The following is a 115,343-nucleotide window of genomic DNA, read 5'->3' as shown; positions in this document are numbered from 1 at the left end:
GAACAAGCTCTGGCTGCACCTGAAGGCCGACTTCCTGGGCCGCGACCTGAGCGTCTCGAAGTTTCCCGAAGTGGTGTCGCGTGGTGCCCAGGCCCTGGCCTCGGCCCACGCCGGCAGCTGGGAATCGTGCCGGCCCTCGACGGTGGCGGCCGACGCGGGCCGGCACGCCCAGCTTCGCGAGTGGCGCGAATCGATGCGGCCGACCATGCGCAACCTCGGGCACATCGCATGGTGACCCTGGTCGCCGGGATCGACTCGTCGACCCAGAGCTGCAAGGTCGAGGTGCGCGAGCTGCACACCGGCCGGCTGGTCCGGTCGGGACGGGCGGCGCACCCGGCCGTCAAGATCGTCGACCCCGAGCACTGGTGGCAGGCGATGCTGCTGGCCGTCGAGCGGGCCGGTGGCCTGAACGACGTCGCCGCGCTGTCGGTGGCCGGGCAGCAGCACACCCCGGTCTTCCTGGACGCGGACGGCGCGGTGGTCCGTGACTCGCCCCTGTGGAACGACACCGGCTCGCACCCGCAGGTCCGCGCGCTGAACGCCGAGCTCGGGTTTGGCGAGTGGGTGCGGCGCACCGGACTGCCGATCACGCTGTCCGACACCGTGGTGAAGCTGCGCTGGCTGCGCGACACCGATCCGGAGAGCGTCCGCCGTACGGCCGCGGTCGCGGTGGTGCACGACTGGCTGACCTGGCGCCTGCTGGGCTTCGGACCCGGCCGGGCCGACTTCAGCCGGCTGGTCACCGACCGCTCGGAGGCCAGCGGGACCGGATACTGGTCGGGCGAGACCGGTGACTACTGCACCGATCTGGTCGAGCACGCGTTCGGCAAGACGGTGATCCTGCCCCGGCTGCTCGGCCCGCTCGACCGGGCCGGCGTCACCGCGGCCGGTCTTCCGGGCATCCCGGCCGGAATCGTGATCGCCGCGGGCAGCGGGGACAACGCCGCGGCCGCCCTGGCCCTGCAGTTGCGGGTCGGCGACGCGGTGATGTCCCTCGGTACGTCCGGAGTGGTCTACAGCCGCAGCGCACAACCGGTGCACGACTACTCGGGCGTCATCTGCAGCTACGCCGACGCCACCGGCGACCACCTGCCGCTCGGCGCCACTCTGAACGCCGCCCGCGACCTGGACGCCGGCATCGCCCTGCTCGGCTGCACCTACGACGAGCTGTCGGCGCTGGCCCTGCAGGCGACTCCGGGGGCCGAGGGGCTGACCCTGCTGCCGTACTTCGAGGGTGAGCGCACGCCGGACATCCCCGACGCCAAGGCCTCGCTGCACGGCGCCACCCTGGCCAACTTCACCCGGCCCAACTTCGCCCGCGCGGTGATCGAGGGCATGCTGGCCAGCCAGGTCGTCATGATCGAGGCGATCCGGGCCTGCGCCGTGCCGGTGAACCGGCTGCTGCTGATCGGCGGCGCGGCCCGCAGCCCGGCCGTGCAGCAGGTGCTGACCGAGATCATCGACGTCCCGCTGCTGCTGCCCGAACCGGGGGAGTACGTGACGATCGGCGCCGCGGTCCAGGCCGGTGGCGCGCTCCGCGGTGACTTCCCGGACTGGCAACCGGTCGTGCGTGAGGTGCCGGCGGCGCCGACCGCGCACCAGATCATGAGTCAGCACCGGGCCGCCCGGCGCGCATTGTCCTACGACACGGGTCTCGAGGCGCCGGCGCCGGCACCGCGAGCACGAACCCACCAGCTTTTCTGATGACACTCGTCCGTAAGATTCGTTCGGACCCGAGGGGAGGTGCGATGGAAGGCATTGACCGCACTTCCCCGGTGCCCTACTACGTGCAGCTCTACGACCTGCTGCTGCGCATGATCCAGGACGGGGAGCTGGAGCCCGGCGGGCGACTGCCCGGCGAGAGCGAACTGCACCGCGATTACGCCCTGTCCCGGCCCACCGTCCGCCAGGCTCTCGACATGCTGGAGACCAACGGGTACGCGCAGAAGGTGGCCCGCCGCGGCTACTTCGTGGCCGCGTCCGAGGCGCCGAAGGGCTGGCTGATCGAGGGCCTCGACGGCTTCCTCGAGAACGGCCTGGGCCACGGCGACCCCAACGTGACGACCACGGTCGTGCACTCGGGCGAGCAGCGCCTGTCCGACGAGATCACCGCGGCTCTGCGGGTGCCGCGCAACTCGGTCGGTTTCGTGCTCGAGCGGGTGCGCAGCGTCGGCGGGGTGCCCGCGCTCTTCAGCACGAACTGGACGCCGCCGGCCGTGTCGGAAGTCGTCGCGCAGGCCACCGGCGTACGGGATGGAAGCTCGTCGTTGACCCTGGCTCTGCGGGCCGGGGGCTATGCGGCGGCGGGTGCGCGGCGGGTGATCCACGCCGTCGGCGCGACTCCGGAGATCGCCGGCCACCTGAAGATCGCCCCGGCTACACCGTTGTTGCGGATCAGCTCCACGACGTGGGACAAACTGCTCGTTCCGTACGACCACTACGAGACCTGGCTGCGTACCGACCTGGTGCCGCTGGTCGTCGACGCCACCACCCGCGGCGCCGACTCGGCATAACCCCCGGCGGCCGGGGCATGTAGATCTTCATGAGCGTGACGCTGCGCCCGTACGGGAAAGAAGATCTTGATCTGGCCATCGACCTGGAGACCGATCCGCGGGTCATGAACCACCTCGGCGGCCCGGTGCCGCGCGACGACGCCGTGCGCATCCACCAGGAGCGGCTGGCCGCCGGCGGACTGTACCGGGTGATCGTGGACGACGACGGCACGGCGGCCGGGATCATCGCCGTCTGGCGTTCGCACTTCCGCGAGGCCGAGGTGCACGAGCTCGGGATCATGCTGTTCCCCGATCGCCGGAGCCGCGGGGTGGCCGAGGCGGCCATCGAGCAGATCGCCGCCGAGGCCAAGGAGGCCGGGATCGACCGCCTGCACGCCTTCGTCGACGCCGGGAACCAGGCCTCGATGGCCGGCGCGCGGAAGGTCGGTTTCACCCGGGGCGAGCGGCACAGCGTGGAGCATCACGGCACGAAACTGGACAGCGTCCACTGGTTCCGCGATCTTTAGAAGCTCAACCCAGCAGGGCCGTGGTCAGGGCGTCGTCACGGGGTGGGCTGTCGTCGTCGGCCGGGAGGGTCGCGGTCAGCATCACGGTGCGGGCGGGCTGGCCCGGCGTGCGCAGCCGGTCGAGCAGCAGCTTGCCGGCGACCTGGCCCAGCTCGTACGCGGGCTGGTGGATGACCGAGATGGCGGGGGTGAGCAACCCCGTCCAGGGGGCGTCGTCGAACACCACGATCTCGACGTCGACGCTCGGGCGTAGCCCGCGCTCGCGCAGCACCTGCAGCACGCCGACCGCCATCATGCTGTTGGCGACCAGGATCGCCTCGACCGGCGCGACACCGGGACGGCCCAGCAACTCGTCGGCCGCCTGCCGCCCGCCCTGCTCGTTGAACGCTGCGTAGTGGATGAGCTGTTCGTCGATCGGCAGACCGGCCTCGAGCAGGGACTCGCGATAACCCAGCACCCGCTCACTCGCGGTGAACACCCGCCGGGGACCGGTGATGCAGGCGATCTGCCGGCGGCCGTGCGCGATCATGCGGTCGACGGCCGATCGGGCGGCCCGGCGAGAGTCGATCAGCACGGTGTCGACGGCCAGGTCGGGTCGCAGTGGACGGTCCATCGTGATCACCGGGAGGCCGCGGGCGAGCAGCTGGTCGACCGGGCTGGTGGCCGAGGTCGGCGTGATCAGCACACCGGAGACCCGGTACTGCTCGGCGCTGTTGAGGTAGGCCGCCTCCTTTTCCGGCTGCTCATCGGTGTTGCAGAGCACCAGCGAATAGCCGGCCGACTGGGCGACGTCCTCGACGCCGCGGGTGACCTGGGTGAGGAACGGGTTCTCGATGTCCGCGATGATCAGCGCCCAGCTCGTCGACGTCTGCTGCCGCAGCGAGCGGGCCAGCGTGTTGGGCACGTAGCCGAGCTGCTTGGCCGCCTCGCGGACACGTGACGCCGTCGCCGGGCGGACCGCCGGGTCGGAGGCGAACACCCGGGAGACCGTCGCCGTCGAGACCTCGGCGAGTCGCGCCACATCACGGATCGTGGTCAAGGCGGGCCTTTCACAGAACTGAGGTGGGGCCACAGGTTACCTGCTTCACAGGATCGTCCGTGACCCCGCGTGAAGGGCAATGTAAACGATGACATAGATCGGGAGCAAGAAGTTTCCGGTTTGTCTCCAGGTCATTTCTACGAGACGAGAATTACGAGGTGAGAGCCTCTTGTGTCAGTGATGAGGTTCATGTAATCGTCTACATCCACCGGGCCTCAGCGGCCTCCACCCCCGTGGAAGGACCCTCAGTGAAACGGCACAAGACATTCATGGCGATAGCCGCGGCGACCGCCCTCAGCATCACTTTGGCCGGGTGCGCCGGCGGCGCCAGCAAGGACGAGAGCGACAGCGGCGCCGGCACCGGAACGACGGGCGAGCTGACCTTCCGCTCGTGGAGCCCGATCGAGCAGACAACCAAGCAGATGGTCGACACCTTCACCGCGGCGAACCCGGGTTCGAAGATCGACTCGACCATCTTCAACTACCCCGAATACCTGGTCGACCTGCAGACCCGCGCATCGTCGAACACGATGCCGGACATCATCGGCCTGCAGCCGGGCGCGCTGACCCAGCAGTACCGCAGCAACCTCATGCCGCTGCAGGACTGCGCCGCCAAGACCTGGGGCGCCGACTGGCAGAGCAAGTTCTACCCGATCGGTATCGACCAGGCCCGCCTCGGCAACCCCGAGGGCGACGAGAACTTCTACTCGCTGCCGCTGCTCGTGCAGACGGTCAACCTCTGGGCCAACACCAAGATCTTCGAGGAGAAGGGCGCCTCGATCCCCAAGACCTGGGACGAGCTGAAGTCCACGGTGGACCAGCTCAAGGGCGGCGAGTACGCCCCGTTCATGCTGCCGGCCAAGGACAGCTGGCTGCGCAACGTGGTCTTCCTGCAGATCGCCAACAACGTCGCGCCCGGTCTGCCGTACGAGGCCGAGGCCGGCACCAAGTCGTGGGCCGACCCCAAGCTGGTCGAGGCGTTCACCTACTGGCAGAAGCTGTTCACCGAGAAGATCGCCCAGGACGGCGCGATCGGCCTCGACGCCTACCCGAGCGGGGCCAACCAGTTCGAGGCCGGCAACGCGGCGATGATCCCGCTCGGCGCCTGGTGGATCCAGCAGTCCGACCCGAGCAAGACCGGCCTGCCCCCGCTGTCCGAGGGCATGAGCGGTTATCAGCCCTTCCTGTTCCCGACCATCCCGGGTGGCGCGTCCGAGTCGCAGTTCGTCGGCGGCATCGACGTGGCCCTGGGCATCAGCAAGAACACCAAGAACCCGGACCTGGCCTGCAAGGCGCTGACCGACTTCATCGCCGGCGCCGGCGCGCAGAAACTGATCAACACGTTCAACGACCTGCCCGCGGTGACCGGCCTGAACCCGGAGAAGTTCACCAGCGACAAGCAGAAGCAGATCTGGAACACGTTGACCACCGAGTGGATGCCGAACGTGAAGTACTCGCGCTACCTGAAGAGCCCGGAGATGGACACCGCGCTCGGGGACGCGCTGTCGGCCGTCGCCACCGGACAGCTCACGCCGCAGGCCGCCGCCGACAAGGTGCAGGCCGCGCAGCAGAAGGTGAAGTAGCGGCGCGAGCCGCCTGATATCCGCGGGCGGGAGGGCAACTCCCGCCCGCGGGTCCTGGAGCTGATCATGACCTCTGCAACGATCACCCGGCCGAAACCGCGCCGCGACTGGCTGCCCGGCACGCTGTTCCTGCTGCCGACGTTCGTGTTGTTCGCGCTGTTCGTCGTCTACCCGATCATCTACAACGTCCAGGCGAGCACCCTCGACTGGGACGGCGTCAACATCGGCGAGTTCGTCGGGCTCGGCAACTACACCGAGCTGCTGAAGGACCCGATCTTCGTCACCACGCTGAAGAACTCCGGCTGGTGGATCCTGCTCACCATCGTGCCGCAGGCGCTGATCGGCTTCTTCCTGGCGTTGCTGCTCAACGAGAAGATCCGCGGCCGGTCGATCTACCGGGCCATCTTCTTCGTCCCGGCCGTGCTCTCGCCGGTCGTGGTCGGCATCGTCTGGCAGCGCATGCTCGACCCGTTCAACGGCGTGTTCGCCAAGATCGGCCGGGCCACCGGGCTGGAGTTCCTGACCAAGGGCTACCTGGCCGACCCCAAGACCGCCATCTTCGCCGCGATCGTGGTCAACGTCTGGATGTGGACCGGCTTCTCGATGCTGTTCTACCTGGCCGGCCTCCAGCTGATCGACGACAGCGTGCTGCAGGCGGCCAAGATCGACGGCGCGAGCACCTGGAAGACCGTCACCGCCATCATCTGGCCGCTGCTCAAGTCGACCCACCTGTCGCTGCTGCTGCTCGGCATCATCGGCTCGCTGAAGACTTTCGAGCTGGTCTACGTGCTCACCGAGGGCGGGCCCAACCACGCCTCCGAGATGCTGCCCACCTACACCTTCAAGCAGGCGTTCCAGCTGCAGAGCGTGGGCTACGCCTCGACCATCAGCGTGGTGTTGCTGGTCATCGCGGTGGTCAGTTCGCTGTCGATGGTGCGCGCGTTCGGTTCGGGCTTCCTCACCGGAGATGACAAGAAATGACGATCACCGTGGAGAAGAGCCAGGTCAAAACCGGGACGACCGATGTTCCCGTACGGGGGAGGAAGCGCCGCCCGCACTGGGCGCACCTCATCCTGACCCCGATGGCGATCCTCTGGCTCGTGCCGATCGTCATGGTGCTCGGGCTGTCGCTGCTACCCACGTCCAACCCGTCGACCACCGCGTACGGGCTGTTCCCGGCCGAGCCGTCGTTCGGCAACTACATCGAGATCTGGACCAACAACCCGATCCTGCAGAACCTGATCAACAGTGCGCTCATCACCGTGCCGTCCGTGCTGCTGGTGATGCTGTTCGGCTCGATGACCGCGTTCGCCCTGGCCCGCCTGCGGGTGCCGCTCAAGGCGGTGATCTTCGGGGCGCTGACCCTGGCCCTGATCCTGCCGATGTCGAGCATCGTGGTCTCGGTCTTCAAGATCCTGCAGAGCATGGGCCTCTACAACAACCTGCTCGGCCTGGTGCTGGTCTACACGGCGCTCGGCCTGCCCTTCGCGGTCATCATCATCCGCACGTCGTTCCTGGCCGTGCCCGAGGAGATGTACGAGGCGGCAGTGCTCGACGGCGCCGGCAAGTTCAAGGTCTACTGGAAGGTCTACCTGCCGCTGAGCAAGCCGGCCCTGGCCGTGGTGGCGGTGTGGCAGTCCATGTCGAGCTGGAACGACTTCCTGCTCCCGCTGGTCACGTTGCAGGACAACGAGCTCAAGCCGCTGACCCTGATCCCGCTGGCCTACCGGGGCGTGTTCCTGAGCCAGCCCGGCGCCCTGTTCGCCATCCTCGTGCTCATCTCGATCCCGATCGTGGTGGTCTTCCTGGCCGTGCAGCGGCACCTGGTCAACGGCCTGTCCGGAGCCATCAAATGAGCCTGCTCGGCCTCGACCTCGGCACCAGCGGCGTCCGCGCCGTCGCCGTCGACCAGGACGGCCATGAACTGGCCGGGGCGGCGCGGTCAACGTCGCTCGCCCGTCCCGGTCCCGGCCTCGTCGAGACTGATACCGAAGAAGTCCTGGCCGCGTCTCTCGCGGTGCTGGCCGAGGTCGCCGCACACCCGGCGGTGCTCGCCGACCCGCCCGAGGCGTTGTCGTTCAGCGTGCAGGGCGAGGCGGTCGTGCCGGTCGGCGCCGACGGGGTCGCCCTGGCACCGGCCCCGGTCAGCATGGACCGGCGCGGCACCGACCTGGCCGCCCGGGTCGCGGCCGAGCTGGGCGCCGGCACCGTCCAGCGGATCACCGGGCAGCCCGCGAACCCGATGTTCTCGGTCTACAAGCTGTTCGGCTGGCCTTCCGCGGCGGGCTACCGCTGTCTCGGCGACTACATCGCCGGACGGCTGGGCGCCCGACCGGCCATCGACACCAGCATGGCCGCCCGCACCGGGGCGTACGACGTGGACGCCGGCACCTGGTCTTCTTTTATCCTGGCCGCGGCCGGCGTGGACGAGGGCCGGCTGCCCGAGGTGGTCGCCCCCGGCACGGTCGTCGGCAAGCTGACGATGTCGATCCCTGGTCTGCCGGACGGGCTCCCGCTCGTTGCCGGCGCCCACGACCAGGCGGCGGCCTACCTGGGCGGTGGCGGCCGGGCCGGTGTCTCTTCGGTGGTGAGCTTCGGCTCGAGCGACTGCCTGACCGTCGGCACCGCATCGCGCCCACGCGACCTGGTCGGGACCGGCCTGGCCACGTACCCGATGGGACCTGGCACCTGGCTGACGCTGGCCGGCACGGCCGCCGGGGGCTGGGCGCTCGACTGGTTCGCCAAGCTGGTCGGCGGTGACCCGGACGAGCTGTTCGAGCGGGCCGCGCCCGAGCCGCCCCGGGTCCTCGTGCTGCCGTACTTCACCGGCTCGGGCACCCTCGACAACGACCCGCTCGCCCGGGGCGCAGTGGTCGGGCTCGACCTGGGCACCGGCCGCGAGGAGTTGGCCCGGGCGTTCCTCGAGTCGTTCGGCTTCGAGATCCGCAAGATCGTGACGGCGCTGGGCGAACGCGACATCGACCCCGGCGCGGTGCACGCCGTCGGCGGTGGGGCCCGCAGCACCCGCTCGCTCGCGATCCGCGCGTCTGCGTCTGGGCGGCCGCTCACCCCCGTACGGGAAAACGCTTCTGCTCGTGGGGCGGCGCTGCTCGCGGGTGTTGGCCTCGGTCTCTACGCGTCGATCGATGCCCTGCCCGCCCCCTCCGCCGGTCCGGCATTGACCCCCGACCCGGCCACCACCGACTGGTACGCCGCACAGGCGCGGCGTTTCCGGGATTTGTATCCCACCCTCACCCCGCACGACCGCAGCTACACAGAAACAAGGGAGCAACCGTGACCGACACCGACCTCCGGGCCGTCAAGCAGAGCGTGCTGGACTACTGCCTGCTGTCGATGCAGTACGGCCTCAACTTCAACACGCAGGGCAACATCAGCGTGCGCCTCGGGGAGAACCGCTTCCTCATCACCCCGACCGACCTCGAGTACGACCGGATGACGGCCGACGACATGGTCATCGTGGACTCGGAGGCCAACGTCATCGAGGGGCCGCACCAGCCGTCCTCCGAGGTGACCGTGCACCTGGCCGTCTACCGCCGCCGCCCCGACGTGAACGCGATCGTGCACACCGAGCCGGTCTTCGCCAACGTGTTCGGCGTGGCCGGCGAGCCGATCACCGGCGCCCTGGTCAACATGGTCATCTACACCAAGGGTGACGTCCCGATCATGCCGTTCGCGCTCAGCAACCGCACCTCGTTCGGCGACGCCATGTGCGACGTGATGGGCGACCTCAACGCGGTCGTCTGGGCCAACCACGGCCTGCTGACCGTGGGCGACAACCTGCGCGACGCGTTCAAGACCACGGTCGCCGTCGAGAGCGCGGCCAAGGTGCTGGTGCACGCCCGGGCCCTGACCGACAAGCCGATCGTCCTGGACTACAAGTCCCTCGGCATCACCGAGTCGCTCTGATGGCCCTCGTTACCCTGCGCCAGGCGCTCGACCAGGCCCGCTCCGGCGGCTACGCGGTCGGCGCGTTCAACGTCAGCGACGTGCTGCAGGCCGAGGCCGTGCTGGACGCGGCCGCCGAGACGTCATCGCCGGTGATCCTGGCCTCGCTGGCCGGGGTCACGGCCCACGCGAGCGACGAACGGTTCTGGGCCGGGCTGCACCGGCTCATCGACGGCTATCCGCAGCTGCCGATCGTGCTGCACCTCGACCACGGTCCCACGTACGACACGTGCGTACGGGCCATGGACAGCGGGTTCAGCAGCGTGATGATCGACGGCAGCCTGAACGCCGACGGCCGGCCCGCCACCTTCGACGAGAATGTGGCCGTCACGGCCAAGGTCGCCGCCGTGGCCCACCCCCGCGGCATCTCGGTCGAGGGCGAGCTCGGCACGATCGGCGGCTCCAAGACCGACGGCTCCCGGGCCGCGATCGTGCTGGCCGACCCCGACCAGGCCCGCGAGTTCGTGGCCGCGACCGCCGTGGACGCGCTGGCCGTGGCGATCGGCACCTCGCACGGGGCGTACAAGTTCGACTCCCCGCCGGACGGCTCGGTGCTGCACATGGCGCTGATCGAGAAGATCGCGGCCCAGGTTCCCGAGACCCATCTCGTGATGCACGGTTCGTCGTCGCTGCCGGCCGAGCTGCGCGAGCAGAACAACCGGTACGGCGCCGGGCTGCCCGAGTCGTGGGGCGTGCCCGACGCCGAGAAGGTCCGCTCGATCGCCATGGGCGTCCGCAAGATCAATCAGGGGATGGACTCGCATCTCGCCTTCACCGGGGCCGTGCGCGAGTCGCTCGGCATCGACGGGCTCAACGTCGACCCGGCGCCCTATCTGCGGGCCGGCCGCGAGGCCATGCAGCGCATGGTGGCGGCGCGGATGCGCATCTTCGGCTCGGCCGGTCAGGCCGGCTATCTGTCTGGGGGAACCGCATGATCGACCACGTCTACCTGGTGGCCAACGGCGACCAGCGCCTGTCCGCGAACCGGCTCTGCTGGCCCGCTCAGCAGCGGTTCGAGGCGTTGCTGGTGGCCGCCCTGGAGAGCCGCGGCGTCACCGTGACCCGGGCCCACCCGGCCGAGACGCCCGAGGGCCACGGCTTCATCGCCTCGCAGGCGCAGGGCCTGGCCGTGTTCGCCGGCATCCCGGCCGACGCCCCGGTCGTGATGGCCGAGGGCGTGTGGATGTTCTCCCAGCAGGTGCTCGGCGGCCTGCTGCGGCACCGCGGCCCGGTGCTGACCGTGGCCAACTGGGAGGGGGAGTGGCCCGGCCTGGTCGGCCTGCTCAACCTCAACGCCTCGCTGACCAAGGCGGGCCGCCCGTACGAGACGGTGTGGAGCCGCACCTTCGACGACGCCTGGTTCGGCGAGCGGCTCGGCGAGTGGCTGCGCGACGGCGTCATCCGGCACGACCTGTCCCACGTCAAGCCGTTCGACGGTTCCTCGGTCACCGGCCGGGCCCGGGAGGTGGCCGACGAGGTCGTGGCGGGGATCCGGGCCAAGGGCGTCATCATGGGCGTGCTCGATGAGGGCTGCATGGGCATGTACAACGGGATCATCCCCGACGAGCTGCTGTTCCCGCTCAGCGTCTTCAAGGAGCGGATGTCGCAGTCGGCCCTCTATGCCGAGACCCTGCTCGTCACCGAGGAGGAGGCCGTTCTCGCGCTGGACTGGCTGACCGGGCGCGGGATGACCTTCCAGTTCGGCACCGACGGAGAGACCGAGCTGACCCGCGAGCAGGTCATCCTCCAACTGCGGATGTACGCGGCCATCGCCCGCATGGCCGACCGGTTCGGTGTCGACGTGATCGGCATCCAGTATCAGCTCGGCCTGGCCGACGTGCTGCCCGCCTCCGATCTCGCCGAGGGACTGCTCAACAACGCCGACCGCCCGCCGGTGACCCGCGCCGACGGCAGCGTCATCCGCGACGGCGAGCCGATCACGCTGTTCAACGAGGCCGACGAGGGCTCCGGCCTGGACGCGCTGATCACCACCCGGGTCAGCCGGGCGCTCGGCCAGCCGGTCGAGACCACCCTGCACGACGTCCGGTGGGGTGACGCCGACGCCAGCGGCACGGTCGGCGACTTCGTGTGGGTCTTCGAGATCTCCGGCGCCGTCCCGCCGTCGTTCCACATCGACGGGTACGCCGGCACCGACTCGCGCCGCCAGCCCGCGCTCTACTTCAAGATGGGCGGCGGCACCGTACGCGGCATCTCCCGCCCCGGCGAGCTGGTCTGGTCGCGTATCTGGGTCGAGGGCGGCGCCCTGCACATGGACCTCGGCCGCGCCACCGTGGTCGAGCTGCCGGAATCGGAGACGGAACGCCGGTGGGCCGCGACCACTCCGGAGTGGCCGATCATGCACGCTGTGCTGCACGGGGTGGACCGCGACCAGTTCATGGCCCGGCACAAGTCCAACCACATCCAGGTCAGCTATGCCTCCGACGCCGCGGCGGCGGACGAGGTGCTGGCGGCCAAGGCGCTCGCCGCGCAGCAGCTCGGCCTGAACGTCAACCTCTGCGGGATCACGGGAGAGTAAGTGGACGTCTACATCGGCGTCGACGTCGGCACCGCCAGCACCAAGGGCGTGGCCGTCGCGGCGGACGGACGCATCGTGGCCCGGGCCCAGGTCGCCCACGGCACCAGCAATCCGCGACCGGGCTGGTTCGAGCACGACGCGGAAACCGTCTGGTGGGCCGACTTCCGGCGCGTCATCGGAGAGCTCACCACCGACGCCCGGCACCGTCCCGCCGGGCTCGCGGTCAGCGGGATCGGCCCGTGCCTGCTGCCCGCCGACGAGGATGGCCGGCCGTTGCGGCCGGCCATCCTGTACGGCATCGACACCCGGGCCTCGTCCGAGATCTCTGATCTGGCCGAGCGGTGGGGCACGGAGGCGATCGTCGCGCGCGGCTCGGTGCTGACGTCTCAGGCGGTCGGGCCCAAGCTGCTGTGGCTGTCCCGGCACGAGCCGGAGGTGTTCGCGGCCACCCGCAAGATGTTCATGGCCAGCTCGTTCCTGGTGCACCGGCTGACCGGTGCCTATGTGCTCGACCATCACTCGGCCAGCCAGGTCAGCCCGCTCTACGACCAGCGGACCGGTTCCTGGGACCTCTCTTGGTGGAGCGAGATCGCGCCGGACGTAGCGCCCCCGCCGCTGGCCTGGGCCAACGAGATCGTCGGCCACGTCACCGCCGACGCGGCGGCGCTGACCGGGCTGCCGGTCGGGTTGCCGGTCACCGCGGGCACGATCGACGCCTGGGCCGAGGCCGAAAGCGTGGCTGTCCGCGACCCGGGCGACGTGATGCTGATGTACGGCAGCACGATGTTCCTGATCGCGATGGCCGACCGGCCGCTGACCAGTGCCCACCTGTGGCCGACGCTCGGGGTGCGCCCCGGCGTCACCTGTCTGGCCGGCGGCATGTCCACGGCCGGGTCGGCCACGGCGTGGTTGTCGTCGTTGACCGGCGCGGACTTCGCCTCCTTGACGGCGGAGGCGGCGGCCGTTCCGGCGGGCAGCGACGGGCTGCTCATGCTGCCGTACCTGGCCGGTGAGCGGACCCCGATCTTCGACCCGCAGGCCCGCGGCGTGGTGGCCGGGCTGACCCTGGCCCACACCCGGGGGCACCTCTATCGGGCCGCGCTGGAGGGGGTCGGTTTCGGCGTACGGCACAACCTCGCCGCGATGACGGACGCCGGCGTGGTGCCCCGCCGGGTGGTGCCGGTCGGGGGCGGAACCACGGGCGACCTGTGGACGCAGATCGTCAGCGACGTCACCGGGCTGGTGCAGGAGCTGCCCCGCGAGACGGTCGGGGCCGCGTACGGCGACGCGATGCTGGCCGCCGAGGTGGCCGGCCTCGGCACGGCCGACTGGAACCCGACCGTACGCCGCATCGAACCCGGCTCCTCCGCACTTTACGACTCGCGGTTCGCCGACTATCTGGAGCTCTACACCTCGACGGCCGACCTCGTACATCGCCTCGGGACTTCTGTCTGAGGAAGCGAAAGTTATATCGATGGCGGGCTATCTTTTGACTGTGGCGAACGTTAGCGTCGATTTCAGTCGACGTCCTCAGTGGGAGTTCGCATGTTCACATCCCCCGTGTCCCGCCGTCAGATCCTCACCGCCTCCGCCGGAGCGGCCGCCGCGATCGGCGCCGCCGGAATCCCCGTCCTCGCCACCGGCGCCCCGGCCCTGGCCGCGCCGGGCGGCGGCAACGGCCCGCTCCGCGTCGAACCGCTGATCCCGGCCGGCAACCGCGGCATCATCCTCTACAGCGTCCGCGACCGGATCACCGCCGCGCCGGACGACTCCGGGGTGCCGTACGGCTTCGAGCGGGTCCTGGCCCGGCTGGCCGAGATCGGCTACAAGGAGGTCGAGTTCGCCGGCTACACCCAGAACACCTCGATCCTGGGCCGGCAGATCACTCCCGCCGAGATCCGCAAGATCCTGGACGACAACGGGCTGGTCGCCAACGGCACCCACACCACGATCAACGCCGCCTCCTTCAACGAGCAGCTCGACATCGCCGGGACGCTCGGCATGAAGCACATCGGCACCGGCGGCGACCCGAGCGGCAGCTCCTACAAGAGCGACTGGGACGCGGCGGCCGACCTGTGGAACGAGCTCGGCCGCACGGCCCGCGGGCGCGGGATCAAGCTCTACACGCACAACCACGACTCCGCGTACGGGTTCCTGCTCGACGTCGGCCCGCTCGACGCCAACGGCCGTCCCACCCGGTCGACCGGGCAGCGCAAGCTCGAGTACTTCTTCACGAAGACCGAGCCGGAGTACGTGTTTTTCGAGATGGACATCTATTGGGCGTACGTGGCCCGGTTCAAGCACCACACGTACACCGACTCCCGCGGCGCCGCCCGCGAGAGCCTGTTCGACCCGATCCTCACCGTCGCGCCGCGCACCGAACGGTTCCCGCTGTTCCACGCCAAGGACGGCGACAAGGCCCCGTCGGCGGGCGACGGCTACAACATGGTGCCGCTGGGCGAGGGCGACATCAATTTCCAGCAGTTCTTCGAGGTGATCGGCCGACAGGACTACCACCACGCCAACTGGGAGCACGACGGCGCCCCGGGCGGCGCGGGCAACCCCGGCCAGTCGATCAACTTCGCCGACATCAGTTACCGCAACATGTCCGAGCTCACCATCTACCGCCGCTGACGGACCTGTCGGATCCGCCCTCTCCCGATCGTGGAGAGGGCATGGACACCCGCCGCATGTTCGAACTGATCGAGCCCATCTGCCTCGTCACCTTCTTCGCCGACGAATGCAACGAGGAACTGGCCGCGCTCGGCCACCGCACCTACTGGGACGGCTACTTCGCCAGCCGGGCCGCGCCGCTCGGGCGGGTGCCCGCCGAGGTGGTGCACGCCGCGTTCTACAGCTTCGCCGAGGGCGAGGCGGCCCGGCACATCCCGAGCGCGTGGGCGACGATCCCGCCCGAGGAATCGATCGCCGCCCGGCTGCGGGGGAGTGCGGCTTCCGTACGGCGGATCGTCGGCGACCCGCCCGGACTGACCCGCGCCGCCGACCTGCTCACCAAGGCCGCGACGAGCGCACCCACCAACGGCCGGATGATGTACGCCGGCATGCGCACCCTCGACATCCCGAGCGACCCGGTGGCCCGGCTCTGGCACTCGGCGACCATGCTGCGCGAGCACCGCGGCGACGGGCACATCGCCGCCCTGGTCGGCGCGGGCATCGGCGGCACCGAGGCGCACGTGATCAGCGCGCTGGCCCACGGCATCTACCCGGCCGAGTCGTTCGGCCGCATCCACCACCTGCCGAAGAAGCGCCTGGCCGAGGTCATGACCGGCCTGCGCGACCGCGGGCTGATCGACGCCGACGGCCGCTTCACCGACGCCGGCCGCGAACTCCGGCAGAGCATCGAGGACCTGACCGACGAGCTGGCCGCCCCGCCCTACGAAGCGCTGACCGCGGCCGAGCTCGACGAGCTGATCGCCGAGCTCGAACCGATCACCGCGAAGCTGGTGGCCGCCGGCTCCCGCTGACCATCAGCCGCAGGCGCCGTAGCGGGCGCTGCGGAAGTGCTTGATGACGTCGGCCGGAACGCCCGGGCAGATGTCGGCCGTACCGCTGCTGAGCACCGTCCAGGAGCCGGAGGCGTGCTTCCACACCACGTACGACTCGTCGGAGTTCGAGCGTTCGGGCACCGTGGTGGCCGCGTAGCCCTCGAAGCAGACGATCTTGGTGAACGTGGAGTCGGGGAACACGCCGTCATCGGGGTGTGCGGCCAGAGCCTTCTGCAGCGTCTTGTTGGTCACCGGGCAGGGCCCGGCCGGGGACGCTGGCGGGCGCGTCGTGGGCGCGGTGGTCGGCTCGGCCGAGGCCGAGGGCGTCGGCGAGGGGGCGGCGATGGTCGCCGACGGACTGGGTGCGACGGCCGGAGCCGCTTCGCCGCCGACCCGTTCCACGCCGGCCGAGCATCCGGTGAGCACGAGAGCGGCGCCGGTGACGACCAGGAGGTGCTTGAGCATCTGAGGTTCCCCGTTCAGGTATCGCTTGACTGTGTATCTGGTGCGATGCCATCCCGGACGACTCAGTTCTCATGATCGGGTAACGGATGTGTAACGACGGTGGCCGGCGCCGGACGCAGCGAGACGGAGAGCGCGAGATGCGCCCCGGCCGGGGCGAGACCGAGCATCACATGGCGCGGAGCATGCCGGCCGGGCGGGTCGGCGGGGCCGGGTGCGAGTCGGTGATAGCCCGGCAGAGCGGCGCCGAGGTGAGCCAGCGCGGCGTCCACCCGGCACCGCACCCGGCCGTCGTGGCCGGCCAGGTCGGCGGCCGCGGCGAAGACGGCGACCTCGGTGCGATCGGCACCGGCCCGCCGGGCGACGCTGCCACCGAAACGGGCGGTGGGCAGCGGCCGGGCCGGTCCGCCGGCCGGTTCCCCGGCCAGCAGCCGCAGCACCGCCGTCATCCGCGGCAGCGACGCGCCGGCCCGGCCGAGGCGCAGGATCCCGGCGAGCCGGGGAAAGTCGAGCGGGCCGAGCCGCCAGTAGAACTCGGCCCGGCCGGTCGACGGCTCGTAGCCGGCCATCCGCAGTCGCTCCGCACCCGGCGGCCGGGGAACGGGCGCGCCGGTCAGGGCACGGCCGAGCGCCGCTTCGGCGTCCGGCGCGAGCGGGGGAACCTCGACGTAGATCTTGGCCCGGTCGCCGTTCTCGCCGTGCCGCAGACCGACCCAGGCCCCCCAGCGCAGGGACTGCCCCTTCTGGACGCCGGACAGCGCGGCGGCGGCCGGATCCGGCAGCCGGTGGCCGAGGCGGTCGAGCAGGTCGCCGGCGATGCGCAGCCGGTCCTGTCCGGGTGTCTCGGGGCCGGCCACCTCGGCGGTCCAGCGCACCGACCCGGGCTGCCCGGTGACGAAGCTCAGCTCGGCCGGATATCCGTCCGGGGTCAGCCGGCTGAAGCACCCGGCCGCCTCGGGCATCGCGGTGCGGCACACGGCGGCCAGCACCTCGGCCATCACCGGGCGGGCCCGGGCCGCCGCGGCCGGGGCGACGTCGGCGAGCCGGGCGACGGCATCCAGCAGCGGGGCGGCGGTCACGGGCCGGGGGTGAAGGTCCAGCCGTCCAGGAAGCCCTCGTCCATGCGGTTGTCCTGGCCGCGCAGCTGGGGTGTCTGGGTGGCGTCCGGGTGGCCGGGCCGGATGTGCTTGGTCATCAGCTGCTGCACCGAGGTGCGCAGCCCGGCCTGCACCTCGCGATACGACGGCGGGGTGACCACCGACCGGTTGAACGTCTCGAGCAGTGCCTGGGTCAGCAGGCCGTGCCCGATGGCCGAGCTCTCCCAGGTCGACTCGTCGTAGCGGCAACCGGACAGCAGCGTCGACCGGGACGAGCGGACCAGCACCCGGTCGAGGTCCTCGTCGAGGTCGATCGTGCCGTCGTCGCGCGGCCGCACGCCCGACACGTTGCCCGCGAGCTCGGCGTGCCGGTCGGTGGGCAGGCAGATGCCGCACGGGATGAGCGTGCGCAGCCGCGCGCAGATCAGGTCGCGCAACTCGTCGGCGTAGCGCAGGCTGCGCACCTTGGTCACCGTGTTGTCGGTGTCGTGCAGACCGCCCGAGTGGCAGGCGTCGATCACCAGCGTGAAGTTGCAGACCTCGGGGTGCAGCCCGTCCGCGATGCGCGCGAAGTCCCAGTCGGTCAGATAGTCGCCGGACGCCGGCACGAGCGCCTCGTAGTAGGAGTCGACGTCGCGGTGCCCCGAGTCGGCGCGCACCCGGGCCCCGTGCCCGGAGTAGTAGAAGACAGCGACGTCGCCGGGCTCGGCGATGCTGGTGATGTACGAGAGCGCGCGCAGGATGGTGGCCCGGGTCGCCTGGCGGTCGGCGTAGTAGTAGATGTCCTCCGGGCGCAGCCCGAACGCGTCGATCAGCGTGTGATAGAACGCCGCCGCGTCGGCCACGCTCCAGCTCAGGTCGGATTCCAGGGTCGGATCCTGGATCGAGTAGTCGTTGATGCCCACCACGACAGCACGTTTCGTCATCGGTTCACCTCGACGCGTTCCAGGGCTGGAGGAAGCCCTCGTCCATCCGGCCCAGCTGGCCGTAGAGCTGCGGTTCCTGCACGTGGCCGAATTTCGACGCCGCGGCCTGCACCCCGGCTCGCAACGTGTCGAGCACGTCGGAGTAGGACTCGTCGAACCCGGACCGGTCGACCATCTCGAGGATCGCCGAGGTGAAGAGCCCGTGCCCGCCCGCCTCCAGCGCCGTCTGCCAGTACTGGCAGGCCGACAGCAGGGTCGCCTTGGCCGATCCGACGAGCGTCTTGTCCCGGTCGGTGTCGAGGTCGGTGAACCCGCGGTCACCGAGCACGGGTGAGCTGACGTTGCCGTCCATCGCGGTCGCCCCGGGCGGCAGGCAGGCGCCGCACGGGATGAGCGTCTGGATGTGCTCGATGACCGCGAGCACGTCGGCGTCCATCGGCACGCTGCGCGGCACGGCCTGGGCCTCGGCGTCGGCCCGGTGCAGCCCGCCGGAGTGGCAGCTGTCCATGATGAGGGTGAAGTTGACCTCGCCCGGTCGCAGCCGCTCGGCCATCTGTTCGAGGCGGCGGTCGAAGATCCAGTCACCGGTGGCCGGGATGATCGCCTCGTAGTAGCGGGTGTTCGTCGCGTCCTTCGTGGCCGGGAGGATGCCGCCGTGCCCCGAGTAGTAGAAGCAGACGACGTCGCCGGGCGCCGAGGCGTCGATCATCGCCCGCAACGTGCCCAGGATGCGATCGCGGCCGGCCTGCTGGTCGAGCAGCAGATGCACCTCCTCGAAGCCGAAGGCGGTGGTCAGCAGGGCGTACATGTCCTTGGCGTCGGTCACACAGCCGGTCAGAACGGGGAAGCTCAGGCCCAGGGCGGCGCTGCGCTGCCGCTGTCTCGAGTAGTCGTTGATGCCGACCACAAGGGCTCGTCTCGTCATCGTCGTCTCCGTCTCAGCGCACGAAGATGCGGGGGTTGGTGGTCTCCTCGGGGTCCTGCGTGCGCGGCCCGTCCGCGGTGATCGTGGTGATCGTGTAGCGGAAGGTCCGCCGGGCCGGGTCGGGCACCGCGATGCGGTGCAGGCGGGTCTGGCGGCCCGACTCGGGCGTGAACTCGAGCGAGACCTGGCGCTGGTAGTGGTTGGCGGCGTCCTGGTAGTCGATGTCGAGGATCGCCATCTGGACCGCCGGGGCGAGCAGGGGCCGCACCTCGAGCACGAGCCGGCCGGCGTACGGATCAGCCACGTTGACCACCTCGCCGGCGATCGGTCCCGGGCTGCGCAGCACCTTCTCGCCGCCCCCGGGCAGGCGGTAACGCAGCTCGGTCTCGTAGCGCTGGGTGATCCGGCGGCCGTCGGCGTCGCGGCGAACCGGTGTCCGGACGCGCCACGTGCGGGCCGGATCCCCCTCGGTGAAGCGGAAAACGCGGCTCGGGCCCGGCCCGCCCGCACCCTCCAGGGTGATCGTGGCGGTGACCTCGTCCACGGCCCCCCAGTCGAGCAGCGGATCGGGGCGCACCTCGATCTCGGAGAAATTCAGGTGTTCGTACGGGTTGATCTCGTACCGCCGGTCGTCGGTCAGCTCGGCCGGGATGTCCACCTCGAACCGGTCGCCCTCCCAGCCGCTCTGCGGGTCGAAGTTGTACTCGACCTGGCGCCGGTAGGAGGTGGCCTGGATGGTCGCCATCGGCACCTTCCACGCCTTGACGGTCGGCGCCGGCTCGGCCTTGGTGAAGAGGAAGTCGGTGTGCTTGTGATGGGCCGGATCGCTCGGGTCGCCGTAGTCGAGGACGACCTGCACCGAGTTGAGGCCGATGCGGGCGAAGTCGATCTGCCTGATCGCCTCGACGTCGAAGTCGCGGAAGAAGGCGTCGTCCAGGTCGACCCGCCGCACCAGGCCACCCCGGTCGAGGTCGGCGGTGAGGACGTCGAGGAAACCCTGCGCGTTGTACGGCATCTGCACCGCCTCGGACCGGTGGTACTCCAGGGTCAGCGTGCGTTTCTCCTCCTGACGTACGAACTTGAGCTTGAAGCTGACCGGCGAGATCGAGGCCCCCAGGTCGTTGCCGCGCCCGGCGATGGCCGACGGGTCGAAGCCGATTCCGGTGGTGGGTGCGGCCGGCGCCTGCGGGCTGGCCCCGCCGACCCCGGTACCCGCGCTCGGCGGCAGGTCGGGCGCGGCCGGTGTCTCGGGCGGAACGGTCAGGGCCGGGGACTGCTTCGAGCCGGTGTCGTGGTCGGGGTCGCCGGGCTGGGCCTTGGAGCTGGGCGGTTTGGCCGGCGCGGGCGGGGTGGGACCGCCGGCCTCGGGTTTGGCCGGCGGCGTGGTCGGGGCCGGACGCAGCTTCTGGCCGAGCGCGACGACGTCGTTGAGCCCGGCCGCACTCGCCGGGGTGCCGGCCAGTTTGCCCGGCGTGAGCACGGGTTCGAAGTACTTGGCGAGCAGGTTCTCCTTGAAGAAGTCGAGCGCCCACTTCTCCTTCTCGGCGCGGTCCTGCGCGGTCGAGAAGTTCTTCACCACGATCTTGATCGCGCCGTCCTGCACGAGTTTCTCGAACCCGGCGTCGAGGCCGGCCCGCACGTAGTAGATCTGCGCCTCCAGGCTGGCGCTGAACTGGGTGAAGACTCGCGACATGTCGGCCGTGATGGTTACGTCGAGGGCCGGGCGCAGGCCGGTGTACGTCAGGTCGTAGAGCACACCGACCGGCACGCTGCCGCCCTCGAGGCTCTCCCGGACGATCGTCGCGCCCGCCTTGCTGAGCTTCAGCGTGAAGATCGCGTTGTTGGTGCCGCCGAGCGACGGCGTGGTGGCGCCGCTGATCCGCTCGACCACGCGGAAGGTGCCGTCGGCGGCCACCGTCGCCGTGCCGCCCGGGCCCTCCAGATCGAGGGCCATGCAGCGTACGGTGCCCTCGTCGAACTGCACCGGGGTCAGCTCGACCGGTCCGCCGGCGATCGCCCGCAACCTGGTCCGGATGCGGCGCTCGACCTCCTTCTCCAGCCGCAGGTCGACCTCGAGCATGAGGAACCCGCCGGCCTCGAGGGCGTTCCCGGCCGCGCCGACGTACTGGATGAGCTCGATCCGGGGCTTCCCCCGCCGGTCGCGGGCGAGTTGCACGGGCCCCGGCAGATACCAGTAGCGGGTGGGGTCGGCGTCGTCGGGGAAGCAGGTGATCCCGTCCACGGTCACCGTGCCGGCACTGCCGAGAAGCAACATGAGACCCTCCGTCAGGACTGCGCGGGGACGATGAACTGGCGGCGGTCGGTGCGCACCGGGGCCGACCGCACCGACAGGCCGTTCTGGAACCGGCGCTCGACGACGATCTGGTACTCGCCGGTCTCGCCGTCCGGGAAGTCGTACTCGAAGAACTCGGCCGGGGCGTCGTGGGCCGGGAAGGCGAAGAGCCGGTGGAACTTGCCGTCGCCGCCCTCGTAACTCAGGTCGGCGATCAGCTCGCGCAGCTCCGTCGCGGCGAACGGCGTGCCGTCGGGCCGCACCTCGACGACGCGGTGGGCGGTCGGCTCGAGCTGCACGATCACCCGGCGCTGGCGGGTCATCGACTCCGGGATCTCGATCAGGTCGCCGTCCTCGCGCAACAGCGTCACCCGGTAGGACAGCAGGAACGGATGGTTGGCGGCGGTCTCGACCGCCACCTGCCGCAGACCCCGGTTGTCCTTGTCGAACTGCACGTTGTACTCGGTGACGAGGGCGGTGTCCGGGTCGCGGTAGAACAGATCGACGAAGACGAAGCGCAGCCCGTCGAAGACCCCGGGTGCGACCACGGTCACCGGCACCCGGTTGGCCGCCGGATGCCGCACCACGACCTCCTCGCTGTCGGCGCGCCGCCAGTCGGTCTGCCGGTCGCTGAGGCCGCCGCCGTGGTAACGGATGCGGTAGTCGAAGCCGGTCAGCTCCGGATCCATCTGGAACTGGCGCCAGGTGGCGGCCGGCGCCTGCTCGTCGAGCCGCACCACGTCGTCCTGGGCGATCGCGTGCGTCTTGTCGGCGTACCGCAGCTGCACCTCGATCTGCGGGAACTCGGTCAGCAGGCCGGCCGGCAGGAACCGGATCGGGATGGGCGTCACCGTGTAGAGGTCGCGGGCGATCACCTCGACGTGGTCGGTGGTGTAGGTGCGGGGCGCCGACTGCAGCTGGGCCGGGCGCTCGCTGGTGTCGGCGCCGGTGAAGCTGACCGTGAAGTCGACCTCCACCGCACGGCGGACGACACCCCGCTCGACGATGCTGTCGAACACCACGGTCCCGGTCTGCCCGGTGGCGGTGAGCGCGACGTCGTGCTGCTCGCTGCCGTAGCGAACCCGGACGGTGATCCGCGAGATCCCGTCGGCCGCGAAGTCGGCCAGCGCGGACACCTCGACGGTCCGCTTCTCGAAGAACGGATCGGGCGTCACCGCCTCGATGAAGTCGTCGATGTCGAGGCCGAGCACCCCGACCAGCCCGGACAGGCCCTGCAGGTGGGCCTGCGGGTGGATGGACCGCCGGATGGTGGTGCTCGAGGTGACGTCGGCCTTGAACGTGCGCTCGTCGGTCCGTTCGACCTTCTGCCGCCGGAAGGTGAACAGCCCGTCGGCGCCGCCGGAGTGGAACGCCTTGCGCAGCGAACTGATGCCGTGTGCGGTCTGGTCCCATCCGTCGGTCTTCTGGGTGATCGGGTCGAGCGAGGGCACGAAGAACTTCTCCAGGATCATGCCCTTGAGCTCGTCGAGAAGCTCGTCGCGCTGGTCGATGACGGCGGCGTCGTCCTCGTCGTCGGGCACGAACGTGGCCACGTCGATCTTGATGACCTGGGCCTCGACCAGGCTGTCGACGATCTCCGACACCTTGACCTCGTGCAGCATCGAGCTGGAGCCGACGGTCTGCTCGAAGTGGTCCTGCACCCGCTCCCAGTCGGCGTCGATGGTGAACCGGAAGGCCGGGCGCAGCGCCAGGAACTCGAGGTCGTAGATGACGCCGAGGGGCATGATGTCGCCGCGCATGGCCGCCTCGACGATCGCCACCCCGTCCGGCTTCAGCGCCACCGAGAAGATCGCCCGGTTGTCGCCGTAGAGAGCGGGCGACACGGAATGGCTGACGGCCGCCACGAAGTCGTCGGCCGTGGTCGCCGGCGTGACCGGTTGGGCCGAGGGCACACCGGGCTCCCGGCCGAGCATGATCAGGCGTACCGTCCCGCCGGTCAACGGCAGCGGTGACAGCCGGGGCGGGCGGCGCAGACCGGCGAGGCTCTCGAGCTCGGCCACGATGTCGGCCTGCTCGTCCGGGCGCAGGCCGAGGGTGGTGTCGAAGACCAGGATCCCGGCCCGGTCCCCGTCGGGCGAGGTGAACTTGAACAACTTCAGGACCGGCACCTCGGCCCCGGTCAGCGGGTTGCGCCGCAACGCCAGCCGGGGCTCGATGGGGGCGTAGTAGTACTGCTCCTCGTCCTCGCTGTCGCGCATGAGCGACACGCCGTTGATGACGTACAGGGGTGGGGCGAGTGACAACACGGAACCACCTCAGGGCATCTCGAGGACGAGGGCGGTACGGGTCTCGTCGGTCTTGGGGCCGACCGTCTTCCGGCCGCCGCCGGTGAAGAAGTAGTCCGCGGTCCAGGTGTACTCGCGCCGGCTCTCGTTCCTGATCTCGGTGTGGAACGTCTGCGAGGCGCTGTTGCCGCGGAACACGAAGGTCTTGTGCTGGTGGATGCCGTTGTCGTCGTCGTCGTACTTCAGCTCGACCGTCACCAGTCGCAGCAGGGGGAAGTCGAGCCAGTCGGGGATCACCTCGACCTCGAGCTCGCCGGGCGGCGGCGGGCCCACGGTGATCGTCGACACGGCGACCCGGGGATCGGCGATCTCCTCCTCGCGCCCGCTGCGGAAGACGATCAGGCCGGTGTAGCTCAGGACCCCGTCGGCCCCGGTGATCACCGGGAAGATCCAGTCGAAGAACGGGTTGCCGGCGTTGAGCGCCACCGAGCGGGTGACGACGTAGTCGTCGGCCTCGTCGCGGTAGGTCAGGTCGAGGTGGATCTGGTCGACGTCGTGGGTCAGGTCGCCGCGCGCCCGCACGCTGACCCGGCGGTTGACGAAAACGTCGTCGATGTAGAGCTCGTCGGTCGTGCCGTCCTTCTCCTTGGTGACGAATTCGCGGCCGTCGGCCAGGGTGAACTTCACCCGGTAGAAGTAGGGCTGGTTGCGGGTCGCCGAGATCACCCGCTGCCACCGGTGCAAGCGGTGCTCGCGGTCGATCTCGAACGCGTTCTCGAAGGCGGCCACGCCGGCCGCCGGGTCGGCGTAGCGCAGGGTCACCCGGACGCTCGCCACCTGGGTGAAGTCGATGTCGCCGGCGATCACGGCGATGTCGAGGATGCCGGCGTCGGAGACCTCGATGGTCTGGATGGCGTCGGACAACGGCATCGGGGTCGGCCGGGTCTCGAACGGTACACCGCCCCCGCGATAGTTGACCTTGTAGCTGAAGTCGTAGGTCTTCACGCCGGGAGCGAGCGGGGCGATGAACCGGGCCACCTCGTCGGTGCCGGTGAACCGGTACTCGCCGTCGATGTCGCCGGCCGGTCCGTCCGAGTCGATCAGCAGCATCGGCTCGCCGGCGTAGTCGAGCCGCGCCTCGACCGAGTGCACCGGCAGGTCCGAGAAATCGGTGCCCATCTGCACGTTGACCCGGACGGTCCGGAAGAACTCGTGGTTGGCGTCGATCAGATCGATGAACTTGTCCGGATCGATGGCCTGGCCGTTCGCGTCGACCAGGGCGCTGAGCGCGGGCAGAGTGCTGGGCACCGTGTCCAGCTCCTCGACGGTCGCCTTCTCGGTGTAGTTGATCGTGAACGAGTCGACCTGGCTCTGATGGAAGTCGAGGTGCGAGTCCTCGATGCCGTCCGGGGGCTTGCGATCGCCGTCGGACGGCGGAGCCATCTGCAGCACCATGCGCCGGCCGATGGTGTCCTCGAGACTCTTCTGCGCCCACTCCTTGACCTTTTCGACCGCCTTGTCGTTCTCGTCGTTGCGCGGGAGACCCTCGCGGTGGATGACGATCTTCGTGCTCTCCGATTGTTCGAGCCGGGAACTGACGCTGCGGCGGTACTTGTCCTCGGCCCAGAAGTGCCACTCGGCGTCGATGTCCTCGGTGAACGTGTAGAACTTGGCCGCGTCGAACGACGCCGTGACGGTCAGCGGTGGCAGCGCGCCGAACCAGCGCACGTTGTAGACGATCTGGAACAGGCTCGCGCCGTCGCCGCGCAGGGCGGCGTTGACCACCGCGGCGCCGTGCTCGCTGATCTCGAAGCTCCAGGACGAGACCCGCCGGCCGAACCGCGACGGGCGGCCCGGGTTGGTGATCCGCTCGAAGAAGGTGTTGTCCGCGCCGATCAGATTGGCCTGGCAGGTGGCGTCGGTCAACGCGATGTCCCGCAACTGCACCGGCCGGGACGGCACACCGCGGGTCTGCGCGATCGCATCGACCTGGGTCTGCAGGGCCGCCGTGATCAGCGCTCGTTTGTCGTCGGGCACATAGAACTCGGTGTCGCAGACCAGATATCCGCCCTTGAAGCCGTCCGGCCGGTCGACCCGGGTGCGATAGAAGAAGAAGCGCACCCGGGGGATGCCACGGTCGTCGACCCGCCACGTCGGCTCGTTGGGCCGCAGGTGGAAGACGTGCCACAGGTCGGGTTCGTCGTCGCCGAACACGGTCGCGTTGTGCATCACCTGGGTACGGAAGGACTCGAGCACGAGGGTCTCCTGTCAGGGTGTGGGCGTTGTCCAGCCGGCGACGTCGGCGTGCAGGTCGACGCCGAGGGTCACCGGGACGACCTCGGTCACGACGGCGCTGATCCGTCTCGGCGCGGCGGCCACCTCGCGCAACGCGGCCGCGGCCGCGGTCACGACCCGGTCGGTGTTGTGGACGACCACCTCGGGCGGTGCCGCCAGGGGTGCGGCGGTGCAGGTCAGGGTCAGCACGCCGGCGTCGATCAGCCGGCGCACCTCGGCCTCGGCGTCCTCGACGGGCGTGGCCACCACCCCGGCGACGTCCCCCGCGCACGTCGCCGTGACCGTGGTCTCGCGCTCGTACGCGAAATGGCAGGTCACCTCGAGCTGCCCGCGTTCCCCGGCGATCGCGGCCCGCACCCGGTCGGCCGCCTTGCCGTCCACGGTCGCCGCGAGCAGCACCTTGTACGGGGGCGTGGACGACGGCGGCGCCGACGCGAGGACCTGGTCGTCGGCGGGCAGCCGCAACTCGGCCGGCCCGGCCCGGCCCGGCGGCGGGGCGAGCTGCAGCAGGCCGGGGCCGGCCAGGCCGAGCCGGGCGGCCACGGCCGGACGCAGCTGTTCGAGCTCGTCCGCGGTCGGCGGCAGGCACGCGGCCACCTGCACCGCGACCCGGCCGGGCAGTTCGGTGAGGAAGATCTGGGGCTTGCCGCGGGTACGGACGGCGTCCGGTGGTCCGGGTTCCCACCAGACCCGGGCGGGGTTGCCGGGATCGAGGTGGAAGCGCACCCCGGAGACCTCGAGGACGTCGATCTCGACCGGCTCGCCCGGCGGACGGATCGACGACCAGGGCCCGGGTGCGCCGGTCCGGTCGAGCACCCGGAAGCGGTAGCCGGTGGCGAAGACCGAGCCGTTGAACCAGCGGAAGATCGCCTCGGGGCGGTCGGCCGTGAAGGTGAGCCGGGTCGTGCCGGTGGACCCCTCGGGCTGGAACTCGGCGGCGATCAGCGAGACCCCGGCCGGGACCAGGCAGCGCACCGGCACCGCGTTGGCGCCGTGGAACGGGAAGTGGAAGCGTGCGATCGGGCCCGGTTCGGGCAGGTCGATCCGGGCCGTACGCCCGTCGGGGCCGGTAGCGGTCACGACGGCCCGGGCGACGGTGGCCCCGATCGGCAGCACGAGGGTGCGACCGGGGCGGGCGGGATCGAGTTCGGCCGACCACGATCCCGGCCCGTCCGGGTCCTCCCACGCCAGCGTCACGGTGAGCACGGCCAGGTCGAGCAACGCGGGCTCGGCCGCCACGCTCCGGAACCGGACCCCGAAGTCGGCCGGGCCGACCAGCACGGCCGGGGCGGCGGTGGTCCGGGCCGGGCCCTCGATCGCGGCGCCGGGCCGGTCGCGCAGGTGGACGACGGTGCTGACCTCGACCTCGGGCGACTCGGTGGGCGACAGACGCAGCAGCACGCGGCCGCGGTCGTCCGGCGCCGACAGCGGGACGAACTCGTCGATGGCGGCCGGACGGCCGGGCCCGGGCGGCTTGCGCAGACGTACGCCGAGCACGGCGCCGTCGCGCGGGCCGGGCAGGTTGCCGACGACCGAGACCGGACGGAACCCGGTCGGCACCGGCGGCACGTCGACGAAGCGCCGGAACGCGTCGGGGCCGAACGTGCGGAGCGGCTCGTCCAGCGCCGCGCCGGCGTCGAGGGCCAGCACGACCGGGAACGGCGCGGCGATCTCGGCCCGCAGATCCCACTCCACCTCGGCCTCGTCCCCGGCGCCGGGCGGACGCAGGGTCAGGCTGGACCGGCCGAACGCGTCCGGGTCGACGGCGAACGACCCGTACGTGGCCCGCAGGCGAGCGGCCACCGCGAGGTCGAAGTCGTCCCCATCGCCCGGGTCGCCGTCCACCGTCATCAGACCCGCGCCCAGCCCGGCCCACGGGTGCGGTCCCGGGCCGAGGGCCGCCAGCAGGCGCGCCGGCACGAAGCGGACCGTCGCCGGCACCCGCGGTGGCACGGCCGTCATCTCGAGCTCGGCCCGGACGTCGAGCGCCAGGACCCCGGCCGTCAGCATGCCGTCGAGCAGACCGGCGGCGTCCGCACCGATCCACTGGGTGCAGCGCAGGCCACCTCGCCCGTCGCCGGTCAGCGCCTGTCCGGGCGACACCAGCCGGCCCGGCACGGCGAACCGGATCGCCCCGTCGGTCCAGGCCGCGGGGCGGACCGGCCCGGCGGCGCCGGCTGCGGCCCGGTCGAGATCGGCGCCCGCCGAGACCCGGAAGCCGAGCACGCCGTAGTGCAGGATCAGCCCGGCGCCGACGCTGCGGACCACCTCGAGGGTCAGGTCGGGCCGCCCGTCGGCGGTCGGCTCGAGGGCCAGCCGGTCGGGCACGGCGGTGTACGCCCCGACACCGCCGGCCGGCGGATAGAGCGTCACACCGTCGCCGTGGACCGGGTGACCGGCGTCGGGCCGGGCGGTCACGGCGTCGGTCCGTCGATCGAGGCGAGGTCGGGGAAGAGCGGCGACGTCACGACCAGCCAGCCGGATGTCCGGACGGTGCCCAGCTTGTCGACGGCGCGGACCCGGTAACGGTAGTCGCCGATGCTGTCGCCCTGGTCGATGACGGCGCGCAGGGGCACCGGCAGGGTGGCCGTGCGGGTCGACTCGCTGATCCCGGCCGGGAAGTCGGTCCGGGCGAACTCCACCGACTCGCCGGCCGAGAAGTCGACGACGATGCGGCGCAGGTCGGCGTGAACGTCGAAGACGTCGCGGAAGACGGTCACCCGCAGTGCGTGCCGCAGCGGGGGCGGGACGGCCCGGTCGATCACGGCGTCGAACACCTTCAGCCGGTCGGGCCGGGTCGTCACCTGGTCGAGGTCGTAGGTCGCGGTGAGCGGCCCGGCCGGGGGAGTCGCGCCCTCGGCGGCCGCGACGAAGGCGAGCGCCGACTCGGGCGGGACCTCGACCGGCCACTCTGCCCCGGCGCCGTCCAGACTCACCTCGCTCACGACCGCCGCGACGTCGAAGCCGGGGGCGGTGAGCCGGACGGGAAGGGCCGGGACGCGTACGGGACTCTCGGTCCGGTTGGTCAGGACGACCCGCACCCGGCCCGGCCCGGCGGCCTCCTGGGTCTGTTCGAACAGCGCCCCGGCCAGGTCGCCGATGCGCGCCACGAGCGGCACCACGAGGCTCTCCTGAGGGTCCACGGCGACCAGCACCTCGCCCGCGAACAGGGCCGAGGTGCCGGCGCCCATCAGCGCGTTGAAGACGGACTGGAAGCCGGTACGGTCGAGCGTCACGGTGTCGTTGATCTCGCGATCGAGCGCGACCACGGCCCCGGGCCGCACCTCGCGCACCACCCCGCCACCGGGACGGGGCAGGGCCAGGCGGAGGGTGAGACGAGCCGGGTCGGCCCGCAGGCAGTCGAAGCGCACCTCGGCGTCGGCCGGCAGTAACGGCACCTGCGCCCGCAGCTCCGCCACGGCCGCGTCGAGCCGGTCCGGGTCGACCACCGGATAGGCCACATAGGACAGCTCGGCCTGCACGTTCTCGACCAGGCCGTCGGGCGCGGTGAAGCTCACCAGCAGCGAGGGCGTGAACGGCGCCGTGGCCCGGCGCCCGAGCTTGAACGCGTCGGGCAGATAGAGGAAGCGACCGGGCGTATCGCTCTGCTCGTAGTAGTGGTGCGGGGTGCCGCGGAAGACGACCGTGTGCCGGGTCAGCGGCGGGGGATCGCCGATGCCGCCGATGCCGGTGAAGATGCCGGGGTGCAGCTGCGGGTCGAAGAACGGCACCGGGAAGACATTGGGCTGGGGCAGGTCGTGGCGCCCGGCCAGATACCGGTCGGGCTCCGCTCCGGGCTCGGCGCCGACGATGCGCGGGCCGACCCAGGCCGCCCAGTCCTGGGCCGAGCTGGGCCCCGCGTCGACCCGCAGTTCGATGCCCACGGCCGTGCCGGCCAGTCCGCTCAGGTCGATCCGGATCGGATCGAGCGCCCGGGTGTAGCCCTTGTGGTGGCGTAGCAGCTCGTTCCAGGTGCGGCCGCCGCCGGGCAGCGTGTGATGCTCGAAGACGATGAAGTCGACCCCGTCGGTGTGCACGGCGCCGTTGACAAATCCGACCTCGGCCTCGAACACGGCACCGGGCGGCAGCGGCACGTCCGGGTGCCAGCCCTTGATCGTGCCGTTGGTGACCCATTTGGGGTGCATGCGCAGCGCCCGTCGCCGGGTGCCGTCCTCCATCGGCATGCCGTCGGTCAGGATGACGAAGCCACGGTCGTCACCGTCGTTGCCGTTGAACGGCAGGTCGGCTCCGTCGATGGTGTTGCCGCCGGGGTCGGTGAGCTGCGCGCCGTTCCAGGTCGCGCGAGGCGACAGCGAGAGCAGGTCGATGACCTCGCGTGCCGGCGGCGGCAGGTCGAGCCGGACGGCGGCCTCGAAGGATCTCTGCACCACCAGACGAGGCCGGCTGTCGGCCTTGGTCAGGGCGTGGAACACGGCATCGCGCAGGGCCAGGGTGGCGATCGGGGCGACGGCCACGCAGCCGTCCTCGGTGGTGCGCACGGTCAGGTCGAGTGCCTCGTCGACGGTCCCGCCCCCGTCCACCGCCCGGCTGTGGATCAGGCGTACGCCGGGCTGGTGGGGCAACGGCCGTGACGTCTCGGGGGCGGACGCCGGGCGGCGGGCCTGCAGCGCGACGCTGAGCAGCCAGGCCGGACCGTCCGGGCGCAGCGCCATCTCGTACCGGACTTCACCGGCGACCTGCCGCTCGGCCAGCCGGTACTCGGGCAGGAAGTAGTCGGCCGTGCGGTCCTTGGGATCGTGGAACATCGTCGACGGGGACGGTTCGAGCTCGTTGGTCCAGGGCACGTCCAGCTGCTCGAGCGGCACCCCGGGACGCGGCCCGGGCGCCCCGAGCAGATCGTGGACCAGGAAGCCGCGCGGACGGGGGAACCCGGACAGCACGACCACCGGCCGTTTTCCCCCGAACGCTCGCATGGCGACTCCTCAATTCCTGGCCGTGCGGAAATGGCGTGTTCCGGCCACTCGCGTTGTCTTTGATCCGTCAGAACAGCAAGTGGGCCGGCGCTAGGTTGAATCCGGGCAGGCCGGGGGACGAGTGCCTCTCCGGGCCCCTCTCGATACCGATCTCAACATCCGTGTGCGAGCCGGGAAATACGCAGTAGTACGGAGGTCGGATCATGGTTGAACAGGTTGACTACGGCCCCTGGATCGACCTCGCCGGGGACCAGGCGGACGCATTTCCGGCAGAACGCATAGCGAAGCTTCTGCGCAGCACTTTGAAGGCGCGTGCGGTATCGCTCAATTGGGCGCAACCGGCCGCCGCCGGGGCCCGGGTATGGCCGCCGATCGTCGATCTTTCCCTTCTGGACGAATTCCTCCGCAGCGGTGCGCTCTGGCGTGATCCGCTGGTGAACTGGTTCGAGCGCACCCGGGATCCGGGCCCGCAGGCCGGGAGTCGTGTGCCGGGCGGCTTCGGCGAGCCACGATCGAGCGCCCACTGGGGGCGGGTGATGCGGCGCGAGGGCATCCAGGACCGGTTGGCGGTGCCGGTACGCCTGGGCGCGCACACCCACGTGGCGTTCGTCGCGGCCGCCGGCGACCGTGATTTCGGCGACGCCGATCTCGCGGTGGTACGCCGGCTGCAGCCGTTGCTGCGCTCGCTCTACCGGCAAGCCGACGTGCTCGAACGCAGCCGGGCGCTGGCTCCCATGGCCGGCGGGGCCCGGCTGACCGGACGTGAGCGGGCGGTGCTGAGCCTGCTCGCCGACGGTCACTCGGCCGCGGTGATCGGGCGCCGCCTGGCCATCTCGGAACGCACCGTGCACAAGCACCTCGAGCACCTCTATCGCAAGCTCGAGGCCAACGACCGGCTCACCGCGGTGCTCTCGGCACAGCGGGCCGGCATTCTCGTGCCGGCCGTCTGAGGTCGCGTACTCAGACGGGTTGAGTAGGCGCGGGGAAGTGCCGGCGGGCCGGAATTCATAGCGTCTTATCCGTGATCTCGACCTTGCGGCAATGGACGCTCCGGCTCGTCAGCTATGCGCTCAGCGGCTTCTACAGCCTCTACCGCCGGCACCCCGCGGTGTGGCGCTTCATGGCCCGCCACTACCGGCCCGGCATGGCCCGGTTCGCCCGGCTCAACGCCTGGATGACCTGCCAGTTCGCGGCGCTCGACGTGCCCGCCTACGGCGACTTCCTGCGCCGCCGCGGCTGGCGGTTCCGCTGGTTCGACCTGTCGTCGTATCCGCAGACGGCGAAGGACTCGTACGTCAAGGCGTACCCCGAGCGTGAGCGCTGCCGCAATGGCCGCTACCAGATCGAAGGCAGCGTGGTCGACGAGTCGTCCGGGTCGTCCGGGCAGCCGTTCAACTGGGTGCGCAGCAAGGCCGAACTCCAGTCGGTGCATCGCAACCTGGCCGCGTACGCCACCATGATCTTCCCGAGCGACCGGCGGTTCGTGATCAACGCCTACTCGATGGGGGCGTGGGCGACCGGCACCAACACCGGCATCGCGATGTCGCGGATCGCCATGGTCAAGAACACCGGGCCGGACATCCGCAAGATCATCGACACGTTGCGGCACTTCGGGCCCGATTTCGAGTACGTCGTGACCGCGTACCCGCCGTTCCTCAAGCGCCTGCTCGACGAGCTCGACGCCGAACGGTTCCCGTGGGCCGACTACCGCATCTCGGGCCTGGTCGGCGGCGAGGGCATGACCGAGGCGCTGCGCGACTACCTGGAGAGGCGGTTCCGCAAGGTGCGCTCCGGCTACGGCGCCAGCGACCTCACCATCGGCATGGCCGGCGAGACCGACCTCAGCGTCTGGGTGCGGCGCCGGCTGCGCACCGACGCCGGGCTGCGCGAGCGGCTGCTCGGCCCGGACGAGGAGCGGCTGCCGATGGTGTTCCAGTACAACCCGCTCGAGACGTACCTGGAGACCACCGCCGACGGCGAGATCCTGTGCACGCTCAACTCGACCTCGGTGGTCAACCCGAAGGTCCGCTACAACATCGGCGACGAGGGCCGGCTGGCGACGCTTCCCGAGGTGCTGGCCGCGATCGACGATCCGGCGGCGCGGGCCGAGGCCGAGGCGGCGATGCGGGTCGACGGGATGCGGCTGCCACTGCTGTTCCTGTTCGGCCGCAAGGACAGCACGATCTCATACATGGGGGCCAACATCTATCCCCAGGACATCGAATACGGGCTGTACGAGGGGAACCCGTACGCGGGAATGCTCGAAGGTTTTTGTCTCGAGTTGGTGCAGGACGTTGATCTGGAGAGCCGCCCGACGGTGCATCTTCAACTGCGTTCCCTCGTACGCGTCGACCCCGCCCAACAGGAGCTGCTCCGCGACGCCTGCCGAGCGGGTGTGCTGGCCCACCTGACCCGGTCGAGCCGCGACTTCGCCGAATCGGTGGCCGAGGACCCGTCCGCCGCCGACGTCCGGATCGTCGTCCACGAGTACGGAACCGGCCCGTTCGCCGGCGCCGCGGCCAAGCTCAAGAACGTCTACCTGATCAAGGGGCAGCCCGTATGAGGACCACCGACTTCTCCGCCGCGCCGCCGCAGGGGCAGGCGACCGCCATGTTCATCGGGGCCACCAGGTATTCCGGGCCGCTCGCCATGTGGCACACGATCCGCACCTGGGGGCCGATGATCCGCCAGATGAAGCGGATGTCCGGTTACCGCTGGCACACCGTCTATTACCAGTTCCCGTTCACGCTCGGCACGATCGCCTTCTTCGCCGACCAGGACGCGATGCTGAAGTTCGCGCGGAGTCGTCACCACCGCGAGCTGATGTGCTGGCTGACCGACTCCGGCGACGCCCGCCATGCGACGGCCGGGTTCATCCGGCTCTTCACCGCCCAGCCGCACGGCTACAGCAACGGCGAGTGGCGGGCCGAGGACGGCAGCATGTCGCACATGCCGACCTGGACCCCGCTGTCCACCGAGGTCACCGGCCCGTCGGTGCATCGATCATGAAGGCTTTTCCGGTACGCACGCAGACCGAACTGCGCGAGTTCTGCGAGTTCCCGGTCCGGCTGCACCCGCGCGACCTGTACGTGCCGCTGCCGGCGCCGGTCATCGCGCGGCACGCCCGAACGGCCGACCTCTATCTGGTGCGCGACGACCGGGGCCGGGTGCTCGGCCGCACCAGTTTCCACCGGCGCGGCGTGTGCCAGCTCTTCGGGCACACCGAGTTCGTCGACGACGACGCCGTCTTCACCACGCTGATGGACGTGGCCGAGGGGCGGCCGATGTTCGGTCCGGTGGCGTTGCTGCCCAACCAGACCGGCGGCGTCATCACGTCGGGCTTCGACGAGCGGGGCTTCGTCGACTCGGCGTGGAACCCGTCCTACTACCCCGCCATGTACGAGCGGCACGGCTTCACCCGCCGCTTCGAGGCCGACACCTGGGCCGTCGAGGTGGCCGGCTCGGCCGCGGCCTACTCCTTCGACGACGGCCGGATCGCCACCGAACGGCTGGTGATCCGGCACGGCACCCGCCGCGGACTGCGCCATCAGCTGCCGATCCTGCGCGAGATGCTCAACGCGAGCTTCGCCCAGCTCGGCTACTACACCGAGATCTCGGCCGAGCAGCTGGCCGAGCAGACCGACGGCCTGGCCTTCCTGCTCGACGAGGGACTGCTCGTGTGGCTCGAGAAGGCGGGCCGGCCAGTGGCATTTCTGGTCGCCGTTCCGGACATCTCCGAGTTCCTCATGCGTACGGGCGGAAAGCTCGGACCCGTCGAACAACTGAAGCTCCTGGCCACCCGGTCGCGTTATCGCCGCGACGCGGTGCTGGTGATCAAGGGCGTGGTGCCGGGCGAACAGGGCCACGGCTACATGACGCTGCTCAGCCGCGAGGTGCACCGGCATCTCGAGGGTCGCGGTTACCGGACACTGCGCAGCACCTTCGTCGAGCGCGACAACACCGCGTCGGCCGCGTCCTATCGGCGGGCCGGCGGCAAGCCGTTGCACGGATACACCTTCTATCAGCGAGGTTCGGCATGAACTGGGTCTCCGTGCTGCGGGAACGCGAGTCGCTGTTCCGGCGGGCGCCGAGCGCGCACAACACCCAGCCGTGGACCATCGACTACCGGTCCGACGACATCGTCATCGGCGTCGACCCGGCCCGGTCGCTGCCCGGCTCCGACCCCACCGGGCGGGATCTGGCGCTCGGTCTGGGCGCCTTCGCGGAGACCTGCCTGATTGTCGCGGCCGACGCCGGGCTGGCCGTCGACTGCGATCTGAGCGACCCGCACCGGATCCGGCTGCACTCCTCTCCGGCGAAGTACGACACGATCTTCCGGAGCGTCGACATCGAGGCGCGGCGGGTCGCTCGTGGACCGTACGGGGAAGGCCTCTTGGATCTGGTGATTCTGGCCGCGCTGGAACCGGGCATCGTGCACGTGCGCAGCCGCGACCTGGCCGGGGAGCTCGAGGTGGCCGACCGCTGGATGTTCGGCACCCCGCCGGTGGCGCGCGAGCTGCGCGAATGGCTGCGGCTGGACCCGAGCGACCCACGCTATCGGCAGGACGGGCTCACCGACCGGGCCCTCGGGCTGAGCCGTCTCGAGGCGCGGGTGCTGAGCGGTGCGCTGCGCGCTTTGCCGATCACGCACCGGCTGCTGGCGGCGAGCGGGCGCAACCTTTTACGGTACGAGGGGAGCGTGCTCGTGCTGACTGCCCAGTGCTCCTCCCAGCGCGATCTCCGTCTTGACGGGCGTCGGCTGCTGCGGACCTGGTTGTTGCTGGCGCGGTTCGGGCTGGCCGTGCACCCGCTCAGCCAGCTGCTCGACTGCCCGGTGACCGCTTCCCGTCTGGCTTCCCGTGTGGGCGCGATGCCGCTGGCCGTCTTCCGGGTCGGCCACCCTCGTCAGGAGCCACCTCGCTCGGCCCGGCTGTCTTCTTGATCGCGGCACTGTTGGCGCCTTGACAACAATCGATGTCCGGCATCAGATTGTTACCGGGAGGTAACGTCATGATCCGGTGTCGCGCTGCGGTCGTCGTTCTGGCCCTGCTGGTGTCACTCTTCGCCGCGCCCGCTGCTCCTGCAGCTTTTGCGGCGGCCTGCGCGGCTCCGGCGCCGAGCACGACTCAGCCGGGCTACCTGGTCGCCGATCCGGGCTGCAACCTCGACGGGACACCGTTCGTGGCCCTGGCCGGGGCGCGGATCCACACCGGAATCACCGGTGGTGCGGCCTACCGGATCGAGGTGCCGGACGCGTGGAACGGGCGCCTGGTCGTCTACGCCCACGGCTACCGCGGCACCGGCACGACCGTCTACGTCGACAATCCGGCGCTGCGGGTGCACTACCTGGCCCGGGGCTATGCGTGGGCCGCCTCCAGCTATGCCACGAACGGCTATGACGTGGGTCAGGGCGTACGGGACTCGGTCGCTCTCATCGACGTCTTCCGGCGCGTCACCGGGCAGCGGGCCCGCTCGGTGATCATGTCGGGCGCGTCGATGGGCGGGCACGTCACCGCGGTCGCGATCGAGGAGTATCCGCGGGCGTTCGCCGGGGCGATGCCGTACTGCGGGGTGCTCGGCGACACGGCGCTCTACGACTATTTCCTGGACGCCAACGTCACGGCGGCCGCGCTGGCCGGCGTGGACATCACGTTCCCGCTGCACCCGGACGCCGGCTACCAGCAGGTGTGGCGCGAACAGGTCGGCCGGATCCTCCCCGCGCTCGACCGCACCACGTGGTCGGCCGTGCTCGAACGGCGCAGCGGCGGCGAACGCCCCGGCTTCGACAGCGCCTTCGCCTATTGGAACGCGGCCCCGTCCCTGCCCCCGCTGGCCGACCTGCCGTTCCTGTTCGGTCTCTACCCCGGCCTCCAAGGCGGCACCGCGAACATCGCACCCGGCAACGTCGCCGACAACCGCACCACGATCTATCGCAGCACCGACCGCCTGTGGCCGACCGCCGCCGAGTGGCGCCTCAACCGGGACGTGCTCCGCGTACGCCGTACGGCATCGGCCGATCCCGGTCTCTCCGGCATCCCCCGTGTCGACGGCAAACCGCCGGTGCCGGTGCTCTCCCTGCACGACATCGGCGACCTGTTCGTGCCGTTCTCGATGGAGCAGACGTACGCCGCCGAAGCCGCCCGCCACGGCCGGTCCAAGCTGTTCGTGTCGAGGGCCGTCCGCGGTGTCGGCCACTGCGACTTCACCGCCCCCGAGCTGACCGAGGCCTTCGACGACCTGACCACCTGGATCGCCACCGGCCACCGCCCGGCGGGCGACGCCATCCTGAACCGGCGCGCGGTGGCCGACCCGTCTTTCGGCTGCCGCTGGACGCGGGGCGCCCACCCCGGCTTCGTCGCCCCGGCGTGCCCCGCCACAGCCGCGCGCAGCTGAGCCGGGTGCCGCCCAGCCGCGCGCGGCTGGGTTTCGCCGTGCCGCGCATGGCTGTGTGGCGCGTGCCCGCCATACCCGAGCGCGGTGTGCTCAGGCCGGTTGAGTACGGCAGCTCACGCGGGTAACCCCGGTCCGTTCATAGGTTGATGGGCATGGCTTCCGATGTCTCGCTCGAGCGCCCCGTCCGCCCGTCCGACATGCGCCGCCACCGAGGTCTCCACAGCCGGCGCGGCTTGTTCGGCGCGATCGCCGACTTCCTGGCGGCGGCGACCAACGCTTTCTTCGTCTGACGGAGATCCTCCCTCGATCCCACGCCGAGCCGTCGCGGGAAACGGAGCAGCGAGGGTGAGGCGGTTCGGCGTCGGTGTCTCGAACCAGGTCACGATGGCCGGCCGGAGCACCTCCTTGACGGCACAGAACCGATAGCGACACGGTCATCGGCTTGGACCGGTTGTTGATCGATCGCATCGCATCGACGAGACGCGGCCGGCGTCGATCAGTTCCCTTCCCGGCGTACGGCCCTCAGCCAGCGCGGGTGCGTGATCTTTCGACGCGGTCCACGGCCACCCGATCGCGCGAGCATCGTGCCGCCCGACCCAACCGTGAGCCGCTACCGGACGGCTACCTACCGCCCTCGCTGAGCAACCGCTCCAGATGTGGTCGGTGTCGACGCCGTGTGATTCCCGGGGTGTCGACGTCGCGTTGCAGGCAGGCGGCCAGGAACTCCTCGTGCGTCCAGGACTCGGCTCGGGCCCGTTCGGCGAGGCGTCAACCGGGCTCGCCGGCGACAGGGCCTTCGACGCCCGGGTCAGGAACGGGTCGGCGCCTCGGCTGCCCGCGCACCGCGCCCGGCCCGAGATCGCCAACGCGGCTGCCGCAGTCTCCGAAACCCGCCGCCACGCCCGAACCGACCCATACTCGAACGTCCACTCCGCTTCCCGTTCCACCATGTCGGCGAGCTTTGGTGCCCTTCTTGTGACGGACCGGTCACCGGCGAGACTGACCAGGAATGAGTCGCACGTCGTGACGGGCAGCGGGCTGCCGAGTTGAGGGAGCCTGGCCGGGCCCGTCCGGCTGGGTTTCGCCGCACACGTTGGTGAAGGGCTTGTTTCCCAAGCCTGCACCGTGTCGGTATGCGTGACAGCGTGCTCGACGTCTCTGGAGGCGGGGTCGCCGAAGACGAACTCACCGCCGTCGCGGACGGTGTCCAGCAGCGCCGTCCCGGGGGTGCAGCCGGTCTCCAGAGCGGCGACGATCGAGTTCGGCCGGCCCGGGATCATGCGGTGTTCGTCCCTTCCGCGGCCGTAGCAGCCGCGGCGCCGGCCGCCTTCCCGCCGCCCCGGGGCAGCGGCAGCCCAGTCGACTCGCGGCGCAGCGACTCGACGTCGGTGCCGCCGTGATGGCGCGCGTCAGCCTCCGTCGCGGGGAATCCATGCATGATCTACCGATGTACCTGCCCCTGCACGACCCGCTGTTCTGGGCTCGCTACACCTTTGCTCACGAAGGAGAGGCCGGCTCAGGGCGGCTCGGTGATCTGGCCGCTCAGCTTGACGATGACTTCGGCGATCTCGACGACGGCGACGCAGACTTCGGGAGCATCGAAGTGGAGTTCACCATCGGTGCGGGCTGCCGTCTGATGCTCGATTTCTGTCTCGAACTCGACCACCACGAGCTCGGCATCCTGGTTCCGGGTCTGACGGAACCGGACCAACTGGGCTGGGATGACCTTGCCCGATGGCACCCGCACGCACTCCGGTGGTCCGAGCTGGAGTCCCTCTGCCGGGCCGTCGACGGCGAGCGTCACCCCGGGGCGGCGCTGGCACTGTTGTGCCGGTTCACCGCGATCTTCGAGGACGACGACGTGGAAGCGGCCACTGCCGCAGTCGAAGCCGCCTATCGATCCTTGCGCCCGGCGGGCTGGACCGGCTACTGGCCGACCGCCGCCGACTGGCTGGCCCGCGCAGACCTTCGAGGGCAGAGTGTCACCTGGTATACGAACGGTGCCGGCCATTGGTGGGCCCGCCAGACCGGTGACAACGATGTCGACTTCTGCAGCATCCGGCAGGGCAGCGACAGGTTTCCCCACGAGGCGTTGCGTACTGCACTGCGAGCAGCAACCCGGTGACGGCAGCGCGCCGTCACCGGGTGCGGTCGGGTCAGCTTGTCCGGCAGGTCACCGTGGGCCACGTCCAGTTGCCGTTGGCCATGATGGTTACGCCGAACGTGTTGCCGTTTCCGTTGGGGCGGGCCGTCACCGTGCCGGTGGTGCCGGTTACCGCGGCGTTCCAGCTGTTCTGCAGGCTCTGGCCGCCGTTCAGGGTCAGGCCGACGGTCCAGTTGCTGGTGTTCTGCACGGCGACGTTCAGGTTGAAGCGGTCGCCGTACTGCTGGCCGGCCGACAGTGTCGCCGTGCAGTTGCTGCCGCCGCCGGTGGGTGGGGGAGTGGTGGTGCCGCCGCCGCCACCGCTGCTGCTGCCCTCGCGGACGGTGATGTCGGAGCTGCCCTGGCTCTGGTAGCCCTCGGTGGCCATGATCTGGTAGCTGTGGTTGGTGCCGAGGTTGAGCCCGGCGCGGGCCCACGCGTCGAAGTGGTTGGCCGTCGTGATGGTGCCGGCGCTGCGCTTCTGCTGACGGACACTCCAGTACTGGTAGAAGGTCTGGATGCCGTCGATCGAGGGCTGGTTGACCCGCTGGCTGCGCAGGATGTCGTAGGTGCCGCCGTCGGTCGTGACGGTGCCCAGCCGGGTCGCGCCGCTGCTCGGGTTGTAGCTGCCGAAGTTCTCGACCACGTAGTACTCGATCAGCGGGTTGCGGGTCCACCCGTACAGGGCGAGGTAGGTGTTGTTGTTCCCGGGGTTGTAGGTGCCCGAATAGCTCACCGTGCGGCGGGTGCCGGTGGCCCAGCCCTTGCCACCGACCCAGTTGTTGGTGCTGCGGTCCCAGCTGCTCGAGTATCGGCCGTCGGCGCGCAGGGTCATGCTGGCGTTGCCGCTGTCTTTCCAGAACGAGAAGTAGTAGCCGTTGTGGGTGCCGGTGGTGTTCGAGCTGACGGTGCGGTCGGCTTCGGCGTGGGCCGGACCGGCCACCATCACACCGGTGATCGTCAGGGCCAGGGCGCACGCGGCGCCGGCGAGGACACGCAGGCGGCGGGTGGGTCTTGCGGTCATGAGCAGGGACCTCCTCGTGACGGGCGCGGCCGGGGATACCGCGATGGGGATCGACGGACATCGAAATCAGTCCTGGCGAGATGGTGGCCCGTCGAGCAAGTCCGTGTCAACAACTTACGGAAACAACTCGGAAATACCGGTCCGGCTCACGATTGTCGTTTGACCAGCTGAAGAGCTTTTCCCGTACGTATGGAAAGCGCGCTCGACCTCGTTGGTGCAGGTCGACGCTTCGAAACTACTGAAACTTCCGAACGGAGCGCCGATTGTTGCGGTCGACGCCGGACATGAAGAGAGCCGCCCTGGACTGTCCCGGACGGCTCTCGGTGAAGACAGCGTGCAGCTAGCGGACCTCGCGCAGTTCCTGGGGCCAGCCACAACCCTCGGCGATCCGGCCGGTCCACATCCGGGCCGTCTCCAGGTCGGGCACGTCGATGACGGTGAACCCGCCCAGGAACTCCTTCGTCTCGACGTAGGGCCCGTCGGTGAAGAGCACGGAACCGCTGGTGGCGTCGGCGCTGATGATCGGTCCGTCCTCGACCAGGCCGCCGGCGAACACGTAGTGCCCGGCCGCCTTGATCTCCTCGACGACCGCCGTGGACGGTTCCACCCGGCTCAGGAACCACTCCTCGCTGTGATCGCCCACCCACTGCTGGTTGAAGTAGATGACGTACTGCGGCATCGTCACTCCTCGTCTCGGCCGGGCCAGGTGCCCGGCTCCACCTACGCTACGAACGGCCGCCCGCCGATCCGACAGCCCCACGGAAAATTCTCAGGCGTTTCCGGCGAAGGCGCCGAGCCGCTCGATCGCCCACGACATCGTCAGGTCGCGCAGGGCGGCGTCCTCGTCGTCGCCGTAGAGGTCGGTGTTCCGCGCCCGGTGGAAGCGGTCGATGAGGTCGGGGGCCACTTCGACGCGTACGTCGGCCGGCCGCAACGGCAGATAGGGGAAGTCTGCCTCGTACGTGGGATCGCGGCGCAGCGGCCGCGCGCCGGGAACCTCGTGCCGGTCCGGCAGGCCGAGGACCACCGACCGCTGGACGGCGCTCCCGGCCTCGGCGAGATCGGCCGGTCGCCCCTCCTCGACGGTGACCCGGACCGGGCGCATTCCGAAGTTGCTGCAGTTGGTCAGGTCGTCGCCGCACACGTTGGGGACGACCAGCACATCGAGCAGCGCGACGAACTCGATGTAGTCGCCGGGGCGGGCCACGTTGCGGCGGATGACCGGCTCGCCGTCGGGGCCGGTGGCGGTGTGCATGAACAGGTTGAGCGATTCGTGGATGTCCCACGGGTCGAGGCCGTACTCGCGCTGGGCCTCGTTCTGGATCTCCTGGCAGTTGGTGCGGCCGGCCCGGCCGAAGAAGGCGCTGTAGATGAGGCGGCTGCAGAACGGGAACTGGGTGTCGGTCGTCGCGGTGCCGCCGATGATCGCCATGATCGGGCGCTCCCAGGGGGCGTTCGACCACAGCACGTCGCCCGGCCCGGGGTGGCGGCCCTGCATGCCCCGGGTGCGGCCGCAGTGCAGCCGTTCGCGGCGGTCACCCAGCGCGAAGACGTTCAGGTCGACGCACTGGTGGCCCTCGATCTGCGTGACGCGGAAGATCTGGCCCGCGCGCACCTCGACCGCTTTGCCGGTGCCGGGCTCGAGGACGTGAGCGGCTACCGGCGTACGGGAAAAGGAGGTGTGGGCGCTTACGGGCGTACGGGAAACCGGGTTTGATCTTGATGGTGGAACGGCGGCCGAGGACTGAAGGGCGGCCCGGACGAGATCGCCGATGTCGCCCACGGACTGCAGGAAATCGTGCTGCTGATGGTTGAGGCGCAACGTGATCATCGGCGGGCCAGCCAGGGGCGCAGGCCGTAGTTGACGGCCGCGTTGAGCACGATCAGCAGCACCGCGCCGAACATCATCGGCGTGGTGACCAGGGCGCGGGCCCAGTCCGGCATGGTCGCGACCATCGCCTCGGGCAGCCACTGACCGCCGAGCGCGAGGATGAACGCGGTGCCGGCGACGGTCAGGTTGAGCTCGTCCCACTCGACGGTGCTCATCATCTGCACGCCGCTCATCGCGATGATGCCGAACAGGACCGTGGACGCGGCGGCCAGCACGGCACCGGGCAGACCCGCGACGAACGCGCTGAACATCGGCAGGAACGCCAGCGCGATCGCGATGAACCCGGCCGTCATGGTGACGAACCGGCTTCCGACACGGGTCACCCGGACGATGCCGGCGTTCTCCGGGTACGAGGCCGTGCCGACCCCGCCGAACAGGGCGCCGACCACCGATCCGGCGTATTCGGTGAACAGGCCCCGGTTGATGCGCTCGCGGGACAGCTCGGTGCCGCCCCAGCGCGAGACCAGCGTGTACATGCCGACGGCCTCGGCGCTCGACTCGAGGAACGCGAGCAGCATCAGCAGCACGGCCGGCCAGGCCACGGCGAACCCGAACGGCAGCAGCGTGGGCGGCCCGATGAACGAGACCCCGGACAGGTCGGGCGTGCTCCACAGGCCGGTCACCGCGGCCAGCACCGAGCCGACCACCATGCCGATGATGACGGCGGCCCGCCGGACCAGCGTGGTGCCGCCGAACAGCAGGCACGCCACCACCGTGACCAGGGTGGCCAGGCCGATCCAGAACAGATCCCAGCCGTAGCCGGGCTGCCCCTCGGAGCCGAACCAGCCCGGCAGCCCGAGCGTGGCCAGCTGGGCGCCGATGATGATGCAGATGGTGCCGTAGACGAGCGGGTCGGTGGCGAATCGCAGGAAGTGGATGAGGACCCCGAGCCGCCCGTACGGGATGGTCAGTACCAGGAAAACCAGTCCGGCCACGACCATCGAGCCGAACGCGGCGTCGAGTCCGTAGGCCGCGCCCGCGGCGAGCAGGGCGGCGAAGAAGGCGGCGGTCGGGCCCTGCACGATCGGCAGCCGCACGATCCGGCTCGACTGCAGCACGGTGACGATGCCGGCCAGCAGGAACGACGCCTGGATCATGTGCGTGACGTCGCCGGTGGCCAGGCCGAGGGTGATGCCGATGAGGACGGGGAAGACCCAGATCGCGGACAGGGTCAGCAGATGCTGGACGGCGAACAGCAGCAGTTTCGGTGGAGCGACGCGGTCATCGAACCCGACGTCCAGAACAGGCGGCCGATCGGTTTGAGAATCCACAGATTTCGATGGTACGACCCAAGGGGCCCACGGTAGTAGCGTGCGAACCATGGAGGATGTCGGCGCGGGCTACGACCCCGACCCGGCCCGCTCGTTGACGCTGCGGGCATCGGCCTATGTCGACCCGGCGTGGGTCGAGGTGGATCGGCGAGCGATCTTCGCCCGTACGTGGCAATGGATCTGTCACGTCGAGGCGCTCCGGGCGCCGGGCAGTTATCTGGCGGCCACGGTGGCCGGCATGCCGATCGCCGTGGTGCGCGACCGGTCGGGCGGGCTTCGCGCCTTCTACAACGTCTGCAAGCATCGCGCCCACGAACTGCTGTCCGGATCGGGGACCGCGCGCACGATCCAGTGCCCCTACCACGGTTGGGTCTACGACCTGGACGGTTCGTTGCGGCACGCCCGCTACGCCCAGTTCTCACTTTCGGAGATCTGCCTCGATCGGGTGCAGGTGGAGGAGTTCGGCGGTTTCGTCTACGTCAACCTCGACCCTTCCGCGGCGTCGCTGGCTGTGCAGGCGCCCGACCTGGCCGCCGACATCGCGTTGTGGGCGCCCGACGTCGAGCAGTTGACGTTCGCGCGCCGCTACACATACGACGTGAAGTCGAACTGGAAGAACGTCATCGACAACTTCCTCGAGTGCTACCACTGCCACATCGCGCACCGGGAATTCGTGGCGCTGGTCGACATGGACACCTACGAGGTGCGCACACACGGCATCTGGTCCAGCCATTTCGCCGAGGCGGGCAAGACCGACAATCCCGCGTACGACGTCAGCGGCGCCTCGGTGACCGAACACGCGGTGTGGTGGTTGTGGCCGAACACGTGTCTGCTGCGCTATCCCGGGCGCGGCAACTTCATGGTGTTCCAGGTGGTGCCCGACGGTCCGGACCGGACGCTGGAGACGTGGGACTTCTTCTTCGAGACGGCTTCGTTGACGGAGTCCGAGGTGGAGGCGGCCCGCTACATCGACGAGGTGCTGCAGCCGCAGGACATCACGATCGTCGAGAGTGTGCAGCGGGGGATGGGGACGCCGGCTTTCGACCAGGGCCCCATCGTCTATGACCCGGACGGGAAGCCGGGGCTGTCGGAGCACGGGGTGCATCACTTCCACGGGCTTGTGCTGAAGGCGTATCAGGAGTTCGGCCAATGATCGTCGCTGTTCTGCCTTTAACTGGACACCACCTCGGTTGTGACTGTGGGTCGCGGGCGCACTAGGCTCGGGCGGGTGACGCGCGACGGCAGAAGAGACGCGGCGGGGGAACTCCGCAACGCCATCGTTGATGCTCTCGGGGCCGTGTCGTTCGTGGACCGCCTGCCCGATCGTCGCCTGATGATCAACCTCCTGCGTGCCGAGGTCAGCGACTTTCCCGACGTGCCGGAACGTGACGAGGCGCGGCTGCACGTGATCGCGATAGTGGTGGCCTGTATGGCGACGCGAGGCGGTCTCAGATCGTTGCGGGCGGTGCTGGCCCTGATGGCGCCCCAGGCCCCGGGCACGCGCCGGGTCGACGAACTGGTCCGATCGGCCACTCTCGACAGCCTTCTGCTGGAGAACGAGAGACATCGCACGCACACCTTGCTCGAGCGGGCCGGGAAAGCCCCCAGTGGCAACGGCGGGTGGCGCGCGGCCGCAGGGGATGTTCTTTCGTCGGCGCCCGACGCGTTGAGTCTCGTGCAGGCGTTCGACTATGCTGCGGCCCGCCAGCACGAGCGGCACGGCGTTCTCGCCGGTCTGATCCTGATCGATCGGGTGGCGGCCCAGCTGGACGGCACGCTCCGTGTCGAGATGATCAGTCTGACCGAGCACGTCGCCGAGCGCCTGGAGGTTACTGAGCGGCTGGTGGCCGCACGGCCGGGGAGCACCCGACCCGTGGTCGAGCCGAGCCCCGCCGTCCCTGAGAAAGCCGAGCCGGCTGAGGCAGTCGATGGTCCCGAGGCCCGCGACGCGCCGACGGTGGAGCCTGACCCACAAGATCCCTTGGCGGTCGGGGATGATTCTTCGGAAAAGTCCGATTTACCCGATACAGTAATTGGTGCAGAAGCCGATACTGAGGTCCTCAGCGACGCAGAGATTGGAGAGGGCATGTCTCCCGTCGCCGAGTCCCGGCGCTCACAGGGCAGGCTTCCGCAGGTGTGGGGCGACGTGCCTCAGCGGAATCAGGAGTTCACCGGCCGGGAGGAACTGCTCTCGCGGCTGCACCATGAGCTGGAGGCGGTCGGCGAGACCGCGGTGCTTCCGAAACCTATTCACGGTATGGGTGGGGTCGGCAAGTCGCAGATCGCCATCGAGTACGTCCACAAGCACAGCGGTGAATACGATCTGGTGTGGTGGGTGCCGTCCGAGCATATCGGCCAGATCCAGACCTCCCTGACCAGCCTGGCGCAACGGCTCAACCTCGATGTGAGCCCAGAGGCGAACAGTGCCGTGCGCGCGGTCAAGGAAGCTCTGAGCACCGGGAAGACCGGCTATCACGACTGGCTGCTGGTCTTCGACAATGCCGAGGACCCGGCCCAGGTCCGGGAGTTCTTTCCGACCGGCGGGGCGGGCAAGATCATCATTACCTCCCGCAATCCGGAGTGGGGCCGCGGCGCCCTCCCGATCGAGGTCGATACCTTCGAGCGGGACGAGAGCGTGCGGTTCCTGACCAATCGGAACCCGAACCTGTCTCAGTTCGACGCCGACCGGCTGGCCGAGGCCCTGGGTGACCTGCCGCTGGCGATCGAGCAGGCCGCGGCCTGGCACCAGACGACCGCGATGCCCGTGCCGGAATATCTCGAGCTCCTCGAGAACAAGCGTCTCGAGCTGTTCGATCAGGAGCCGCCGCCGGACTACCGGCTGACGGTCCGGGCCGCGTGGAAACTCTCGCTCGAGCAGTTGCGCGAGGTCAACCTGGGCGCTCTCCAACTCCTCCAGGTCTGCTCCTACTTCGCGCCCGAGCCGATCTCGCGCAAGCTTTTCGCCGGTTCACCCACGGCACCGATCTCCGACGAGCTCGACGCCACGCTGAGCGACACGTTCCGGTTGAGCCGGGCCATCCGTGACATCCAGCGATACGCCCTGGCCAAGATCGACCACCGCCACAACACACTGCAGATCCACCGCCTGATCCGGCTGGTTCTCGACGACAGCATGGACGAGGAGCAGAAGCTCCAGATGCGGCACGGCGCGCACACCATGCTGGCCAACAACAACCCGCTGAACCCCAGCCGCAGCGAGGAATGGCCTCGGTACGGCTCGCTGCGCCCGCATGTCGACGCCTCCCGCGCGGTCGAATCGCAAGACCCCCGCGTGCAGGAACTCGTTGCGGGCATCGCGCGCTATCTCTATTACTGGGGCGATCATCAGGGCAGCGAGCAGCTGTCCGCGGAATCTCTCGGATACCGGCGGATCGACCGCGGGCCGAACGATCCGCACACTCTGCGACTCGCCAAGTGGGTCGGTTGGATGTACTTCACCAACGGCAAGCTGGCTGAGGCCCGGCAGCTGAACGCCGACACCTTGGCTCGCTACCGTGAGCACTTCGGCGAGGAGGACGAGGGCACGCTGGACGCCATGTGGGTGGTCGCGGGGGATATGCGCGCGGCCGGCGACTTCCAGGCTGCACTCGAGCTCGACCAGAAGGCGGTCGAGACGGGCCGGCGGGTGCTCGGCGACGACGACCCGGCCTACCTCGACGGGGCCCACAACATGGGTGTCACCCTGCGGCTGCTCGGGCGTTTCACCGACGCCCTCAAGCTCGACACCGTGACCTGGGAGAAGCGCAAGGTCGTGCGGGGCAACGACGACTCGGCGACGATGAACACCCGCAACGGGATGCTCATCGACATGCGTGAGTCCGGCCAATACATCGAGGCCTGCCAGCTGGAGGAAAAGCTCTACGCCGAGCACCTTGCCCTGTTTCAGAAGGATGCGCCGGCGACACTTCTGGTGGCCCGGACGCTGGCTGTCATGCGACGCAAGGCGGGCGACCACCCCAGTGCCCTCAAGCTCAATCAGGACACCTTTGAGCGCTACCGCGACCGGTACGACGAGAACTATCCGAACACCATCGCGACTGCCCTCAACCTGGCCGTCGACCTCCGGCACGCGGGCGACCTCGGCGCATCCCGCGAACTCAGCGAATGGACCGTCAGGAAGTATCACAAGATCTTCGGTCCGCGTCACGTCTTCACTTTGTCGGCCCGGATCAACCTGGCAATCGTGCTGCGGCACCAGAATGAGATCGGTGCCGCGTACGAGCACAACCGTGAATGCGTGGAGATCCTGACGGACACGCTGGGCCCGGCCCACCCGATCACGTTGGTCGCGGAGACCAACCTCGCCACCACTCTGGCTGACCGAGGGGACTTCTCCGCGGCCTTCGAGCTCGACACCGATACCCTGGCGCGATCGGAGCGAGCGCTGGGCGTCGAACACCCGTCCACCCTCGCCTGCAGTGTCAACGTCGCTCTCGACCTGCGCGGACTGGACCGGGTGGCCGAGGCCGACAAGATCCTCGCCGACACGATGATGCGGCTGCGGCGCGTGCTGGGCGAACGTCACCCGGCGACCCTGAACGCGTTGCAGAATGTGCGTGCCGACTGCGACGCCGACCCGATGCCTATCTGATCCGAGCCGCGGTCGACCCCGGCCACCGCGTGCGGTCAGTCGACCCGGCCGGGAGGTCCGCCATTGCCGATGTTGAGCCGAGGCCGGGCGACCTGTTCCAGCAGTCGCGACATCGACTCGTTCAGCAGCTCGGGGTCGGTGGAGCGAAGCATGCCCAGAGAGACCTCCGACAGATCGACGAGCTCAGTCTCGACGTCCTGAGAAGATTGATCCACCGGGTGGTTCCCCTCTCATCCGTGCAGCGGGCCACGCCGCCCGGTTGATGTATCGAACCACGCCAGTCTTCCACATCGTTCGTGATTCACCGCCGGACAAACTGCGGACAGTGTCTTGCCGCTCACTGACTACAGTGGCGTTCGTGGGTAACGGAAACGGAGCCGACGGCCCGGCCGTCGCGCTCGTCACGGCCTTGCCGGTCGAGTGCGCGGCGGCCCGGCAGATGCTGGACGACCCGGTCGAGCGCCGGGTTGCGGGCGACCCCAACCACTACGTGACCGGCACGGTTCCGAGCAGCGATCCGCGACGCCCCCATCGGGTCGTGGTCGCCCTGCAGGCCCGGGACGGCACCCGCAACGCCGCCGCCATCTGCACCGACCTCGCGCGCAGCTTCCCGGGCCTCGAGGTCTTCCTGATGTGCGGCATCGCCGCCGGCGTGCCCGGACCGTCCGGGATGCGGCTGGGTGACCTGGTCGTCGCGACCAAGGGCATCGTCGACTACGCCCACGTGCGGGCCGTCGACGGCACGGCGACCCTGCGCCGGCACCTGGACGGGCTCTCCACCGTGCTGCTGCGGGCCGACCGGGAGATCCAGGTCGCCGAGCACGCGGGTCACGAGCGGTGGCGGGACGCGTTGTCCGAGCGGCGACCGGACGACGGCGATGTCACGGTGCATCGGGGCGCCATCGGCAGCGCCGACATCCTGCTGCGCGACGCCGTTCTGCGGGACGGTCTGGCCGCCCGCTACGACCTGTGCGCCTTCGAGATGGAGGGCAGCGGGATCGCCGTCGGCGCCGAGCTTCATGACCGGCGCTGGTTCATGGTCCGCGGTATCTCCGATCTGGCCGATGCGGCCAAAGCCGACGGCTGGCACCGGTACGCGTCGGCCGTGGCCGCGGCCTACTCCCGTGCCCTGCTCACCGTCTGCGCCCCGACGGGCCGGGACGCCGCCCCGACGGGCCGGGACGCCGCCCCGACGGGCCGGGACGCCGCCCCCACGGGCCGGGACGCCGCCCCGCTGTCCGCCGCGAACGGTCTGGAGACCATCGTGGATGCTCTGCTCGGACTGCGGCTGTTCCGCGACGACCACCAGCGCCGCGAGGTCATCGACCAGTTGCCGGATTACATCCGCTCGGCCGTGCCGGACAATCCGGCGGCCCGGCTGCACGTGCTGGCCCTGGTGCGCACCTGCGAAGACTTCGAGGACGACGGGCGGGACGCGCTGGTCGGCGCGATCCGGATCGCACTGGGGTCGAGCTCACCGGAGTTCCGGCGGGTCAGCGACATCGTCACGGCGAACTGGCCGCGCCCGCGGCGCTGATCCATTCCGCCAGCGCCGCCGGATCACCGCTCCCGCCCAGCTCCAGGTGGACGGCCCGGACCAGGGCCGGATCGCCGGTCAGGGCGACCCGCGCCGGCCCGTCGGTGACGAGGGCGAGCCCGGTCCACGCGTCCAGGTCGGCCGGGTCGGCGGCGATGCGGGCCCGGAAACCGGTCCGGGCCGCCTCCCGATCGCCCAGAACCAGGGCCATCTCGGCCGGGTCGGTGCCCGGGCCGGGTTCGAGCCGCCGGCCTCGGGCCCGGGCCACCACCGCGCGCCGGATGAGCGCCAGCCGGTGCCGTGACCACAGGCTCGCGTCGCCCTTGACCACGTCGCCGGATCGGGTTCGGACCGCGTCGTGTCCGCCCGACCAGGCCTCGGCGAGGGCCCGCACCGCCTCCGGATCGGGGCGCAGATGACGGATCCGCCAGCCCGCCCGATGCGCCTCGAGGGCCAGGCGGGCCGCCGCGAACGGGTGGGACTCCCAGGATCCGATCCGCCGGCGCAGCCCGTCGAGCAGTTGGACGCCCGCGTCGGTCAAGCGGCCGGACCGGGCGGCGGTCCCGATCGCCTGGACCGCCTGGCCGCGGGTGAACGCGTACTCGAAGGCCGCCACCTCCCGGTCGAGTTCGGTGTCGGCGGCCCGCTCGCCGTGCCAGAAGCCGGCGATCGCCGTGAACGCGTAGATGCCCTGCACCAGACCGGGCAGCGGTCGCGGATCGTCGCGCCACGGCGCGTACAGCGTCGCCTGATCCGAGTCGGACTCGAGGTCGATCAGGTGCAGCAGCCCGCCCAGCTGGATGTGGGCGAACTCGTGGACCAGGGCCACCGCCAGCGTCACCGGGTCGGCCGGACGCGACACCAGCAGCGCGCCGAACGCCTCGCCGGTGGAGGCGCTCCGCCCGCTCGCGTCGTCGTCCGGGGGCAGCGGGTTGACCGAGGTCAGGCCGGCCGCCATGGCCTCGGCCGTGTTCCGGTGGCGGCGGCACAGCACCAGCCAGGCCCCGTCTAACAGGCGGGTCCAGGCGGCCGTCTCGTCGTCGGTGAGCCGTTCCGGCGCGACCGGTTCGGCCAGCTCACGGAACGGGTCGAGGTCGTCCAGGGCCACCGACAGCACCGGGCCGCTCCCGCACCGGATGCGGCGCAGCGGCCACCACCCCGCCGTGGAGCCGTCGGCCTCCACCTCACGGTCGCCGTGTCGCAGAGTGATCCGCCCGCCGGCCACCGAGGCCTCGGCCACGGCCCACCGGCCCGCCCCCGGGAAGCAGGCCATGCCCAGGCCGGGCAGCATCACCCGCCCGTCGCGCAGCGGCACCGGCACGCTCAGGTCGATGCCGCTGCGCTGCGCCGCGACCACCGCGAGGGCGAACAGCACGCCGGCATCGATCCACAGAGGCGCGTCGGACGGGGCGAATCCATGCAGGCGGCGCAGCATGTACGCCGTCCAGGAGCCGACCGACGGGAGCAGCAGGACCTGCCGGAAGGCGTCAGGGTCGATGGCCTCGGCCGTCTCGAGAGCCGCCACGGCGTCGCCCACCGGGGGCAACGGTCCGAGAGCGCCGGGCCGGTCGTCGAGCGCGTCGATGACCGAGTTGAGCAGCAGCAGCCGGCGGCTCCGCTCGGACTGCCAGAGATCCGCGACGATCTCATGGTCGGGCCGTCCCTGAAACAGCAGCTCCAGCCGATCACGACGGATCAGGTGATTCGCCGGCACGTTGAGAAGCCCCCCGTCACGGATTCAGCAACTTGCGAACACTGTAAGCCACCGACGTCTGTCCGTCAGTTTCCGGCGAGAGCGATGAACCGCACCGGTTCGAGCGCCGTGGTGGCGGTGTCAGACGTCGGCTGGTGGAGGGGAACAGGCAATGCGGAAGTCGATGACGGTCCTCACCGTGGCTCTGGTCGCGGTGGGTGGCAGCGTGCTGGCCGCGGGAACAGCGTCCGCGGCGGTGGCCGCGTGCCCGGTGCGGGCGACGATCTATGGCACCACGGCGTCCGAAAAGATCGTGGGGACGCCGGGTAACGACGTGATCTGTGCCGGGGCGGGCAACGACACGATCGAGGGCAACGGGGGCGACGACAAGATCTACGGCGGGCCCGGCAACGACACGATCACCACGCTGGGCGGGCGGGACACCGTGTTCGGCGGGTCGGGGAGCGACACCATCGTGACCGGTGCGGGGAACGACCTGGTCTACGGGGACAACCCAACTACCGGGCTACGCGACCGGACGGATACCGGCGCTGACGGGCCGGATGTGATCAACGGGGGTGTCGGCGGCGACTCGATCGACGGGGGCGGCGGGAACGACGTCATCAACAGTGGAGGCATCGGCAGCAAGTCGATTGCCAGCGCGAACATCGTGCACGGGGGCGCCGGCAACGACGTCATCATTTCGGACTTCCGGTTCCCGGGTGGCTTCGAGTGGTTCTACGGCGACGCCGGATCCGACCTTCTCTATCCCAACCCGATCCGGCTCAACCCGCTGGGCAACCTGGCGATCGGGGGCGGCGGCAACGACGTCATCGTGCTGCTCAACGGTCTGCCCGACGGGGCGCATCAGGGGGACGTCGGCACCAGCGTCAAGTTCCCGCTCGGCAAGCTGTGCAGTGTGACCGTGCCGCTGCCGGACGATCCGGCGCCCGGCGACCACGGCAAGCTCAGCTGCAAGCTGCCGGTCAACATCAAGATCCCGGGTCTGGTCAACGGCCTGTCGCTGAGCACCAGCGTCAACGCCAACGGCAAGAAGACGACCGACGTGAGCGTCAAGCCGGGACCGGCGCTGGCCACCGTTCAGGCGTTGCAGCAGATGGCGAAGGGCAACTTCCCGTCCGAGCAGTGCCTGTGCGACCCGAAGCTGCCGGGGTGGGTGTCAATGCTGGGCGACACCGTCTACAGCTGACGCGGGACGACCGCCCAGGAGCAGACCGAGCAGGGCGCCCACGGCGCACAGGACGGCCGTGATCAGGAAGATCTCGCGGTACTCGGTCTGCAGGGCGGTCTTCAGCGCCACCTCGTAGACGGCGAGCCGGGCCTGATATTCGGCCGGCTCGACGCCGAACGGCAGCGGGGTGTCGAGGGTCGCGGTCAGCGCCCGGAACCGGTGCAGACCCCACGCGGTGAGGGCCGCGACCCCGATCAGCATGCCGACCATGCGGGACACGACGGCGGCGGCCGAGGCGACACCGTGGCGGTCGGCCGGTGTCACGCGCAGCACGGCGGCCGAGAGCGGCGCGATGACCAGGCCGAGACCGAGTCCGGCCAGCACGAGGTCGGCGTCGAGGCGGGGCAGGAAGCCGGCGTAGCGGGCGGCGAGGACGTCGAGGGGCCAGTACGCGATCAGTGCGTACGCGAAACCGGCGGTCAGCAGGCCGATCAGGGTGACCACCCGCTCGCCCAGACGCGCGAGCACGACGCCACCGAGCACGGCCCCGATCGGGAGCGCGATCAGGAAACGGGAGAGCAGCAGCGTGCCGCCGAACGCGTCCTTGCCGAGCAGGGTCTGCGCGACCAGCTGCACGTCGACCAGCGTGACCATCAGGGCCGCGCCGGTGCAGAAGCTCGCCCCGAGCGCGGCCAGGAACGGTTTCATCCGTACGCCGTCCGGGTCGAACAGCTTGGTGCGGGCGCGGCGTTCCCACAGCGCGAAGAGCACCAGGACGACGACGGCCGCGCCCAGGGTCGCCGGGCCCCACGAGGGCAGGACCGCGTTCTCGGGATCCGGGTTGTAGAGGCCGACGACCAGCAGACCCAGTCCGAGGGCGAGCAGAATGCCGCCGGGCACGTCGACGCCGGACCGTGGGCGAGGCTCGGTCTCGCGAGGCCCGGTCTCGCGAGGCAAGGCGGTCAGGACGGCGACGATGGCCACCGCGGCCAGGGGGATGTTGATCCAGAAGATGCCCCGCCAGCCGATCAGCGCCGCGACCGCCCCGCCGTAGAGCGGCCCGAGCACGCTGCCCAGTTCCTGAGCGGCGCCGACCGAGCCGAGGGCGACGGCCCGGCGACGCTGTTCGGTCCAGAGGTCACCGGCCAGGGCCATGGTGACCGGCAGCAGCGCGCCGCCGGCCAGCCCCTGCAGAGCGCGGCCGGCCACCAGCCAGTGGATCGACTCGCCGGAGGCCGCGGTGATCGCCGAACCGGCCGCGAAGCCGGCCAGGCAGGCGACGATGACGGCGCGGCGGCCGAGCCGGTCGGACAGCGAACCGAGCAGCGGCATGCCCGCCACGTAGCCGAGCAGGAAGCCGGTGACGATCGGGGTGGCGCGTTCCAGCCGGTTGAGCGGGATGTGCAGGTCACCCAGGATGTCGGTCAGGACGGTGACCACGACGTACGCGTCGAGGGCGGCCAGCAGCACGGCGGCGCCCCCGACGCTGATCGCCAGGCGGCGCCGGGCCAGAACAGCGCTAGGGAGCACTGATCGTCACCGGCACGTCGAAGTCCTTGAACGTCACCGTGACGGTGCCCCCGGTCAGCGTGAAGGTGGCCTTGAGGAGGCGCTTGTCCGCGGCCGCGATCCAGTACTTCGCGGGGATGTCACCGGTGAGGCCGGGGATCAGGCCGGCCAGGTTGTCACCGTTGTTGGTGGCCGCGACCCGCCAGGCGTCCTTGCCGTCGACCGGTTCCGACGCCTCGGTGGTCGCCCCGTACGAGGTCAGCAGCACCCGCGCGATGCCCCGCTCGGGGTCGAGGATGGCCGACGGGTCGTAGACGTTGGAGGCGAGGGTGAGCGGCAGCGTCTGGAATCCGCCGGTCGGGCCCTTGATGTGGATCTTGTCGCCGAGGATGACGAACTCGAGCTCGACGGTCGAGCCGGCCTGGTCGAGCTGCGCGGTGCCCTTGGCGCTGCCCTCCTTGGTCAGCGTGCCGTCGGCGCGGCGCAGCGCGAGCCCGGCGATCTCGCCCTCGGCAGTGATCAGGAACTGGGTGGTCTTGATCTCGCGCATCGCCGCCGCGGAATCTTTCACCAGCGTGTCACCGGCCGGCAGGGCGGCCGCCGGTGTCGTGTTCGCGCTGCTCTCGTCCTTGCTGCCGGACGTGCAGGCGGCCAGGGAGAGCAGAGCAGCGGACAGCGCTAGGAGGGCGCGAAGTCGGGGCATACGCGCATGCTAGACGGGCCCGCAAGAGATACCGGCCCCGAGGAGCAGACCGAGCTCGTCGGATACCGCCCGCACCTCGGTGATCCGGCCGCCGGCCACGGTGAACAAATCGATCACCGAGGCCTCGAGCGTGTTGCCGGAGGCCGGCACCGGCCCGATCCGCGAGCCCAGCGACCCGGTGTGGCGGTCGAGATCGAGGCTCATCAGGGCACTATCGCAGAGCCGGCTGGGTAAGGTCACGATCATGGACGTCGTTGTCGTAGGGGCGGGAATCGCCGGGCTGTCGTGCGCCCGGGCGCTGACCGAGGGCGGGGCCCGCGTCCGGGTCGTCGAGCGGGGCCGGGTGGTCGGCGGGCGGCTGGCCAGCAAGCGCTTCGAGGGCCGGTACGCCGACATCGGCGCCGCCTACTTCGTGGCCGACGATCCGGCCTTCACCGCCCAGGTGACCTCGTGGGAGTCGCGGGGGCTGGCCCGGCCGTGGACCGACACTTTCCGGGTCCATCCCGGGGGCGAGTCGTCGACCGGGCCGATGCGATGGGCCGCGTCCGGCGGGCTGCGATCGCTGGCGGTTGACCTGGCACAAGGTCTTGACGTACGGCTGGAAACGCCGCTGGCCGAGGTGCCCGAGGATGCCGACGCCGTCGTGCTGGCCATGCCGGGTCCCCAGGCCGTACGCCTCGGCCCGCCCCCGGCCATCGTCGCCGCCGCGGAGGCGCAGGCGTGGCAGCCGGTGATCGCCGCCGTGCTGACCTACCCGGCGCGCGCGTGGGACGAATTCCACGGCGCCTTCGTCAACGACCACTCCGTGCTGGCCACGATCTGCGACGACGGTGACCGCCGCGGCGACGGCGCTCCGGTTCTGGTCGCCCACTCGACGCCCGCTCTGGCCGCCCAGCACCTGGACGATCCCGGGGCGGCCGGCCCGATCCTGGCCGGGGCGGTCGGCGAGCTGTTCGGACTGGCGGAGCAGCCGCAGGTCCACGTGCACCGCTGGACCTATGCCCAGCCGGGGTCAGCCGACGCCCCGTACGCGGTCGATGGTCGGGTCTGGCTCTGCGGTGACGCCTTCGGGCGGCCCCGGGTGCAGACCGCCTGGCTCTCCGGACGCGCCGTGGCGCAGGCTCTGCTCGGCTGATCATCCATCTTGTCGGGGGTCGCCGATATCATCGCGGAAATGCTGCAGCCCACCCTCGACGACGAGCGGAAGGTGGCCGATGACCCTCCCCGACCATCCCGACTTCCTGTGGCGCAACCCGGAACCCAGACGGTCGTACGACGTCGTCATCGTCGGTGGTGGTGGGCACGGCCTGGCCACCGCGCACTACCTGGCCCAGAATCACGGGATCACCGACGTGGCCGTGCTCGAGAAGGGCTGGCTGGCCGGCGGCAACATGGCCCGCAACACCACGCTGATCCGCTCCAACTACCTCTGGGACGAGAGCGCCGCCATCTACGAGCACGCGCTCAAGCTGTGGGAGGGGCTCGAGGCCGATCTGGACTACCCGATCCTGTTCAGCCAGCGCGGCGTGCTCAACCTCGCGCACAACCTGCAGGACGTGCGCGACAGCGTCCGGCGGGTCGAGGCCAACCGGCTCAACGGGATCGACGCCGAGTGGCTCACCCCGGACGAGGTCCGCAAGATCTGCCCGATCGTCAACACGTCGGCCGACATCCGCTATCCGGTGCACGGCGCCACCTATCAGCCGCGGGCCGGCATCGCCAAGCACGACTACGTCGCCTGGGGGTTCGCCCGGCGCATCGACCAGGCGGGCGGCGACCTGATCCAGGACTGCGAGGTCACCGGCTTCACCACGGCGGGCGACCGGGTCACCGGCGTACGGACGACCCGGGGTGACATCGCGGCCGGCCGGGTGCTGCTGTGCGCGGCCGGGCACACCACGGTGCTGACCGACATGCTGGGTTTCCGCGTGCCGATCCAGAGCCACCCGTTGCAGGCCCTGGTCTCCGAGCTGCTGGAGCCGGTGCACCCGACCATCGTCATGTCGAACGCGGTGCACGTCTACGTCTCCCAGGCGCACAAGGGCGAGCTGGTGATGGGGGCCGGGGTCGACTCGTACAACGGTTACGGCCAGCGCGGCGCCTTCCACATCATCGAACGGCAGATGGCGGCCGCGGTCGAGCTGTTCCCGGTGTTCGCGCGGGCGCATCTGTTGCGCAGCTGGGCCGGCATCGTCGACGTCAGTCCGGACGCGTCACCGGTGGCCGGGCGTACGCCGTACGAAAACCTGTTCCTGAACTGTGGCTGGGGGACCGGTGGTTTCAAGGCCACGCCCGGGATCGGCTGGTGCCTGGCCGAGACCGTGGCCACCGGCGAGCCGCATCCGTACGTGGCTCCGTTCGCCCTCGACCGCTTCGTCAGCGGTGCCCTCGTCGACGAGCACGGCGCCGCCGCCGTCGCCCACTGAGCCCGGAGGCTGCCGTGCAACTCATCGAATGCCCCTGGTGCGGCCCCCGCGAGGAGGTCGAGTTCCACTACGGCGGACAGGCCGGTGTGCCCTACCCGGCCGACCCGTCCGCGCTGTCCGACGAGGAATGGGCGCACTACGTCTTCTTCCGCGACAACCGTAAGGGCCGGTTCGCCGAGCGCTGGAATCATTCCGCGGGGTGCCGGCGCTGGTTCAACGCGGTCCGCGACACGGCCACATACAAATTCGAAAAACCAGGTTTCCGTACGCCGTCAGGCGGCCGCATCGACCGCAGTCGCACCCTCACCTTCACCTTCGGGGGCGAGACGTTCACCGGTCATCCCGGCGACACCCTGGCCTCGGCGTTGCTGGCCGCGGGCCGCCACACCATCGCCACCAGCGTCAAGCTCGGCCGTCCACGCGGCATCACCGCCGCCGGGGCCGAGGACTCGGGCGGCCTGGTCCAGATCGAGGAGCCGTTCCCCGATCCGATGCAGCTCGCCGCCACCGTCGAGCTCTACGACGGACTGTCGGCGCGCGGCCTGGCCGGTCAGGGCCGGTTGGCCGACGTGCCCGACTCGGCCCGTTACGACGCCAAGCACCACCACGTCGACCTGCTCGTCGTCGGGGCCGGACCGGCCGGACTGATCGCCGCCCTCGAAGCATCCCGGGCCGGCGACCGTGTCGCGCTGGTCGACGAGCAGTCCGAGGCCGGCGGCTCGCTGCTGTCCGGTCAGGACGATGGCTGGGTCGCCGGTGCCGTCGCCGAGCTGGCCGGCAACCCGGATGTCCTGCATCTGCAGCGCACCACCGCCTTCGGCGCCTACGACGACGGTTTCGTGCTGGCCGTCGAACGCCGCACCGACCACCTCGGCGCGGCCGCCCCCAAGAACATCTCCCGCCAGCGGGTCTGGCGGCTGCGGGCGAAACAGGTCGTGGTCGCGACCGGCGCCCACGAGCGCCCGATCGTCTTCGCCGACAACGACCGTCCCGGCATCATGCTGGCCGGGGCCGCCCGCACGTTCCTCAACCGCTACGGCGTCCGGCCCGGGCGCGAGGCGGTCGTCTTCACCACCAACGACAGCGCGTACGACGCCGCCTTCGATCTGCACCGGGCGGGCGTCCACATCCCGGTGATCGTCGACGCGCGCCCGGAGGTGCCCCGGGCCGACGAGTGCGCGGCGGCCGGGATCAGGCTCCTCACCGGAGCAACGGTGACCGGGACCAGAGGCGACGACCGGATCACCCACGCGATTGTCGACGGCGAGTCCGTTCCGTGCGACGTGCTGCTGGTCAGCGGCGGCTGGAACCCGGCCGTGCACCTGTTCAGCCAGGCCGGCGGGAAACTGCGCTACGACGAGACCCTGGGCGCGTTCGTGCCGGGGGAGCGGCTCGACGGGCTGACCGTGGTCGGGGCCGCGGCCGGCGAGATCGAGGCCACGCCGCTGGTGCTGTGGCGGGTGCCCGGCCCGTCCGACCGCCAGTTCGTCGACCTGCAACGGGACGCGACGGTGGCCGACATCGAGCGCGCGGTCGGCGCCGGCATGCGCTCGCTCGAGCACATCAAGCGCTATACGACCATCGGCACCGCGCACGACCAGGGCAAGACCTCCGGCGTGCTGACCTCCGGCATTGTCGCCGAGCTGCTCGGCGTCCCGCTGACCGCGACCGGGACCACGACGTTCCGCCCGCCGTACACGCCGGTCGCCTTCGCCGCGCTGGCCGGGCGCGACCGGGGCCGGCTGTTCGACCCCGAGCGTTACACCGCGCTGCACGACTGGCACGTCGCCGCGGGCGCCGTCTTCGAAGACGTCGGCCAGTGGAAGCGCCCGCGCTACTACCCGCGCCCGGGCGAGGAGATGGAGACCGCGGTGCTGCGCGAGTGCGCCGCGGCCCGGACGGGCGTCGCGATGATCGACGGGTCCACCCTGGGCAAGATCGACGTCCACGGCCCGGACGCGGCCGTCCTGCTCGACCGCCTCTACACCAATCTGATCAGCAGCCTGAAGCCCGGCATGGTCCGCTACGGCGTGATGTGCGGGGTCGACGGCATGGTGATCGACGACGGCACGGTGATGCGCCTGGCCGACGACCGTTTCCTGGTGCTCACCACGACTGGTGGCGCGGCCAAGATCCTGGACTGGATGGAGGAGTGGCTGCAGACCGAGTGGCCCGAGTTGCGGGTGCACCTGACCTCGGTGACCGAGCAGTGGGCCACCTTCCCGGTCGTCGGCCCGCGCTCGCGCGACGTCATCGGTGCCCTGTTCCCCGGCGTCGACGTCTCGAAGGAGGCGTTCCCGTTCATGGCGCTTCGTGACACCGAGCTCGACGGGGTCCCGATCCGGCTCGCCCGGATCAGCTTCTCGGGCGAGCTGGCCTACGAGGTCTACGTCAATCCGTGGTACGCGGTCGCGGTCTGGGAGCGTCTGCTCGAGGCCGGCCGCCCGTACGGCATCACGACGTACGGCACCGAGACGATGCACGTGCTGCGGGCCGAGAAGGGCTACCCGATCATCGGACAGGACACCGACGGCACGGTGACCCCGCACGATCTGGGTCTGGCCTGGGCGGTGTCGAAGAAGAAACCGGACTTCATCGGCAAGAGATCCTTTTCCCGTACGGTCAACGTGGACCCGATGCGCAAACAGCTCGTCGGTCTGCTGCCCACCGACCGGGGAACCGTGCTTCCGGAAGGCTCGCAGATCATCGAGTTCCAGCCCGACGGCGCCCGCCCCGCCCCGCCGGTGCCGATGCTGGGCCACGTGACCTCGAGCTACCGCAGCGCCGAACTCGGCCGACCGTTCGCACTGGCCCTGGTCAAGGGCGGCCGCGAGCGGATCGGCGACACCCTGCACGTCCCGGTCGGCGACACGCTGGTGCCGGTCGAGGTGACCGGCCCGGTGCTGGTCGATCCGGAAGGAACCCGCCGCGATGGCTGAGCCGACGCTGTCCCGCACCCACCCACTCGAAGCCTGGACGGCCGCGTTCGAGGCACTGCCCCCGGCCGTGCGCATCACCGCCGAGCCGTACGTCCCGATGTTCGACGTGCGCGGGGTGACGGCCGAGCCGAACACGTGGATCGAGGTGGACGGCGGGCGTGCGGTCTGGCTCGGACCGGACGAGTCGCTGTACCTCGGGGCCACGCCGCCACCGGACGCGGCGGTCACCGACGTCTCGGCCCAGCGGATCGCCCTGCGGCTGACCGGCGGCCACGTGCGCGACGTGCTGGCCCAGGGCTGCGCGATCGACCTGCACCCCCGGGTCTTCGGCCGGGGTCGCAGCGCGGTCACCACGCTCGGTCAGGCCGGGATCGTCCTGCTCGCCCTGGGCGACGACGACTTCCTGGTGCTGGTCCGCTCGTCGTTCGCCGGCTACCTCGCCGACTGGCTGCTCGACGCGACCCTCGAGTTCACCTGAGCCTGAGCAACAAAGGACGGGCAGCCCAGGTGCGGCTGCCCGTCCTCCCCCGTTGCGATCAAAGACAAGAGGCGCACACGCCGGGCGGGTTGTCCGGGTCGGGGACCGCCCAGTTGCTGACCAGACGCTTGGTCACGCGCGGATCGGTGGTGCTGATCGGGACGAGGCGGTAGCGGTCCGGCTGCGGCTTGGTGACCCGCCAGCACTCGTCGTGCTCGCCGTAGAGGTCGTTTCCCTGGGCCCGGATGCCCGAGGTGATGCAGAGCGCCACCGTGTTCTCGTTGACCTGGGCGCCCTTTTCGAGGGGGTACTGGCCCATGTCCCACGGCGGCATCACGATGCCCCGGTCGGCCCAGTACCGCACCACGTGCAGGGTCAGCCACTCGTTCTCGTCACACGCACCGGTGTCGACCGCCATCCAGACGTCGAAACCGTTGACATTGCGGTCCGACGGGCCGGCGAACATGTCGCTGACCGAGATGAAGTGGCAGATCTGTTCGTACGGGGAAAGCTCCTGGACCGGACCGTCGATCGGGGTGTCCTTGGTGACGGTGGGCGCCCCGGGCGGATAGGTCGTGAACGGCGAGACGAGACAGTTGGCCGTGCAGACCGGTGCGGTCGGTGGCCGGCCGGTCGGGTAGGTGCTCAGCGGCGCGGTGACCAGCGGATCGGTCAGCGCGACGGCCGGGAAGCTGGTGACCAGGTGGTCGTCACCGGTGCGCCTCGGCTTGACACAGGCCACGTTGCGGGCCCGTACCTCGCCGTTCTGTTCGGTCAGCCCGGTGCTGACACAGAGCGCGGCGACGTCCGGCTCGATCCGGCCCGTACGGGAAAAGGAAGTGGTCCCCGACGTCTTGACCTGCCACGGCGTGCTCATCGAGGCGACCGTGGCCCCGTCCCGCACGTGATATTGGGTGATCGCCAGGGTCGCGGCGCCCCGCCCGGGCGCGCAGGGCTTCGACCGGCCCTTCAGGGTGACGTCGAACCACGGCTCCCACCGGGTCGAGTCGGGCCGGTAGACACCGCGCACGCTGTCGAACGTGACGGTGGCGCATCCCGGCGCCTCCGCGGCTGCGGCCGGTGCCGACACCGCGACGGTCGCCATCACCAGCGCCGCTAGTACGGCGGCTAGACGTTTTCTCATGAGGCCTGATCCTGATCGGAGTGATGGTGGTAGGGCGGGCTGGCGGCACCGATCGCCCCCAGCGCGAGCCCGAGTTGGAACCTGTTCTCCACGCCGAGCCGGTCCATCAGCCCGCGCAGAACGTTCGTGACCGACCGGGCGCTGATCCGCAGCTGCACGGCCGCCGTCGTGTCGGTGTGCCCGAGCGCCAGCAGGTCGACCACGGCCTGCTCCCGCGTGCTGAGCCGGATCGGGAGCACCGCGCCGACGGCCGGATCGCTGGCCCGCTGCCAGTGCTTCTCGAACAGCTCGGCCAGCTCCAGCACCACCTGCGGGTGGCTCACCTCGACATAGCCGCGCTCGATCCGCTCCGGATCGGCCGGCAGCAGCGCGACCGCCCGGTCCAGCACGATCAGCTTGACCGGCACGTCGAGCGACTCCCGCACCTGGTAGGCCGGGTGCAGCGACTCCTGCGGGCTGAGCGTGTCCTGGTCGGCCGGCGGCACCCCGAGCACCCGCATCCGGGTGGCCTGCGCGATCAGCTGCCGGTCGAACGCGGCTCCGGTGCGGGCCGACTCGGCGTCGAACGCCTGCTCCGGGTTGATCGTGAGTGTCTCGCGCCGGCCGCGCAGCAGTTCGCCGTACCGCTGCCGGGTCAGCTCCCGCGTCGGCAGATAGCGCACCTGCTCGGTCAGCTGGCCCCCGAACGCCGGCATCAGGATCGGCAGCGCCCCCAGCCGTGCGCGCAGGCTCTCGACGACCCAGCGATGGGTCTCGGCCACGGCCCGCTGGTCGATCAGCCGCACCCGGTGCCGCCGCAGTGCCGCGATCGCCACGTCAGGGGCCAGGGCACACCATTTTCCCGTACGGGCGTCGACCGCGCCCCACACCTGAAGTGCGGCCAGCGCCTCGTCGACCCGGCGCACCGGCATCGCCAGTTCGGCACTCAGCTCCCGCCGCGTCCGCGGCCCGAACGTGGCCAGCGTGCGATACACCAGGTCGGCGTCCGGGGACGCGCCCCAGCGCACCAGCGACGGCACCGCCGAGCCGATCCGGAGCGGGATCACGGTCATTCGTGCTCCTGGCCCAGCAGCCCCAGCGCCAGCCCCAGCTGAAACCGGTTGTCGACGCCGAGCCGGTCCATCAGACCGCGGACCAGGCCGGTCACCGTCCGCGGGCTGATCCCGAGACGATCGGCCGCCTCCTGATCGGTGTGCCCCTGCGAGAGGAGCGCGACGAGTTCACGCTCGCGGTTCGACAGGGTGATCCTGGGCAACTCGAACTCCAACGTGGATTCGTGGGCGCCTGTTACGGCCGATCGACCGCACTCAATCACACCGCCGCACGCGCAAGCCAGGAACAGGCCGCCCGGCCACCCCGGATTGCGTAATCCCGCAAGATCAAATTCCGGAGGTAGTGTCCGGCCATGACCATCGAGATCGGTGTCATCCTGCCGACGTCCACCCCCGACCCCGGCCGGCCGATCCTCGGCGACGTCACCGCCGGCGCCCGCCTCGCCGAAGAGCTGGGCCTCGATTCGATCTGGTCCACCGACCACCTGGTGGCCAGCGCCCCGATCCTCGACGGCACCATCGTCCTGGCCACCGCGGCCGGCGCGACCGAGCGGATCCCCTTGGGCTAAAGGCCTGTTTCATGACTGAGGCGGGGCTACGGAGGGGCCCAGATCCCGCCTGGCGGCGTCCCGCGAAAGCCCGGTTCCAACACCGGGAGCCGGACTTCCACGGGCCACCACCAGACGAAATCTGGACCCCGCCTCACTCCCACCCCAGTTATGAAACAGGCCTTGGGCGTCATGCTGCTGGCTCTGCGCCCGGTGGCGTGGGCCGCCAAGCAGATCGGTTCGCTCCAGCAGGTCTCCGGCAACCGCCTGATCCTGGGCGTCGGCACCGGCAACCCGGCGCACGGCGACCGGGCGTGGCGCGCCGCCGGCGTCTCGTTCACCGACCGCGGAGCCCGCACCGACGAGGCGCTGCGCCTGCTGCCCAGCCTCGTCGGCGGCGAGCCCACCACGTTGGGCGACGACTTGTCGGTGACGCTGTCGCCGGGCGCGCCGATGCCTCCCGTCATGATCGCCGGCAACGGTCGCCGGGCCCTGCGCCGCGCCGCCGACTTCGGCGACAGCTGGGCCGCCATGGCCATCACACCGGCCGAGGTGACCGAGGGCCTGGCCAAGCTGACCGGCCTGGCCGCCGAACGAAACCGCCCCCGCCCCGGCGTAACGGTGGTCGGCCCGCCACTCGACACCACCGACCCGTCCCGCGCCGCCGACCAGCTGGCCGCCTACGCCGACGCCGGCACCGACCGCGTCGTGCTGGCCCCCACCGGCCCCGACTGGCGGCGGGACTACGAGTTCGCCGCTGCCGTCCGCGCGGCGATCCGGGCTTGAACCTGCCGCCAGTGATCCGACCCGGTCGCACTCGTCGATCCGGGTGGTGGGGGCGCACGTCGTGGCGGCCGTCTGAGCCGTGGGCTCGGCGCGCCGGGTGCCCTCGAACGGAACGGCCTTGCTGCCGACACGGCAGGGAGGTGTCGCTACTCGTCTCCCGTTACCGTCCAGCTTGCGCCTTTCTGTTGTTCCCAGCCTTGGCGGTGGTGCGCGGGCCATTCCCCTCACCTGTTCCTCGGAGGCGGCCCGGCAACGGTGCCGACGCTGGATTGCGGGTGCCCGGCAGGCACGAAAGGCCGAAGCGCCACTGGGCGGCCCGGCAACGGTGCCGACGCTGGATTGCGGGTGCCCGGCAGGCACGAAAGGCCGAAGCGCCACTAGGCGGCCCGGCAACGGTGCCGACGCTGGATTGCGGGTGCCCGGCAGGCACGAAAGGCCGAAGCGCCACTGGGGCTACCCGGAACCGCAGGATCACGCCGTCCGCGTGGGTTCGAAGGCCGATCTCAACCGTCGGCTTGCTCAGCCGGGCTGGACCGACGCGAAGGGCGTCCGCACGAATGATCCCGATCAGCTGGTGATCGCCCGGCGTATTTCGTGAGGATTCGCCGCCGACGGCTCGAGGAGATGTCTGCCGCTTCCGGCTGGTCCGGGCCCGTTGACCGCGGCCGGACGGCTCGACGCGGCCGCGCGGGCCGAGCTGCACACGCGGCCGGCCGAGCTGTGCGTTGGGTGGCCGACGCGGACGCGCCGACGGGTGGCTCATGGTGATGACGCCGGCGCGCGGACACGGGTCACTTGATCCGACTCGTCAGCTCGCGGCAACGGCCGGCGGGAAGTAGGTCGCAGACCGAGGTGTGGCCGCTCACCGTGACCCTCACGGGTGGCCGGCCCACCCTGCGCACTCGACGGAGGGCGCGGCCTCTTCGTCGCGGTCTGGACGATCGGCGCCGCAATCGCGTCCAGGAAACGGTTCGACGGCTCAGACGCTAGCGGGCGGCCGGAAGCAGGCGCGGGACCGCCCGCACGTAGATGACCATGCCCACCACCTCGACCAGCGTCTGTGTCACGACCACGGCGGCGGCCAGGGTCAGGTCGCCGGGCAGGGCCAGGGCCAGCGGCAGCACCACCAGCGAGTTGCGGGTCGCCCCGGTGAAGATCACCGCTCGGCCGGACGGGACGTCGAGGCGGAAGAGGCGGGCCACGGCCAGCCCGGCGAACGCCATCACCAGCAGGAAGCCGGCGTAGAAGGGCACCACGCCGAGGACGTCGGCGAGGTCGTCGCCGATCCGGGGTACCTGCGAGGCGACCACCACGAACAGGGTCGCCGCCATCAGCGGGACCATCGCGCCGCCGGCCACCCCGGCCACACGCCGGTTGCCGGGCCAGGCCTGGGTGGCCCAGGCCAGCGCGAGCGGGATGACGATCAGCACGACGAACGCCTCGGCGAACGGGCCCGCGGCCACGGCTGTCCCGTCGCCGGCCAGCAGGAACAGGAAGAGCGGGAGCAGCAGCATCTGCGCGATCAGCAGCAGCGGGGTCGCGGCCAGCAGCCGGTCGCTGCGGCCGCCGGCCAGGCCGCTGAAGACGATCACGTAGTCGACGCAGGGGGCCAGCAGCACCAGCAGCACGCCGAGCCGCACAGCCCGATCGCCGGGCAGGAACGGGACCATCGCGGCGACCACCAGGGGCACCACGACGAAGTTGACCACCAGCACGGCGGCCAGGAACCGGCCCGCGCGCAGCGACCGCAGCAGATCGTGGGCCGGGACCTGCAGGAACGTCACATAGAGGAGCACGCCCAGGACCGGGTTGATCACGTGCTCCAGCCCGGGGCCGGCGCCGGGCGCCAACCGGCCCGCCAGCACCCCGGCCGCGATCGCCCCCAGATAGACGGCGACCTGATGCCGCTCCATCCACGCCACCGACTTGATGATCATTGTCCCGTCATCGCAGCACACGGGACCGCGGCGCGAGCGGCCGGGGTCAACCGGCCACGGCGGCGGCGCGGGTGGTCAGGGCGGCGAGCACTTCCTCGTACGCGGGAAGGACCTTGATCTCGGTGTCGGGGACGTCGAACGGCATGACTCGACGGTACGGCTGTACCCGGGTACCGGATGCAAGCGGTTTCCGGTGTAATCACGGGCATGACGCCCGCATCGTCGCTGACTGATCTGATCGGCCGCTATCTGCCGCCGGCCACCGAGGCGTGCCCGACCTTCGCCGAGAACTCGCTGTTCGAGCCGATCATCGACGGTGTCACCTATTTCACCGAGCTGGCCGAGCGGATGGCCGCGCTCGGCCCGGACGACGCCGTCTACATCGCCAGCTACCAGGCCGACCCGCAGCTCGACCTCACCGGGCTGGTGGCCGGGGAGGCGGGCTACCGGCCGTTCACCGACGTGCTGGCCGAGAAGGCGGCGGGCGGCACCGACGTGCGGATCGTGCTCAGCGCGGCCGAGTTCTCCGGGGGCGTGCCGTGGCTGCCGGTCGGGCCGTTCCGGGCCAACACGCTGGCCGCGCGGGTGATCCGGGCCTGGAAACCGTCGACCCGCGACGTCGTCAACCCGCCGCTGGAGAACCGGGTGCTGCTCGACTGGTCGGGGCCGGCGCTGGGGTCCAACCACCAGAAGCTGGTGGTGTTCCGGCACGACGGGGTGCTGACCGCGTACGTGGGCGGGCTTGATCTGTCGCCCAGCCGGTTCGACCACCAGCCGCATCACCGCCTCAAGCTCGGCGCCCACCGGTGGGGCTGGCACGACGCGGCGGCCCGCCTGCACGGCCCGGCCGCGTCGCGGGTGCTGGAGACGTTCACGTTCCGCTGGCAGAACACGGCCGCCCTGCCGCCGCGCTACATCGCCAAGAACCTGCCGCCGGAGTATTTCCACCTGCCCAGCGGGGGACTCACCTGGGTCAACCCGCTCGACCCGCCGCTCGAGCTGCCGGCCACCCCGGCCCAGCCGCAGCACCCGGCCGAGGGAACGGCGGTGCAGGTCGTGCGCTCGTACCGGCCGTGGTCGCTCTATCGCCACCGCGGGCTGCGCCGCCTGCGCCGGGCCAACGTGGTGCGGGCCGGCATCCAGGAGATCTACCACTCGATGATCACCGCGATCGACGCCGCCGACCGGTACATCTATCTCGAGGACCAGTACTTCCACGAGTCGCCGGGCGGCGATCCGCGGTTCCAGCTCTACGGGCGGCTGCGGGCGGCGGCCCGGCGCGGCGTCAAGATCATTCTGATCGGTTCCGGACGCAAGGACCCGGCCGACGGCGGCGACAGCACCGTCCGCCCGGTGATCACCCACGACCTGCGGTGGCGGGTGCTGGCCCGGCTGCCCGTGGCGGCCCGGCGCAACCTGGTGATGTACCGGATCGACAACCTGACCGTGCACACCAAGCTGATGCTGGTCGACGACGTGTTCGCCAGCATCGGGTCGGCCAACTTCTTCAGCCGTTCGATGGTCGGCACCGACAGCGAGATCACGTCGACCTTCGTCACGACCGGTCCGCTCGTCCGCGACCTGCGGGTCAAGCTGTGGGCCGAGCACCTGCGCACGCCGGTGGACGACGAACTCACCCCGCACCTGGCCGACCTGGACACCGCCCTGGGGATCTGGCGCCGCGAGTGGCTGCCGGCCGGCCATCCGCCCGAGACGTGGCGCAAGGCGGGGCTCCCGGCCGGGTTCGCGCCCGCCGAGTGGGCGCTGACGCCGGCCCGTTACTCGCCCGCTGTGCTACGCCGCGAGTCGAGACTCCACGACAGCTAGCTCCCGGGCCGGCATCGGACGCCCGAACAGGTAGCCCTGGGCCAGGTCACTGCCCGCCTCGGAGAGCATCCGTGACTGCGCGTCCTCCTCGACCCCCTCGGCCACGACGGTCAGGCCGAGGGAGTGGAACAGCTCGATCAGCGACCGGATGAACGAGCCGGCGCCCGAGTCTTCCAGATAGCTGCGGTCGATCTTGACGATGTCGGCCGGGAACCGGTGCAGATAGCGCAGCGACGCGTAGCCCGAACCGAAGTCGTCGATGGCGATCCGCGGCCCGAGCGACCGCAGCCGCTGCAATGCCGTGGTCACCTGGGCCTCGTCGGCGAGCACGCTCTCGGTCACCTCGAGCACCAGGCGCGCCGGGTCGAACCCGGTGTCGAGCAGCACCCGGGCCACCCGCGCGGGGAAGGCCGGGTCGAGCAGCTGCAGGGTGGAGACGTTGACCGAGACGTAGAAGCCGCCCGTACGGCTGAGGCCGGCCATCTCGGCGCACGCCTGCTCCAGGATGCAGGCGCCCAGCTCGTGGATGAGCCCGGTGCGCTCGGCGACGGCGATGAACTCGGCCGGCGACACGTCACCCAGCGCCGGGTGCCGCCAGCGGGCCAGCGCTTCCACGCCCGACATCTCGGCCGTGGGCAGTTTGACGATCGGCTGGTACGCGACCTGCAGCAGACCCTGGGCGACGGCCGCCTCGAGTTCGGTGCGGAGCGTCATCTCCCGGTCGAGGCGGGTGCGCATCGTGGGGGCGTACGGGGAAATGGTGTCCTTGCCGTTGTCCTTGGCCGCCTGCAGCGCGAGGTCGGCCATCTTGCGCAGCTCAGGACCGCTCGTCGTGGTCTCGGCGGCGCCGATGCTCACGGTGATGCCGACCGTGTGCGGGCCCACCGAGAAGGGCGCCCGCATCGCGTCGGCCAGCTGCTCGGCCGTGGTGATCAGATCACCGCTGACCAGGACCGCGAACACGTCGCCGCTGAGCCGGGCGGCCTGGCCACTCACCGCCATCCGCTCGCCGGCCTGGCGCAGGAGCTGGTCGCCGACGTCGTCGCCGAGCCGGTCGTTGACCCAGGCGAAGTGGTCGAGATTGATGTGCAGAAGACCGACGGGCGCGTCCGCGGAGGCCACTCGCCGGTCGACCAGCCGGGCGAAGTACTTGCGGTTGGCCAGCCCGGTCAGCGTGTCGTGGGACGCCTCGAACCGCAGGCGCTCGGTGAGGCTGGTGTGCGAGAGGAGCACGAGCAACTGCCGGGCCAGCAGCGAGCCCAGGATCAGCAGGACGGCAAACAGTTCGGCCGGATCAAGGAGCCTTCCCGCGTACGCTCCGGCGCCCTCCACGCCGACCGCGACGACGAACGGCAGGTAGGGCAGCAGCAACTGCCACCGGTGCACACCGGTCCCCGTGTCGACGACCACCGCGCGGCCCGCGGCCCGGCGTGCGGCCAGCGCGAGGAAGACGAAGCCGGCCACCCAGCCGTAGTCGAACCAGGAACCCGAGACATACGTGCCGTCGGCCGAGCCGACGGCGAACAGGGTGTCGGCCAGGCCCATCCCCAGCATGGCCGCGACCAGCAACGCCACCACCGATCGCCGGCCGCGGGCCCGGGTCATCAGCAGCAGGGCCATGGTGGCCGAGACCAGGTCGCCGATCGGGTAGGCCAGCGAGACCGCGTAGGCGAGCGGGGACTCGCCGCCGGCCGCCCAGATGTCACGCATCGAGACCGACCAGAGCACCAGGAACAGCGCCCCGGCGACCACGATGCCGTCGAGCACCGGCGCCACGCTGGAGCCGAGCATCGAGCGGCCGGAGAGCAGGCCCAGACCGACCGCGGCGGCCACCGGGAAGATCAGGAAACCGTAGTCGGCGGGCGAGGGGAACAGCGTTGTCTGGGCGCTGAAAAACTCTTGCCAGAGCCAGAACGTGTTGCCCGCGCCCCAGGAGATGCCGGCCAGAGCCAGCAACAGCCAGCCGGCCCGGTGCCGCCCCGGCATGGTGCGCGAGGTCGCCAGGCAGGACAGGCCGGCCAGGAACGCGGCGGTGGTGCCGGCGAGCAGGGCCACGATGGCCGAGCCGTCGCCGCCGCGGGCGTAGAGGACGACGCCGAGCACGACAGCGGGCAGCACGATCCAGGCTGCCCGCGCTGGTCGGAGGCGGTCGTTCACGCGGCCACCATCGGCTGTCGCACGCCGAGCTTGAGCTTTTGGCTTCCCTCGGCTCCGGGGCGTCCCGCTCGTTCGAACATGTGTACTATTTTGCCATGCCGCTGCTGCACGCCGATGCCGATGCCTTCTTTGCCTCCGTGGTGCTTCGCGACCGGCCCGAGCTGGCCGATCGCCCCGTCGCGGTGGTCGCCGCGGTCATCGTGGCCAGCGCCAACTACCCGGCTCGGGCGCGTGGTGTCCGCTCCGGCGTCCTGGCTCAAGAGGCGCTGCTGCGCTGCCCCGAGCTGACCCTGATCGACGTGCCGCGGGCCGAGGTCGAAGAGGCCGGCGAGGCCCTGTTCGACCTGTTCCACGATTCGGCCCGGGCGGTCGAGCCCGGCTCGATGGAGGAGGCGTTCCTCGACGTCGGCGCCGGCTCGTTCCCCGAGGCCGTGGCGGCCGGTCAGAGGTTGCGCCGCCGGGCCGCGGCCGAACTGGGCATCCCGGTCAGCGTCGGGATCGGCCGCACCAAGCTGATGGCCAAGCTGGCGTCCCGGGCCGCCAAGCCCGACGGGCTGCACGTGATCGGCGCCGGGCGCGAGGCCGAGCTGCGCGTCACCCTGCCGATCGCCGACGTGTGGGGCGTCGGCGCCCGCACGGCCGAGCGCCTCCACGGCGTCGAGATCACCCGGCTCGGCCAGATCGACGCCATCCCGTTCGACACCCTGCGCCGCCTGTGCGGCACGACGATGGCCCGCCGCCTGCGAGCGATCCGAGACGCCACCGACGACGCGGTCGTACGTCCGGTCGAGCAGCGCACCACGCTCTCGTCCGAGGGTTCGATCAAGGGCTACGCCCGCCCCGACCACACCCCGGCCGAGCTGGCCGAGCGCTGCGTCGAGCGGGTCTGCCACCGGGCGTCCCGCGCCGGCCTGGTCGCGACCCGCCTGACGGTCACCCTGCACCCGTCGGAGGGCGGCGCCGATCGCGTGCTCAGGCGCACCGGCCCCACCGCCACGGCCGACCCGGCGGTCTGGTTGCGGGTCGCGCTCGACCTGCTCGATTCCGAGTGGCTGCCCCCACTGGCCGGCCTGCGGATCACGCTGACCGGCCTGACCACCCACGACCGAATACAGGAGACCCTGTTTTGAGACCCACCGGCGGCCCGGAAAGCGGCGGCGACCTCAACCTCCTACGACGCTAGTGTCCTGAGTCGTTGGCCGGCACAACCCGCGACGCGACGCCCGCCGCGACCAGGCTTGCAACTGCTCCCGTTCGTCACCGGTGAGCACGATCAGGCGCAGCAGCGTGCTCTTGCCGCAGCCGGACGCGTTGGTGCCCACCAGCCGCAGGTCGATCCCGGACGACGCCGCGGGGCACCGCAGTCGGATCAGGCATGCAGACTCTCGTACCCACTGGCCACGACTCCTGCGCGGATGCGGTGAGCGCGTCGAACGGGCAGATCGTTGAGGATCTCGAGGTCTCACGGCACACGGTCACCAAGTAGCGGAGCCGGTTCGCCTTCGACCGGCTCGAACGCTTGCTGGACGAGCCCCGCCCGCCCCGGCCCCGCACCCAATCAGCGACGCCGACGTGGCACGCGTCATCACGACGACCCGTGGAGACCACGCCGAAGGACGCCCTCACACCGCTGGGGGGCGCGTCGTCGGTGACCTACCACGCACTGGTCAACCCGCGCGATGGCGGCGCAGGTCGGCCCGTCGCAGACCGCGGTGTCACGGATCTGGCGGACGAAGTCGTGTTCGCGGAAGCCTTCGGTTCGCCTTTGCGTCCGCGGTGAGTCATGGTGCGGTAGATCAGCCGGCTGCGCTCACCGGGCCGATAGCAGACCAGCCCGGCGAGATCAGCCGGCTGCGCGCACCGAGCCGATAGCAGACCAGCCCGGCGATTGATACCCGGACGTTGCCCGCGGCGGTCACCGCAACGATCGGGGTGATCCCGCGTGGTGCCCAGGTGCCGGCCTTGAGCGGTCTCAGCGTTTAGCCGCATTCGTCGGCGAGGCAGACTCACGCTCCTCGCCGGGCGGCGACTCTTTTGGCGCCGGCCAATGGTAACGCCGCCACCGCAAGAAGAGCGGCGGCCGGGACCTCCCGCCCCGGCTCCAGGAATACGTCGAGATCGCGCTCGACAAGGACCCCTCGATCGGGTCCACCCTGTACGAGAGCCCGACCCACAAGATTGCCCGGGCTGTGGTCGACTACATCGTGTCGCTCACCGAGACGCAGGCCGTCGAGCTCTCGGCGCGCATCAACGGCGCGACGTCGAAGTCGATCCTGGAGAGCTGGTTCCACGTATAGCCGCGACCACGGGTGGGCGCGGCCATACGGGACGGTGATCAAGCGTACGGCTGGAAGGGAATGCCTGTCGGTTTGGAGGCGTTGAGCAGCGACTCGAACGAACCGTCGCGGGTCTTCAGCGTCGCCGAGCCGAAGTTGGCCGCCGTGAGTTTGTCGCGCAGTTCGATGGTGGGGAAACCGTTCCAGTCGACCAGCGGCGGGTAACGCCAGTCGTGGTAGTGGTTCTCCGGCGGCTCGTCGTTGGTGTTGGCCAGGCGGAAGAAGTGGGTCGAGGCGCCGTCCTTGTGATAGACGACCTTGGGGTGGGTGCCGTCGAAGCGGACCCGTGAGCGGGCGTAGGTCACCTGCGAGCTGTGCTGCGTCGTGGTCACGTAGTCGACCTGGTTGGACGACTGGTTGACCCAGGATATGACGTGTTCCCAGTCGTGGCGGTGGCCGCCGAGGCCGCTGCCCGCGACGGCCTGGTCCTTCTCGAAGTAGCTGGCGTAGACGATCGCGCACCAGCCGTTGTTGCACTTCGAGCGGGCGTACGTCTGGGAGTTGTCGAGGTCGGAACGGTCGCGGCAGTTGCCGTTGACGGCGCCGGTGGTCTTGAGGCCGCCGTTGAGCGTGCCGTCGGGGCCGATGGCCGGCGTGGCGTAACAGCCGTCGGTGTCGTAGTCGTAGGCAGGGGAGAAGGACTGTTCCAACCCGCCCGCGTTCTGCGGCAGGTTGCGCGGCGGGTCGGCGAAGGCCGGGGTGGCGGCGACGGCGAGGATCAGCGCGGCGAGGCCGGTCACGGCTCCGGCCCGGGCGAGGGGGCGTCCTGACATGTCGCCGATCCTCTCCGGTGAAAGAGAAGATCGTCAATGAGGGGGCGGCACGTTAAGGGTTTGTTTAGGGCCTGGCCGCACGCTGACTGCTCCACGGATGAGGAGCGCCAGGATGACCAGTATCGCCCGAGTGACCGCGGGACTCGTAACGGCCGGCCTGCTGGCCCTGACCACAGCCTGTGGTGGTGCCGCCTCAAGTGGTGGTGAGGTCGCCAAGCCTGGTGGTGAGGTCGCCAAGCCCCCGGCGCAGAAGGTCGACGCGACTGTCGCGGGCAAGGGCATGAAGGGCGGCTGCGAGGCGGTGAAGAAGGCGTTCGCGGCCATCGAGGCGGGCGACATGACGACCGCGAACAGCCTGCGCGACAAGGGGGCGACCCTGTTCGACGACGTCGCCGCCGAGAATGCCACGACGGATCTCGACCTGGCCACGGACGGCGCCAAGATGGGTTCCGAGCTGGACTACGAGCTGCCGACCGACCCGACGAAGTACCGCAGCGACCTGGCCACCCAGTACGCCTCGATCTGCGTCGCCAAGTATCAGGCGGCGGCGCTCGAGGGCTGATCAGACGAAGAACGAGGCGCCCACCGCGATGGCCAGGAACACGACGCCGACGACGATGGACATCATCCCGCCGTCGCCCGGATTGCCGACGGCGCTCGCGTGGTGCGGGTCGGCCGGGTCGTAGACGATCTCGACCGGCGTCTCGACCGGGTGCGTTTCGTAGTGGGGCGAGCCGTCCAACGCCGTACGGACGGAAAGGCCCTCGCGCGTGTGGAAGCGCACCACGGGCCGGAACTTGTCGCGCCCCTCGTCCTGCACCACCCGCTCGTGCCCGTCAACGACGGCCACGATCCGCTGCCCGTCGCGGGCCAGTCGCCGCACCCGCTGCCGGCGCCGCACACCCCACGCGATCCCCAGCAGTCCCGCGATCGCCGGCACCCCGACCACGAAGACGACCACGACGTTCTCGAATCCCATGCGCAGAACGGTAGGTGGTCAGTTCCAGGCGCCGGCGATCGCAAGTGTCAGCTCGGCCGGCCGGGAGAGGAACGGCGAGTGGCCGCCCGGCCTACGACGAGCGCAGACGCTCCGCCTCGAGCCGCTCGGCCACCTCTCCGGTGATGGCCTCGCCCCGCGCGACCATGCCGGCCGTGTCCGACAGCGGGATCTGCCGGTGCAGCAGCGCGAGCACGAGCGCGCCCGCGATGAACGGCAGCAGATACCAGAAGACCGGGGTCAGGGCTTGCGCGTACGCGTTCACGACGCCCTCGCGGACCGCCTCCGGCAGCCGGTTCAGAATCTGCGGGTCGAACGTCGACGCGTCCGCCTCTCCACCGGCGAACACCCTGGTCAGCTCGTCGGTCAGCCGGCTCGCGAACAGTCCGCCGAACACCGCCGTCCCGAGCACGCCCCCGACCTCGCGGAAGTAGTTGTTGGTGCTGGTCGCCGTGCCGAGCTGCCCCGCCGGCACCGCGTTCTGCGCCACCAGCACCACGACCTGGATGATCAGCCCGAGACCGGCCCCGAAGACCAGCAGGTAGACGCAGATCAGCCAGATCGCGGTGGCGCCGTCGAGCGTGGTCATCGCCAGCGTCGTGGCGCCGATGAGCAGCACGCCGAGAATCGGGAAGATCTTGTATTTTCCCGTACGGGATATGGCGATCCCGGCCACGCCCGACGCCACGATCAGCCCGAGCATCATCGGCAGCAGGAGCAGTCCGGAGCCCGCGGCCGACGTGCCCGACGCCATCTGCAGGAACGTCGGCACGAACCCGATCGCCGTGAACATGCCCAGTCCCAGCGCCAGCCCGATCGCGGTGGCGTTGACGAACACCGGGTTGCGGAACAGCTCGAGCGGGATGACCGGATCGGCCGCCCGCGCCTCGACGACCACGAAACCGATCGCCGACACCACGAACCCGGCACCCCAGGCCCACGTCTCCCACGCCGTCCAGCCGCGTTCCAGGTCGCCGCCGAAGTTCGCGAACAGCACCAGGCACGACGTCGCGACCGAGATCAGCAGGACGCCCAGTACGTCGATCGGTTTCCCGGACCGGCGGCTCGGCAGTTGCAGCGCGACCAGGGCGATCACGAACGCCGCGAGGCCGAACGGGATGTTCACGTAGAAGGCCCAGTGCCAGGTCAGGTGGTCGACGAAGAAGCCGCCGAGCAGTGGCCCGCCGATCAGCGAGATGCCGAAGATCGCACCCAGCGGGCAGAGGTACTTGCCGCGCTGACCGGCCGAGACGATGTCGGCGATGATCGCCTGGCTGAGGATGATCAGGCCGCCGCCGCCCAGGCCCTGCGCGGCCCGGAACGCGACGAACGTCCAGAAATCGGTGGCCAGCGCGCAGCCGACCGAGGCCAGCGTGAACAGCGCGATCGCGACCAGGAACAGCCGCCGTCGCCCGAGCACGTCGCCGTACTTGCCGTAGACCGGCATCACGACGGTCATCGCCAGCAGGTAGGACGTCTCGATCCAGATCTGGTGCCGTACGCCCCCGAGGTCCCCGACGATGGTCGGCATCGCGGTCGACACGATCATCTGGTCCAGGCTGGCCAGCAGCATGCCCGCGAACAGGGCGAAGAAGATGAACCGGATGCGCCGCCGGGTCAGCAGCACGGGTGCGGTTGACATGGATCTCAGTGCACTCCCTGCCCCTGGGGCAGGGTCAACCGCGCCGCGTAAGGTCGGCCGGGTGCAGCTGCTTCTGGTCGAGGACGACGACGCGATCGCGGTGCCTCTGGTCCAGGGGCTGGCCCGGTTCGGCATGACGGCGCACCGGGTGGCGACCGGGGCGCAGGCGCTGGCCGCGGCGGCGCCCGACATGGTGCTGCTCGATCTCGGGCTGCCCGACATCGACGGCGTCGACCTGTGCTGGGCGTTGCGGCGCGCGCACCACGACGTGCCGATCATCATGGTGACCGCCCGCCGCACCGAGGCCGACCTGGTGCGTGGTCTCGAGGGCGGCGCCGACGACTACGTGGCCAAGCCGTTCCGGATCCGTGAGCTGGTGGCCCGGATCCGGGCCGTCGACCGCCGCACGCGCGGATCCGGCGCGACCACCGGGCCGGTGCCGGCCGAGGCGGCCCAGGAGTTCGGCCGGCTGCGCATCGACCACGCCGCCCGCCAGGTCAGCGTGGCCGGGGTGCCGGTGGCCCTGGCCCCGCGCGAGTACGACCTGCTGGTGTCGCTGGCCGCCCGCGGCGGGGCCGTGGTGCTGCGGCCGGCCCTGCTCGATTCGGTGTGGGCGTCGGTGCCCGGGGCGTCGGGCAAGACGCTCGACTTCCACGTGGCGTCGCTGCGCCGCAAGCTCGGCGATCCGGCCTGGATCGAGACGCGGCGCGGGGTCGGCTACCGGCTCGTCGCGCTCGACTGACCGTCATGATCCGGCGACTCCGCCTCCGGCTGGCCGCATCATGATCCGGCGACTCCTGCTGACTTACCTGTCCCTGACCGTCCTGGTGCTGTGCGGCCTGGCCGTCCCGCTCGGCTGGATCTATCAGCGCAGCGAGCGTCAGCAGGCCTTCCAGTCCCTGCAGCACGAGGCCACCGTGCTGGCCGCCTATATCGGGGCCGACCTCGAGGGCGCCGAGGGCGACCGGATCGCCGACATGGCGCGGGCCGCCGCCCGGCAGTGGGACGGCGAGGTCGAGGTGTTCGACGGCGCCGGGCGGGTGCTCTTCAGCACCCGGGACGGCCGGGCCGGGCCGCTTCCGGTGGCCGGCAGCCGGATCGCCCGCCTCGACGGCGTCGCCGTGCTGTCGGTGACCGAGCCCTTCCGTTCCGAGTCTTCCGGCGCCGTACGCCTCAGTGCCCCGCTCGCCCCGGTCACCCGCAGTGTCCACCAGTTCTGGTTCATCCTGGCCGTGGCCTCGCTGATCGTGCTGGCCGTGGTGGTCGGCGTCGCCGTCGCGCTGGCCCGCTGGGTGGCCCGGCCGGTGCGGGCCCTGGAACACGCGACCCGCAACCTGGCCGCGGGCGGCGAGCCGACGCTGGTGCCCGACGGCTCCGGCCCGCCCGAGCTGCGCCGGCTGGCGGCTACGTTCAACACCACCGCCGTACGGCTGCACGAACTGCTCGACGCCCAGCGCTCGTTCGCCGACCACGCCTCGCACCAGCTCAAGAGCCCGTTGCAGGCGCTGCGGCTGCGGCTGGAGAACCTCGAACCGGACGTCACCCCGGCGGGTGAGGAGGGCCTCGAAGCGGCGCTGGCGGAGGCCGAGCGGCTGAGCCGGATGGTCGACACGCTCCTCGACATGGCCGTCACCGACCATCCGGACCAGGCGCCGCAAGAGGTCGACCTGACCGCGCTGGCCGCCGAACGGGCCGAGGTGTGGCGGCCGCTGGCGGGCAAGCAGGACGTGACGCTGGCCCTGACCGACGACGGGCCGGCCCGGGTGCCGGCCATGAGCGGGGCGGTCGAGCAGATCCTCGACAACCTGCTGTCCAACGCGCTGCGCGCCGCGCCCGCGGGCAGCACGGTCACCATCGTGGTGCGGGCCGGGCAACTCCGCGTCGTGGATCACGGGCCGGGGCTGAGTGATGAGCAGCGTACGGCCGCGCTCGAGCCGTTCTGGCGGGCGCCCGGTTCTGCTCCCGGCGGCACCGGGCTCGGGTTGGCTCTGGTCCGCAAACTGGCCGTGGCCGGGGGCGGATCGGTACGCCTCGACCCGGCGGTGCCATCGGGAATTGAGGCGGTCGTCACCTTTTCGGGGCGAGCGTAAAAGGAAAAGCCGCCGTGCGCGACGGCGGCTTTCCATAAAGACAGGGCTCAGCGGCGGCGGCCGTACATCCCGGCCACCAGGCTGACACCGAGCGCGGCCAGCACGACCTGGATGAGCAGTTCGATCCAGTCGATGCCGGAGGTGTCCGACACGTTGAGAGCTGCGGCGATGAACGTGCCGATGATGGCCGCGACGATGCCGATCAGGATGGTCAGCCAGATCGGGATGTTCTGCTTGCCGGGCACGACCAGTCGGCCCAGAGCACCGATGATCAGGCCGATGATGATCGCGGTGATAATGCCGGTTACTTCCATTTCAAGCTCCTCATTCGATGTCGTCGGCGGCACTGGTTCCCAGCCGCGGACAATCGCCAAACACGCCCTTTCCGAGCGCTGGGGAAGTGCTGGCTTTCCGCTCAGAGTGAACGCCGGAAGAAGCCGGAACCGTCCGAGGTTGAGCGCGACATACTCAACTCTCTCGGAGGTACCGGGTGACCACCAAACGACTTCCCGTCCTGTTCCTCGATGACGTCGTCCTTCTGCCCGGCATGGTCGTTCCGGTCGAGCTCGACGAGGCCGCCCTGGCCGCCGTCGACGCCGCCCGCACCTCGGCCGGCTCCGAACTGCTGATCGCTCCGCGACTCGAGAACCGCTATGCCTCGTACGGTGTCGTGGCCAAGGTCGAGCGCGTCGGCAAGGCTCGCGGCGGCACCCCGGCGGCCGTGCTGCGTACGGGCGAACGGGCCCGCATCGGCATCGGCGTGACCGGCCCCGGCGCGGCCCTGTGGGTCGAGGCCGAACCGGTCGCCGCCACCACCCCGACCGAGCACGCCCGCGAGCTGGCCGCGGAGTACAAGCAGCTCGTCGTATCGGTGCTCCAGCGCCGCGAGGCGTGGCAGGTCATCGACTCGGTCAGCGCCATCGACGACCCGGGCGACCTGGCCGACACCGCGGGCTGGGCGCCCTACCTCTCCAACGACCGCAAGCGCGAGCTGCTGGAGACGCCCGACGTCGAGGCGCGGCTGGGCCGGCTGATCGAGTGGACCCGCGACTTCCTGGCCGAGTCCGAGGTCAGCGACAAGATCGAGACCGACGTGCGCGAGTCGGTCGAGAAGCGCAACCGCGAATACCTGCTGCGCGAGCAGCTCAAGGCGATCCGCAAGGAACTCGGCGAGGACGAGACCGGCGGCAACGACGACTACCGGGCCCGGGTCGAGGCGGCGCCGCTGCCCGACGCGGTCCGCGAGGCGGCGCTGCGCGAGGTCGGCAAGCTCGAGCGGGCCGGCGACCAGAACCCCGAGGCGGGCTGGATCCGCACCTGGCTCGACACCGTCCTCGACCTGCCGTGGGACGTCCGCACCACGGACAACGTCGACCTCGAAGCGGCCCGCGCCGTGCTCGACGCCGACCACCACGGCCTGGACGAGGTCAAGGAGCGCATCGTCGAATACCTCGGCGTCCGCGCCCGCCGCGAGTCCCGGCACCTGGAGAAGATCGGCGGCCGCGGCTCCGGCGCCGTGATCCTGCTGGCCGGCCCGCCCGGGGTCGGCAAGACCTCGCTCGGCGAGTCGGTCGCGCGCACCCTGGGCCGCAAGTTCGTGCGGGTCGCCCTGGGCGGCGTGCGCGACGAGGCCGAGATCCGCGGCCACCGCCGTACGTACGTGGGGGCTCTGCCCGGACGCATCGTGCGGGCCATCAAGGAGTCCGGTTCGATGAACCCGGTCGTGCTGCTGGACGAGGTCGACAAGGTCGGCAGCGACTTCCGCGGCGACCCGGCGGCGGCCCTGCTCGAGGTGCTCGACCCGGCGCAGAACCACACGTTCCGCGACCACTACCTCGACCTCGATCTCGACCTGTCGGACGTGCTGTTCATCGCCACGGCCAACGTGCTCGACACGATCCCGCAGGCGCTGTTCGACCGGATGGAGCTCATCTCGATCGACGGCTACACCGAGAGCGACAAGGTCGCCATCGCCCGCGACTTCCTGGTGCCCCGGCAACTGGAGCGGGCTGCCCTGTCGGCCGACGAGGTGACCGTGACCGAGGACGCGCTGCGCGAGATCGCCGCCAACTACACCCGCGAGGCCGGCGTACGGTCGATGGAGCGCCTGCTGGCCAAGGCGTTCCGCAAGGCCGCCCTGAGCGACCTGCCCGCCACCGTCGACGCCGCCGACCTCAAGGACCTGATCGGGCGGCCGCGATTCACCCCGGAGTCGTCGGAGCGGACCGCCGTCCCCGGCGTCGCCACCGGCCTGGCCGTCACCGGCATGGGTGGTGACGTGCTGTTCATCGAGGCGTCGCTGCTGCCCGGCGACAAGGGTGGCCTGTCGGTGACCGGCCAGCTCGGTGACGTGATGAAGGAGTCGGCCCAGATCGCATTGTCCTACGTGCGGGCCCACGCCGAGGAGCTCGGCATCTCGCCCGAGCAGCTCGACCACCCGATCCACCTGCACGTGCCCGCGGGCGCGGTGCCCAAGGACGGGCCCTCGGCCGGGGTCACCATGACCACGGCGCTGGTCTCGCTGCTGCTCGGCCGCAACGTGCGGGCCGAGGTCGGGATGACCGGTGAGGTCTCGCTGACCGGCCGGGTGCTGCCGATCGGCGGGGTGAAGCAGAAGCTGCTCGCCGCCCAGCGGGCCGGACTGACCGAGATCTTCCTGCCGAAGCGCAACGAGCCCGATCTGGACGAGGTCCCGGCCGACGTGCTGGCCGCCCTGACCGTGCACGTCGTCGCCGACGTACGGGAAATCCTGAAGTCGGCCCTCGAGCCGGTGGCCAGCGGTCTGGTCACCGCCGCCTGATCCCCGCTCGCGGGCGGCACCACGGCAAGATTCGTCAAGTCGTGGTGCCGCCCGCGGTGTACTTTCCTCCTCGTGTCGCCGAGCCAGTTGCTGCAACTCCTCGCCACCGTCAACGCCCGGACGAATGGCGACGTCTCGCTGACCGTGCTGGCCCGGCTGGCCCACCGGTCCCGCTTCGACCTGCACCGCCGGTTCCGGCATCTGACCGGCGAGACGCCCAAGGCGTACACCACCCGGGTCCGCACCGCGCGGGCCGCGGCCGAGCTGCTCTCCGGTGACCGCCGGGTGGCGGCGATCGCGGCCGGCCACGGGTTCGCCAGTCACGAGGTCTTCACCCGCACGTTCACCCGCCAGTTCGGCCACAGCCCGCGGAGCTATCGAGCCCGCGGGCTGCATGTCGCCGGTCGCCGTGTCGCGGCGGTGCACGCCGCGACGGTGCGCTCGGCCGCGCCGTGCATCGGTCTCTACCGCATCAGCATCCTCGAGAGGACTCCCGCTGTGCCGCTGGACATCTCCCTTGTCGACCTGCAAGCCTCCTATGCCCTGGTGATGCGTCGCCGGATCACCCGCGACGAGATTGCGACCGCCCTCGGCGAGACCCTCCCGGCCGTCTTCGGCTACGCCCAGCAGCACGGGCTGGCGATCACCGGACCGCCGTTCGCCCGCTATCCCGAGGTGGGCATGGGGTCGCTGGTCATCGAGGGCGGCATCAGCATCGCTTCCCCGCCGGCCGACGAGCCCGGTGACGGCATCGAGGTGCTCGCGCTCCCGGCCGGGCGGGCGGCGGTCGCCATCCACAAGGGCTCCTACGACGGCCTGCCCGACTCCTATCAGGAGATCGAGAAGTGGATCCGTGACCAGGGGCTGACGGCCGACGGCGCCCCGCGCGAGACCTATCTGACCGACCCCGGCGAGGTCCCCGACCCGGCCGACTGGGAGACGCAGATCGTCCAGCCCGTACGGTGACGCCGGTGGAACTGCCCGAAGTGCTGGGCCTGCCTGCGGACGCGGTCGTCACGGCCGGACCGCGGGGAGCGCTCGGCCGGATCTGGCGGGTGCAGGCGGGCGCGGACACCTATGCGGTCAAAGAGCTTTTCGGTACGCCACCGTCCCCGGCCACGATCGAGGCCGAGCTGGCCTTCACTCGTGCCGCGGCGCGGGCCGGGGTCGCGGTGCCGGCCTCCTACCCGGGCACCGACGGCAACTATGTGCACCGCATGCCGGAGGGCAGCTGGCTGCGCCGCCTCGACTGGTTCGATCTGCGGCCGATCGATCCGGTCGATCCGGCCGCGCTGGGGCGCCTGCTGGCCGGGCTGCACCGGGAGGCGCCGGCGGCGAGAGCCGAGCCCGACGGCGACGAGCCCGACCCCTGGTACGACACTCCGCCGCCGCTCACCGGGTGGCCCGAGATTCGGCGCACGGGCTGGGACGCCCGGCTCCGCACCCTGCCCGAGCTGTGCGCCATGGTCTCCCCGCCTGACCTGGCCACGACCCGGCTCTGCCACCGCGACCTGCATCCGGAGAACGTGCTGGCCGGCCCGGACGGCGAACTCGTGGTGGTCGACCTCGACCAGGTCGGCCCGGCCGAACCGGTTCGTGAACTGACCCGCTACCTCTTCGACTGGTTCTGCGACGGCCCGGCCGACGTCGACGCCATGCGCATGTTCCACGAGGCGTACATCGAGGCGGGTGGGCCGGCGCGCCTCACCCGGCCCGGCGACTTCACCATGCTCGTCGCCTCGCGCCTGAACTTCCTGCGGCGTCAGGTCCGCATCGCCGCCGACCCGGACACGGAGCCGCAGCACCGCGAGTGGGCCGAGGCCGAGATCGACGAGGCCGTACGCATCCTGCCCACGCCCGCCCAGATCGAGCAGGTCCTCCAACTGGTCAGTCGCTGAGCCGCACCAGCATCGTGCCGGCGCCGGCCCCGCGCATCTCGCGGTTCACCGCGGTCCCCACTCGTCGGCGTGGGCCCCGATGAACTCCTCGATCGAGATCGGTGAGCGGCCGGTGACCTGCTCGACCGCGGGCGAGACGGTCGCGAAGTCGCCCCGCACGAGTCGTTCCCGCAGGTCGGCCAGCACCTCGGCCATCCACGGGTCGCCGTCGCCCGACACCTCGGGATCCTCGGCGTGGATGGTCCGGCCGAGCCGGGACGACAGTTCCTTGGCCACGGTCCCGACGTCCAGGGCGGCCGGGCCGGTCAGCGTGTACGCGCGACCGGCGTGCTCTCCGTGCCCGGCGAGGGCAGCGACTGCCACGGCCGCGATGTCGCGGGTGTCGACCCAGGCGATCGCCCCGCCGCCGGTCGACAGGCTCAGCACCGAGTCGTCGCGGATGCTGTCGCGGTAGAAGCGCGGGTCGGTCAGCACCTGGTGGAACCACGACGCCCGCAGCAGGGTCCACGAGCTCGCCCGGCTGGTCACCGCATCTTCCACCCGGCGGGCCCAGTGGCCGGGCGGGAGCAGGTCGGCCCCCTGTTCGGAGAGCAGGACGACCGGGATCCCGGGATGCAGCCGGGTCAGCGCGCCGACCAGTTCGGGCGCGTCGGGGCGGTCCGGGCGTACGAGATAGATCGCGTCCACGCCGTCGGTCGCGGCGGGCCAGCCGGTCGGATCGTCCCAGTCGAACCGGACCTCGGCCGACGGCGCGGACGATCCGGCCCGGACGGCGATTCCGGATCTCAGCAGTTGTGCCGCCACCTCACGGCCGGTCTTGCCGCGGGCGCCGGTCACCAGAACAGTGCGGGTCATGCGGGCCTCCTCAGTAGATACTTGATTGACTAAAGCATAGAAGCTTAATTCGCTCAAGCTTTTTGGTAGAGTGGGCCGCATGGCAGTTCCGTCGGGTCCCGTGGCCGCCTCGACCGAGGCCGAGGTGGCGATGTTCGACTTCGTCGACGCCTACGACCGGGCCTACGAGGTGGCCGCCGAGCAGCACGGGCTGACCCCGGCCCAGGCCTGCGTGCTGGGCCGGCTGACCCGGCCGTGGGGGATGAGCGAGCTGGCCGGCGTGCTCGGCTGCGACGCCTCCAACATCACCCAGATCATCGTGCGGCTCGAGGCCCGTGATCTCGTACGCCGGGAGACCGGCCCGCACGACCGGCGCTCCCGGCAGATCGTGCGTACCCCCGAGGGCGAGGCCCGCTACGCCGAGTTCGAGGGGTCGTTCGCGTTCGCGCGCTCGGCCGTCTCCCAGCTCAGCCTCGCGGAGCAGGAGCAGTTGACGGTTCTGCTCCGCAAGGCCCTGAGCAGCAGCCCTAGATAGTGCGGCTGCGCTGGTCGAGGCCGAGCGGCCCGTACGGGTAGTCGTTCGCCCCCATGTCGCTCGCCTCGTCGAGGACGGCATTTTCCTCGGGCGTCAGGTGCAGGCCGGCCGCCTTCAGGTTGGCGTCGAGCTGGTCGAGGGTGCGGGCGCCCAGGATCGTCGACGTCACCGCCGGGCGGTCGGTCACCCAGGCCAGGGCCACCTCGGCCATCGACACGCCCCGGGCCTCGGCGACCCGCTGCACGGCGTCGATGACGTCCCACGTGCGGGCACTGTTGCGCCGGTCGTACGCCTCCATGCCGCGCTCGGGATTGTCGCCGAGCCGGGTGGCGCCGGTCGGCCGCTGGTCGCGCCGATACTTACCGGTCAGCCAGCCGCCGCCCAGCGGGCTCCACGGCAGCAGTCCGAGACCGGCATCCAGCGAGGCCGGGACGATCTCGTGCTCGATACCGCGTACGAGCAGGTTGTATTGGGGTTGAAGGCTGATCGGACCGGCCAGGCCGAGCTCGCGGGCCAGCGCCACCGCCTTGGTCAGCTGCCAGCCGGTGAAGTTGGAGAACCCGTAGTAGCGGACCTTGCCCGACCGGACGAACCCGTCGAGGGTGCGCAGCGTCTCGTCGAGCGGGGTGAGCGGATCCCACGAGTGGGCCTGGTAGAGGTCGACCGCGTCGACGCCGAGCCGGGACAGCGAGGCGTCGAGCGCGCGGGTCAGGTGGCGGGCCGACAAGCCGGCGCCGTTCGGGTCGGAGGCCATCGGGAAACGGCCCTTGGTCGCCAGCACGACGGCGTCGGTCACGTCGGCCGGACGGGAGGCCAGCCAGCGGCCGATGATGCTCTCGGACTCGCCCGCCGAATAGACGTCGGCGGTGTCGACGAACGTGCCGCCGGCCTCGGCGAAGCGGTCGAGCTGAGCGTGTGACACCTTCTCGTCGGACTCGTTGCCGAAGGTCATCGTGCCCAGACAGAGCGAGGAGACGGCGCAGCCGCTGCGCCCCAGAGTGCGGTATTCCATACCGCCCAACCTATCCCGGGCCGGACGGGCCGGTAGCGTGGCCGAGCGTGGGGACTGAGGACGATCTGCGACTGCTGCGCGCCTACGAGCCGGTGGCCCGTTTCACCCAGGGGGAGTATTTCTTCCCGGTCTCGGCCGAACGGTATGTCGAACGGGCCGGGCTGTGGCGGCTCGAGGCCGGCGAGAGTCCGGTCGAGCAGGTGGAGCCGGGCGGGCTGACCCTCGACGGGCTGGCCGCGGCCGGCGGCGCCGGGCAGGGGCTGCAGCTCTCGCTGTCCGGGGTCGGGCAGTCGCTCGGCCGGCTCGGCGTGGTCCACATCCCGCTCCGGGAAAGGCCACCCCACCTGCGGCGGTCGAGCCGGCTGGCGTCGGTCGGCCTGACCGCCCGGCTGATCGACACGGCCAACCGGATCTCGCTGCTGTTCCGGGGCAGCATGCCCGGCGGCAGCGCCAACCACTCGTTCCTGCTGCAGCGCGACCACCTCGAACCCGATCGGCCGGTCTACTACGGCCGGGTGCTGCGCGACGAGCCGTGGATCGTGTGCCAGTACTGGTACTTCTACAGCTTCAACAACTGGCGGTCGGCGTTCGGCGGGGTCAACGAGCACGAGGCCGACTGGGAGCAGGTGACGGTCTATCTGGACGGCACCGGTGAGACCGGGCCGGACGGGCTGCCGCCGCCGCGCTGGGTGGTCTTCTCGGCCCACGACGAGATCGGCGACGACCTGCGGCGGCGCTGGGACGACCCGGACCTGACCCTGGTCGACGGGCGGCATCCGGTGGTCTACGTCGGGGCGGGCTCGCACTCGGGCGCCTACCTGCCGGGTGACTATCTGATTACCGTACGACCGCCACGACTGCGCGGTGTGGTCGGGGCGCTGCGCTGGGCGGCCCGCCTGTTCGCGCCGTGGGCGGCCGAGGGACAGTCGGGCGTCGGCATCCCGTACGTCGACTACGCCCGCGGCGACGGCCGGGCGGTCGGCCCCGGACAGCCCGAGGCGTGGCAGGCGGTGGTGATCGGCGAGGACACCGGCTGGGTCCGCGACTTCCGCGGGCTGTGGGGCCGCGACACCCGCGACCGGCTCGGCGGCGAACGTGGACCGGCCGGCCCGCGGTACGAACGCGACGGCCGGGCCCGCCAGTCGTGGGCCGACCCGATCGGCTGGGCCGGACTGGCCAAGGTCGCCCCCAGCCCGGCGGCCGAGCGGGCCCTGATCGAACTGCGCACCCGCGAGAACGACGACCGGCTGAAAGCCCTGGACGCCGAGATCGCCGCCCTGAAACGGGAACTCGCCCTGGCCGCGGCCGGTCTGCCGGTGGCATCGCCCGAGGTGCGGGCGCTGCACGAGCGGGAACGGCGGCTGCTCGGCCTGCGGATGGAACGGACCCGGCTGGCCGACGAGCAGGCCCGCACGGCGGTGGCCGAGACGGTGGCCCAGCCGCCGCACGCCCACCTGACCCACCGGCGGCTGCCGATGGAGGCGGCGACCGGCTTCCGCGGGCGCCTGATGTCGTGGTGGGCCGTGCTGAGCACCCCGCTGATCCTGCTCGCCCTGGGCGCGACGATCTCACCGTTGGCCACCGGTGGAGTCGACATCGCGGTGATCTGGCTGCTGGGCGTGTTGTGCGTGGAGGGTCTCGTACGGGGAAAGCTCTTGGCGGTTCTGCTTCGCCTGCTGGCTGCGGTAGCCGCGCTGGCGCTGCTCGTGGTGCTGTGGTTCGACGGGCGTTATGTCGTGGCGTTCGCGCTCGGCGCCGCCTCGATCGGCGTGCTGCTGGTCAACCTGCGCGAGGCGCTGAGGCGCTGAGGCGCGGATATCCGGCCGGTGACATCATCGTCGGCATGGCAGCAATGGTGGAGATCCACTTCCCGGTCACGGCCGAGGACGAGTGGATCGACGACGTCGGCGACTTCATGATCGATCTCGAGGAGGAACTCGGCATCGAGGAGTACGAGGACGGCGAGGAGATCGGCGACGAGTACGTGTTCTTCATCGCCGGTGCCAACGAGCGGACGCTGCTCCGGGCAGCCTCCCGGGTGGCTCAGCGCGACGGGGTGCCGGGTGGCGCGTACGCCATGGTCACCGACACCGCTGCCGCTGCGGTCGGCCTGGGCCGGCGGGTTTCGCTGCCGGTGCGCTGACGTTCCGCCGGCTACGGGAGCGCGCTGGCTCAGCCCAGGACGGGGAGCGCCGGTGCGGCTGCGCGTTGTTCCGCGGTGAGCCTGCCGGCGTGATGACCGGCAGGCTCACGAATCGGTGTCAGGCCGAGCAGGCGAGACCGGACGCGCCGGCCGGGCCCGAGGCGATGAAGCCGAACTCGGCGGCCGCGCCCGGCTGGAGCGAGCCGTTCCAGGCGGCGTTGCGGACGGTGACCGTGGATCCGCTCACCGACAGCGTCCCGCCCCAGACCTGGCTGATCGACTGGCCCGATGCGAGCGGCCACGAGACCGACCAGCCGTTGATCGCGCTGCTGCCCGCCTTGACCGCCACCGCGCCCTGGAAGCCTCCGTTCCACGAGCTCGACGTCGTGTAGGTCGCGGCGCAGGAACCGGTGGCCGGCGGCGGGGTGGTCGCGGGCGGGGTGGTGGCCGGCGGCGTGGTGACGGGTGGAGTGGTCGCCGGCGGCGTGGTGGCCGGGGGAGTGGTCGCCGGCGGGTTCGCCGATCCCGTGGCCAGGCTGCTGGCCAGGGCGGGCTGGAACGAACCGGCCGGGAACGCGCACCCGTCGGCCTCGCCCGGCGGCTTGATCCACAGGTAGGCGTCGATGTTGGCGTCGCCGGTGTCGAGGGTCGGGTAGCGCCCGATCCGCCGGTCGGTGTTGTCGTCGCCGCACCAGTCGCCCGCCGCGCCGCCGTTGCGGCTGGTGTCGATGACCTGGCGCTTGCCCGCGATGCCGGAGCCGGACAGCGAGCTCAGCACCGACCGTCCGAACGCGGTCTCGTTCGCCGTCGACTGGAAGTTCGAGGCGTTGGTGTAGAAGCCGTCGGCGTCCGCCACGCCCGCGGCGGCCAGTCGGCGGGCCTGCTCACCGGCCGCGTTCCAGGCCGAGTGGCCGCCGTCGAGATAGACCTTGGCCCCGGCCGCCTTGAGGGTGCGGGTGGCGGTCGCGAGGGCCTGGTCGCGGGCGGTGATCTCGCCCGCACTGAGGCAGGTCTGCAGCGCGATCGAGTCGGGTTCGAGCAGGATCAGCGTGGTGCGACCGGCCAGTCCGCGGGCGATCCCGCCGACCCACGTCTGATATTGAGTCAGGTCGGGGGCGCCGCCCGCGCTGGCGCCGCCACAGTCACGGTTGGGGATGCCGTAGACGGTGAGGGCGGGGACCTGCCCGGCGCCGGCCGCCGCGCCGACGAAGGTCGAGACCTCGGACTGGACCGTGCTCAGGTTGAAGTTGGACAGCCACCGGGTGGCCGGCTGACTGGCGATGCGGGAGCTGATCAACGCCGTACGGGAATCGCCGGGGTTGGCCGCCACCCAGCGGGCGACGGCGGTGTCGGGGTCGCGGTAGAGGGTTCCGGAGAGTGTGCCGGCCGAGGCCGTTCCGGCGCCGATGGCGACGCCGGCCGTGACGCAGGCCAGTGAGACGGCGGCCAGGACAAGCCGTCGCCGAGGGGGAGAGGGGACCACGGTGCTTCCTTCCAGAGGGGACGTCCGGGGATCTGGGAGCGCTCCCGAACGGTAACCCGAGGAATCGAAGTAAGTCGAGGTCCGCGCGCCGGACGGCAGGTCACCCTGGCGAGTGGTCCCTGGCGTGGCGTAACCGAGTGGACACTCTGCGTTCACTACCGTGCGTCATGCCGATGTGATCGCTTCTCGAGGAGTGCGCGTGCCCGACCTGCTGCTTCGCGCCACTGTGGACCTGGTGTCGTTGCTGGTGCTGACCGCGGGACTCTACGCGCGCCGGCACAGCGGCCGGGAACTGCTGATGGTGTACGTCTGCTTCAACGTCGGCCTGTTCGTGGCACTCACCATGATCACCGGCGGGATGTTCCCGGCCGGGGTCGGCTTCGGGCTGTTCGGCGTGCTGTCCATCATCCGGCTGCGCAGCCAGACGTTCTCGACCGCCGAACTCGGCTACTTCTTCCTGGCTCTGGTGCTCGCCCTGGTCGACGGCCTGTCCGGACGCAACCTGGTGCTGTCGATCATCATGTCGGCGGTGCTGCTGATCGCGGTCTACATCGCCGACCACCCGGGCCTGCACCCGCGCGTGCACACCGCCCGGCTGACGCTGGCCCGGGCCTACCCGGATTCCCGTGAGCTGCACACCGCGGCCGAGCAGCGGCTCGGCGTCACCGTGCTCGACCTGGAAGTGCTCGAGATCGACGACGTCCGCGACACCACCGAGGTCGCGGTCCGCTACAAGCGCCTCGACGGCGCGCCCCGGGCCGACTTCGCCCTCGCCGGCGCCGACCGGTGACCACCGGGCACGTCGTCGCCCGGCTCGCCGCCGCGGAACCGATCGGACTGTCCGAACTGGACGAAGCAGCCGCCCTGCAGCAGCGGGTCGACACCAAATACCTGATCGGCCTCGAGGAGTTCGACCGGATCGCCGACAAGCTGGCCGCGACCCACCGGCGACTCGTGATCGGCGACCGGCGGGCCTTCGACTACCGCAGCAGCTATCTCGACACGCCCGGCCTGACCTGCTTCCACGACCACCGGCAGGGCCGGCGCCTGCGGTTCAAGGCCCGCACCCGCTCGTACGACCGTGGTCTGTGCCGTTTCGAGGTCAAGCTCAAGGACGGCCGCGGCGGCACCGATAAACACGCCCTGCGGGTCGGGCCGGCCGACTTCGGCACGGTCCCCGGCGGCGCGACCGGGTTCCTGACCTACGTGCTGGCCGACCGCTACGGCATCGCCGCCCCCGCCGTGACCCCGCGGCTGCTGGTCCGCCATTTCCGCCAGACGCTCGTCGCGAAGTCGGCGGCATCGCCGTGCCGGGTCACCCTCGACACCGACCTGACCTTCACCACCGGTAGTGTCACGGCCGGTCTGCGGACCGGCCTGCTGCTGGTCGAGACGAAATCGGCCCGCGGCCGGGGCCCGGCCGACGAGTTGCTGCGCCGGGCGGGCGCCCGCCCGGTGAGCATCAGCAAGTACTGCGCCGGGATGGCGCTGTTACATCCCGGCCTGCCCGAACAGCCGTGGCGCAACCTGCTGCGCCGCTACTTCGAGCTCAGCTGAGCGATCCGGTATTCGGTCGAGTCGGTCGCGGTGTGGGCGACGACCCGGATGGTGTCGGCCTCGCCCGCCTCGGGACCGGGCCACCACGCCGTCCACCAGCCGCCGGCCGTGCTGGTGTGCACGGTGCGGCCGTCGGCCAGGATCAGGTCGATGCCGGTGACCTTCGGGGTGACGAAACCGACGACGTGGGAGTACTGGGTGTCGCCCTGGCCGATCGAGCTGCGGGTGTCGACCGACAGCAGGCCGTTGGCCGGGGTCAGCGGCGCGGCGGGCAGCGTCTGCGACGCGTAGGTGTCGCCTGCCTCGACGCTCATGCACTCGAGGGCCTGGCCGCCGTGCTTGACGATCAGTGACTTGGCGATGCCGCGCTGCTCGGTCAGCACGATGTCGGCCGCGGTCACCGTGGCCGGGTCGCCGCCGTACGACTTGACGCAGTTCCGGGCCTCCGGCAGCACCTGCTGCGGGTCGACCGGGGTGGGGGTGGCCGTCCACCCGGCGAAGGCCTTGTCGGCGGCGCTCGGGAAGAGGGCCGGCACCGCGAGCAGGCCGGTCACCCCGGCCGCGACCACAGCGGCACCGGTGGCGACCCGCCACACCACCGCGTTGCGGGGGCGGCGGCCGGCGATGATGCGCTCGAGGGCGGCCTCCGACCGCAGGGTCTCGAAGGCGTCCGGCTCCCGGTCGCGGGCCGGGTCCAGCTGGCTCAGTTCGGCGAGGTCGGTCATGTTCTGGTCCATCAGACGTGGTCCTTTACGGGAGTCTCGGCGAGGGCGTCGCGCAGCCGCTGACGGGCGCGGGTCAGACGCATGGCGAAGGTCGTGCGGCGGCAGCCCAGGATGGTCGCGGCCTGCTCGGTGGTGAGCCCGTCGAACGCGATAAGGGCCAGCACCTCCCGGTCGGCGACGCTGAGCGAGCGGAAGGCCCGGACGAGGTCGACGCGGGCGGCCGTGCCCGCCGCTCCGTCCGGCGTCTCGGTGGGGTCGATGCTGTTCAGGCGGACGTCGAGCGCGCGCCGCCGCAGCCACGAGCGGGACTGGTTGGCCATCGTGCGGCGGGCCACCGCGAACAACCACGGCCGGGCATCGTCGGGCACGTCGTCGAGGCGGCGCCACGCGGTCAGGAAGACGGTGGAGACCACGTCCTCGGCCTCGCTCGGCGGGACCCGCCGCTCGACGAAGCGCAGCAGATCGGGGTAGTTCTCGGCGTGCAGGCGGCGTAGCCGATGCTCCCGCTCGCCGGGATCTTTCGGTGTCATGACCTCTACCTGTCCGGGCCGGGCCGCACTGTCACACCAAAGTTTGCCCGACCTGCACACAATCGAGATGTACGCCGCAGTTTCACCGCCCGAACTGCGGGTAGGGTGGCGGTCAGTGATCACCACAGGGGGCTCGAGCCACTGTGGACAGCGGGGAGAAACAGTGCGCGAGCTCGCGGGGCGTTATCGGGTCGGCGAGGTTCTCGGCGAGGGCGGCAGTTCGGTCGTACGCTACGGCTTCGACACCACTCTGAAGCGCCCGGTCGCCATCAAGATCTTCGACGCCGCCGCCACCGAGGTCCTGCGCGAGGCCCGCACCGCGGCCGGGCTCAGTCACCCCAACATCGCCCAGGTCTACGACTACGGCGAGGCCGGCGACGGCCCCTACCTGGTGATGGAGTTCGTCGGCGGCGAGACGCTGGCCGACCGGCTGGCCCGAGAGGGTGCGCTGCGCTGGCGCCGGGCGGCCGAGTTCGCGGCCGAGACGGCGGGTGCGCTGGCCGCCGCGCACGCGCAGTGCCTGGTGCACCGCGACATCAACCCGCGCAACATCATGCTGACCGCCGACGGCGTCAAGGTGCTCGACTTCGGGATCGCGGTCAAGGCCGGACTGGGCGGCGACGAACTGTGGGGCAGCCCGTCCTACCTGGCGCCCGAGCAGCTGCGCGGCGAGCCGACCGTGCCGGCGGCCGATGTGTACGCGCTCGGCCTGGTCCTCTTCGAGTGCCTCACCGGTTCGCGGGCCTGGCCCGGCGAGAGCATCGGCGACGTCCTCGCGACCCGGCACGGCCGTCCCGCGCCCCGGCTGCCGCGCATCGCCGGCCTGCCGCGCGAGATCTCCCGTCTCTACCAGGCCTGCACGGCCGACGACCCGGACGAGCGCCCGTCGGCCGCCGAAGTTGCCGAGGCGCTGCGAAGAGTCGGTGCGGCGCCGACAGTGCTGCCGGTGCGGCCCCGGGTCCAGACGACCCCAGCATCGGCAACGCCCCGCCGGAGGTCCCGCCGCCGCACAGCCCTCGCCGCGACCGGTGCGCTGGTCGCGGTGGTGCTGAGCGTCGTCGGAGTGCAGCTGGCCAACGGCACGGTCACGCCGGGCGGCCGCGAGGCCGAGGCGGCCGTCGAGGCGCCCCACCAGACGACCACGATCACGCCGACGGCCACGAGTCCGTCCCCGTCCCCCTCGAAGACGAAGCCGGCCGCGAAAAAGACGCGGGTCCGGGTCCCGGCTCACACGGAGAAGCCCGCCCGGACCACGCCCCCGTCATCGGCCCCGGCCACCCCGTCGGCGACCCCGAGCACCCGCCCCACGACCAGCCCGACGACGGCTCCGACGACCACACCGCCGATCCCGGACGACGACCCGGAGCCGACCACCGAGCCCACCAGGGAGCCGACCACCCCGGCCCCGACGACGCCCCCGGCCCCCACGCCGCCGGCCACCACCACCGCCCCCATCGTCTGAGTTCACTCGGGGGCGTTGCGCCCGCCGATGACATAGGGCGTGGCGATCCCGTCGTACATCAGGTGCACGACCAGCCCCTCCTTGGCGTGCTTGAGGTTGTGGCAGTGGTCCGACCAGATGCCCGGGTTGTCGGCCACGAACTCCACCTCGTACGTCTCGTGGTCGGCGACGTTGAGCGAATCGACCCACCACGGGCTCCCGGTTGCCGCCACCCCGTCCCGCGCGAGCACCAGCATGTGATGCCCGTGCAGATGCATCGGGTGCACCTCGCCGCTGTCGTTGCTGATCCGCATCCGCACCACGTCACCCGCACTCACCTCGAACATCGGCAGGTCGGGCAGCATGTGGCCGTTGACCGTCCACCAGTTGCCGGGCCGCCCGTCGACGAAGCCGAGACGCCGGCCGATGTCGTAGCGGAAGGTCCGGGTGACCGGTCCGAGGGCAACCGGAGAGGCTTTCCCGTACGCGAGCAGGTCGACAACCGCGGAGGGCCGCCCGACGGCCGGCGCGCCCGTGCCGACCACGATGCTGGGGCTGCCCCCCAGTTGCACGCGGGCCGGCGCGGTGACTTCGAGGTCGGCGCGCCCGCCGGCGGTGATCCGCACCGACCGCCCGGTGATCGGAGCCGGGTCGTGGACGTCGGTGCCGTCGACCGCCAGCAGCCGGTACGGCCCACCCGTCCAGGCGTCCATCGGCCCGCTGTCGGTGTTGACGATCCGCAGCCGCACCTTGGCTCCGGCGGCCGCCGCGACCGGCAGATCGGCGGCCACCCCGTTCACCGTGTGTTTGCCACCGCTGTAGAGATGCACGAGCGCGGTCGTGTCGGTCCGCGCCCCGCCGATGACGACCGCGCCGAACAGCCCCTTGATGACCTGCTCGTGCGAGATCTGGTGGGAGTGGTACCAGTACGTCCCGGTCCGGTCGGCGCGGAACCGGTAGACGAACGACTCGCCGGGCATGACCGCGTCCTGGGTGACGCCGGCGACGCCGTCCATCGCGTTCGGCACGTCGACGCCGTGCCAGTGCAGGGTCACGCCGGCGGGCACGTTGTCGTTGACCAGCTTCACCTCGACCAGGTCGCCCCGCGCGGCCAGCACCGGGGGACCGGGCGTCGTGCCGTTGATCGTGTACCGGCCCCCCTCGAACCGGGCCACCATCGTCATCGACACGTCCGCCCGGCGCCCGGCGGCCACGGTGAGCTCGGAGACCGGGCGGCCCCCGCCGTGCTCGCGGTGGGACGGTCCGCCGCCGGTGTCCGCGTACCCCATGGTCATCGCGGAGTACGTGTCCGGCAGCAGGCTGTCCTGCCACAGATAGCCGATCGGCCCGACGATCGCGGCGGTGGCCACCCCCGCGGCCACCAGCCGCCACCTAGCCATTCCCGACCGTCGCCGCCTCGGCCGGGCGGGGTTCGCGGGCCGGTGCGCGCCGCGCCGCGACCAGGGCGACGGTGAACAGCGCGAGCGCGTTGAGGCCGTGCACGCCGCCCGCGGCCGGGTAGTCGTGGCCGAGATAGCCGAGTTGTCCCTGCAGGACGGTCAGCACGAGGACGATGACGGCCCACTTGATCCCGCCCGGGATCTTGGCGAAGAACGCGACGATCAGCAGGGCCAGCGCGATCACCGGCACCACGATGCTGCCGTTGATGCCGTGCACGATCAGCCCGTACAGCTCGGGGAACGCCATGTCGTCGCTCTCGATCGCGGCGTTGTCGAGCACACCGCCGCCGGTCACCCAGTTGCCCAGCCCGGCCACGAACCAGGCGATGGCGATCGCCTGCACGACGACCTCGGCGGCGACGACATAGGCGAGGATGCGATAGGTCTTTCTCATGGTTCCTCCTTGAACACGTGGCGGCCGAGCAGCAGGGTGAAGACCGGCTGGGCGGCCGTGGCCAGCACACCGATGCCGACGCCGGCGGCCAGGAACACCCGCCGCAGCGGCTCCGGCGTGACCAGGCCGGGCAGCAGCAGGACCAGGCCGGCGAGCAGCGCGGCCCCGATCAGCAGACCGGCCCGGGTGACCGGCCGGGGCAGGCTGCGCCGCCGGTGGCCGGTCAGGCTGACCAGCAGAATCCAGACGAATATGAGGTAGGAGCACACGGCACTGGGCCAGATACCTTGCCGGGTGACGATTTCCAGCACCGGGGTCAGCACGGCGGCCGCCGCGACGACAACACAGGCGATCCGCACGGCCCGCTCGGTCCGCATCCGCTCGCCCAGCGCCAGGGCGACCGGCGCCAGCGTGATCAGCTGCACCGAGCCGAGCACGTCGGCCGCGAGCCCGGCCCGTTCCCACCGGCCGGCCGCGAACAGCGCGAAGCAGAGCCCGGCGGCCAGGCCGAAGACGCCGCTGACGACGGCGAGCGGCCGGGCCGGAATCCGGCAGGTGAGCAGACCGGTGGTCATGGGAGGAACCGTCGCCCCCGCGGCGTCCCGGCGTCACGGGACGATGTCCCGCCGCGGCCGGGAGGTTTTCTACAGACCGGCCTCGCGGGCCCGCACGACCGCGGCCGTACGGTCGTTGACCTGCAGTTTCGTGATGACGTTGGAGACGTGGTTGCGCACTGTCTTACTGCTGACACCCAGCCGCCGGCCGATCGTCGTGTTGTCCGACCCGGCGGCCAACAGGCGCAGCACCTCGTGCTCGCGCTCGGTCAGCTGGGGGAACGGTGCCGTGGTGACGGTGCGCGAGAAGTGCCGCAGCATCCGGTCGGCCACCCCGGCGCCGAACACCGCCTCGCCCCGGGCCACCGCGCGCACCGCGGCCACGATGTCGTCCGGGTGCGCGCCCTTGAGGGTGTAGCCGCAGGCACCGGCCCGCAGCGCGGCGAACACGCTCACGTCGTCGTCGGCCAGGGTCAGCATCAGCACCCGGGTGGTCAGCCCGGCCGACCGCATCTGCGCGGCCGCCCACAGGCCGTCGCCGTCCGGCATGGCGATGTCGAGCACTGCTACGTCCGGGTGGTGCCGGAGGGCCGCCTCGATCGCGCCGCGGCCGGTGCCCGCCACCTCGGCCACGGTGCAGTCGTCCTCGGCCTCGAAGACGGCCCGCAGTCCCCGGGCGAACACGGGATGGTCGTCGGCCAGCACCAGCCGGATCATCGCAGCGCTCCGACCCGCAGCGGCAGACGCGCGAAGACCACCGTGCCGCCCGCCGTCTCGACCGCGCACTCGCCGCCGAGCTCCGCGGCCCGCTCGCGCATCGAGCGCAGCCCGACCCCCGGCGTACGGGAATCGGCCAGTCCGCCGCCGTCGTCGCGCACCTCGACCCGGACCTCGCGCTCGCCCGTCTCGATGGTCACCGTGCAGGTGGTGCCGCCGCTGTGCCGGGCCGCGTTGGTCATCCCCTCGACCGCGATCCGGTACGCCGCGATCTCCACCGCCGCCGGCAGCGCCGTCCGGTCGTCCGGGCCGATCACCTCGATCACCAGGTCGGCGGTGAGCGCGGCGGCCCGGGCCCGCACCGCCGCGACCAGGCCCAGCTCGTCGAGCACGGGCGGGCGCAGCGCGTCGACCACCCGCCGGACGTCGGTCAGGCTGGACCGGACCTCGTCGCCGATCTCGCCCAGCAGCACCCGGGCGGGACCGTCGGGCACCTGGCGTGCGGCCAGTCCGGCCTTCAGCGCGATCGCGGCCAGCGCCGGGCCGAGGCCGTCGTGCAGCTCGCGGCGCAGCCGGCGGCGCTCGTCCTCGCGCAGCGCGACCAGCTCGGCCCGCGAGCGGACCAGGTCGTCGTGCAGGCGTACGGCCTGCAGCGCCGGTCCGATCTGCTGGGCCAGCGACCGGATCAGCGCCAGGTCGGCCGGTTCCAGGGGATCGTCCACGCCCCGCCCGGACACCCGTAACCGGCCCACCGGTTCGCCGTAGTGGTGGAGCACCTCGATGTGGACGGCCCCGACCGGTTCCCCGAACGAGGCCACCGGCCGTTCGCCGTCACCGACGTCGATCGCCACGTACGGCACCCGCAGCGACCGGGCGACGGTCTCGACCACGGTGGGGGAGACGTCGCCGGGCAGCATGACCTTCTCGAGCCGGCCGCCCAGCCCGGCCAGCACCCGGGCCGGGTCGTCGCGGTTGCCGTACATCAGGCGGTTGACCAGGCCCTCGGCCCCGGAGCGCAGCGGGGCCAGGGCGAGCGCGGCCAGCGCCGCGGCCAGGGCGGCGGCCACCGCGTCGGAGATCCGGAGCACCGACACGAGCACGGCCACCACGGCGGTGTAGAGACCGGCCAGCACGGTCACCACCGCGGCGTAGACCAGCGACCGGTTGGCCAGGCGCTCGATGTCGAAGAGCCGGTGGCGGCGCAGCGCGACGGCCAGCCCGCCCACGAACGGCATGGCCGCCAGGCCGAGCGCGCCGTCCGGCAGCAGCGGCTCGCCGGTCAGCAGGGTGGGGATCTGCCATCCGGCCAGGCCGAGCGCGAGGGACAGCAGGCCGCTGCCGGCCAGCCAGCGCAGCCGGGCGCGGGTGGCCGGGTCGCGGCCTTTCCGGTAGGCGACCGTACCGGCGACGATCGCGGCCAGCGCGGTCACCGTCACGACCGCGTTCTGCGCGACGACCAGGGTCGTGTACCGGGTCACCGCGTTCGGACCGGTGAGGGCGGCGCCGATCGTCACGGCCAGCATCGCGAGCAGCGGCGCCGCGTAGCCGGCCCGGATCACTGCTGGTCGGGCCCACGGATGGTCCGGGGTGAAGCGCAGGGCCAGCACGAACAACGCGCCCCAGGCGATCGAGTACGCGCCGGCGGTGTTCGCGAAGTACAGGACCGGACCCGGACCGCCGATCGCCAGCGCGACCGCCGGGAGTCCGGCGACCACCACGACCGTGCTGCCGAACAGTCCCGCGGCCGCCACGAGCAGCGGCGGGACGGCGGGCTCGTCCGGCCGGCGTACCGAGAGCGCGACCGCGAGCAACGCCAGCGAGACGACGAAGACCAGGTCGCCCCACCCGTCGCGGACCGGGCCCCCGAGGTCGGCCCGGGTCAGGGTGACGTCGCGGGTGCCGCCGGCGCGCAGTTCGTACGGGACGGTGTCGCCGATCCGGACCTCGAGGCCGCCGGTGAGCCGGTTGCCGCCGATCGAGGTCACTTCGTCGCCGTCGCGCAGGGCGGTCTCGCCGGTGACCCGCACCCGCACCGCGTCGCCCCGCCAGGCCGCGCCGCCGAACCGGATCACGCTGCCGTCCGACGGGGCGTCCAGGCGGGCCGCGGCGCCGATCACGCCCAGCACGACGAGGAGTGCGGCCAGCACCGCCGGCCACCGCCTCGTGCGGTCACCCATGCCCGTCATCATCGGCCCGGCCCGGAGCCGCCCGCGACACCCGTACGGCTGGTTCCGGCGGTACGAGGGTTTTCCCTGATTCGTACATCGATGACGGTATATAGCGTTCCGGGTGTTCCGCCCTTGATACCCCCCGACGGGCGGGAAAGGAGAACACCGACATGGTGCGAACCCCCCTGGTCATCGCCTTGGCCGCCGGTACCGCGGCCGCCTCGGCGCTGGTCGCGGTGTCCGGCCCGGCGGTCGCGCAGCCGACCGCCCCGGCGGTGGACGCGGTCGCCGCGGCCGACGCCGTGGTCGCGGCCCGGCCGTCCGCTCTGCGGGCCGGCGCGTACGACACGTTCCAGCGGCGGCAGGTCTACAAGTCGCAGGGCCTCACGTACGCGGCCTACGACCGTACGTACAAGGGCTTCCCGGTCAAGGGCGGCGACTTCGTCGTGGTCACCGACAGCGCCGGCGCGACCCGCTACACCTCGGTTGCCCAGAGCAGCGCCATCGGCGAGCTGTCGACCGTCGCCAAGGTCGGCCAGAGCGCGGCCGTCGCCACCTCGAAGGCCCAGCTCAAGACGGTCGAGAACGTCGAGGGCACCCGGCTCGTGGTGATCGCGACCGAGGGCGCGGCGGCCCGGCTCGCGTACGAGACCACGATCAACGGCACGAGCGCCGAGGGCGTCAGCCGACTGACCGTGAACGTCGACGCGGCCACCGGCAAGGTGCTGTCCACCGAGGAGCACGTCACCGAGGCCACCGGAACCGGAACCGGCTGGATCAACGGGACGGTCTCCCTCAACACCACGCAGTCCGGCTCGACGTACTCCCTCAAGGACCCGTCGATCACGAACCTGAGCTGCCAGGACGCGTCCACCCGGGTGACCTTCAGCGACTCCGACAACGTGTGGGGCAACGGCAACGGCACCAGCAAGGAGACCGGCTGCGTCGACGCGCTCTACGTGGCGCAGAAGCAGAAGGCGATGCTGACCGCGTGGCTGGGCCGCAACGGCCAGAACGGCTCGGGCGGCGCCTGGCCGATCCGGGTCGGGCTCAACCAGCAGAACGCGTACTACGACGGCACGCAGATCCAGATCGGCAAGAACACCGCCGGTCGCTGGATCTCGTCGCTCGACGTGGTCGGCCACGAGCTGGGCCACGGCATCGACGACAAGACCCCGGGCGGCATCTCGAAGGGTGGCACCCAGGAGTTCGTCGCCGACACGATCGGGGCGGCGACCGAGGCGTACGCGGCCAACCCCAACGACCCGTTCGACTACCAGGTCGGCGAGGAAGTGAACCTGGTCGGCAGCGGCCCGATCCGCTACATGTACAACCCGTCGCTGGCCGGGGACGCCAACTGCTACTCGAGCAGCACGCCGGGCTCCGAGGTGCACTCGGCCGCCGGACCGGGCAACCACTGGTTCTACCTGCTGGCCCAGGGCAGCAGCGGCAACGGTCAGCCGGCCAGCTCGACCTGCAACGGCACCACCGTCACGGGCGTGGGCATCCAGGCCGCCATCAAGATCATGTACAACGCCATGCTCCTGAAGACGTCCAGTTCCTCGTACGGGAAATATCGGGTCTGGACCCTGCAGGCGGCCAAGAACCTGAACCCGGGCAGTTGCACCCAGTTCAACGCGGTCAAGGCGGCCTGGAACGCGGTCAGCCTGCCCGCCCAGTCCGGCGAGCCCACCTGCTGACGCTGTCAAACGGCCCGTCAAACGGTCCGGTTGTCTGATGAGAACGCCTCCGGGACAGCCCCGGGGGCGTTCTCCCGTCAGGAGCAATGCCATGCCCGTTTTCATGGACGTGCACAACGTCGAGGGTGGCGTGTCGGCGAAGGATGTCGCCGCCGCGCACGAAGCCGACCTGGCCACGCAGGGCCGTCATGGGGTCAACTATCTGAAGTACTGGGTGGACGAGGAGGCCGGCAAGATCTTCTGCCTGGTCGAGGCGCCCGACGCGGAGGCCGCGAACACGGTCCACCGCGAGGCGCACGGGCTGGTGGCCGACGAGATCTACCCGATCAGTTCCCAAGGCTGACGGAGGAGGACCGGTGGGACTCACGGTGCACCTGCTGGGCGCCCCGTGGGTCGACCGGTCCGACGGCGTCACCTATCAGGTCCGCAGCCGCAAGACGTGGGCGCTGCTGGCCTGTCTCGTCCTCAGTGAGCGACCGCTCGCCCGCAGCAGCCTCGCCGGCCTTCTCTACGCCGAGGCCGAGGACCCGATGCGGGCGCTGCGCTGGGGCCTGGCCGAGGTCCGTCGCGCGCTGGGCGTGGAGATCGACGGTGATCCCGTCCGGCTGGTCCTCCCGGCCGGCGCGGTGGTCGACGTGGACGTCCTCAGCCGCGGCTCCTGGACCGCTGCGGTCGATCTGCCCGGTCTCGGGGCCGAGCTGCTCGACGGCATCACGATTCGCGGCGCGCCCGCGTTCGAGTCGTGGCTGCTCTCCGAGCGGCGCCGGATCGCCGCCGCGTCCGAGGCGATCCTGCACGAGGCCGCGCTCGGCCGGCTGGCCGCGGGCGAGTTGGGGCCGGCCCGCGACCTGGCACTGCGGGCGGCGGCGATGAATCCGCTCGACGAGAACCATCAGGCCCTGGTGATCCGGCTGTACCGGCTGGCCGGCGAGGACCGGGCGGCCGAGCGGCAGTATGCGGCGGTGGCCGAGCTGTTCGAGAAGGAGCTGGGCGTCCGGCCCGGCATCGCCATCGAGGAGGCTCGCCGGGAACGCGACGTCCCCGACACCGACGACGCCTCGCTGGAGGCGATCGTCGAGTCGGGCGCGGCGGCGGTGGCCGCGGGTTCGGTCGAGAGTGGGGTGCGGTCGCTGCGGACCGCGGTCCGGCTGGCCGATGCCGCCAAGTCCGACCGGTGGCGGGTCGCGGCCCGGCTCCGGCTCGGCGAGGCGCTGATCCATTCGCTGCGTGGGATGGATGAGGAAGGCCTGGCCACCCTGTACGAGGCCGACCGGATAGCGAGCGCCGTCGGGAACCGAGCCGCCGCGGCGTGGGCCCGAGCCGAGATCGGGTACGTCGACTTCCTGCGCGCCCGATACGACCGCGCCGAGCGGTGGCTGACCGACGCCCTCGAAGTCGCGGACGGCGCGCCCGCTATCACGGCTCGGGTGCTCACCTACCTCGGCTCGGTCGAGAGCGACCGGGCCGCCTATCCGCAGGCGCTGGACCATCTGGAGCGGGCGGTCGACCTGGCCGGCGACGCCCGCACCGAGGCATACGCATTGTCGATGGTCGGCCGGGTGCACCTACTCATCGGCGACCTGTCCCGGGCCGCGATGCTCCTCGACGACTCGATCCGGGTGGCCGAGCGTGATCATTGGCTGGCGTTCCTACCCTGGCCGCAAGCCCTGCGGGGCGAGACCAGCCTGGCCGCGGGCGACCCGACCGGCGCGGCCCGCATCCTTGGGCAGGCCTTCGCCCGCGCCTGCCAGATCGGCGATCCCTGCTGGGAGGGGATGGCTGCCCGCTCGTTGGCCCTGGTCGCCGAGGCTGCGGGGGAGACCGGCCGTGCCTTCGACATGCTGGCCGACGCACGTACGAGGTCGAACCGGCTGGCCGACCCGTACGTGTGGCTCGACGCCTACATCCTGGACGCCCAGTGCGAGCTCGGCCGACGGCACGGCCACCCCGGCGTCGACGGCTGGATCGACACGCTGCGCCGGTTGGCGTCGCGCACGGGTATGCGCGAGATGACCGTCCGGGCGCTGCGGCACAGCGCCGGCCCGGGGGAACGTGACGCGGCGGCTCTGCTCGCCGGCGACATGGAGGGACGGTCAGAGCGACGCCATCGGTAGGTCACGGTCGGGGCGCAGGTCGGTGATGATGTTGACGCCGTCGAGGTTCTTGGCCAGGGACAAAGCTGTCTGCAGACGGACGCGTTGGTCGTCGGCGCCGGTGATGAGGTCGTAGCGCAGCCTATGAGATTCCCACCGGTGCCGAGGATCGAGATCCACCAGCACTGTGGCGATCTCCATGCGAATTCCTTCGTCGCTGGTAGCCGCACAGTCGACAAGCTGCGCCCCCGCGCTGGTGCGGTCCGCCTGCCAAGAGACGGCCAGCGTGCCGACGGCAAGGGCCCGATCGGCAGCGGTTGTCGCGGTGTCGTTCGCGAGACTCCACAACACGTCGACGGCGAGGTCGTGGAACTCGACGGGCAGTCCCATCAGGTAGCGAGCCGCTTCGCGTTTTGCCGCCGGTGGGGCCTTCGCGTCGCCGAGAATGGCGTTGAGGGCCGCGACCGCGTCCGTCCGGTAGCGCCGATTCAAATGATCCAGCGTCCGCCACGTCCGTACCCGCGTACCGGGAGTCTGCTGCTCGTCCCTGGTGAGATTCTCGAGGATCGACAGCCCGAGAACACGCTCGCGGCCCGGGCCGGCCAGCAGTTCGCCGGCCCAGCGGCGCTGCTCGCCTTCCACCGCGACATCGGCGGCGAGGTCGGCGAGGATCGCGTTGGCCCGCTCGTGGAGGAGCCGGGATGTTTTCAGCATGCTGGACGCGGCGTGCCGCCGGTCGTGGGAGGGAAGGTTCCGATCCTCGCCGGCGTCCCTCAGGAAGGCGTGCATCGTCGTCAGGCTCTCGTCGAGCCTGGCTGCTGCGGCGGCCGCATCGATCCGCTCCCACAAGCCCACCGAATCGTCCGACGCCAGCCTGGTGAGTGTTTGCGTAGCTTGGGTCCGAGTTTCCCAGGAGAAGACCGTCAAGCGCATGGCCGCCAGCCGACGTTCCCAGCCACATAACGCAGAGTCGTCGGCCATCGTCCGCAGGGCGGCAATGGCGCTGTCATGGGAGTGCGGGCTGATCCTCATCTGACCCTCTACGGCTTCGAGGCGCACCCGGCCCGGCCGCGTCCGATCGGCCGCCAGAGTGAGCAAGTCAGCGGATGTCTTCGCGACCCTGGTGTCGTCGGCGCAGGTCAGGTCGACCCGGGCGAGGATGGCGGGCACCGGATCGGGCAGGTCCTCACGCGCAAGTTGCTCGAGCAGGGCAAGACCGTCGGCGCGGCCTTCGAGATCGAAGCGGCTTAGCATCTCGGCCGCCCAGTACCGGCTCCAACCATCGGCTGTCTGCTCGGCCGAGATGTCATGCAGGGTCGACAGCGCTTGGGCGCGATACGGCTGACCCAGCTTGGTCAACCGCCCAGCCGCCGTCACCCGGAAGAGGCTGTCCACCGTGCGGTCGTCGGACAGGCGGCTCAACGTGTCGCCCAGCTCACGGAGGGCTTCCGAACCGTTGCCAACGAGGACGCGACCGGCCGCGATCCGTATAGATGGCTGGGTGGCGGGGTCGGTCGCGAACGAGGTCACGAGTTTGATCTGCGTAGCCCGGGACGGTCCACCAAGTCGTCGGAGCTGTCCCCATGCGCGCAGTCGAACATCTGGCGGTGTACTCGGGCTGGAGGACAGGTCGATCAGCGGCCGGGCCAAGTCGTCGGACTTCTCGGCACCATCTTCGAGCAGAGTGGTCAGCGCCTGGAGTCGATGGGCCGCATGCAGCATGTGATCGGCTGCAATGGCCTTGAGGGTCGCTATGCCTAGAGAGCGATGATCGGATCCAAGTAGTAACTGGATCGCAGCGAGGTCGCACGCCGCCGCATCGCTTGTCGCCGGTCGCTCCTGAGCCAAGACGGAGAGCGGCTCAACCGTGCCCGTGCTTCCAGAGAATGTGATGTATTGGCGCAGAGCCAGGCATCGGTCGGCAAACGCCAACGTGCTGTCCGTCGTCATTGCCCTTAGGAAGGCACTCCCCGATTCGCGTCCTTCAGTCCCCGTACGCATGAGCAACGATGCCGCCACCCGCCGCTGGTCGGCGTTGAGGTTCTTGTCCGCGGCCTGGACCGATACGATTTGCCGGGCTGCCTCAAGTCTGTCCGCTCCCGCATCCGCGAGGGTTTCGAAGATTCTGTCGGTGGCCTCAGAGTGTTCCACGGCTGCGAGATGCCAGGTCAGAAGATCGAGAACCTCGTCTAGTCCGGCTTCGGGGAGTTCGAGCATGTCGGACCAGAAGGGATAGTGGCCGAGTACAGGCGAACTCAGCGACGCGGCAGCCGCGCGAGACATCGTCAGCACCGCTTCCGGCCCGCAGCGGACCAGCCTATCGATGGCTCCCCAGCGTGATCTCAGGTCGATGGTGGGGTCGAAAGCCTGCAACGTCAGCGTTCGCACGCCGACGTCCTGACGATTGTGGTCTGTGTGTACGACTTTGAAGGCCGAATAGGACCGCTCATGAAAGTCGACAACGTCGTTGCACCATCGCTCGTGAATAGCCGTCGCCGTCGCGTGATCGCCCCAATAGTCGAGAAGATCTGCTGCCATGGCTGCAGTGTCGCGACTGACGGAAATCGATCGGCAGCTCTGTGAAATGAGCGCTTTGGCCAGGTTGAGCAGTGTGACGTCGACCGTCGCGAGTAGCGCGGCTGCGTGCGCCTGTCTGTCGGGAGAGACGGCGGAGCTACCGACCAGCGAATGGCACAGTTCGAGAATTCCGTCTCGTGCTTCGGCACCCATGTTTGCCAACAGTTGAGCCGTGCTCAACCATTCTCCGTGAGACACGCCAGGATCGGTCACGATCTCGCGCATTGCCTGTGTCGCCGCCGGATATGCCTCCGGCCCTAACCGAATGAGGGCGCGCATGGCCATACTTCGATTAGATTCTGTCAACGTGACGTCTCTTACCAAAGCTTCCAGAAGGACAATCGCCTTCGAGCGGTGAGACCGGCCGAGGTCGGCCACTGCTTCGGCGGATGTCTTCCGGACATAGCCGCCGAGGGTTGGGTCAGAAGAGATGGCGGTGAGGATCGTCAGCGCGGCGGACCGATGGCTCCGGCCGAGCTTGCCCAGCGCCACCGCAGCACGCTGCCGGTCATGGTCACCGTGAACCGGGCTTGCGGCGAACAGAGCAAGCTCGTGCGCTGCCCACTCTCGCCGAGCAGGATCGATGGAGCACAGAACGCCCAGCGCCTCGGCGCGCAACTGCTTGGGAACTTCAGGCCGATCACAAAGATCTACGAGGGCGGCGACGGCGGCGTCGCGGTGCTGTCTGCTGAGTCCGGCCAGACTCTCGGCGGCCGCGACCCGTTCATCGGCGGCCATGGGACTTTCGGCAATTTGGGTCAGCAGCACCAATCCGCGATCTCGATGAAGGCCACCTAGTTTCGCCAGTTCCCGCGCCGCTTCCACCTGCATGCCGTGGCGGTCGGAAGGGCCGGACACAATCGATTCCAGGACTCGTGCCGCCTCCTCATGCTCGGCGGTGCCGAGCTTGGCCAGCGCGTCGGCTGCCTCGAACCTGGTCAATTTGGTGTTTCGAGGGCCGGACAATGTCCGCAAGGCTTCGGTCGCCCGGCCGCGGGTTTCGCCGCCGAACTTCGTCAACGTCCTGGCGGCCAGGTGGCGTTGACGGCGCGGACAAGACTTGTCTAGATAGCCGGTCAGCAACTCGATGCCGATGTGCCACGCCTCAGGCGCATGTTCGCGGAGCAGATCCACCACGGCGATATTGCTTTCGTAATCGAGGGGTGGCTCCATGGATAAGAGGCCGACGAGCCAAGATCGAACCGACTGCCGGCCGAGCAGGCCACCGAGCTTGCGTAACCGGTCGTCCAGGTCGATCGGGCTGGTAGCAATCATCTTCGTGAGGTATGCCAGGTATTCGTCGAGACGCTCGTCCAGGCACGGCGCTCCCTGGGCGATGAGGTCTCCCGCGCGGTAGCGCTGCACGATCGTCCCGCTCAGCAGCGTGCGGATGATCCCATCTGAGTCCTTGCCCAGGTGGAGGTAGTGGAGGACGACCAAGGACGTGGCGTCGTCCTCCAGCGACAGGCCACGGATCAGGTCGCTCCAGACTGGCAGGGCGATATCGAAAGAGTCCGGAAGATCCTTGGCTTGGGCAGTCGCCGCGAGATGCTCGGCGAAGGTCTGATGCAGGAAACGCAGCCGGTGTCCGCTGCGGATGAGCAGCCCACTCTGGGTGAGCCACTCCATCAGAGCCTCGTGCCGGGCCGGTGGGAGGGGTGCTTGGACGATCTGTCGGTCGGTGAGATAGGTCGCAGCGACCTCCCGCAGCGGGGTGTCGGCGGCGAGGTACTGGACCGCGAGGTGTTCGAAGAGGCTGGTGCTCGCCGATCCGAGCCGCTGCGCCACCTCGGAGTCGCCGCTTAGGGCGAGCAGGGCATCCGAGTGTGGCTTCAACCTCGAATCAGCGAAGCGTTGAATGTAGCCCTCGTACAGGGCGTAACGGCTGCTAGGAAGTGGCCGTTCCGGTTCGGACTCGTGGGCGTTGGCGGCGATGGCGGCCAGCAGGGGGACTTCCAGGATCTCGGTGAGGCCGGCCGCACGCACCTGCTCGAGGAAGTGCTCGGCGGCCACGGCGCCCTTGGAATCAAACCAGTGATGGGCGAAACGCTTGAGGGACTCCTTGTCAAAGGGCTGCAACTCGAAGAAGCCGGCACCCGACAGCCGTGCCGTCTCACCGAGCCCGAGCGGCCGTGTGGTGATCAGGAAACGGGCCGGCGTGCCGGTGGTTGACATCCTGCGGGCGACCGCGGTGATCAGTTGGTCTCGATCGACGGGGTCGGGGATCTCGTCGAGAGCGTCGATCACGATCAGCCAGCGGTGGTCGCGTACGCCACTGGAGAACAGAGTGGGTGGCAGTTCCTCGTCGGAGAACGCGCCGTACTCGTCGGCGACGGCAGCCGTCAGGGCCGCGTTCCACGGCTTCGTGATGTGGGGCGCCAGCACCCTCGCCGGCAGGAGGAGAGGGATCAGCCGCGGTTGCGCAGCTGAATTCTCCGGATCCGACAGCCCGTCAGCCAGCCGGACGACCAGACGCCGGGCCAGTGTCGTCTTGCCCAGCCCGGCACCGCCCTCGATGACGAGGTGATCGTTCTCCTCGAACACTTCGTCGAAAGGTTGCGCCAGGGTGGACACCCGTCGCGCCGCCTCCACCCACCCCTGCTCCTCGGGTGACTCCTCGCGCGACCGCTGGGTCTCGGCCGGAGAGCTGACGGTCTGCCGGACGTAGAGCGTCGACAGCGACAGGCGCCGGTAGTTCTGGAGGAGGTAGGGCAGTTCGTCACCCACCTGCTGCATGCTCTGGAGCAGGTCGGTCAGAACGGCCGGCATCTCGTCGGCCGAGAACTCGAGCCCGCGAGCCTCGGCGTACAGGCGGTGGAGCCGAGCCGGCTCCGCGGATCTTCCGGCGATCAGCTGTGCCAGCTCCGTGGCGGGCAGCCGGGTTCCCGCGAGGATCGATGACAGGTGGGACGCGGAGATGTGGACCGAGGTCGCGAACTCGGCCTGCGTGCCCGGACAGCTCTTGACCAGGGCTCGGAGGGCTTCGGCATAGGCCTGTCTCTGGGCGCTTCGATCGTTCCGGCCGTTGCTACCCGTTGCCGCCGACACCCAATGCCCGCCTTCCGCCAAGTTTCCGAAAGCTTCCCACCCTGCCGGGAACTCGGGAACACCCGGAAGGTGAGTCCCACGTAGCCAACTGGAACATCGCTGAGGAGTCGTCGTGGGTGGGGAAATGCTGAGCGCGGCGCAGACCGCGGACAACCGGATCATGGGCATCCTGGCGGTGGTGCTCGTCGCGGTCATCGTCGGCGGCGGCACCGGAATCCTGGCCAGAGTGGACGCCATGCCGCTCGGTGGCTCGATTCTCCGCGGCGGTAGTGCGTTCGCGGTGGTCCTCGGGCTGGCGTCCGCCCATGCCGGCCTGCACGCGCCGCTCATGATCTGCGTGGTCAACGCTCTGCTCGGTGTGCTGAGCGGGCTCTGCGGTCTGATCCTGAAGAGAATGGATTCCGCGCCTTGGTGCTCGGCGGTGCTCGGCGGCGGCGCGTGCTTCGGCGGCGCGGTCGGTATGGCCGTGGCGGTCGAGGTGCTGGCCGGGGCGCTTTGAGAAAGGTTCGCACTGAACTTAGAAGATTGTCGATCGATTTGGCCGTGTGGTCCGTATCACCGGGCGGACAAGCTCGGGAGGTACCGCCATGCTGGACCGACTCCACTCACGTTCCGGACCGGAAGTGCCGCCGGACGAGGCCGTGTCGCCGCCCGTCATCGACGAGCCGACGCAGAAGCTGCACATCATCACCGTGACCGCGCCGCCGGCCAAGGTCGAGGCGCGGGCCGTGCTGGTCTACGAGCAGGTGCAGCGGCGGCCGTGGCGGCTCTGGGCGTTCACCGCGGTGCTGGTCGCGCTGACCATTGGGGTGGTGCTCGGGCAGGCCGAGGCCTTCCGGCCCACCCACGGAGGCTCGACCGCGCAGGCCGCCGAGGTGCCTACGCCCTCGGTCACGCCGGTCATCGCTCCGCTGGGTGCGCACAAGACCCTGGCCTTCGAGGTCAGTGGGGACGCGGCCGCGGTCCACGTCGCGAGCGGCGACCTCGGCGACGTGCTCTACAGCGTGACGCCGAACGACGCGAGCCTGACGCCGCGGATGGTCGACACCCCGCGCGGGCCGCGGCTCGAGCTGGCGCCGACCGGGATCCCGGGTGTGGCCGGCGTCGAGGTGCGGCTCAACTCGCGGGTCGCCTGGACCGTGCGGCTGGCGGCCGGCTCGTCCGACCAGAGCCTGGACATGCGGGCCGGTGGTCTGGCCGCGCTGGAACTGGCCGGTGGGACGGCACGCGCCGCCCTGTTCCTGCCCGGACCGAAGGGGACCGTCAAGGTGACCGTCTCCGGTCCGGTCGGCGAGCTCACCCTGGATGCCGCCGCGACGCCGGTGCGTCTGAAGCTCGCCGGCTCGCCGCTCGTCGACGGCCGGAGGGTTCCGGCGGGCACGGTCCGCACGCCGGCGGCATGGTCGAAAAGCACGGCCAGGTACGACGTGACCGTCGCGGCCGGCACCGGCAAGGTCGCTGTGCGGAAATAGGACGGACGCTTAACAGCGAACAAAGTCAAACAATATTACGCGCTTATTGACGCGTTCTACCGCCAGGCGTAACTTCCGCTCTAGGTGTCGACAACCTTGAATGTCTGCGATGCCGGCCCTCCGCAGACGCTCAGGCAACGTCCTCTCATCAGGAGCGCAGCATGCGCAGACGTGTTCTCATCCCCCTCGCCCTCCTGGCCGCCGTGCTGTTCGGGTTCCCCGGGCCCGCCCACGCCGCCGGTCCGCTCCCGTGCGACATCTACGGTTCCGCCGGTACGCCGTGCGTGGCCGCCCACAGCACCACCCGCGCCCTGTTCGGGGCCTACAACGGGCCGCTCTACCAGCTCACCCGGGCCTCCGACCGGGCCACCCACGACGTCGGGCTGCTCGCCGCCGGCGGCTACGCCAACGCCGCCGACCACGACGCGTTCTGCAACGGCACGACCTGCGGCATCACCAAGATCTACGACCAGACGTCGCGGCACAACGACCTGACCGTCTCCCCGGCGGGCACGGCCGGACCGGCCGACTATCCGGCCGACGCCAGCGAGATCGCGGTGCGGGCCGGCGGCACCAAGGTGTACGGCATCTGGATCTCGCCCCAGCACGGCTACCGGCGTACGGCCGGAAGTGGCGTGGCCGTCAACGGGCAGCCCGAGGGCATGTACATGGTGGCCAGCGGCACCCACGTCGGCTCGGACTGCTGCTTCGACTACGGCAACGCCGAGATCCAGGTCGCGGACACCGGCAACGGGCACATGGACGCGGTCAGCATCGCCACCACCTGCTACTTCCCGCCCTGCTCGGGGTCGGGGCCGTGGGTCGAGGCCGACCTCGAGAACGGCATGTTCCAGGGCGCCAACGGATCGAACACGGCGAACCTGGGCAACAACAGCACGTATGTGACGGCCCTGTTGAAGAACAACGGCCAGACGACGTACGCGCTCAAGGGCGGGAACTCGCAGTCGGGCGGACTCACCACGTGGTGGAACGGTGCGCTCCCCAACCGCGGCGGCTACATCCCGATGAAGCAGGAGGGATCGATCATTCTCGGTACGGGCGGTGACAACAGCAACCGCAACATGGGCACCTTCTTCGAGGGCGTGATGACCGCCGGTTACCCGACCGACGCGGCCGACAACGCCGTGCAGGCCAACATCGTGTCGGTCGGCTACTCGGGTCAGACCAACGTGCCCAACGGGCCGCGCGGCACGGTGACCGGGCCCGGCGGCAAGTGCATGGACGTCGCCGCCGACGACACCGGTGTCAACGGCACGGGCGTGCAGTTGTGGGACTGCCAGTCGTACGGGTCGGATCAGCACTGGCAGCACTTCGCCGACAACACCCTCCGTACGCTGGGAAGGTGTCTCGACATCGTCGGCAACGGCACGGCCGGCGGGGCGCAGCTGGAACTGTGGGACTGCAACGGGGTCGGCGGCCAGAAGTGGGTGCAGCAGGCCGACGGCTCGTTGCGCAATCCGCAGTCGGGCCGATGCCTGGACTCGCCCAACGGCAGCACGGCCAACGGCGTACGGCTGCAGATCTGGGACTGCAACGGCGCGGCCGCCCAGAAGTTCGCGGTAAACGGGGGCGGAACCACCCTCGGCCCGGGCGGCAAGTGTGTCGACGTGGCGGCCGACGACTCCGGCAGCAACGGCACCGCGGTGCAACTGTGGGACTGCCAGTCGTACGCGGTCGACCAGCACTGGTTCCACAACGCCAACGGATCCCTCCGTACGCTCGGCCGCTGCCTCGACATCAACGGCAACGGCACGGCCAACGGCACCCAGGTCTCGCTGTGGGACTGCAACGGCGTCGGCGGTCAGGTGTGGCAGCAGCAGGCCGACGGTTCGCTGCGCAACCCGCAGTCGGGGCGGTGTCTCGACTCGCCCAGCGGCAGCACGGCCAACGGCGTACGGCTGCAGATCTATGACTGCAACGGCAGCGCGGCCCAGAAGTTCGCCCTGAGCTGACCGGTCCCGGTCGGGGTTCGCGGGCCGGACCCCGACCGGGTAACCCTGTAGTACCGCGGTACCACCGGGCCGGTGAAGATCGATCCGCGGTACGACGATCCGCCGCTCGCCCGCTCCTAGCGTTGTCCTCACCAACGCAGCAGGGGGAAGAGCATGATCGAGGCACGACAGCTGACCAAGCGGTACGGCGACAAGACCGCCGTCGACGGGGTGGACTTCACGGTCCGGCCCGGGGCGGTGACCGGATTCCTGGGTCCGAACGGCGCCGGCAAGTCCACCACGATGCGGATGATCATCGGGTTGGACGCGCCCACGGCCGGGACGGTGACCGTGAACGGCCGCCGCTACGCCGAGCACTCCGCCCCGCTGCACGAGGTCGGGGCCCTGCTCGAGGCACGCTCGATCCACCCCGGCCGGTCCGCGTTCGACCACCTGATGGTGCTCGCGCACACCCACGGCATCGGCCGGGCCCGGGTCACCGAGGTGATCGAGATGACCGGTCTGCAGGCGGTCGCCCGCAAACGCGCCGGCGCCTTCTCGCTCGGCATGGGCCAGCGGCTGGGCATCGCCGCGGCGCTGCTCGGCGACCCCCAGACGATCATGCTGGACGAGCCGGTCAACGGGCTCGACCCGGAGGGCGTGCTGTGGATCCGCACCCTGCTCACCGGTCTGGCCGCCGAGGGCCGCACGGTCTTCGTCTCGTCGCACCTGATGAGTGAGATGGCGCTGGTCGCCGACCACCTGATCGTCGTCGGCCGGGGCCGGGTGCTGGCCGACACCACCGTGCAGGAGTTGGTGCTGCAGGCCGGCGGGGACACCGTCGACGTCACCACCGACGACCCGGCCGGACTGCGCCGGGTGCTCACCGGTCCGGGCGTGGAGATCTCCGGGCGGCCCGGCTCGGAGCAGCTGAGCGTGACCGGGCTGCCCGCCCGGGCGATCGGGCTGGCCGCCGCCCGGCACGGCATCGCACTGTTCGAGCTCACCGCCCGGACCGTCTCGCTCGAGGAGGCGTTCATGGAGCTCACCAAGGACTCGGTCGAGTACCACGCCGCGAACACCCTGGTCGGTGCCGCATGAGCACGCTCGCCACGCGGGTGCGGCCGGTCCGGACCACCGGGCCACGGGTCGCCCGCTCCGAATGGGCCAAGCTCTGGTCGCTGCGGTCGACCTGGATCACCCTGGGCCTCGGCCTGCTGTTCCTGGTCGTCGTGGGCACGATCGCCGCGCTGCAGTACCGGTCGAGCGCGAACTCGGGACAGCCGATGGATCCGGACTTCGCCGGCGCCACCACGTACAGCCTGGCGTTGTTCGGGGTGACGTTCTCGCTGATCGCCTTCGGTGTGCTGGGCGTGCTGACCGCGGCAGGGGAGTACACGACCGGGATGATCCGGTCGACCCTGGCCGCCGTGCCGAAGCGGCTGCCGGTCCTCTGGGCCAAGGCCGCCGTCTACGGTGCGCTGGCCTTCGTCACCGGCGCGGCCGGGGCACTGCTCGCCTTCGTGGTCAGCAGTGCGGTGCTGTCCAGCACCTCGGTCGCGATGAGCCTCTCGGACGCCGGAGTGTTGCGCGGTCTGCTCGGCGTCGGTGTCTACCTCGGACTCGTCGGCGTGATCGGGGTCGCCTTGGGCAGTCTGCTGCGCTCGACCGCGGGCGGCATCTCGGCCGTGGTCGGCGCGTTCCTGCTGGTGCCCGGGCTGATGTCGCTGCTGCCGAAGTCGTGGCGGGCCGACCTCACCCCGTACCTGCCCAGCAACGCGGGCGAATCGATCTTCGCCCTGCAGCACTCGACCGGCTCGCTGTCGGCCGGGGCCGGGCTGCTGGTTCTGCTGGGCTGGACGGCGCTCGCGCTGGCCGGCGCCGCCTATCGGCTGAAGAAAGCGGACGCCTGATCTTGTGGAGGGCGGTGCCGCCCCTCGTCATGGCGGAGGATGGGGCCGTGAGCAGTACGGAGAGCGGGCACCCGATGGCCGACCGGTGGTTCCGGGCCGGCCGCCGGATGCGCGAGTGGGACGCCGGGCACCGGTGGGCGCTGAACACCGGTGTGGTGCTGGTGACCTTCCTGGCGTTCGGGGTGCCCGACCTCGTCCACGGCGAGGGCCCGGGCGACGGGCCGATCAGCCTCAGCAAGCTCGACGTGGTCCCGGCGCTGCTGCTCCAGGCCGCCCTGCTGGTGCCGCTCTGGTGGCGGCGCCGCGCCCCGCTCACCACGCTCTACGTCGTGCTGGCCGTCTTCGTGGCGCAGTGGGCGGCCGGGATCATGCTGCGCGCGGATGTGGCCGTGCTGATCGCCGTCTACAGCCTGGTGCTGCACGGCCGGCCGCGGCGGCTGCCCTGGGCGGTGCCCGGCCTGGTGGTCGCGGTCGTGGTGGTCGTGGTGCGGCTGTCCGGCGTCGTGTCGGTGTGGGACGTGCTCTTCTTCGTCGCCTCGTTCGGCACCGCGGCGGTCGCGCTGGGCCTCGCGATCCGGATCCGCCGCGCCCAGCTCGCCGCCCTGCGCGAGCGGGCCGAGCAGCTGGAGATCGAACGTGACCAGCGCAGCCGGCTCGCCGCGGCGACCGAACGCACCCGGGTCGCCCGCGAGATGCACGACATCCTCGGGCACAGTCTGTCGGTGATCATCACGCTGGCCGACGGGGGCGCCTACGCGGCCGACACCGCCCCGGAACGCAGCAAGCAGGCGCTCCGGATGATCAGCGACACCGGCCGGACCTCGCTGGCCGAGCTGCGCCGCATGCTCGGGGTGCTGCGCGAGCAGGCCGACGAGCCCGCGCTGAGCCCGCAGCCGGGCGTGGCCGACCTCGACCCGCTCTGCCGGCAGATCCGCGCCGCCGGTCCGCACGTCGAGTACCACAGCAGCGGGGCGCTCGACGAGCTGGACGCCGGGGTGCAGCTGGCCGCCTACCGCATCGTGCAGGAGGGGCTGACCAACGCCCTCAAGCATGCCGGCCCCCGTACGCGGATAGACCTGGCCCTGCGGATCGAGGGCGCCCGCCTGCGGATCACCGTGCGGGACACCGGGCGACCCGCGGGCGAACCGGGTGTCGCCGCGGCGGGCGAGGGCCACGGCGTGGTCGGGATGGGGGAGCGCGCTGCCCTCTACGGCGGAACGGTCACGGCCGGCCCGGTCGCCGGCGGTGGCTGGTCGGTGACCGCCGATCTCGAGGTGGCGGGTGTACCGGCATGATCACCGTGCTCATCGTGGACGACCAGCCGTTGCAGCGCTTCGGCTTCCGGATGCTGCTCGACAGCAACCCGGACACCGAGGTGGTCGGTGAGGCCGGCAACGGGCTCGACGCCGTACGGCAGACCATCGATCTTCGTCCCGACGTGGTGCTGATGGACGTCCGGATGCCCGGCCTGGACGGCATCGCGGCGACCCGGCGGATCGTGGCCGACGGCGGCCGCTCGCGCATCCTCATGCTCACCACGTTCGACCTCGACGAGTACGTGCACGCCGCGCTGCGGGCCGGCGCCAGCGGGTTCCTGCTCAAGGACGCCTTCCCGGAGGAACTGCTGGCCGGGATCCGGGCCGTCGCCGCCGGAGACGCGGTGATCGCCCCGGCCGTGACCCGCCGCCTGCTCGACGAGTTCGCCCACCATCGCGACGGCCCCCACACCGCCGACCGGCCCGCGACCGACCCGCGACTGGCCGCACTGACCGAGCGGGAGCGCGAGATCCTGGTCGCGATCGGCCGCGGCTGGACCAACGGCGAGATCGCCGAGCGGCTGGTGCTCTCCGAGTCCACGGTCAAGACCCACGTCGGCCGGGTCCTGGCCAAGGTCGGGGCCCGCGACCGGGTCCAGGCCGTGATCTTCGCCTATGACCAGGGCCTGACCCGCCCGGCGGTTTGACCCCCGCCGCGCCGCGTCGGTAGCCTCGCTCGCGATGACCATGCCGCTGCGTCCCGGCGACCCCACCCGGCTCGGTTCCTACGAGCTGGTCGGCCGGCTCGGTCAGGGCGGGATGGGCAGCGTCTTCCTGGCCCGCACCCCCGACGAGACGCTGGTCGCGATCAAGGTGGTCCGGCCCGAGTTCGCCGGCGACCCCGAGTTCCGCGGCCGCTTCCGCAGTGAGGTCAGCCGGGCCCGGCAGGTGCCGCCGTTCTCGACCGCCGCGGTGCTCGACGCCGATCCCGAGCACGATCCGCCCTATCTGGTGGTCGAGTACGTCGACGGCCCGTCGCTCACCGCGCTGGTCGACCGGCAGGGGCCGCTGACCGGCGCCGCCCTGCAGTCGGTGGCGGTCGGCATCGCCACCGCGCTGACCGCCATCCACGGCGCCGGCGTGATCCACCGCGA

The 115,343-nt window shown here is 70.8% G+C and carries 97 protein-coding genes and 1 pseudogene (2 of these 98 cut by a window edge); 59 read left to right on the top strand and 39 right to left on the bottom strand.

Features of this window, described 5'->3' with window-relative positions:
- The 4 genes in view from KOI35_RS30885 to KOI35_RS30870 are tightly spaced (at most 44 nt apart) and all read left to right on the top strand, a layout consistent with a single transcriptional unit that may run on beyond the window.
- On the top strand, nt 1-235 hold the end of the coding sequence (locus KOI35_RS30885; protein WP_215792184.1) for an FGGY-family carbohydrate kinase. 1,211 nt of this gene lie to the left of the window's left edge; the window shows 235 of its 1,446 coding nt (coding positions 1,212-1,446); its start codon lies off the left edge, out of view; the stop codon is at nt 233-235.
- Nucleotides 232-1,704, top strand: a complete 1,473-nt coding sequence (locus tag KOI35_RS30880) for an FGGY family carbohydrate kinase (protein WP_438870639.1) — start codon at nt 232-234, stop codon at nt 1,702-1,704. Before KOI35_RS30885 ends, KOI35_RS30880 begins: the two co-directional genes overlap by 4 nt.
- Nucleotides 1,705-1,748: 44 nt before the next feature.
- The gene (locus tag KOI35_RS30875; protein WP_215792182.1) at nt 1,749-2,513 is read left to right on the top strand and encodes a GntR family transcriptional regulator; all 765 of its coding nucleotides are present in this window, start codon (nt 1,749-1,751) and stop codon (nt 2,511-2,513) included.
- A 29-nt stretch (nt 2,514-2,542) separates the two neighbouring features.
- Nucleotides 2,543-3,019 (top strand): GNAT family N-acetyltransferase, encoded by a 477-nt coding sequence (locus KOI35_RS30870; RefSeq protein ID WP_215792181.1) that lies wholly within the window; start codon nt 2,543-2,545, stop codon nt 3,017-3,019.
- 4 nt (nt 3,020-3,023) lie between these two features.
- On the opposite strand, the gene KOI35_RS30865 is transcribed toward KOI35_RS30870, so the two are convergent.
- Nucleotides 3,024-4,040, bottom strand: coding sequence for a LacI family DNA-binding transcriptional regulator (locus KOI35_RS30865; protein WP_215792180.1), 1,017 nt, complete (start codon nt 4,038-4,040; stop codon nt 3,024-3,026).
- A gap of 266 nt (nt 4,041-4,306) precedes the next feature.
- Here KOI35_RS30865 and KOI35_RS30860 point away from each other — a divergent pair, with 266 nt between their 5' ends.
- The 10 genes from KOI35_RS30860 (at nt 4,307) to KOI35_RS30815 (ending at nt 15,628) form a co-directional block, all read left to right on the top strand.
- Nucleotides 4,307-5,641, top strand: coding sequence for an ABC transporter substrate-binding protein (locus tag KOI35_RS30860; protein WP_215792179.1), 1,335 nt, complete (start codon nt 4,307-4,309; stop codon nt 5,639-5,641).
- Nucleotides 5,642-5,707: 66 nt separating this feature from the next.
- Nucleotides 5,708-6,622, top strand: coding sequence for a carbohydrate ABC transporter permease (locus KOI35_RS30855; protein WP_215792178.1), 915 nt, complete (start codon nt 5,708-5,710; stop codon nt 6,620-6,622).
- Entirely contained in the window at nt 6,619-7,497 is an 879-nt protein-coding gene (locus KOI35_RS30850; RefSeq protein WP_215792177.1) for a carbohydrate ABC transporter permease, read from the top strand. Before KOI35_RS30855 ends, KOI35_RS30850 begins: the two co-directional genes overlap by 4 nt.
- Nucleotides 7,494-8,939: an FGGY-family carbohydrate kinase gene (locus KOI35_RS30845; protein WP_215792176.1), complete on the top strand. Its 1,446-nt coding sequence runs from the start codon at nt 7,494-7,496 to the stop codon at nt 8,937-8,939. The genes KOI35_RS30850 and KOI35_RS30845 overlap by 4 nt, the downstream gene beginning before the upstream one ends.
- Complete coding sequence (locus tag KOI35_RS30840; RefSeq protein WP_215792175.1) at nt 8,936-9,568, top strand: class II aldolase/adducin family protein; 633 nt, start codon at nt 8,936-8,938, stop codon at nt 9,566-9,568. Before KOI35_RS30845 ends, KOI35_RS30840 begins: the two co-directional genes overlap by 4 nt.
- Nucleotides 9,568-10,542: a ketose-bisphosphate aldolase gene (locus KOI35_RS30835; RefSeq protein ID WP_215792174.1), complete on the top strand. Its 975-nt coding sequence runs from the start codon at nt 9,568-9,570 to the stop codon at nt 10,540-10,542. The genes KOI35_RS30840 and KOI35_RS30835 overlap by 1 nt, the downstream gene beginning before the upstream one ends.
- On the top strand, nt 10,539-12,143 hold the full coding sequence (locus tag KOI35_RS30830; protein WP_215792173.1) for a fucose isomerase: 1,605 nt from the start codon (nt 10,539-10,541) through the stop codon (nt 12,141-12,143). The genes KOI35_RS30835 and KOI35_RS30830 overlap by 4 nt, the downstream gene beginning before the upstream one ends.
- Nucleotides 12,144-13,598, top strand: coding sequence for an FGGY-family carbohydrate kinase (locus KOI35_RS49080; RefSeq protein WP_215792172.1), 1,455 nt, complete (start codon nt 12,144-12,146; stop codon nt 13,596-13,598).
- A 90-nt stretch (nt 13,599-13,688) separates the two neighbouring features.
- On the top strand, nt 13,689-14,777 hold the full coding sequence (locus tag KOI35_RS30820) for a sugar phosphate isomerase/epimerase family protein (RefSeq protein WP_246614054.1): 1,089 nt from the start codon (nt 13,689-13,691) through the stop codon (nt 14,775-14,777).
- Nucleotides 14,778-14,818: 41 nt separating this feature from the next.
- Complete coding sequence (locus KOI35_RS30815) at nt 14,819-15,628, top strand: SCO6745 family protein (RefSeq protein WP_246614053.1); 810 nt, start codon at nt 14,819-14,821, stop codon at nt 15,626-15,628.
- Between the two features lie 3 nt (nt 15,629-15,631).
- On the opposite strand, the gene KOI35_RS30810 is transcribed toward KOI35_RS30815, so the two are convergent.
- The 9 genes from KOI35_RS30810 to KOI35_RS30770 form a co-directional block, all read right to left on the bottom strand.
- On the bottom strand, nt 15,632-16,114 hold the full coding sequence (locus tag KOI35_RS30810; RefSeq protein WP_215792171.1) for a hypothetical protein: 483 nt from the start codon (nt 16,112-16,114) through the stop codon (nt 15,632-15,634).
- Between the two features lie 62 nt (nt 16,115-16,176).
- Nucleotides 16,177-17,190, bottom strand: a complete 1,014-nt coding sequence (locus KOI35_RS30805; protein WP_215792170.1) for a hypothetical protein — start codon at nt 17,188-17,190, stop codon at nt 16,177-16,179.
- Complete coding sequence (locus tag KOI35_RS30800; RefSeq protein ID WP_215792169.1) at nt 17,187-18,134, bottom strand: caspase family protein; 948 nt, start codon at nt 18,132-18,134, stop codon at nt 17,187-17,189. Before KOI35_RS30800 ends, KOI35_RS30805 begins: the two co-directional genes overlap by 4 nt.
- A gap of 4 nt (nt 18,135-18,138) precedes the next feature.
- The gene (locus KOI35_RS30795) at nt 18,139-19,059 is read right to left on the bottom strand and encodes a caspase family protein (RefSeq protein WP_215792168.1); all 921 of its coding nucleotides are present in this window, start codon (nt 19,057-19,059) and stop codon (nt 18,139-18,141) included.
- A gap of 13 nt (nt 19,060-19,072) precedes the next feature.
- Nucleotides 19,073-21,334, bottom strand: coding sequence for a hypothetical protein (locus KOI35_RS30790; RefSeq protein WP_215792167.1), 2,262 nt, complete (start codon nt 21,332-21,334; stop codon nt 19,073-19,075).
- A gap of 11 nt (nt 21,335-21,345) precedes the next feature.
- Nucleotides 21,346-23,619: a hypothetical protein gene (locus KOI35_RS30785; protein ID WP_215792166.1), complete on the bottom strand. Its 2,274-nt coding sequence runs from the start codon at nt 23,617-23,619 to the stop codon at nt 21,346-21,348.
- Between the two features lie 9 nt (nt 23,620-23,628).
- The gene (locus tag KOI35_RS30780) at nt 23,629-25,854 is read right to left on the bottom strand and encodes a hypothetical protein (RefSeq protein ID WP_215792165.1); all 2,226 of its coding nucleotides are present in this window, start codon (nt 25,852-25,854) and stop codon (nt 23,629-23,631) included.
- 12 nt (nt 25,855-25,866) lie between these two features.
- On the bottom strand, nt 25,867-28,311 hold the full coding sequence (locus KOI35_RS30775) for a hypothetical protein (RefSeq protein WP_215792164.1): 2,445 nt from the start codon (nt 28,309-28,311) through the stop codon (nt 25,867-25,869).
- Nucleotides 28,308-30,827 (bottom strand): amino acid adenylation domain-containing protein, encoded by a 2,520-nt coding sequence (locus KOI35_RS30770; RefSeq protein WP_215792163.1) that lies wholly within the window; start codon nt 30,825-30,827, stop codon nt 28,308-28,310. The genes KOI35_RS30775 and KOI35_RS30770 overlap by 4 nt, the downstream gene beginning before the upstream one ends.
- A gap of 203 nt (nt 30,828-31,030) precedes the next feature.
- On the opposite strand from KOI35_RS30770, the gene KOI35_RS30765 reads away from it, so the two are divergent.
- The 7 genes from KOI35_RS30765 to KOI35_RS30735 all read left to right on the top strand — a co-directional run bounded on the left by KOI35_RS30765 (nt 31,031) and on the right by KOI35_RS30735 (nt 37,510).
- A complete protein-coding gene (locus KOI35_RS30765) occupies nt 31,031-31,777 on the top strand; it encodes a response regulator transcription factor (RefSeq protein WP_215792162.1) in 747 nt (248 codons plus the stop codon).
- A 71-nt stretch (nt 31,778-31,848) separates the two neighbouring features.
- Nucleotides 31,849-33,390 carry a phenylacetate--CoA ligase family protein gene (locus tag KOI35_RS30760; RefSeq protein WP_215792161.1) on the top strand — a complete coding sequence of 514 codons (1,542 nt, stop codon included), beginning with the start codon at nt 31,849-31,851 and terminating at the stop codon, nt 33,388-33,390.
- A complete protein-coding gene (locus tag KOI35_RS30755; RefSeq protein ID WP_215792160.1) occupies nt 33,387-33,836 on the top strand; it encodes a DUF4188 domain-containing protein in 450 nt (149 codons plus the stop codon). The genes KOI35_RS30760 and KOI35_RS30755 overlap by 4 nt, the downstream gene beginning before the upstream one ends.
- A complete protein-coding gene (locus KOI35_RS30750; protein WP_215792159.1) occupies nt 33,833-34,867 on the top strand; it encodes a hypothetical protein in 1,035 nt (344 codons plus the stop codon). The genes KOI35_RS30755 and KOI35_RS30750 overlap by 4 nt, the downstream gene beginning before the upstream one ends.
- A complete protein-coding gene (locus tag KOI35_RS30745; protein ID WP_215792158.1) occupies nt 34,864-35,769 on the top strand; it encodes a nitroreductase family protein in 906 nt (301 codons plus the stop codon). Before KOI35_RS30750 ends, KOI35_RS30745 begins: the two co-directional genes overlap by 4 nt.
- A gap of 68 nt (nt 35,770-35,837) precedes the next feature.
- Nucleotides 35,838-37,220, top strand: a complete 1,383-nt coding sequence (locus KOI35_RS30740; RefSeq protein ID WP_215792157.1) for an alpha/beta hydrolase family protein — start codon at nt 35,838-35,840, stop codon at nt 37,218-37,220.
- A gap of 152 nt (nt 37,221-37,372) precedes the next feature.
- Nucleotides 37,373-37,510: a hypothetical protein gene (locus KOI35_RS30735; RefSeq protein ID WP_215792156.1), complete on the top strand. Its 138-nt coding sequence runs from the start codon at nt 37,373-37,375 to the stop codon at nt 37,508-37,510.
- Nucleotides 37,511-37,891: 381 nt separating this feature from the next.
- Here the strand turns inward: KOI35_RS30735 and KOI35_RS49365 are convergent.
- Nucleotides 37,892-38,080, bottom strand: a pseudogene (locus KOI35_RS49365) (hypothetical protein); the annotation flags it as partial.
- A 273-nt stretch (nt 38,081-38,353) separates the two neighbouring features.
- Here KOI35_RS49365 and KOI35_RS30730 point away from each other — a divergent pair.
- Both KOI35_RS30730 and KOI35_RS30725 read left to right on the top strand, forming a co-directional pair.
- Nucleotides 38,354-38,620, top strand: a complete 267-nt coding sequence (locus KOI35_RS30730) for a hypothetical protein (RefSeq protein WP_215792457.1) — start codon at nt 38,354-38,356, stop codon at nt 38,618-38,620.
- A 47-nt stretch (nt 38,621-38,667) separates the two neighbouring features.
- The gene (locus KOI35_RS30725) at nt 38,668-39,345 is read left to right on the top strand and encodes a hypothetical protein (RefSeq protein ID WP_215792155.1); all 678 of its coding nucleotides are present in this window, start codon (nt 38,668-38,670) and stop codon (nt 39,343-39,345) included.
- A gap of 31 nt (nt 39,346-39,376) precedes the next feature.
- Here the strand turns inward: KOI35_RS30725 and KOI35_RS30720 are convergent, their stop codons facing one another.
- The 4 genes from KOI35_RS30720 to KOI35_RS30705 all read right to left on the bottom strand — a co-directional run bounded on the left by KOI35_RS30720 (nt 39,377) and on the right by KOI35_RS30705 (nt 43,549).
- Entirely contained in the window at nt 39,377-40,387 is a 1,011-nt protein-coding gene (locus KOI35_RS30720; protein WP_246614052.1) for a glycoside hydrolase family 11 protein, read from the bottom strand.
- Nucleotides 40,388-40,727: 340 nt separating this feature from the next.
- Nucleotides 40,728-41,066 carry a YciI family protein gene (locus KOI35_RS30715; RefSeq protein ID WP_215792154.1) on the bottom strand — a complete coding sequence of 113 codons (339 nt, stop codon included), beginning with the start codon at nt 41,064-41,066 and terminating at the stop codon, nt 40,728-40,730.
- 90 nt (nt 41,067-41,156) lie between these two features.
- Nucleotides 41,157-42,218 (bottom strand): DUF1989 domain-containing protein, encoded by a 1,062-nt coding sequence (locus KOI35_RS30710; RefSeq protein ID WP_215792153.1) that lies wholly within the window; start codon nt 42,216-42,218, stop codon nt 41,157-41,159.
- Nucleotides 42,215-43,549 (bottom strand): uracil-xanthine permease family protein, encoded by a 1,335-nt coding sequence (locus tag KOI35_RS30705; RefSeq protein WP_308121225.1) that lies wholly within the window; start codon nt 43,547-43,549, stop codon nt 42,215-42,217. The genes KOI35_RS30710 and KOI35_RS30705 overlap by 4 nt, the downstream gene beginning before the upstream one ends.
- Nucleotides 43,550-43,598: 49 nt before the next feature.
- On the opposite strand from KOI35_RS30705, the gene KOI35_RS30700 reads away from it, so the two are divergent.
- The 3 genes from KOI35_RS30700 (at nt 43,599) to KOI35_RS30690 (ending at nt 49,698) form a co-directional block, all read left to right on the top strand.
- Nucleotides 43,599-44,702, top strand: coding sequence for an aromatic ring-hydroxylating oxygenase subunit alpha (locus KOI35_RS30700; RefSeq protein WP_215792152.1), 1,104 nt, complete (start codon nt 43,599-43,601; stop codon nt 44,700-44,702).
- Nucleotides 44,703-44,777: 75 nt separating this feature from the next.
- On the top strand, nt 44,778-48,161 hold the full coding sequence (gene fxsT / locus KOI35_RS30695) for an FxSxx-COOH system tetratricopeptide repeat protein (protein ID WP_215792151.1): 3,384 nt from the start codon (nt 44,778-44,780) through the stop codon (nt 48,159-48,161).
- A gap of 358 nt (nt 48,162-48,519) precedes the next feature.
- Nucleotides 48,520-49,698: an effector-associated domain 2-containing protein gene (locus KOI35_RS30690; RefSeq protein WP_215792150.1), complete on the top strand. Its 1,179-nt coding sequence runs from the start codon at nt 48,520-48,522 to the stop codon at nt 49,696-49,698.
- On the opposite strand, the gene KOI35_RS47775 is transcribed toward KOI35_RS30690, so the two are convergent.
- Nucleotides 49,667-51,412 carry an HEXXH motif domain-containing protein gene (locus tag KOI35_RS47775; RefSeq protein ID WP_215792149.1) on the bottom strand — a complete coding sequence of 582 codons (1,746 nt, stop codon included), beginning with the start codon at nt 51,410-51,412 and terminating at the stop codon, nt 49,667-49,669. The genes KOI35_RS30690 and KOI35_RS47775 overlap by 32 nt on opposite strands.
- A gap of 151 nt (nt 51,413-51,563) precedes the next feature.
- On the opposite strand from KOI35_RS47775, the gene KOI35_RS30680 reads away from it, so the two are divergent.
- Nucleotides 51,564-52,601, top strand: coding sequence for a calcium-binding protein (locus KOI35_RS30680; protein WP_215792148.1), 1,038 nt, complete (start codon nt 51,564-51,566; stop codon nt 52,599-52,601).
- Here the strand turns inward: KOI35_RS30680 and KOI35_RS30675 are convergent.
- From KOI35_RS30675 to KOI35_RS30665, 3 genes are read right to left on the bottom strand one after another with little or no spacing between them, the layout of a single operon-like run.
- On the bottom strand, nt 52,572-54,113 hold the full coding sequence (locus KOI35_RS30675; RefSeq protein WP_215792147.1) for an MFS transporter: 1,542 nt from the start codon (nt 54,111-54,113) through the stop codon (nt 52,572-52,574). The genes KOI35_RS30680 and KOI35_RS30675 overlap by 30 nt on opposite strands.
- Nucleotides 54,103-54,795 (bottom strand): LppX_LprAFG lipoprotein, encoded by a 693-nt coding sequence (locus tag KOI35_RS30670; RefSeq protein WP_215792146.1) that lies wholly within the window; start codon nt 54,793-54,795, stop codon nt 54,103-54,105. The genes KOI35_RS30675 and KOI35_RS30670 overlap by 11 nt, the downstream gene beginning before the upstream one ends.
- Before the next feature lie 9 nt (nt 54,796-54,804).
- Nucleotides 54,805-54,999: a nuclear transport factor 2 family protein gene (locus KOI35_RS30665; protein WP_215792145.1), complete on the bottom strand. Its 195-nt coding sequence runs from the start codon at nt 54,997-54,999 to the stop codon at nt 54,805-54,807.
- A 22-nt stretch (nt 55,000-55,021) separates the two neighbouring features.
- Here KOI35_RS30665 and KOI35_RS30660 point away from each other — a divergent pair, with 22 nt between their 5' ends.
- The 4 genes from KOI35_RS30660 to KOI35_RS30640 all read left to right on the top strand — a co-directional run bounded on the left by KOI35_RS30660 (nt 55,022) and on the right by KOI35_RS30640 (nt 60,638).
- Complete coding sequence (locus KOI35_RS30660) at nt 55,022-55,930, top strand: NAD(P)/FAD-dependent oxidoreductase (RefSeq protein WP_369076860.1); 909 nt, start codon at nt 55,022-55,024, stop codon at nt 55,928-55,930.
- 79 nt (nt 55,931-56,009) lie between these two features.
- Nucleotides 56,010-57,221: a sarcosine oxidase subunit beta family protein gene (locus KOI35_RS30655; protein WP_215792143.1), complete on the top strand. Its 1,212-nt coding sequence runs from the start codon at nt 56,010-56,012 to the stop codon at nt 57,219-57,221.
- 14 nt (nt 57,222-57,235) lie between these two features.
- Complete coding sequence (locus KOI35_RS30645; RefSeq protein WP_308121224.1) at nt 57,236-60,160, top strand: sarcosine oxidase subunit delta; 2,925 nt, start codon at nt 57,236-57,238, stop codon at nt 60,158-60,160.
- Nucleotides 60,153-60,638, top strand: a complete 486-nt coding sequence (locus tag KOI35_RS30640; protein ID WP_215792142.1) for a sarcosine oxidase subunit gamma — start codon at nt 60,153-60,155, stop codon at nt 60,636-60,638. The genes KOI35_RS30645 and KOI35_RS30640 overlap by 8 nt, the downstream gene beginning before the upstream one ends.
- A 58-nt stretch (nt 60,639-60,696) precedes the next feature.
- On the opposite strand, the gene KOI35_RS30635 is transcribed toward KOI35_RS30640, so the two are convergent.
- Genes KOI35_RS30635 through KOI35_RS30625 form a run of 3 tightly spaced genes read right to left on the bottom strand, consistent with a single transcriptional unit; the run spans nt 60,697 to nt 63,049 of the window.
- The gene (locus tag KOI35_RS30635; protein ID WP_215792141.1) at nt 60,697-61,782 is read right to left on the bottom strand and encodes a hypothetical protein; all 1,086 of its coding nucleotides are present in this window, start codon (nt 61,780-61,782) and stop codon (nt 60,697-60,699) included.
- Nucleotides 61,779-62,834, bottom strand: a complete 1,056-nt coding sequence (locus KOI35_RS47770; protein ID WP_246614051.1) for a helix-turn-helix transcriptional regulator — start codon at nt 62,832-62,834, stop codon at nt 61,779-61,781. Before KOI35_RS47770 ends, KOI35_RS30635 begins: the two co-directional genes overlap by 4 nt.
- On the bottom strand, nt 62,831-63,049 hold the full coding sequence (locus KOI35_RS30625; protein WP_246614050.1) for a response regulator transcription factor: 219 nt from the start codon (nt 63,047-63,049) through the stop codon (nt 62,831-62,833). The genes KOI35_RS47770 and KOI35_RS30625 overlap by 4 nt, the downstream gene beginning before the upstream one ends.
- Before the next feature lie 138 nt (nt 63,050-63,187).
- On the opposite strand from KOI35_RS30625, the gene KOI35_RS30620 reads away from it, so the two are divergent.
- Both KOI35_RS30620 and KOI35_RS30615 read left to right on the top strand, forming a co-directional pair.
- A complete protein-coding gene (locus tag KOI35_RS30620) occupies nt 63,188-63,403 on the top strand; it encodes an LLM class flavin-dependent oxidoreductase (protein ID WP_215792140.1) in 216 nt (71 codons plus the stop codon).
- Between the two features lie 150 nt (nt 63,404-63,553).
- Nucleotides 63,554-64,168, top strand: a complete 615-nt coding sequence (locus KOI35_RS30615) for an LLM class flavin-dependent oxidoreductase (RefSeq protein WP_215792139.1) — start codon at nt 63,554-63,556, stop codon at nt 64,166-64,168.
- A 986-nt stretch (nt 64,169-65,154) separates the two neighbouring features.
- Here KOI35_RS30615 and KOI35_RS30610 read toward each other — a convergent pair.
- Nucleotides 65,155-66,105 carry an arsenic resistance protein gene (locus KOI35_RS30610; RefSeq protein ID WP_246614049.1) on the bottom strand — a complete coding sequence of 317 codons (951 nt, stop codon included), beginning with the start codon at nt 66,103-66,105 and terminating at the stop codon, nt 65,155-65,157.
- A gap of 207 nt (nt 66,106-66,312) precedes the next feature.
- Here KOI35_RS30610 and KOI35_RS30605 point away from each other — a divergent pair, with 207 nt between their 5' ends.
- Nucleotides 66,313-67,932, top strand: a complete 1,620-nt coding sequence (locus KOI35_RS30605) for a phospholipase D-like domain-containing protein (protein WP_215792138.1) — start codon at nt 66,313-66,315, stop codon at nt 67,930-67,932.
- Here the strand turns inward: KOI35_RS30605 and KOI35_RS30600 are convergent.
- Nucleotides 67,900-70,089 carry a putative bifunctional diguanylate cyclase/phosphodiesterase gene (locus KOI35_RS30600; RefSeq protein ID WP_215792137.1) on the bottom strand — a complete coding sequence of 730 codons (2,190 nt, stop codon included), beginning with the start codon at nt 70,087-70,089 and terminating at the stop codon, nt 67,900-67,902. The two genes, KOI35_RS30605 and KOI35_RS30600, sit on opposite strands and share 33 nt — an antisense overlap.
- Before the next feature lie 95 nt (nt 70,090-70,184).
- Here KOI35_RS30600 and KOI35_RS30595 point away from each other — a divergent pair, with 95 nt between their 5' ends.
- Both KOI35_RS30595 and KOI35_RS30590 read left to right on the top strand, forming a co-directional pair.
- Nucleotides 70,185-71,219, top strand: a complete 1,035-nt coding sequence (locus tag KOI35_RS30595; RefSeq protein WP_215792136.1) for a DNA polymerase Y family protein — start codon at nt 70,185-70,187, stop codon at nt 71,217-71,219.
- Between the two features lie 467 nt (nt 71,220-71,686).
- Complete coding sequence (locus tag KOI35_RS30590; protein ID WP_215792135.1) at nt 71,687-71,869, top strand: hypothetical protein; 183 nt, start codon at nt 71,687-71,689, stop codon at nt 71,867-71,869.
- A gap of 555 nt (nt 71,870-72,424) precedes the next feature.
- On the opposite strand, the gene KOI35_RS30585 is transcribed toward KOI35_RS30590, so the two are convergent.
- Nucleotides 72,425-73,198, bottom strand: a complete 774-nt coding sequence (locus tag KOI35_RS30585; protein WP_215792134.1) for an NPP1 family protein — start codon at nt 73,196-73,198, stop codon at nt 72,425-72,427.
- Between the two features lie 112 nt (nt 73,199-73,310).
- Between KOI35_RS30585 and KOI35_RS30580 the strand changes: the two genes are divergently transcribed.
- Nucleotides 73,311-73,760, top strand: coding sequence for a hypothetical protein (locus tag KOI35_RS30580; RefSeq protein ID WP_215792133.1), 450 nt, complete (start codon nt 73,311-73,313; stop codon nt 73,758-73,760).
- Here KOI35_RS30580 and KOI35_RS30575 read toward each other — a convergent pair whose 3' ends face one another.
- Nucleotides 73,761-74,177 (bottom strand): DUF3592 domain-containing protein, encoded by a 417-nt coding sequence (locus tag KOI35_RS30575; protein WP_215792132.1) that lies wholly within the window; start codon nt 74,175-74,177, stop codon nt 73,761-73,763. It lies immediately after the preceding gene.
- Nucleotides 74,178-74,268: 91 nt separating this feature from the next.
- A complete protein-coding gene (locus KOI35_RS30570; protein ID WP_215792131.1) occupies nt 74,269-75,837 on the bottom strand; it encodes a DHA2 family efflux MFS transporter permease subunit in 1,569 nt (522 codons plus the stop codon).
- Nucleotides 75,838-75,898: 61 nt separating this feature from the next.
- Here KOI35_RS30570 and KOI35_RS30565 point away from each other — a divergent pair, with 61 nt between their 5' ends.
- Together KOI35_RS30565 and KOI35_RS30560 are read left to right on the top strand one after the other, a co-directional pair.
- Nucleotides 75,899-76,579: a response regulator transcription factor gene (locus tag KOI35_RS30565; RefSeq protein ID WP_438870638.1), complete on the top strand. Its 681-nt coding sequence runs from the start codon at nt 75,899-75,901 to the stop codon at nt 76,577-76,579.
- A 40-nt stretch (nt 76,580-76,619) separates the two neighbouring features.
- Nucleotides 76,620-77,927 carry a sensor histidine kinase gene (locus tag KOI35_RS30560; protein WP_215792129.1) on the top strand — a complete coding sequence of 436 codons (1,308 nt, stop codon included), beginning with the start codon at nt 76,620-76,622 and terminating at the stop codon, nt 77,925-77,927.
- Nucleotides 77,928-77,974: 47 nt separating this feature from the next.
- Here KOI35_RS30560 and KOI35_RS30555 read toward each other — a convergent pair whose 3' ends face one another.
- The gene (locus KOI35_RS30555) at nt 77,975-78,241 is read right to left on the bottom strand and encodes a GlsB/YeaQ/YmgE family stress response membrane protein (RefSeq protein ID WP_215792128.1); all 267 of its coding nucleotides are present in this window, start codon (nt 78,239-78,241) and stop codon (nt 77,975-77,977) included.
- Nucleotides 78,242-78,417: 176 nt separating this feature from the next.
- On the opposite strand from KOI35_RS30555, the gene lon reads away from it, so the two are divergent.
- From lon to KOI35_RS30540, 3 genes are all read left to right on the top strand, one after another.
- Nucleotides 78,418-80,727 (top strand): endopeptidase La, encoded by a 2,310-nt coding sequence (gene lon / locus KOI35_RS30550; RefSeq protein WP_215792127.1) that lies wholly within the window; start codon nt 78,418-78,420, stop codon nt 80,725-80,727.
- A gap of 72 nt (nt 80,728-80,799) precedes the next feature.
- Complete coding sequence (locus tag KOI35_RS30545; RefSeq protein ID WP_215792126.1) at nt 80,800-81,693, top strand: helix-turn-helix domain-containing protein; 894 nt, start codon at nt 80,800-80,802, stop codon at nt 81,691-81,693.
- 5 nt (nt 81,694-81,698) lie between these two features.
- Nucleotides 81,699-82,625, top strand: a complete 927-nt coding sequence (locus tag KOI35_RS30540; protein ID WP_215792125.1) for a phosphotransferase — start codon at nt 81,699-81,701, stop codon at nt 82,623-82,625.
- A 45-nt stretch (nt 82,626-82,670) separates the two neighbouring features.
- Here the strand turns inward: KOI35_RS30540 and KOI35_RS30535 are convergent, their stop codons facing one another.
- The gene (locus KOI35_RS30535) at nt 82,671-83,480 is read right to left on the bottom strand and encodes a Rossmann-fold NAD(P)-binding domain-containing protein (RefSeq protein WP_215792124.1); all 810 of its coding nucleotides are present in this window, start codon (nt 83,478-83,480) and stop codon (nt 82,671-82,673) included.
- A 79-nt stretch (nt 83,481-83,559) separates the two neighbouring features.
- On the opposite strand from KOI35_RS30535, the gene KOI35_RS30530 reads away from it, so the two are divergent.
- Nucleotides 83,560-83,994 (top strand): MarR family winged helix-turn-helix transcriptional regulator, encoded by a 435-nt coding sequence (locus KOI35_RS30530; protein ID WP_215792123.1) that lies wholly within the window; start codon nt 83,560-83,562, stop codon nt 83,992-83,994.
- Here KOI35_RS30530 and KOI35_RS30525 read toward each other — a convergent pair.
- Nucleotides 83,987-85,006, bottom strand: coding sequence for an aldo/keto reductase (locus tag KOI35_RS30525; protein ID WP_246614048.1), 1,020 nt, complete (start codon nt 85,004-85,006; stop codon nt 83,987-83,989). The genes KOI35_RS30530 and KOI35_RS30525 overlap by 8 nt on opposite strands.
- Nucleotides 85,007-85,053: 47 nt before the next feature.
- Here KOI35_RS30525 and KOI35_RS30520 point away from each other — a divergent pair, with 47 nt between their 5' ends.
- Together KOI35_RS30520 and KOI35_RS30515 are read left to right on the top strand one after the other, a co-directional pair.
- The gene (locus KOI35_RS30520) at nt 85,054-86,814 is read left to right on the top strand and encodes a hypothetical protein (RefSeq protein ID WP_215792122.1); all 1,761 of its coding nucleotides are present in this window, start codon (nt 85,054-85,056) and stop codon (nt 86,812-86,814) included.
- Nucleotides 86,815-86,849: 35 nt separating this feature from the next.
- On the top strand, nt 86,850-87,149 hold the full coding sequence (locus tag KOI35_RS30515; RefSeq protein ID WP_215792121.1) for a hypothetical protein: 300 nt from the start codon (nt 86,850-86,852) through the stop codon (nt 87,147-87,149).
- A gap of 118 nt (nt 87,150-87,267) precedes the next feature.
- On the opposite strand, the gene KOI35_RS30510 is transcribed toward KOI35_RS30515, so the two are convergent.
- Entirely contained in the window at nt 87,268-88,632 is a 1,365-nt protein-coding gene (locus KOI35_RS30510; protein ID WP_215792120.1) for a glycoside hydrolase family 6 protein, read from the bottom strand.
- Nucleotides 88,633-88,831: 199 nt separating this feature from the next.
- Here KOI35_RS30510 and KOI35_RS30505 point away from each other — a divergent pair, with 199 nt between their 5' ends.
- On the top strand, nt 88,832-89,422 hold the full coding sequence (locus KOI35_RS30505; RefSeq protein ID WP_215792119.1) for a DUF4956 domain-containing protein: 591 nt from the start codon (nt 88,832-88,834) through the stop codon (nt 89,420-89,422).
- On the top strand, nt 89,419-90,189 hold the full coding sequence (locus tag KOI35_RS30500; protein WP_215792118.1) for a polyphosphate polymerase domain-containing protein: 771 nt from the start codon (nt 89,419-89,421) through the stop codon (nt 90,187-90,189). Before KOI35_RS30505 ends, KOI35_RS30500 begins: the two co-directional genes overlap by 4 nt.
- Here KOI35_RS30500 and KOI35_RS30495 read toward each other — a convergent pair.
- Both KOI35_RS30495 and KOI35_RS30490 read right to left on the bottom strand, forming a co-directional pair.
- Nucleotides 90,171-90,926: a hypothetical protein gene (locus tag KOI35_RS30495; protein ID WP_215792117.1), complete on the bottom strand. Its 756-nt coding sequence runs from the start codon at nt 90,924-90,926 to the stop codon at nt 90,171-90,173. The two genes, KOI35_RS30500 and KOI35_RS30495, sit on opposite strands and share 19 nt — an antisense overlap.
- Entirely contained in the window at nt 90,926-91,444 is a 519-nt protein-coding gene (locus tag KOI35_RS30490) for an RNA polymerase sigma factor (RefSeq protein ID WP_215792116.1), read from the bottom strand. The genes KOI35_RS30495 and KOI35_RS30490 overlap by 1 nt, the downstream gene beginning before the upstream one ends.
- A 163-nt stretch (nt 91,445-91,607) precedes the next feature.
- On the opposite strand from KOI35_RS30490, the gene KOI35_RS30485 reads away from it, so the two are divergent.
- Complete coding sequence (locus KOI35_RS30485) at nt 91,608-92,906, top strand: serine/threonine protein kinase (protein ID WP_215792115.1); 1,299 nt, start codon at nt 91,608-91,610, stop codon at nt 92,904-92,906.
- 2 nt (nt 92,907-92,908) lie between these two features.
- Here the strand turns inward: KOI35_RS30485 and KOI35_RS30480 are convergent, their stop codons facing one another.
- From KOI35_RS30480 to KOI35_RS30460, 5 genes are all read right to left on the bottom strand, one after another.
- Nucleotides 92,909-94,285 (bottom strand): multicopper oxidase family protein, encoded by a 1,377-nt coding sequence (locus KOI35_RS30480; RefSeq protein WP_215792114.1) that lies wholly within the window; start codon nt 94,283-94,285, stop codon nt 92,909-92,911.
- A complete protein-coding gene (locus KOI35_RS30475) occupies nt 94,278-94,739 on the bottom strand; it encodes a hypothetical protein (protein WP_215792113.1) in 462 nt (153 codons plus the stop codon). The genes KOI35_RS30480 and KOI35_RS30475 overlap by 8 nt, the downstream gene beginning before the upstream one ends.
- Nucleotides 94,736-95,314 (bottom strand): hypothetical protein, encoded by a 579-nt coding sequence (locus tag KOI35_RS30470; protein ID WP_215792112.1) that lies wholly within the window; start codon nt 95,312-95,314, stop codon nt 94,736-94,738. Before KOI35_RS30470 ends, KOI35_RS30475 begins: the two co-directional genes overlap by 4 nt.
- A 69-nt stretch (nt 95,315-95,383) precedes the next feature.
- Nucleotides 95,384-96,010: a response regulator gene (locus KOI35_RS30465; RefSeq protein WP_215792111.1), complete on the bottom strand. Its 627-nt coding sequence runs from the start codon at nt 96,008-96,010 to the stop codon at nt 95,384-95,386.
- Nucleotides 96,007-98,187, bottom strand: coding sequence for a sensor histidine kinase (locus tag KOI35_RS30460; protein ID WP_215792110.1), 2,181 nt, complete (start codon nt 98,185-98,187; stop codon nt 96,007-96,009). Before KOI35_RS30460 ends, KOI35_RS30465 begins: the two co-directional genes overlap by 4 nt.
- 161 nt (nt 98,188-98,348) lie before the next feature.
- Between KOI35_RS30460 and KOI35_RS30455 the strand changes: the two genes are divergently transcribed.
- The 3 genes from KOI35_RS30455 to KOI35_RS30445 all read left to right on the top strand — a co-directional run bounded on the left by KOI35_RS30455 (nt 98,349) and on the right by KOI35_RS30445 (nt 101,992).
- Nucleotides 98,349-99,878: a M4 family metallopeptidase gene (locus KOI35_RS30455; RefSeq protein WP_215792109.1), complete on the top strand. Its 1,530-nt coding sequence runs from the start codon at nt 98,349-98,351 to the stop codon at nt 99,876-99,878.
- Between the two features lie 91 nt (nt 99,879-99,969).
- Nucleotides 99,970-100,221, top strand: a complete 252-nt coding sequence (locus tag KOI35_RS30450; protein ID WP_215792108.1) for a DUF4242 domain-containing protein — start codon at nt 99,970-99,972, stop codon at nt 100,219-100,221.
- Between the two features lie 13 nt (nt 100,222-100,234).
- Nucleotides 100,235-101,992, top strand: coding sequence for an AfsR/SARP family transcriptional regulator (locus KOI35_RS30445; protein ID WP_215792107.1), 1,758 nt, complete (start codon nt 100,235-100,237; stop codon nt 101,990-101,992).
- Here the strand turns inward: KOI35_RS30445 and KOI35_RS30440 are convergent.
- Nucleotides 101,972-107,617: an NACHT domain-containing protein gene (locus KOI35_RS30440; RefSeq protein ID WP_215792106.1), complete on the bottom strand. Its 5,646-nt coding sequence runs from the start codon at nt 107,615-107,617 to the stop codon at nt 101,972-101,974. The two genes, KOI35_RS30445 and KOI35_RS30440, sit on opposite strands and share 21 nt — an antisense overlap.
- A 91-nt stretch (nt 107,618-107,708) precedes the next feature.
- Here KOI35_RS30440 and KOI35_RS30435 point away from each other — a divergent pair, with 91 nt between their 5' ends.
- From KOI35_RS30435 to KOI35_RS30400, 8 genes are all read left to right on the top strand, one after another.
- Entirely contained in the window at nt 107,709-108,095 is a 387-nt protein-coding gene (locus KOI35_RS30435) for a hypothetical protein (protein WP_215792105.1), read from the top strand.
- An 88-nt stretch (nt 108,096-108,183) separates the two neighbouring features.
- Nucleotides 108,184-109,068, top strand: a complete 885-nt coding sequence (locus KOI35_RS30430) for a hypothetical protein (RefSeq protein WP_215792104.1) — start codon at nt 108,184-108,186, stop codon at nt 109,066-109,068.
- A 161-nt stretch (nt 109,069-109,229) separates the two neighbouring features.
- Entirely contained in the window at nt 109,230-111,041 is a 1,812-nt protein-coding gene (locus KOI35_RS30425; RefSeq protein ID WP_215792103.1) for an arabinofuranosidase catalytic domain-containing protein, read from the top strand.
- A gap of 153 nt (nt 111,042-111,194) precedes the next feature.
- On the top strand, nt 111,195-112,121 hold the full coding sequence (locus KOI35_RS30420) for an ABC transporter ATP-binding protein (RefSeq protein ID WP_215792102.1): 927 nt from the start codon (nt 111,195-111,197) through the stop codon (nt 112,119-112,121).
- Nucleotides 112,118-112,933 (top strand): ABC-2 transporter permease, encoded by an 816-nt coding sequence (locus tag KOI35_RS30415; RefSeq protein WP_246614046.1) that lies wholly within the window; start codon nt 112,118-112,120, stop codon nt 112,931-112,933. Before KOI35_RS30420 ends, KOI35_RS30415 begins: the two co-directional genes overlap by 4 nt.
- A gap of 47 nt (nt 112,934-112,980) precedes the next feature.
- Nucleotides 112,981-114,228, top strand: coding sequence for a sensor histidine kinase (locus KOI35_RS30410; RefSeq protein ID WP_308121223.1), 1,248 nt, complete (start codon nt 112,981-112,983; stop codon nt 114,226-114,228).
- Nucleotides 114,225-114,896 (top strand): response regulator, encoded by a 672-nt coding sequence (locus tag KOI35_RS30405; RefSeq protein WP_215792100.1) that lies wholly within the window; start codon nt 114,225-114,227, stop codon nt 114,894-114,896. Before KOI35_RS30410 ends, KOI35_RS30405 begins: the two co-directional genes overlap by 4 nt.
- 34 nt (nt 114,897-114,930) lie before the next feature.
- On the top strand, nt 114,931-115,343 hold the 5' end (the start) of the coding sequence (locus KOI35_RS30400; RefSeq protein WP_215792099.1) for a serine/threonine-protein kinase. It continues 1,567 nt past the right edge of the window; 413 of the gene's 1,980 nt are visible here — the first part of the coding sequence; the start codon lies at nt 114,931-114,933; the stop codon falls past the right edge of the window.

The sequence above is a fragment of the Paractinoplanes bogorensis genome, from assembly GCF_018829635.1.
Lineage (GTDB): Bacteria > Actinomycetota > Actinomycetes > Mycobacteriales > Micromonosporaceae > Actinoplanes > Actinoplanes bogorensis.
This window is presented reverse-complemented; position numbering and strand designations above follow the sequence as displayed.

Bases quoted from the DNA above. Each gene is read 5' to 3' on its own strand.
- KOI35_RS30875 (WP_215792182.1), top strand. From the start codon at position 1,749: ATGGAAGGCATTGACCGCACTTCCCCGGTGCCCTACTACGTGCAGCTC.
- KOI35_RS30870 (WP_215792181.1), top strand. From the start codon at position 2,543: ATGAGCGTGACGCTGCGCCCGTACGGGAAAGAAGATCTTGATCTGGCC.
- KOI35_RS30855 (WP_215792178.1), top strand. From the start codon at position 5,708: ATGACCTCTGCAACGATCACCCGGCCGAAACCGCGCCGCGACTGGCTG.
- KOI35_RS30850 (WP_215792177.1), top strand. From the start codon at position 6,619: ATGACGATCACCGTGGAGAAGAGCCAGGTCAAAACCGGGACGACCGAT.
- KOI35_RS30845 (WP_215792176.1), top strand. From the start codon at position 7,494: ATGAGCCTGCTCGGCCTCGACCTCGGCACCAGCGGCGTCCGCGCCGTC.
- KOI35_RS30835 (WP_215792174.1), top strand. From the start codon at position 9,568: ATGGCCCTCGTTACCCTGCGCCAGGCGCTCGACCAGGCCCGCTCCGGC.
- KOI35_RS30830 (WP_215792173.1), top strand. From the start codon at position 10,539: ATGATCGACCACGTCTACCTGGTGGCCAACGGCGACCAGCGCCTGTCC.
- KOI35_RS30820 (WP_246614054.1), top strand. From the start codon at position 13,689: ATGTTCACATCCCCCGTGTCCCGCCGTCAGATCCTCACCGCCTCCGCC.
- KOI35_RS30815 (WP_246614053.1), top strand. From the start codon at position 14,819: ATGGACACCCGCCGCATGTTCGAACTGATCGAGCCCATCTGCCTCGTC.
- KOI35_RS30810 (WP_215792171.1), bottom strand. From the start codon at position 16,114: ATGCTCAAGCACCTCCTGGTCGTCACCGGCGCCGCTCTCGTGCTCACC.
- KOI35_RS30800 (WP_215792169.1), bottom strand. From the start codon at position 18,134: ATGACGAAACGTGCTGTCGTGGTGGGCATCAACGACTACTCGATCCAG.
- KOI35_RS30795 (WP_215792168.1), bottom strand. From the start codon at position 19,059: ATGACGAGACGAGCCCTTGTGGTCGGCATCAACGACTACTCGAGACAG.
- KOI35_RS30790 (WP_215792167.1), bottom strand. From the start codon at position 21,334: ATGTTGCTTCTCGGCAGTGCCGGCACGGTGACCGTGGACGGGATCACC.
- KOI35_RS30770 (WP_215792163.1), bottom strand. From the start codon at position 30,827: ATGCGAGCGTTCGGGGGAAAACGGCCGGTGGTCGTGCTGTCCGGGTTC.
- KOI35_RS30765 (WP_215792162.1), top strand. From the start codon at position 31,031: ATGGTTGAACAGGTTGACTACGGCCCCTGGATCGACCTCGCCGGGGAC.
- KOI35_RS30755 (WP_215792160.1), top strand. From the start codon at position 33,387: ATGAGGACCACCGACTTCTCCGCCGCGCCGCCGCAGGGGCAGGCGACC.
- KOI35_RS30750 (WP_215792159.1), top strand. From the start codon at position 33,833: ATGAAGGCTTTTCCGGTACGCACGCAGACCGAACTGCGCGAGTTCTGC.
- KOI35_RS30745 (WP_215792158.1), top strand. From the start codon at position 34,864: ATGAACTGGGTCTCCGTGCTGCGGGAACGCGAGTCGCTGTTCCGGCGG.
- KOI35_RS30740 (WP_215792157.1), top strand. From the start codon at position 35,838: ATGATCCGGTGTCGCGCTGCGGTCGTCGTTCTGGCCCTGCTGGTGTCA.
- KOI35_RS30735 (WP_215792156.1), top strand. From the start codon at position 37,373: ATGGCTTCCGATGTCTCGCTCGAGCGCCCCGTCCGCCCGTCCGACATG.
- KOI35_RS30730 (WP_215792457.1), top strand. From the start codon at position 38,354: ATGCGTGACAGCGTGCTCGACGTCTCTGGAGGCGGGGTCGCCGAAGAC.
- KOI35_RS30725 (WP_215792155.1), top strand. From the start codon at position 38,668: ATGTACCTGCCCCTGCACGACCCGCTGTTCTGGGCTCGCTACACCTTT.
- KOI35_RS30720 (WP_246614052.1), bottom strand. From the start codon at position 40,387: ATGACCGCAAGACCCACCCGCCGCCTGCGTGTCCTCGCCGGCGCCGCG.
- KOI35_RS30715 (WP_215792154.1), bottom strand. From the start codon at position 41,066: ATGCCGCAGTACGTCATCTACTTCAACCAGCAGTGGGTGGGCGATCAC.
- KOI35_RS30710 (WP_215792153.1), bottom strand. From the start codon at position 42,218: ATGATCACGTTGCGCCTCAACCATCAGCAGCACGATTTCCTGCAGTCC.
- KOI35_RS30700 (WP_215792152.1), top strand. From the start codon at position 43,599: ATGGAGGATGTCGGCGCGGGCTACGACCCCGACCCGGCCCGCTCGTTG.
- KOI35_RS30680 (WP_215792148.1), top strand. From the start codon at position 51,564: ATGCGGAAGTCGATGACGGTCCTCACCGTGGCTCTGGTCGCGGTGGGT.
- KOI35_RS30670 (WP_215792146.1), bottom strand. From the start codon at position 54,795: ATGCCCCGACTTCGCGCCCTCCTAGCGCTGTCCGCTGCTCTGCTCTCC.
- KOI35_RS30665 (WP_215792145.1), bottom strand. From the start codon at position 54,999: ATGAGCCTCGATCTCGACCGCCACACCGGGTCGCTGGGCTCGCGGATC.
- KOI35_RS30655 (WP_215792143.1), top strand. From the start codon at position 56,010: ATGACCCTCCCCGACCATCCCGACTTCCTGTGGCGCAACCCGGAACCC.
- KOI35_RS30640 (WP_215792142.1), top strand. From the start codon at position 60,153: ATGGCTGAGCCGACGCTGTCCCGCACCCACCCACTCGAAGCCTGGACG.
- KOI35_RS30635 (WP_215792141.1), bottom strand. From the start codon at position 61,782: ATGAGAAAACGTCTAGCCGCCGTACTAGCGGCGCTGGTGATGGCGACC.
- KOI35_RS47770 (WP_246614051.1), bottom strand. From the start codon at position 62,834: ATGACCGTGATCCCGCTCCGGATCGGCTCGGCGGTGCCGTCGCTGGTG.
- KOI35_RS30620 (WP_215792140.1), top strand. From the start codon at position 63,188: ATGACCATCGAGATCGGTGTCATCCTGCCGACGTCCACCCCCGACCCC.
- KOI35_RS30615 (WP_215792139.1), top strand. From the start codon at position 63,554: ATGAAACAGGCCTTGGGCGTCATGCTGCTGGCTCTGCGCCCGGTGGCG.
- KOI35_RS30610 (WP_246614049.1), bottom strand. From the start codon at position 66,105: ATGATCATCAAGTCGGTGGCGTGGATGGAGCGGCATCAGGTCGCCGTC.
- KOI35_RS30605 (WP_215792138.1), top strand. From the start codon at position 66,313: ATGACGCCCGCATCGTCGCTGACTGATCTGATCGGCCGCTATCTGCCG.
- KOI35_RS30595 (WP_215792136.1), top strand. From the start codon at position 70,185: ATGCCGCTGCTGCACGCCGATGCCGATGCCTTCTTTGCCTCCGTGGTG.
- KOI35_RS30585 (WP_215792134.1), bottom strand. From the start codon at position 73,198: ATGTCAGGACGCCCCCTCGCCCGGGCCGGAGCCGTGACCGGCCTCGCC.
- KOI35_RS30580 (WP_215792133.1), top strand. From the start codon at position 73,311: ATGACCAGTATCGCCCGAGTGACCGCGGGACTCGTAACGGCCGGCCTG.
- KOI35_RS30575 (WP_215792132.1), bottom strand. From the start codon at position 74,177: ATGGGATTCGAGAACGTCGTGGTCGTCTTCGTGGTCGGGGTGCCGGCG.
- KOI35_RS30570 (WP_215792131.1), bottom strand. From the start codon at position 75,837: ATGTCAACCGCACCCGTGCTGCTGACCCGGCGGCGCATCCGGTTCATC.
- KOI35_RS30560 (WP_215792129.1), top strand. From the start codon at position 76,620: ATGATCCGGCGACTCCTGCTGACTTACCTGTCCCTGACCGTCCTGGTG.
- KOI35_RS30555 (WP_215792128.1), bottom strand. From the start codon at position 78,241: ATGGAAGTAACCGGCATTATCACCGCGATCATCATCGGCCTGATCATC.
- KOI35_RS30535 (WP_215792124.1), bottom strand. From the start codon at position 83,480: ATGACCCGCACTGTTCTGGTGACCGGCGCCCGCGGCAAGACCGGCCGT.
- KOI35_RS30530 (WP_215792123.1), top strand. From the start codon at position 83,560: ATGGCAGTTCCGTCGGGTCCCGTGGCCGCCTCGACCGAGGCCGAGGTG.
- KOI35_RS30525 (WP_246614048.1), bottom strand. From the start codon at position 85,006: ATGGAATACCGCACTCTGGGGCGCAGCGGCTGCGCCGTCTCCTCGCTC.
- KOI35_RS30515 (WP_215792121.1), top strand. From the start codon at position 86,850: ATGGCAGCAATGGTGGAGATCCACTTCCCGGTCACGGCCGAGGACGAG.
- KOI35_RS30495 (WP_215792117.1), bottom strand. From the start codon at position 90,926: ATGGACCAGAACATGACCGACCTCGCCGAACTGAGCCAGCTGGACCCG.
- KOI35_RS30490 (WP_215792116.1), bottom strand. From the start codon at position 91,444: ATGACACCGAAAGATCCCGGCGAGCGGGAGCATCGGCTACGCCGCCTG.
- KOI35_RS30480 (WP_215792114.1), bottom strand. From the start codon at position 94,285: ATGGCTAGGTGGCGGCTGGTGGCCGCGGGGGTGGCCACCGCCGCGATC.
- KOI35_RS30475 (WP_215792113.1), bottom strand. From the start codon at position 94,739: ATGAGAAAGACCTATCGCATCCTCGCCTATGTCGTCGCCGCCGAGGTC.
- KOI35_RS30470 (WP_215792112.1), bottom strand. From the start codon at position 95,314: ATGACCACCGGTCTGCTCACCTGCCGGATTCCGGCCCGGCCGCTCGCC.
- KOI35_RS30465 (WP_215792111.1), bottom strand. From the start codon at position 96,010: ATGATCCGGCTGGTGCTGGCCGACGACCATCCCGTGTTCGCCCGGGGA.
- KOI35_RS30460 (WP_215792110.1), bottom strand. From the start codon at position 98,187: ATGGGTGACCGCACGAGGCGGTGGCCGGCGGTGCTGGCCGCACTCCTC.
- KOI35_RS30455 (WP_215792109.1), top strand. From the start codon at position 98,349: ATGGTGCGAACCCCCCTGGTCATCGCCTTGGCCGCCGGTACCGCGGCC.
- KOI35_RS30450 (WP_215792108.1), top strand. From the start codon at position 99,970: ATGCCCGTTTTCATGGACGTGCACAACGTCGAGGGTGGCGTGTCGGCG.
- KOI35_RS30430 (WP_215792104.1), top strand. From the start codon at position 108,184: ATGCTGGACCGACTCCACTCACGTTCCGGACCGGAAGTGCCGCCGGAC.
- KOI35_RS30425 (WP_215792103.1), top strand. From the start codon at position 109,230: ATGCGCAGACGTGTTCTCATCCCCCTCGCCCTCCTGGCCGCCGTGCTG.
- KOI35_RS30420 (WP_215792102.1), top strand. From the start codon at position 111,195: ATGATCGAGGCACGACAGCTGACCAAGCGGTACGGCGACAAGACCGCC.
- KOI35_RS30415 (WP_246614046.1), top strand. From the start codon at position 112,118: ATGAGCACGCTCGCCACGCGGGTGCGGCCGGTCCGGACCACCGGGCCA.
- KOI35_RS30405 (WP_215792100.1), top strand. From the start codon at position 114,225: ATGATCACCGTGCTCATCGTGGACGACCAGCCGTTGCAGCGCTTCGGC.